This window comes from Pseudoclavibacter sp. 8L, assembly GCF_902506465.1.
Classification (GTDB): Bacteria; Actinomycetota; Actinomycetes; order Actinomycetales; family Microbacteriaceae; genus Pseudoclavibacter.
The window spans coordinates 1,096,593-1,196,088 of record NZ_LR733186.1; the positions used below are offsets into that span (position 1 = coordinate 1,096,593).

Consider the following 99,496-nt stretch of genomic DNA (forward strand, 5'->3'; position numbering starts at 1 on the left):
CTGCTCGTCAACAAGCCACTGCTGGCGGGCATCATCGCCATCAGCGTGCTCAGCTCCGCGTTGAGCCTCGCCCAGCCACTGCTCGTGAACGTGCTCATCGGCCAGGTCGAGGTCGGCACCATCGCCGCCTGGGTCGTGTGGGTGCTCGTCGGCGCCGTGGTCATCGGCGCCATCGCCAACGGGGTCCAGCACTTCCTCCTGCAGCGCACGGGCGAGTCGATCGTGCTCAACACGCGACGCCGCCTCGTCGCGAAGCTCCTGCGGCTCCCCGTCGCCGAGTTCGACGCCCGCAGGACGGGCGACCTCGTCTCCCGCGTGGGCAGCGACACCACCATGCTCCGGGCCGTGCTCACGCAGGGACTCGTCGAAGCCATCGGCGGCGCCCTCACCTTCATCGGCGCCGTCGTCGCGATGATCGTGCTCGACGGCGTCCTGTTCCTCATCACCTTCGCTGTGGTCGTCGTGGCCCTGCTGCTCGTCGTGGGCATGTCGATGCGCATCCGAGAGGCCAGCGCGGCGGCCCAGCAGAAGGTGGGCGACCTCACCGCCTCCGTCGAACGCGCCATCTCCTCGGTCAGGACCGTGCGGGCGTTCGGCGCGACCGAACGCGAGGAGCGCCTCGTCGACACCGACGCGGTTGGCGCCTACCAGCGTGGCCTCGATGTGGCCCGCATCTCCGCGTTCATCGTGCCTGTTGCGGGCTTCGCCATGCAGGGCGCGCTCATCGCAGTGCTCGGCGTCGGCGGCCTGCGCGTGGCGGCAGGCGACCTGAGCATCGCCAACCTCATCGCCTTCATCATGTTCCTGTTCATGATGATCATGCCGCTCGGCCTCTTCTTCGGGGCCCTCACCGCCGTGAACACCGCCCTCGGCGCGCTCGGGCGCATCGAGGAGATCATCGCGATCCCCGAAGAGGGGGCAGGCGACCGCGATGAGGCGGCGCTGATCGTCCTCGAGGGGCCCGCCAACGAGCGCGGGGAACCGGATGCGCCCGCCGTCGAGTTCGAGGACGTCACCTTCCACTACCCGGAGGACGTCGTGCGTGCGCGGGCCGCTCGCGAGCGAGCAGCTGCGCGGCTCGAGACGATCCGCCGCGAGTCGTCCCGCGGCGGAATGGCAGCCGCCATGACGGGGGCCGCTTCGGACCCCGACGCTCGACTCTTCGCTGAGGACGGAGCTCAGGCGCGCGTCGAGGCGCCGCTGGTGCTCGACGGTGTCAGCTTCGCGCTGCGCCGCGGCGAGCGCCTCGCCCTCGTCGGCCCATCCGGCTCGGGCAAGTCGACGGCCCTTGCCCTGCTCGAGCGCTTCTACGACCCCACGGGTGGCAGCATCCGCCTCGGTGGTGTGGACCTCCGCTCCATCGACCGGCAGCAGCTGCGCGCACAGCTCGGCTACGTGCAGCAGGACGCGCCCGTGCTCGCCGGCAGCCTGCGCGAGAACCTCCTCCTCGGACGGCCGGACGCCGACGATGTCGCCTGCGAGGAGGTGCTCCGCGAGGTAAATCTCGGGGACGTCCTGGACCGCAGCGACGACCGGCTCGACACCCAGGTCGGCGAGTCCGGCGTCATGCTCTCCGGCGGTGAGCGCCAGCGCCTCGCCATCGCGCGCGCGCTGCTCTCGGCCCCGCCGATCCTGCTGCTCGACGAGTCGACGTCAGCCCTCGACGGCGCCAACGAGCGGCTCATGCGGGACGCCCTCGACAAGGTCTCGGAAGGACGAAGCGTCATCGTCATCGCCCACCGCCTGTCGACGGTCGTGGACAGCGACCAGATCGTGGTCCTCGAGCATGGTCAGGTGCTCGGCCGCGGCAAGCACCACGAGCTCGTCGAAACGGTCCCCCTCTACAGGGAGCTCGCGCAGCACCAGCTGCTCCTCCCCCGCTGAGTCAGCCAGGCAGCCGCTGAGTCGACCGGGCCGCCATGCCGAGTCGTGCCGCCCCGCACCCACAGTCTCGGGATGGGGAAGTCCCTGTTAGGTGGGAAACTTCCCAGCACGAAGTGAGGTTTCCATCCCGAGACCGGGCGGGACGGGCCAGCAGTATTCCCGAGCGCCCAACCGGGCCGAGCTCCATGGGCCGCATCCACCGTCTCGGGATGGAGAAGTCCCTGTGAGGTGGGAAGCTTCCCAGCACGAAGTGAGGTTTCCATCCCGAGACCGGGCGGGACGGGACTCGGGACGGGACGCGAGGCAGGACGCGGGGCCGGCGGCAGGGGCGACCCTACTCGACGGTGACGCCGGCTGCGCGGAGCTCCTCGAGAGCCGCCGCTCTGGATTCCGGGGCCACGGCTGAGGTGAGGCCGTCGATGACACGCACCGTGAACCCCTCCCGGTGGGCGTCGAGCGCGGATGCGCGCACGCAGTGGTCGGTCGCGATGCCCACGACGTCGAGGTGGTCGACGCCGCGAGCGCGCAGCGCCTCGGCGAGCGTCTCGCCCTCAGCGGTTGCCCCGTCGAAGGCCGAGTAGGACGGCGAGCCCTGGCCCTTGAAGACGTGGAGGTCGACGAGCTGCGTGTCGAGCGCGGGGTGGTAGTCGGCGCCTGGTGTGCCGGCCACACAGTGCTCCGGCCAGCTGTCGACGAAGTCGGGCTGCGGGTGGAAGTGCCCACCATTGTCACTGTCGGCGTCATGCCAGTCGCGCGAGGCGACGATGACCGCGTAGTCCTCGCCGTTGTCCGCGAGGTGCTCGGTGATGCCGGCTGCCACGGCGGCACCACCGGCTGTCTCGAGGGCCCCGCCCTCGGTGAAGTCGTTCTGGACGTCGACGATCAGCAGTGCGCGGCTCATGCCCCCCAGTCTGCCGCAGGGCTCCTGGATGAGCCAGGCGCATCCGCCCCCGCTCGGCTCGTCGCTCACCAGTTGGCGAGGGATGCGCCGCACGAGTAGGTGCGGGCGGCGATGGTGTCGAGGGCGTCACGGTTGGCGGGCGTGACGGCTCCCACGACGAAGAAGGCGAAGGTCAGCCTGCTGCCGTCCGCGGCGGTCATGTAGCCAGCGAGGCCGTAGACCTCGTTGATCCATCCCGTCTTGGCCGTGATGGCGCCTGGGGGGACGCCCAGGGAGGTGAGCCTCGTCTGGAGGGTGCCGGTCTGGCCGGATGCGGGCAGGTCGTCGAGCATCTGGGACGCGGCGATGTCCGGCTGCGAGATGGCTTGCAGCAGCTCGGCGACGAGTTCAGGCGGAACTCGGTTGTCGGCGGACAGACCGGAGCCGTCAGCGAGGACGAGGCCGTCTGTGTCCAGGCCGAGGGTCGACAGTGCCTGGCTGGTCGAGGCTTGGATGGCGGCGAAGTCGGTGCCGGCGCCCTGCTCGATCGCGACGAGCCGCGAGAGCATCTCGGCGACGTTGTTGTCGCTGTCGATCAGGGCATAGTGCACGAGTTCAGAGACCGGCTGCGACCAGACCTCTGCGAGCAGCGTCGCGCCCTCCGGGACGGCGGCGCTTGCGCCTGCCGTCGCGGCTCCGAGCCTCGTGGCGAACGCGCTTGCGGCTGCACCGCTCGGGTCGTCCGTGCGAGGCGAGACGAGGCTCGCCGGGTTCTGGCGTCCGCCGTCGACCATGAGCGCCGAGATCGGGCTGATGTAGCCGTCGGTGCGGTCCGCCTGCAACCACGACGGCTGCCATTCCGGCCCGCTGAACGCCGACTTGTCGACGAGCACCTGGGTGAGGGCTGTGCCGGAGAGGTTCGGGTCGTTCGCCCAGGCTGTCCGGGTCTGGCCGGCGAGGTCGGCGAGCGTCGCGGTCGCGCCGGAGTAGTAGCTGCCCGCGCCGGTGTCGGTGGAGGCGAGGGTCACGTCTCCACCTCCCACGATGACCACCGAGCCCGGCTCGCTGCCTGCGTAGACGCGCGTGGGGATGCGGAAGTCCGGGCCGAGCACCTGCATGGCCGCGGTCGTGGTGAGGAGCTTCATGACGGAGGCCGTCGGCACCGCGTCCGCCGCCTTGCGCTCGTAGATCGCTTCCCCGCTCTGCGAGTCGACGACCACGCCGTGGAAGTCGAGGGCTCCTTCGGCGCTCGCTACGTCCTCGATGGAGCAGGTGCGCATCGGCTCGGCGGCGGTAGCTTCGGCGGGTGCCTCGCGAACTGCGCCGAGCGACTTGGCGGGGAGGACCTCTGACGTGCCGGCGAAGGCCGGTGCCGCTGCTGCGAACCCGGCCGCGCCGGCGGCGAAGCCCCCTCCGAGCGCGAGGACGCCCACGAGCGCGAAGCCGACGAGGCGACTGGCGAGTGAGCGCGGGGACTTTCCTGAGCTGGCCATGTCACCTCCCGGCGAAACGAGGAGCCGCGTCGTCGTTCGACGCCACGGCAAGCTGCAAGTCTAGCCAAGCGACGCAGGCGCCGTGCTGACCAGGGAATCGGGGATGCCTCCTGCCCGCTGGACCGCTCGGCGCGGCGGGGAGGGCAGGAGACTCGAGCCCTCAGCTCAGGCCGGCAGAGCGGAGGTAGTGGAGCAGCAGTGTGTCGTCGCACTCCAGGACGCCGGCGAGGGCGAGCGGGTGCTGCGCGAGCGTCTCCGAGTGCGTGATGCGTCCGCCCTGCCCACCCACCGACGCCGGCGAGATCGTCAGGCAGAGCTCGTCGAACGCGCCCTGAGCGTTGACCTCGCCGAACAGCGACGGTCCGCCCTCGCAGAGCACCTCCGTGTGACCCAGCTCGCGCAGCATTGCGCGGAGCTCGGTGACGTCGAGAGTTCCAGGGCGCTCCGGATGCTCCGGCACGGTGAGCACGGTCGCGACCTCCCGAAACGGCGCGAGCCGCTCGGGGTCAGAAACGGGAGTCACCACGATCGGCGGTACCGGCGCATCCGCGAACATCTCGTGCTTCGGGTCGAGCGCGAGCCGGCTCGAGACGATGCCGAGCGTCGGATGCGGGGGTCGCCCCCGCTCTTCACGCCAGGCGACGGAGGGCTCGGACACTCGAAGGCCCACGTAGCCTTCGTCGCGGAGGGTGCCCGCCCCCACCAGCACAAGATCCGCGAGGCGGCGCAGCAGCTCGAACACGCGATGGTCCGCGGCGGTGCCGAGGCTCCCCGACCTGCCGTCGCCGCCCATGGCAGCCCCGTCGACGCTTGCCACGAAGTTCAGCCGGAACGCCCCGTTGGCGGGGTAGGCGTAGTGGGCGAGCAGTTGCTCGTCGTCAAGCTGCTCACGGGCCCCTTCAGGGCCGAGCAGCGAGCGGATCGCCGGGGATGGAGCGTTCATGCTGAGAGCATGCCACGCAGACGTGGACGGCAGTGGTGAGTCGAGTGCGAACCGCGTGTGCCCTAGACGTTGTGTCGCGTGTACGCAGGCGCGCGGAGGCCGAGGATCGCCTCGGTCATGCGGGTCGCATCGACCGCCTCAGGCACATTGTGCATGCGGACGATGCGAGCGCCGAGCAGGATGCACGCGACGGCCGCCGCGAGCGACCCGGCTACCCGCTCCCGCTTCGGCCTGTCGAGGGTCTCGCCGATGAAGTCCTTGTTGGAGACCGCGGCAAGGGAGGGGAAACCCAGCGACGAGATCTCATCGAAGTGCCGTGTCAGTGCGAGCGTGTGCAGCGTGTTCTTGTTGAGGTCGTGCCCCGGGTCGACGATGAGCTGGTTGTCCCCGACCCCCAGCTCGATGGCCCGCTCGGCCCGCGCCTGCAGGAACGAGCGCACCTCTCCCACCACGTCGTCGTAGCGCGGCCGGGCGAGCTCCGCCCTCGGCGCCGCGACGCTGTGCGTGATGACGAGCTGAGCACCCGACCCCGCGACGACCCGCGCGAGGTCTTCGTCGCGGAGGCCGCTCGTGTCGTTGATGATGCCTGCGCCCGCTTCGAGGCATGCCTCGGCCACGCGTGCACGGTAGGTCTCCGCGGAGATGGGGATGCTGGTCCGCTCCCGCACGGCACGGATCACAGGCACCACTCGGCTGATCTCGTCCTGCTCGGAGAGCTCCTCACCTGGTGCGAAGGGCTGACCGCCGATGTCCACGATGTCCGCGCCGGCCCGCTCGGCGGCGAGCACCGCATCCACGGCGCTCTCGAGCGCGAAGGTCGCCCCATCGTCGTAGAACGAGTCGGGGGTGCGGTTCACGATCGCCATGACCGCCACGCGCCGGGAGAAGTCGAACCCCTCCCCCTCGCCGAGGCGATGGACCGGGCTGCGCAGGCCAGGGAACGCCAGGGGCGGGTGCTGGTCGGGGTCTTGGCGGTGCCGGCGCTCGAGCATCTCATCAGCGTAGGGGAGACGTGCTGAGGAGCGCGGCCGACTCGGTGCCGCCGGAGAAGACAAAAGCCCCTCCGCACCGAAGTGCGGAGGGGCGATGGGGCCGCCTGCGAGAATCGAACTCGCGACCTATTCATTACGAGTGAATCGCTCTGCCGACTGAGCTAAGGCGGCCTGCCTGCAGCTCAACTCCCTGGGGCACTGAACTCGACACCAAAGCATAACGCACACTCAGCTCAAGTGCACATCGGGGTGTCGTGGTCAGCAGACGAGGCCCTCGGCGGGCACCGTCCCGTCGATGAAGTACGCGTCGACGGCGCCCGTGACGCAGCTGTCGCCCTGCGTGTAGGCGAGGTGCCCTTCACCCTCGAAGGTGACGAGCGTGGCCGATTCGAGCTGCTCGGTCACTGCCTCCGCCCACGCGTATGGCGTGGCCGGGTCACCCGTGGTGCCGATGATCAGCACGGGATCTGCACCGGCCCCCGTGACGGGCGCGAGCTCGTTGGTGGATGGGAACGCCCACTGCTGGCAGGTCGTGTCGCCGAGCGCTTCCGGGCCGGGGATGCCGATGGGGGTCGACTCTGCGATCTGCCGGTTGAAGTCGGCGATCTTCGCGGGATCGGTCTCGACCGGGTAGTCGAGGCAGTTGATGGCGGTGAACGCCTCGAACATGTTGTCCGCGTAGGTGCCGTCTGGCTCGCGCCCGTAGTAGGAGTCGCTGAGGGCGAAGAAGCCCGCTGGGTCGCCGGTGGCCTCATAGGCGGCGAACGCCTCGCTCAGGTACGGCCAGCTCTGGTCGTTGTAGAGGGCCGAGCTGATGGCGGTGTCGATGACGCTGCTGGTGAGCTTCCGCCCGTCGGCGTTGTTGGGGAGCGTGTCGTCGGCCTCGGCCATGAGGGCGTTGATCTTCGCGATCGCGTCGTCGACGCTGCCCGTGAAGGGGCAGCTGGTCGTCGTCAGGCAGTCCTCGAGGTAGGTGCGGGTCGCTTCGCCGAACGCACCCTGCTGGGCGAGCACGACCTCGAAGGTCGAGAGGGTGGGGTCGGTCGCGCCGTCGAGCACGACGCGTCCGACGGTCTCGGGGAACATGTCGATGTACTGCGCACCGATGTCGGTGCCGTAGGAGAACCCGAAGTAGTTGACCTTCGGGTCGCCGACGAGGGCTCGCATCATGTCGAGGTCCTTGACGGTGCTCTTCGTGTCGACGAACTCGAGGAGAGCCCCCGTGTTCTCGAGGCAGTCGTCGGCGAACTCCTTGGAGTTCGCGGTCACCGCGTCGATGATCTGCTGGTCGGTCGCCGTCTCGGCGTCCAGTTCCTCGTCGACGCCGTAGAACCATTCGTCCATGCCAGCGTCGTCGCGGCAGTCGACGGCGCTCGATTCTCCGACGCCGCGCGGGTCCCAGCCCACGATGTCGAAGTCGTCCATGAGCTCGGGCGTGAAGACGTACTCGGCGCTGTCGCGAACGAAGGAGATGCCGGAGGCGCCGGGGCCGCCCGGGTTCGTGAAGATCGTGCCGAGGGGATTGCCGCTCGCTGCGGGCACCTTGACCATGGCGAGCTCGATCTTCTCGGACGACCCGTCACCCCAGTTCATGGGAGCTTCGGCGGTGGCGCACTCGCGCCCGTTGCCGCAGTCGCCCCAGTCGAGGTCCTGCTCGTAGTACGCCTGGATGCTCGGCTCGAGCCCGGTGGGCACAAGCTGCGCGTCCTCCTGCGGCCCGCCGCCTCCCGAGGTTCCGGGGCCCGCGAGGGTCGTGATGAGCGTGCATCCGCTGAGCGCGAAGATGGCGGCGGCCGCGAGGAGCGAGGCGCCGATGCCCCGCGTCGCCGCTCGAGCACGGGTGGTCGTTCTGGTCATGATGCTCCCTGCTGCTTCTGCGTCCAGCTGATCAAGAATGCCTCCAATACGAGCGCAACGGGCACGTTCGCGGCGAGTCGTGCTCGTGCCTTGCTGACGGCGTCGATGCTGGTGAGCACGTCGTCGGAGCTGCGGGAGCCCGTTGCGGCTTCCAGTTCGCTCCTCCGGTGCTCGTTGACGAGCTCGACGGGCAGCTCGAGCTGGAGCATGAGCAGGTCGCGCAACAGAGAGACGGAGTCGGTGAGGATGCGATCGATCGCGTCGACCTGCCCTCGCTTGGCCCGGCGCTTCTGGTGCTCCTCGAGCTCGCGGATCTGGCCGCGCAACTGCCGTGGCACCGCCTGCCCCGGTGTGAGCCCGAGCGAGCGGAACGCCGCGGCGCGCTCATGCTCGTCGCGGTCGGCGGCGTTGGCGGTGGCGTCTTCGTCGGCGATGGTCACGAGCTGCGCCGCCTTGCGAACGGCCTCTCCGGTGGTGCGGATGTCGAGCAGGCCGTCGAGTGACGCGTCGCGCCTCCCCCAGGCGTCTTCGCTCGTCGCGAGGCGCTTGGCCATGCCGACGTGGCTCTGCGCTTCGCGGGCGGCGCGCAGGGCGGTGTCCGGTTCGATCCCGTCGCGCCGGACCAGCAGAGCCGCGACGTCTCGAACCGCGGGGACGCGCAGGCGCACGCTGCGCACTCGCGAGCGGATGGTCGGCAGCAGGTCGGCCTCGCTGGGAGCGCAGAGCACCCAGACGGTTGATTCCGGCGGCTCCTCGATCGCTTTGAGGAGGGTGTTGGAGGTGCGCGCGACCATGCGGTCGGCGTCCTCGACGATGATGACCCTGTAGCGGCCGGTCATGGGTGACATGGAGGCTCGTTCGACGAGCTCGCGAGCGGTCTTGATGTCGAGCTGCACGGTCTCGGTCACGACCGCCGTGAGGTCGGGATGTGAGCGGGCGCGCACCTGCACGCACGACGGGCACACCCCGCATCCCCCGTCCGGGCAGAGGAGCGCGGCCGCGAAGGCGTAGGCCATGTTGCTGCGGCCGGAACCGGGAGGGCCGGTGATGAGCCAGGAGTTGGTCATGCCACTCGGGTCGATGGCTCCCCGCTTCGAGGCTTTCGCCGCGTTGGAGAACAGCGCTATCGCGTCATCTTGACCGGACAGGTCGTCCCAGACGGTCACGGCTACTCGCCCGCCGGCTGCCGCTCGAGGAGCTCGGCGACGCGGGTGCGGATGAGCTCCGCCACATGCTCGCGGGGCTGGGTCGCATCGATGACGAGGAACCTGTCGGGGTCTGCTGCGGCGAGAGCGAGGAACGCCGCGCGGACGGAGTCGTGGAACGACTTGGACTCTGCTTCGAGCCGATCGTAGGTGCCGCGGGTCTCGCCGATGCGGCGGCGGCCCTCTTCCGGGTCGAGATCGAAGAGCACGGTGAGGTCGGGGAGGAGGCCACGTGCGGCCCAGAGCGAGAGGTCTCTGACCTCGTCGGCGCCGAGCTCACGACCGGTCCCCTGATACGCGATCGAGGAGTCGAGGTACCGGTCCTGCACGACGATGTCGCCGCGCTCGAGGGCTGGCCTCACAACCGTCGCGATGTGCTGTGCACGGTCGGCGGCGTACAGGAGCGCCTCGGCTCGCGCGTCCATGTGGCCCTTGCGGTGGAGCACGAGCTCTCGGATGTCGGCGCCGAGGTCGGTGCCACCGGGTTCGCGGGTGCGCACGACCTGCCGGCCGAGCGAGTTCAGCCAGTTCTCGAGCAGGCCCGAGTGCGTCGACTTCCCTGCCCCGTCGCCGCCCTCGAGCGTGATGAAGAGGCCCGTCATTCGGTGGCTGCTGCTTCGCTGGCCTTGGCCGCCGGCTTCTTGGCGGGTGCGCGCTTCGCGGCTGGCTTCTTCGCGGCGGTCGTCTTCGCCGTCGTCGACTTCGCTGCCGGCTTCTTCGCGGCGGTCGTCTTCGCCGTCGTCGACTTCGCTGCCGGCTTCTTCGCGGCTGGCTTCTTGGCTGCCGGCTTCTTCGCGGCCGTTGTCTTGCGCTTCACTGGACCCTTGGCGCGCTTGTCGGCGAGCATCTGCACGGCCTCTTCGAAGGTGACGTCCTCGGGGTTCGCGCCGCGTGTGACGGTCACGTTCGTCTCACCGTCGGTCACGTACGGCCCGAAGCGGCCGTCCTTGATCTTGATCGGCTTTCCGCTGACCGGGTCGGCTTCGAACTCCTTGATCGCGGCCTTCGTGGTGCGAGCACCGTACTTGGGCTGCGCGAACAGCTCGTGGGCCGCTTCGAGCGTGACCGTGAAGATCTCGTCCTCGCTCGTGAGGGAGCGGGTGTCGGTCCCCTTCTTCAGGTACGGGCCGTAGCGCCCGTTCTGTGCGGTGATCTCCGCGCCCGTCTCGGCGTCGACACCGACGACCCGGGGCAGCTCGAGCAACCCGATGGCCTGCTCGTAGGTGACCTGCTCGGGGATCATGGACTTGAACAGCGATGCGGTGCGGGGCTTGTCCGCCGCGGCGGCCTTCTTGGCGCGCGGCTTCTTGACGGGACGCCCCTCGGCTGCGGCGGCTTTCGCCTCCGCCTCTTCCGCGAGTGCCTTGGCCTTCGCGTCCGCCTCCGCGGCGGCCTCTTCAGCTTCTGAGGGACCCTCGGTCACGTAGGGGCCGAAGCGGCCGTCCTTGACGAGGATGCGCTTGCCAGTCTCGGGGACGACGCCGAGCACGCGGTCGGTCTGGATCGGCGCCTCGACGAGCTCGATCGCCTTCTGGGCCGTCAGCTCGTCCGGCGCCAGCTCCTCAGGCACATTCACGCGGCGAGGAGTGTCGCCTTCCGTCTCCGGCGCCACCTCGAGGTACGGGCCGTAGCGTCCGATGCGGAGCACGATGCCGTCGGCGAGGGGGGTGGAGTTGATCTCGCGGGCGTCGATCTCACCGAGGTTGTCGATGACGCCGCGCAGGCCCTTGTGGTCCTCGGTTCCGAAGTAGAAGCCACGCAGCCAGTCGTTGCGCTGCTCGGATCCTGCGGCGATCCGGTCCAGGTCGCCTTCCATCTGCGCCGTGAAGTTGTATTCGACGAGGTCGTGGAAGTGCTCCTCGAGGAGTCGGACGACGGAGAAGGCCGTCCAGCTGGGGACCAGCGCGCTGCCGCGCGGTGCGACGTAGCCGCGGTCGATGATCGTGGAGATGATCGACGCGTAGGTGGACGGACGGCCGATGCCGAGCTCGTCGAGGGTCTTGACGAGGCTGGCCTCCGTGTATCGCGGGGGCGGGCTCGTCTCGTGGCTCTTGGCGTCTGCCGTCTCGGTCTCGAGCTTCTGGCCCTTCTCGAGCGGCGGCAGCTTGGCTTCCGCGGTCGTCGAGTCGTCGCGCGCTTCGTCCTTGCCCTCCTCGTAGGCGGCGAGGAAGCCGCGGAAGGTGATGACGGTGCCGGATGCCTGGAACTCCGCGGCGCGGCTGGTGACCGTGCCCTGCGCGTCGGACACGTCGACGGGCGAGGCGTCGATCGTGACGGTGGCCGTCTGCCCCTTGGCGTCGGCCATCTGCGAGGCGATGGTCCGCTTCCAGATGAGGTCGTAGAGCTTGAAGTCGTTCGGGCTCAGCTTGGGGCGCAGCTCGCTGGGGAGCGCGAAGGTGGAGCCTGCTGGCCTGACCGCCTCGTGCGCCTCCTGCGCGTTCTTCGACTTGGAGCCGTAGAGGCGGGGGGCGGCGGGGACCGTCTCGGCACCGTAGAGCTTGGACGCCTGCGTGCGGGCCGCGTTGAGGGCCTGCGACGAGAGCGAAGACGAGTCGGTACGCATGTAGGTGATGTACCCGTTTTCGTACAGCGACTGGGCGACGCTCATCGTCTGGCGCGCGGTGAAGCGCAGCTTGCGCGCTGCCTCCTGCTGCAGCGTCGAGGTCGTGAACGGCGCCGCGGGGCGGCGCGTGTACGGCTTGGACTCGACGGAGGAGACCGTGAGGGGCACGGTGCCCGCGGTGAGCTGCACGGTCAGCGTGGTCGCCTCGGCCTCGCCGAGGATCACGCTGGTGTTCTTGAGCACACCGTGATCGTCGAAGTCGCGTCCGGTGGCGACGCGCCCGCCGTCGAGCTTCGTGAGGCGGGCGACGAAGGCTGCGCCGTCCTTGCCGGGCTCCGGCGCGAAGCGTGCTTCGACACCCCAGTAGCTGGCCTTGACGAAGGCGAGGCGCTCGCGCTCGCGGTCGACGATGAGGCGTGTCGCCGCTGACTGCACGCGGCCGGCGGAGAGTCCGGGGCCGACCTTGCGCCACAGGACCGGGGAGACCTCGTAGCCGTAGAGACGGTCGAGGATGCGCCTGGTCTCCTGGGCGTCGACGAGGTGCACGTCGATGTCGCGGGTCCGGTCCTTGGCCGCCTCGATCGCCTCGCGGGTGATCTCGTGGAACACCATGCGCTTGACGGGGACCTTTGGCTGGAGCACCTGCAGGAGGTGCCAGGCGATGGCCTCTCCTTCGCGGTCCTCATCAGTTGCGAGGATGAGCTCGTCGGCATCCTTCAGAGCTCGCTTGAGCTCGGCGACGGTCTTCTTCTTCTGCTCGGAGACCACGTAGTAGGGCTCGAAGCCGTTGTCGACGTCGACGCTGAACTTGCCGAGGGAGCCCTTCTTGAGTTCCGGCGGGAGGTTCTTGGGCTCGATGAGGTCGCGAATGTGTCCGACGGAAGCGAGCACGGTGTAGTCATCACCGAGATACTGCGAGATGCTCTTCACTTTGGTCGGCGACTCGACGATGACCAGTGTGTTGCTGCCTGACACAAGCGTTCCTTGGATGGGTCTGCGTGCTTTCGCACGGCGATTCCGGCTGGCCGGAGTGATGTGGGGGCTGTTGCCACCCGTCGGCGCCCATTATATGGACGGCCTGGTCTGTGAACGGGCTGGCTGAAACGGAAGGCTTCCAAATGCTGGCGGCTCCGCCTCACGTCTTCTCGTTCCGGCGGCGGTCCTGCCCTCGACGATTCCGAAAAGACGAACGGGCCGGACTCTACACGAACTCGCACAACGGCCTCCCGGCCGTCGGTCGCGCACTCCTCCAGCGATGCGCCGTTCGCCTCGACGACGCGAGCCGCTTCCGCACACGGTTCTCCGTCCAGATACCCCGAGGCGACATCGGCCGCCGCGAGCGCTCCGGCGTCCGCGGCCGCCTGCGCAGCCTGTCGGGCGGGGAAGGCAGCCAGCATGCCGATCGCGCCCACGGAGATCGAGAGGACAAGCAGCGCCACGGCGAGCACGACGACCCCGCCGGCACCGCGCTCTCCGGCGAGCCTCTCGGCGATCACCGCCCACCACCGAGAGCGCAGGCGCGTGCGGCGACCGTGACGGGCAGCTCCCGCTGGCCGAGTTCGAGCGGCGTGGATGCGAGTGCGCACACGAGCCCGTCCGCGTGGCTGACCTCGAGGTGCGCGTCGGGCACGAGGGCCAGGATTCGTGCACGCGCGATGGACTCGTCGTCGCCCCTTGCGATGAGCCGGACCGCGTCGGCAACCGCATCCTGCAGCCGCACCTGCACCACGACCCCCTGGAGTCCGGCGAGGCACAGAGCGAGCAGGAGAACGACGGCGGGTGCGACGATGGCGAACTCCGCAGTCGCGGAGCCCCGGGAAGAGCAAGCGATCTGTCGCCACCGCAGCACCCGGCGCATCATTCGTCCAGTGTGAGTGCGGTGCGGATGATGTTCTCGAGCAGTTCACGGACCTCGTCGCTCTGCATGATGACGACGAGGAGTCCCGCGAAGGCGACGGCGGCCATGGTGGCGATCGCGTATTCGGCGGTCGCTGCACCCTCCTCGTCGCGGAGACGAGTTCGGACTCTCGTGAGGATCGCGCGTGGGCCTGCGCTGAGGCGGTCGTTGGTGGGCAAGGTTGTACCTCTCTTATTGGTTGTCAGTTCGGAGTCGGCACGAGCGTCGAGGGGCGGGCGTCTGGGCGGCCGAAGGAGTGGGGGGCGGCGACGGCGCGCCACGCCTTCGCGGCGGGCCTCACAGCCGCGAGATCGTCTGGGTGAGCACCGCGAGGATGAGCGGCGCCACACCGAGCAGCAGGAACGCGGGGAGCACGCACAGGCCGAGCGGCAGCATGAGGCGCACTCCGAGCTGCGCGGCGTTCCGGCTCGATGCGGCTCTGGCATCACGTCGCTCGAGCGCGGCCTCGCTCCGGAGGAGCTCGGCGGCAGGCACTCCGGCGTCTCTGGCGAGACCGAGGACGCGCTCGATGCGACCGTCCGAACGCGAGGCTTCTCGACTCGACCGGCGGCCGTGGGCCAGATCGGCGTCTTCGAGGACACGTTCGACCTGGTGGAGAACGGTACTGGCGGATGCCCCGCCGAGCATTCCGAGCGCCGTCAGGTCGAGCGCAAGGCCGGGCACCGGGTCTCGTCTTGAGGCTGCCGCGATGAGGGCGCGGTTCCAGAGGTGCGCGGTCGCCATGAGCGCGAGGCCGCCGACGAGGCAGGCGCGGCCGATGGGGGTCCCGAAGAGCATGGCGAGACTGTCGAAGCCGAGCGCGAGGCCGAGCATCACCCCCACGGCGGGCAGGCCCATGACGAGGCGCGCGGCGCTACTCGGGCCGGCGAGCGCGAGCTCGACGTCGCGCTCGGCTGCCGCATGATCCCGGAAGGACTGCCCGAGGTCGGCGAGACCGCGGGCAAGCGGGGCACCCGTCAGTTCGGCGAGCGACCACGCGCAGCCCAGGGAACGCCAGCTCGTCGCCTGCTGCTCCCGGAGCATCGCGCCGACGCGCTGGCCGGCACGCAGGCCCCGCGCGACTCGCAGCTCGACGGGCTCGGCGATGTCGCCGCTGGGCGGCGCCGCCTTCACGCGAAACGCGGCGATCGCTCGTCGCCGCAGCTCACCTCGGAGCGCGCTTCCCACCCGAGCGCGCTCTCTCCCCGGGTGAGCCGACTCGGCTGCGGCGAAGCTCGCGACGTGCTGCCAGGCGGAGGTAGCCGTCGCACCGCCGAGGAGCAGGGCGACCAGGCGCTCGACGACCGCAGCCGTCTGCTCCGCCTCGTCGATGGCCAGCCTCGTCATGGCCGCTTGGGCTCTCGGTGACGGGTTCCCGTCGTGCTGGTTCCCGACTGAGGGAAAGCCGTGGACCTGGTGACGTCGACATCCGACGCGCCCCGGGGACGCGCCACGGGGGCGACCGCCAATCGGCCCGCAGCATCGAGGCGGAACTCGCCGATCTCTGCGAGTCGTCGATGCCCGGATGTGGTGCGCTCAACGTGCATGACGAGATCGATGGCGCTCACCGTCTGTCGCGCAACCGCGTCCGGTGTCATCCCCGCAAGCGCGCCAAGGGCCTCCAGCCGGGAGGGCACGTCCGCGAGCGAGTTCGCGTGCAGCGTGCCCGCACCGCCATCGTGGCCGGTGTTGAGGGCCGCCAGCAGCTCGCGGAGCTCCGCGCCACGGCACTCGCCGAGCACGAGGCGGTCAGGGCGCATCCGCAGGGATTCGCGGACAAGGCGCTCGAGGGGCACGCTCCCCGCGCCTTCGATGTTCGCCTGCCTCGCCTCCAGCGAGACGCTGTGCGGGTGCGCGATACGCAGCTCAGCCACGTCCTCGATGAGGATGATGCGGTCCCGCTCGTCGGCCTCCGAGAGCATTGCAGCAAGGAAGGTCGTCTTCCCGCTTCCGCCCGCACCGGTCACCAGGACGTTCGCTCGGGCCCGCACCGCCTCTCGCACGAGTTCCTGGGCTCCGGGCGCGAAGAACGCCTCTCGGTCGAGCTGCTCCAGAGTGAGCTGGCAAACCTTCGGGGCTCTGATCGACAGGAGGGTGCCCGTGGTCGAGACGGGCGGGAGAACGGCGTGCACGCGGATGCCGTCGGCGATCCGCACATCCACGCAGGGCGCGGATTCATCGAGGTGCCGGCCGCCGGCCGCGACGATGCGGACCGCGAGCTCACGCAGTGCACGCTCGCTCGGGGCCAGCCAGGACTCCTCCCGTTCGGCCCCGCTCCCCCGGTCGACGTACAGACCTTCGCAGCCGTTCACGAAGAGGTCGGTCACCTCGCCGTCCGCCACGTACCCGGCGAGCGGCCCGAACGCGTCGGCTTGGCCTCGGGTGAGCGAGCGCACCGATCGCGGTGTGGAGTCGCCGAAACCAGCGCGCGGCGGCAACGTGAGCGACGCGGCGCGGTCGGCCGCTGGACGAGCGACGAACCGCTGGACGGGCGCCGCGCCGGGGCCTGAGGTGAAGGACATGCAGGAAGCGTACGAACGGCCGCGGTCGAGCGCGGGCGGCGCTGCGCCGACTGGGGAGAAGCACTCTCCACAAGTCCCCGAGCGACAGAGTCGCGCAGTGCGGTGGCGGAGTCGCGCGGTTAACTGAAGAGGCGCCCGGACAGGGGGATATCCGAACGCCTCAGCTCATGCAGCGTTCAGGGGGGTTGATTGCTGCAGAGCGACGACAGTTGCGACAGAGAGCGAAACCATCGAAGTCCATGCTAGTGCATATTTCGCTCGAGACCACGTCTGATTCCCAGACAATCGAAAAATGTTCGGCTGGGCTCTCACGGCCGCACGGACGCCGAATCCCGCGCCCCCGCACGCCGTGGATGCTCCGCCCCTGCGCTCCGCAGCCATCCGTCGAGCACGGCACCACTGGCACTGCTGCCGGTTCACTTCCGCAGGGCCTGGCGCCGCAGGATCGCGTCGAAGCGCTCCGACATTCCCCCCGAAAGGCGGGAGTCGGAGCACATGCTGGCTCCGTAGACTTCTGGCACGCTGCGCCGCACTGAGGTGGCGCCGCATCGCAACGACGCGAAAGGACCTGTGGTGGCTGACAAGATCGAACACCTTCTGGAAGACCTCGAGACCTTCCCGCCCAGCGACGACTTCACGTCCTCCTCCCCCGTGCCGGCCGACCTCGCCGCGCGAGCCGAAGAAGACCGTCTCGGATTCTGGGCCGAGCAGGCCAGGGAGCTGCACTGGTCGACTCCGTTCACGGAGGTCCTCGACTGGAGCGACGCTCCCTTCGCGAAGTGGTTCGCCGACGGCACGCTCAACGCGAGCTACAACTGCGTCGACCGCCACGTGCTCGCCGGCAACGGCGACCGGGTCGCCATCTACTGGGAGGGCGAGCCCGGCGACAAGCGCACCATCACGTACTCCGACCTCCTCGGCGAGGTGAAGCGGGCGGCGAATCTCCTCGAGAGCCTCGGCGTCACGGCCGGAGACGTCGTCGCCATCTACATGCCGATGATCCCGGAGACCGTCGTCGCGATGCTGGCGTGCGCGCGCATCGGCGCCATCCACTCGGTCATCTTCGGCGGCTTCAGCGCCGACTCCATCCGCAGCCGCGTCGAGGATGCGAACGCGAAGCTCGTCATCACGAGCGACGGCTCCATCCGCAAGGGGCGGATCTTCCCCCTCAAGGAGACGGTGGATGCGGCGCTCGAGGCAGACGGGCACACCGTCGAGCACGTGCTCGTCGTCCGTCGCGCCGACAACGAGCCGTCGCTGACACCGGGACGTGACCTGTGGTGGCACGAGGAGATCGCGCAGGTGAGCGATGAGCACGTCGCGAAGCCGTTCCCCGCCGAGCATCCGCTCTTCATCCTCTACACGTCGGGCACGACCGGGAAGCCGAAGGGCCTCCTGCACACGACGGGTGGCTACCTCACCCAGACGTCGTTCACGCACCGCACCATCTTCGACCTGAAGCCGGAGCAGGACGTCTACTGGTGCTCAGCCGACGTCGGCTGGGTGACCGGCCACAGCTACTTCGTCTACGGACCGCTCGCGAACGGTGCGACGCAGGTCATGTACGAGGGCACGCATGACACCCCTGACCTTGGCCGCTGGTTCGACATCATCCAGCGCTACGGCGTCACGATCTTCTACACGGCACCGACGGCGATCCGCGGCTATATGAAGTCGGGCAGGCAGATCCCCGCGAAGTACGACCTCTCGTCGATCCGTCTCCTCGGCTCCGTGGGAGAGCCGATCAACCCGGAGGCCTGGGCCTGGTACCGGGAGGTCATCGGGGGCAATCGCGTGCCCGTCGTCGACACCTGGTGGCAGACCGAGACGGGCGCCATCATGATCTCCGCGATCCCGAGCCAGGTCGCGCTCAAGCCAGGCGCCGCGCAGGTGCCCGTTCCCGGGGTGGTCGTCGAGGTCGTCGACGACAAGGGCGAGCGCGTCAACCCCGGCGAGATGGGGCTCCTCACGATCACGGAGCCGTGGCCATCGATGACCCGAGGCATCTACGGCGACCGGGAGCGGTTCATCGAGACGTACTGGTCCCAGTTCCCTGGCCGCTACTTCGCCGGCGACGGTGCCGGCGTCGACAAGGACGGGCACCTCTGGCTGCTCGGCCGAGTCGACGACGTCATGAACGTCTCCGGCCACCGGCTGTCGACGACGGAGATCGAGTCGGCGCTCGTCGACCACCCGTTCGTCGCCGAGTCGGCGGTCGTCGGGGCGAGCGACGAGACGACGGGGCAGGCGGTCGTCGCCTTCGTCGTGCTGAAGGAGAGCAAGAAGGCGGAGATCGAGGCCTCTGACGCTCCGAAGGTGCTGCGCGAGCATGTGTCGACGAAGATCGGCGCGATCGCCCGTCCACGTCAGGTGTATGTCGTCGCAGAGCTCCCCAAGACCCGTTCTGGCAAGATCATGCGGCGTCTGCTGCGCGACGTCGCAGACGGCAAGGCGGTCGGGGACACGACGACCCTCACCGACGCCTCGGTGATGTCGGCGATCTCCTCCGGTGTCGCATCCGGAGCCGCCGACGACGACTGACCCGACGCGGCCCCTGACAGAACGACGGAAGCCCTGCGCCCCTCAGAGGAGGGATGCAGGGCTTCCGTCAGTGCGGATGCTCGCGCTGCGCGAGGCGGCCCGCTACTCGTACGCGACGATGAGGTCGACCTCGACCGGCGAGTCGAGCGGCAGCACCGCGACACCCACCGCGGCACGGACGTGCGTGCCCGCGTCGCCGAAGGCGAGGCCCAGCATCTCGGAGACGCCATTCGCGACGAGCGGCTGCTCCGTGAAATCAGGGGCGGATGCGACGTAGACGGTGACCTTCACGACTCGCGTCACGCGGTCGAGGTCGCCGATGACGGACTTGATGGCCGCAAGCGCGTTGAGACCGGCGAAGGCCGCGAACTCGATGGCATCGTCGCGCGGCACCTCGGCGCCGACCTTGCCCTTCTCGGGGAGCGCTCCCTCGATGAACGGGAGCTGGCCGGAGGTGTACACGAGGCCGCCGTGCTCGACTGCCGGCACGTAGGCGGCGACCGGAGCGGCAACCGGAGGCACCGCGAGTCCCATCGCACCGAGACGTTCTTCGACCTGGCTCATGCTGACTCCCCCGCGATCGGGCGCTTCATGTAGGCGACGGATCCGCCCTCGGCATTCGTGGAAACCTGCACCAGCTCCCAGCCCTGAGCACCCCAGTTGTTGAGGATGACAGTGGGGGTGTGCAATGGGAGCGGGGTGATGAAATATTCCCACTTCTGCATGGACGTCCTCCTGTGCGATGAGCGCTCAGGCTCTTCATGGGGTACTCATTGAACACTCCTGAAGACGCCACGAGCGGGTGTGACTTACCCTTGATCCTATGTCTGTCACGAATCCAGGGGCGCCCAAACGCAACATTCTGGGTGGCCTCCTAGGGCTGCTTGGTATGAGCGGAGTCGCGGGCGTGCTCGTCACGGCCATGATCACCCCGCTCATCGCCGTCACCGGTGTGGCCGCGAACAGCACCATCTCGCTGTTCGAGAACCTCCCGACGTACCTCGAGATCGGCTCACTGCAGCAGAAGACCGAGCTGTACGCCGCCAACGGACAGAAGTTCGCCGAGTTCTACAACCAGAACCGCGAAGAGGTCCCACTCGACCAGATCTCCCCGTACGTCGCAGACGCGGCCATCTCGGTAGAGGACCCCAGGTTCCGCGAGCACGGTGGCGTCGACGTCATCTCGGCGGCGCGTGCGCTCGCCCAGTCCGTCATCGGCGATGGCGCGGCAGGCGCATCCACGATCACCATGCAGTACGTGCGCAACGTGCGTGTGCAGACCGCCGAAGCGATCCCCAATGAAGAGGAACGCGATAAGGCCTACCTCGAGGCGACCGAGACCACGACGGGCCGCAAGCTCCAGGAGATGCGCCTCGCGATCGGCGTCGAGAAGCAGTTCTCCAAGGACGAGATCCTCCAGGGCTACCTCAACATCGCCCTCTTCGGCGGCACCACCTACGGCATCGAGTCGGCAGCGCAGCGCTACTTCGGCAAGTCGGCGCTCGACCTGAACCTGCAGGAGTCCGCGAGCCTCATCGCGATCGTGCAGGAACCGAACGCGTACCGCCTCGACGTGCCCGAGAACATCGAGGCGAACAAGGTGCGCCGCGACTACATCCTCATGCGCATGATGGAGGAAGGCAAGATCGACCAGGCGACCTACGACGCGACCGTCGTGCTGCCCGTCGAGCCCCGCCCGACGGAGCCCAAGCACGGCTGCAGCGCGGCCGAGGGCAACGCGCAGTACTTCTGCGACTACGTGCGACTCGTCATGGTCCAGGATCCCGCGTTCGGTGAGACCTACGAGGAACGGCAGTTCAACTTCCAGACCAAGGGCTACCAGATCCACACGACCCTCGACCTCGACATGCAGGCTCAGGGTCAGGCCTCGATGGCCTCGGCTGTTCCCGCCTACGTCGACGGCATGGACATGGGATCCGCAGCTTCCATGGTCGAGGAGGGCACGGGCCGCGTGCTCATGATGGTGCAGAACACCGCCTTCGGCGACACGGAGGAGCTGGCCGGTCAACCGGGCTACACCTCGGTGAACTACAACACCGACTACGAGTACGGCGGTTCCACGGGCTTCCAGGTCGGGTCGACCTACAAGATGTTCACGCTCGCCGAATGGCTGGCATCGGGGAAGTCTCTGAACTCCTCCGTGAACGGCAAGGACCGCGCCTTCAACCTCGCGAACTTCCAGAACTCCTGCCTCGGCGCGGATGGCGGCTCCTGGTCGCCGACGAACGACGGAGGCTCGAAGGTCGGCAACGTGTCGGTCCGCCAGGCGACGTCGCAGTCGATCAACACGGCGTACGTGGCCATGGCCGAGCAGCTCGACCAGTGCCGCATCCGCGACACCGCCATGGCCATGGGCGCACACCGCGCCGACGGGGCGATCAACGAGTCGAACCCGGCAGCAGTGCTCGGAACGAATACGATCGCGCCCCTCTCCATGGCGACGGCCGTGGCCGGATTCGCGAACGGCGGCGTCACCTGCACGCCCATCGCGATCGACAGCATCACGCTGCGCGACGGCTCCGCCATCGAGGCGCCGAAGTCGACGTGCAACCAGGCGGTGACCCCCGAGGTCGCGGCCGGTGTGACCTCCGCCCTCCAGGGCGTCGCCAACGGCGGCACGGGCAGTGCCTCGAACCCGGGCATCGCGCCCCTCATGGGCAAGACCGGAACCACGGACAGCGGCCTGCAGACGTGGATGGTCGGAGCCACCACCAAGGTCGGCCTCGCCGTCTGGGTCGGCAACGCCAGCGGCCAGGTCCCCATGTACGGCGTCGACCTCCCCCGCGCGGTCGGAAGCCAGACGCGTCACGTCATCTTCAACGACGTCATCGCCCAGGCGATGCGCGTCTACGGCGGCGATTCGTTCCCCGAGCCGACCGGCAGCGCCGTCCAGAACGAGCAGGTGACGGTCCCCGACCTGACCGGGAAGACGACGGCTGAGGCGAAGTCCTCGCTCGAGGGGCTCGGCTTCACCGTGTCCGTCGGCAACGCCGTCGAATCCGATCAGCCGGAAGGCACCGTGGCCAGCACGCTGCCGAGCGCGAACACCCGTGTGACGCAGGGAACGACGATCACGATCACCCCGTCGCGCGGGCCGGCCGCCGCACCGACCACGGCGGCGCTCGTCGCACCGGACCTCGCGGGGCAGACCCAGGAACAGGCGCAGTCCACGCTCTCCCAGCTCGGCTTCAGCGGCACCATGGCGATCCTCACCGAGGAGAGCGCGACCGTCCCGAGCGGACAGGTGATCCGCACCGACCCGGCACCGGGCGCGGAACTGAATCGCAGCGGCTCCATCCAGGTCTACGTCTCTTCCGGCCCCTAAGGGCCATCGCACTAACTGAAACGAGTTCCACATGGCGGATTCCGTCGCCACCTCGGGCCAAGGAACCTCTTCCGGCCTCGGACCAGCAAGCGCCGTCGCCCTCACCCTCCTCGGGGTGGGGGCGGCGACCGCCATCTACGGCACGATGATCGAGCGCCGCGCGTTCCGTCTGCGTCGGGTCGAATCGCGCATCCTGCCCCCCGGTTCAGCCCCGCTGCGTGTCCTGCACCTCAGCGACTTCCACGTCGCGCCCTGGCAGCGCAAGAAGCAGGAGTTCGTCAGAGGGCTCGCCGCCCTGCAGCCCGACCTCGTCATCGGCACGGGCGACAACCTCGGCCACGTCGACGCCGTCCCGACCGTCGCCCGCATGCTCGAGCCGTTCGAGGGAATCCCTTCTGTGCACGTGTACGGGTCGAACGACTACCTGGGGCCCGTCCTCAAGAACCCCTTCACGTACTTCGGCAGTTCCGCCCACGTCGCGAAGACGGCGCCGCGTCTCGACACGGAGAGCCTCACCGGCCACTTCAACCGTCTCGGGTGGACGCCCCTCAACAACATGGCGGCTGTCCTCGAGGTCGCCGGCAGGCGCATCCGCTTCTTCGGGGTGAACGACCCGCACATCGACGGCGATGACTTCGCCGCCGCGGGTGAGGCCCTGCGCGAGGCGTCGGAAGGTGAGGACTGGGACCTCACCATCGCGCTCGCGCACGCCCCGTACCAGCGGGTCCTGAGCGGACTCGTCGACCTCGGCGCCGACGCGATCTTCGCGGGCCACACCCACGGCGGCCAGGTCTGCGTGCCCGGCTACGGCGCCCTCGTCACGAACTGCGATATCCCCCGCCGCCAGGTGAAGGGCCTCAGCGAGTGGACCTCGCGCGGGCGCACCGCGGCGCTCCACGTCTCCGCCGGCCTCGGCACGTCGATCTACGCCCCCGTGCGATTCGCGTGCCCGCCGGAGGCGACGCTCCTGACCTTCCTACCCCGGGTATCGTGACCGCCATGGCAACAAAGAAACGTGGAAACCGGAAGCGCGGTCCGCTGACGCGCGTCCTCGGACTCGTCGGCGTGAGCGGCCTCGCTGCCATCCTCATCTCCGCGCTCGTGACTCCGCTGATCTCCGTCGCCAACATCGCGGACAACAGCTCCATCAACCTGTTCGAGAGCCTCCCCGACTACCTGGAGATCAACGAACTCCAGCAGGTCACCGAGCTCTACGCCAAGCAGGGCGGGCAGGACGTCAAGTTCGCCCAGTTCTACAACCAGAACCGCATCGAGGTGCCCCTCGACCAGATTTCGCCGTGGGTGCCGCTGGCGGCCATCTCGGTGGAGGATCCGCGTTTCCGCGAGCACGACGGCGTGGACGTCATCTCCGCGGCTCGAGCCCTCGTGACCTCGGTCATCGGGGACGCCTCCGCTGGCGCCTCGACCATCACCATGCAGTGGGTCCGCAACGTGCGCGTGCAGGAGGCCGAGGCGATCCTCGACCCCGCCGAGAGCGAGAAGGCGTACATCGAGGCGACCGACCCCAACACGGGCCGCAAGCTCCAGGAGATGCGCCTCGCCATCGGCGTCGAGCAGCAGTACTCGAAGGACGAGATCCTCCAGGGCTACCTCAACATCGCCCTCTTCGGCGGCACCACCTACGGCATCGAGTCGGCAGCGCAGCGCTACTTCGGGAAGCCGGCCATCGACCTGAACCTGCAGGAAGCCGCGAGCCTCATCGCCATCGTGCAGGAGCCGAACGCCTACCGCCTCGACCGCGAGGAGAACATCGAGGGCAACAAGGAGCGCCGCGACTACATCCTCATGCGCATGATGGAGGAGGGCGCCATCGACCAGGCGACCTACGAGGCCACCATCGCGCTGCCCGTCGAGCCGAACGTCACCGAGCCGAACCACGGGTGCGAATTTGCGGAAGGCAACGCCAAGTACTTCTGCAAATTCGTGCAGCTCTCCGTGCTCCAGGATGAAGCCTTCGGCGCGACCGAGGCCGAGCGGATGTTCAACCTCGCCGGCAAGGGCTACAAGATCTACACGTCCCTTGACCTCGACATGCAGGGCGTCGCGACGCAGTCGATGCAGAACGCCGTGCCGTCCAGCTACCCGGGCACGGAGCTCGGCGCCGCCGCATCCATGGTCGAGAACGGCACCGGCCGCATCCTCGCGATGGTGCAGAACACCCAGTTCAGCGAGGTGGCCGAGAATCAGGGCCAACCCGGCGTGACCTCCGTGAATTACAACACGGATTACGAGTACGGCGGCTCTACCGGCTTCCAGACTGGCTCGACGTACAAGATCTTCACGCTTGCCGAGTGGCTGTCTTCAGGTAAGTCGCTGTACTCGTCCGTCCCGGGACAGAACCGCACCTTCTACCTCGAGAACTTCTCCAACACGTGCGAGGCCGAGTCCGACGGTCCATGGGCGCCGACGAACGACAGTGGTCAGCGAGTCGGGACCGTCTCGGTGAAGTCGGCCACCGCCTCGTCGATCAACACCGCCTACGTGACGATGGCGGAGCGCCTCGACCAGTGCCGCATCCGCGACACCGCGATGGCCCTCGGCGGCCACCGCGCCGACGGAGCGATCAACTCCTCGGTGCCGGCCGCCATCCTCGGCGCCGCCAACGAGATGGCTCCGCTCTCGATGGCCACAGTCATGTCCGGCCTCGCGAACAATGGCACGACCTGCTCGCCGACGGGCATCGACCGCGTGACGCTGCCAGACGGCACCGAGGTCTCGGGTCCCGAGTCCCGCTGCATCCAGGCCGTCTCGCCGCAGGTCGCGGCGGGCGTCGATGAAGCCCTCGCCGGCGTCGTCAACGGCGGCACCGGCTCGCGGTCGAACCCGGGCATCGTTCCGCTGATCGGCAAGACCGGCACGACCGACAACGGCCTGCAGACGTGGATGGTCGGGGCGACGACCAAGGTCGGCCTCGCCGTCTGGGTGGGCAACGCCAATGGCCTCCTGCCCATGTACGACGTCGACCTGCCGCTCGCGGCGGGAAGCCAGACGCGTCACGTGCTCTTCAACGACATCATCGGGCACGCGATGAGCACCTACGGCGGCGGCGACTTCCCCGAATACGTGGAGGACGAGGACGCCCTGGTGCTGGCAACCGTGCCGGACGTGACAGGCCGGTCGACGGAGGAGGCGCGCCAGGTGCTCGAGGGGCTGGGCTTCGGCGTCTCCATCGGGCCATCGGTCGACTCCGACCAGTCGCCGGGAAGCGTCGCGAACACCCTGCCGACCGCCAACACTCGCGTCGACAAGGGGACGACGATCACGATCCACCCGTCGGCGCTGCCCGAGGATGCGTCGAACGGGCTCCTGGCACCGGATGTCGCGGGCAAGACGCAGGATGAGGCGACGACACTGCTCGCGGGCGCCGGCTTCAGCGGGACCGTGACCGTCATCGCCGAGAAGAGCGCGACCGTGCCGAGCGGGCAGGTGATCCGCACCGACCCCGCGACGGGCACTCCCATCGAGCCGACCGGCGACATCAGGCTGTTCATCTCTTCGGGGCCGTAGGAGTTTCCGTGGCTCGCGCCCTCGGTTGGCGGCGCGAGCAACCTTCGGGTACTCTTGGGGAGTTCGCCGCTCAGCGGTGAGCGATCGGGGTGTGGCGCAGTTTGGTAGCGCGCTTCGTTCGGGACGAAGAGGTCGTGGGTTCAAATCCCGCTACCCCGACAGTTGTCTGATGGGAAAAGGCCTGAGCTTGCTTGCAAGCTCAGGCCTTTTTCGTGCATGCAATTGCGACCGCGTCCGCGCCCTACCACGTGAGGAACGCGCCGGGACGCGATGGTGTACTTTCGGCGGATGCCCTCAATGTGGCCATCGTGCTGATCCCAGAAGACCTCGTCCGTCGCCTCACGGGCCGCCCCGCCGACCTCGGGGTGGACGGCGATGAGTGGCTCCGCCGACTGCCGTCTCTCATCGACGAGCGCCTCGACGCGTGGGAGCTGACCATCACCGGTGCGGCTCACAACGGCCATAACGCGATCGTGCTGCCGGTAGCTCGTCACGGGCAGCCGCAGGTCCTGAAACTCAGCTGGCCCCATCGGGAGGCAGCCGTCGAGCATCTCGGGCTTCGCCACTGGAACGGCGCGGGCATCGTGCGGCTCGTGGCGGCGCATCCATCGGACTTCGCGCTGCTCCTCGAGCCCTTGCACGCGGAGATCGATCTGCATTCGGTCGAGACCGACGATGCGTGCCTCGTGATCGGCGGCCTCCTGCGACGCCTCCACGTCGCACCCCCGCACTCGGTGCCGGATTTCCGTATCGAGGCGCGCGACTGGATCGCGCCGCTGCGGGCGCATCCGTCGTCCGTGCCTCGCCGGTGGGTCGACCGCGCCCTTGACACTTTCGACGCGCGTCCCTACGAGCCGACGCTGCTCCACCTGGATCTGCACTACGGGAACGTGCTCGCCGCCGAGCGGGAGCCGTGGCTCGCCATCGACCCGAAGCCCGTCGCGGGTCCCGCAGGATTCGAGGTGTACCCGGCGCTGCGAACTCGCGTCGAGGACTACCGGGGCGGCGCGCTCATGCACGCGGAGGTACGCAGCCGGGTCGAGCTGATCAGCGGTGAGGCCGGCATCGATCTCGACGACGCCAGGGAATGGTGCATCGCGCACGCCATCCTGAACGCCCACCAGGTCTCGGAAGAGGGGTGGCCGACACTCGTGACCCTGCACCTCGCGATCGCGAAGGCGCTGTCGGACATCTGAGACATCTTTCTCAGCTGTTTTTTATCTATCCAATGACAACTTCAATCTGGTTTAAGTCTTGCGTTTGAGTTTCGGACGGCGCATGATCATGTGATGGATGCAGACGTTGTGGTCATCGGACTCGGAGCTGCCGGCTCGTACGCGGCCTGGAACCTGGCCTGCAACGGCGCGAGCGTGCTCGGCCTCGAGGCGCAGACCCTCGTCCATGACGACGGGGCCTACTCGGGCGAGAGCCGCCTCTTCCGCGCGGCCTACCACGAGGGGTCCCACTATGTGCCGCTCCTCATCGCGGCCCGCCATGCCTGGCTCGAGTTGGCCGAGGAGAGCCGGGCACCCATCTTCCAGTCGACGGGCGTGCTCTCGATCGGCTCGCCAGACGACCCTCGCCTCGAGCAGGTACGCCACTCCCTCGCCCAAGCCGACATCCCGCACGCGGCCCTGTCGACGGCGGAACTCCGGAGCCGCTACCCGCAGCATGAGCAGCTGACCGACGAGATAGCAGTGCTCGACGAGCTCGGCGGTGCTCTCAGACCCGAATCGGCCGTCACCGAGATCCAACGCCGCGCGACCGCCGCGGGCGCCGAGCTACGCGGAAGCACGCCGGTGCTCTCGATCGAGGAGACCGCAGGCTCGGTGCGCGTCACCACGGCGGAGGGCACGCTGAGCGCGAAGCAGGTCATCGTATCGGCTGGGATCTGGACCCCACGCCTCCTCCCCGCACTCGCGCCGCATCTGACGATCAAGCCCATCGCGCTCACCTGGTTCGCGCCAGAGAACCCCCACGACTTCGCACCCGAGGTGTTCCCCGCGTTCATCCGAGACCACGGCAACGTGCACATCTTCGGCGTCCCCACCCTCGACGGCTCGCTCGTCAAGGCCGGCTACGACGCGAAGTGGGGCGACATCGACGCTCCAGAACAGCTCGATCGCCGACTGAGCGTCGCCGAGCGAGCCAAGATCTCGCGCGACATCCACACGCTCATCCCCGGCCTGCCCGACGCGATAGCCAAGCACTCCGTGCACGCAGACCTCTTCACGTTCGACAAGACCCCGATCATCGGGAGGATCAGCGAGCGCATCACGGTCGGCACCGGATACTCGGGCCACGGCTTCAAGTTCACCCCGGTCTTCGGCGACATCCTCGCCGACACCGCCTTGGGCCGCACGCCCGAGTTCGACATCTCCCCCTTCGCGCCGCTGCGGTTCAGCGCATGAGCGAGATCAGCCTCAAGCAGCTGCGCTGCTTCGTCGCCGTCTACACGGAGCGCAGCTTCACCCGAGCCGCGAAGCGACTCGGACTCGCGCAGTCACCCGTGAGCCAGGCGGTCGCGGCCCTTGAAGCGCAGCTGGGTGTCGCCCTGTTCGAACGCGGCGGCCGTGACGTCGTCCCGACGCCGGCCGCAGAGGCGCTGTACCCGGAGGCGGTCGAGATTCGGCGCCGAGCAGAGGGTCTTCAGCACCTCGCGTCGACGGCCACCGAGGAACGCGCGAAACGGGTGCTGCGCCTCGGGTCGATCAGCTCCATGTTCTCCAGCGCGCTGCCGACACTGCTCCGCGCCGAACCGCTGTCGCCATACGCCGTCACGGTCTCCGACGGCGGCACCACGGACCTGAGCAGGGCAGTCGACGACGGAGACCTCGACGTGGCGCTGCTCCGGGACCTCTCGCCGGACAGTGACCGGCACGCGGTCGCCTTCCGCGAACGCCTCTGCGTCGCGGTGGCGGCCGACCATGAACTGACAGCGCAGCAGGTCGTCTCGGCCGAGCAGCTCCGCGACTTCCCGCTTGTGCTCTTCGATCGCGGGCGCGCGCCGCTCGCCTTCGACCTGACGGCGAGCGCGTTCCTCCGTTCCGGCCACCCGCTCCGAATTGCCGCGCGCGTCACGAACGAGCAGGCCATCCTCGGTCTCGTCAGCGCCAGGCTCGGCATCGCGCTCGTGCCGCAGTCGCTCGCCCTGCACCCCTGGCCGGGGGTGGCGTTCCGTGACCTGCGGGACGCGGAGTACTCCTATCCGCTGGCGGTCCGCGTCGCGGCGGGCGACCCGCTCGGCCTGCTCGGACCGATCACCTCGGCGCTTCACGGCTGGGCGTCGCAGAACTCGCTCATCCGCTGACCCCATCCCTGCCTCCCGGTCACCGCCGACCGGATTCACGATCCCCAACGCACAGAAATGAGTTCTCGTGGAGTACACGCCTCAAGCTCTCCTCGTCGATGCCGGCATCATCGGCATGCTCCTGATCATCGGCACCCTCGCGAGGGCGAAGATCAAACCGCTGCAGACGATGATGATCCCCGCTTCGGTCATCGCCGGTGCGCTCGGCTTGCTGCTCGGTCCGAACGGGCTCGGGTTCCTTCCCTTCTCCGACCAGCTGGGCACGTACGGCTCGCTGCTCATCGTCCTCGTGTTCGCGTGCCTCGCGCTTACCGACGACTTCAACATCTTCAAGATCGGCCGCAACGTCGCGGGGTTCGCCGCCTACGGCGTGCTCATGTACTCGCTGCAGGTCGTCATCGGCCTGGTGCTCGTGCTCGTGCTCCTCGGCCCCCTGCTCGGGGCTCCTGACAGCATCGGCCTCATGCTCTTCGCAGGCTGGGCGGGCGGCTTCGGCTCGGCCGCGGCGATCGGGGCGGTGTTCGCGGATGCGGGCCAGCCGGAGGTGCAGTCGATCGCGTTCACGGCGGCGACCGTCGGCATGCTCGTCGGCGTGGTCGGTGGCATCATCCAGGCGAAGATCGGTGCGATGCGCGGCCACGCGAAGGAGTTCGCCGGCATGAAGAGCATGCCGGAGGACCTGCGCACGGGCGTGCTCGATCAGATCAAGACGCGCCCCTCGATCGGCACGCACACCTTCTCCGGTGGAACGATCGAGTCGCTCGCGTTCCAGGCGGCGATCGTCGCCGGCGTCTCCGCCGGCGCCTACGGCATCAACCTGCTGCTGGGCGAGCTGCTCCCCGCTGTGACGTTCCCGCTCTTCTCGATCGCGTTCATCGTCGGCCTCGTCCTGCGGGGGCTCATGGCCGCCTCGAAGACGCGCAAGTACATCGACCCCGACTCGCTGCGCTCCATCTCGGGCGCCGCCACCGACGTCCTCGTCGTGTGCGGCATGGTCTCCATCGTGCCGAGCATCGTGGCCGACAACTGGCTCGCCTTGCTCATCCTCTTCCTCGTGGGGCTCGCGTTCTGCCTGTTCCTCGGCTTCTTCGCGGCGCCGCGGCTCATGCAGGATGGCTGGTTCGAGCGCCAGCTGTTCACCTGGGGGTGGGCGACGGGCGCCGTCGCGACGGGCATCGCCCTGCTTCGCATCGTGGACCCGCGCATGAAGTCGCGCACGCTGGAGGACTTCTCGATCGCCTACCTGCCGGTCGTGCCGGTCGAGGTGGCGGCCATCACCTTCGTGCCGTTGCTGGTGATCGGCGGCGCCGCGTGGGCCGCTGTCGGCATCTGGGGCGCGATCGCGATCGTCGCGGCGATCGGCGCGGCCATCGTGATCTTCACGGGGCGGAAGGCGCCGGGAAGCGCCGGCGGGGAGTCGAGCGCAACGGCCGCGGTCGGCGGCGGCTCGAGCTCGAAGTAGGGCTCGAGCCCGAGCCGGCGGGTATCAACCCCGCAGGATGCCCGCGGCGTACGCGGCCTGGCCGACGTGCTGGGCCGCGTCGTCGATGATGCTGACGATGCGGGCGGCGCGTGTGACTGGCGGGTCCCATTGTTCGTCGATGATGTCGCCGAGCACATCCGGGCTGAGCGAGCGGATGTAGGTGCGCAGTGCATCCGTCGCCGCGCGCAGGTAGTCGAGCAGCAGCGTGGCGTCGTCGACGATGACGGCGCGCGCCTGGGCCGTCGAGTGCCCGTAGCCGACCGAGTCGCCGAGCTCGCCGAGGCCGAAGCGGGCGTCGAAGCCCTCAGCCGACCAGACCTCGGGAACGCCGGAGAGGCCCGTGAGCTGCACGTCGATCTCGCGCGCCGTGTGCCAGAGCAGCCAGGCGATCGAGTTGTCGTGGCCGCCCGGATGCGCGTTGAGGGCCTCGGCGCTCAGCTCGCCCGCGAGGCGCTCGGCGGCCTCGACGGGGCGGCTCGCGAAGTCGTCGAGCACGCCGATCGTGTCGCCGCTCATGCGCGCGAGCGTCCGAGGCGCACGAGGTCGTGGGCAGCCTCGATGGGCTCGGGGTTCGGCCCTGGAGGGGTGCCGTCGCCGAACGGCGATCCGCCGAGCTGCTCGCGGAAGTGCGGCAGCTTCCAGTTGTGGAGCTCCGGGCCGGCGGGGACGATGCCGCTCGGGTTGATGTCTCGGTGCACCTCGTAGTAGTGGCGCTTGATGTCGACGAAGTCGGTCGTGTCGCCGAAGCCGGGAGTCTGGAAGAGGTCGCGCGCATAGGCCCAGAGCACCGGCATCTCGCTCAGCTTCTGCCGGTTGCACTTGAAGTGGCCGTGGTAGACGGCGTCGAAGCGAGCGAGCGTCGTGTAGAGGCGCACGTCGGCCTCGGTGATGGTGTCGCCCATGAGGTAGCGACGTGTCTCGAGGCGCTCCGAGACGATGTCGAGCGCCGTGAAGAGCCGGTCGTAGGCCTCGTCGTAGGCCTCCTGCGATCCCGCGAAGCCGCACCGGTAGACGCCGTTGTTGATCTCGGTGTAGATGTGCTTCATGACGGCGTCCATCTCGTCGCGCAGCGCCTCCGGGTAGAGCTCGGGGGCGCCGTCGCGGTGGAACTCGGTCCACTCGGTCGAGAAGTCGAGGGTGATCCACGGGTAGTCGTTCGTCACGACGCCGCCGCTCGGCACGTCGACGATGGCGGGCACGGTGATGCCGCGGGGGTAGTCGGGGAATCGCTTCAGGTAGGCATCCTGGATGCGCGGGATGCCGAGCACCGGGTCGAGCTCGCCTGGGTCCTTGTCGAAGGTCCACGAGCGCTTGTCGTGCACGGGTCCGCAGATGCCCATCGAGATGGCGTCCTCGAGGCCGAGGAGTCGGCGGACGATGGTCGAGCGGTGCGCCCACGGGCAGGCGCGGGCGACGACGAGCCGGTAGCGTCCGGCTTCGACGGGCCAGGTCTGGATGCCCTCGCCGACCGAGCGGGCATCCTTCGTGATGCGGTCGCCGATGTAGTTGGTGTCGCGGTCGAAGGGCTGCCCCGCCTTCGAGTACACGCCCTGCTCTGCCGCTTCTTCGCCGTCTGGTCGTGCGTCCTGCGTCGCCTGAGTCATGGGGCAATCCTAGGAAGCGGATGTGGATGCTCGCTGGGGGCGAGTCGGGCCCGTCGCGGAGGCCTTACGGGAATAAATTCACTAGGCCACGACATAACTAGAGTGTTGTCCTGCGACTGCCGGGCGATGCACCGCAACGAAGGAGAAGCATGTCTCGGTTCACCGACAAAGTCGTTCTGATCACCGGCGGAGGATCCGGCCTCGGCCGCGCCACCGCGGTCCGCGTCGCGAGCGAGGGCGGAAAGCTCGCACTCGTCGACATCTCGGAGCAGGGCCTCGAAGCGAGCAAGGCGGCCATCCTCGAGGCCGCGCCTGACGCCGAGGTCTTCACGACGACCGCGGACGTCTCCAGCGAGGCCGACACCGACGCGTACGTCGCCGCCACCCTCGAGCGCTTCGGCCGCATCGACGGCTTCTTCAACAACGCCGGCATCGAAGGCCGCCAGAACCTCACCGAGGACTTCGGCGCAGACGAGTTCGAGCGGGTCGTCTCCATCAACCTCCGCGGAGTCTTCCTCGGCCTCGAGAAGGTACTCAAGGTCATGCGCAGGCAGGGCTCCGGCTTCGTCGTGAACACGGCCTCCGTCGGCGGCATCCGTGGCGTCGGAAACCAGTCAGGCTACGCTGCCGCAAAGCACGGCGTCGTCGGCCTCACCCGCAACTCGGCCGTCGAGTACGGGCAGTTCGGCGTGCGCGTCAACGCCATCGCGCCCGGCGCGATCTGGACGCCCATGGTCGAGAACTCCATGCGCCAGCTCGACGCGGAGAACCCGAAGCAGGCCGCAGAGCAGTTCATCCAGATCAATCCCACGAAGCGCTACGGGCAGCCCGAGGAGATCGCCGCGGTCGTCGCGTTCCTCCTGTCGGACGACGCGAGCTACATCAACGCGGCTGTCGTTCCCATCGACGGCGGCCAGTCGGCGAAGTACTGACCGGCGCTCCGAGCCCGAGCAGTGCAGCGAGTCGAGCCGCCGGCGGACCACGGGTCTACGCTGGCGGCATGACCGCTGCCCCGTCGCCGGATGTCGATGCGCTCTTCGCCGAGCTCGAGCATCCGCTGCGGGATGTGGCGGTCGGCCTGCGCGAGCTGCTGCTCGACGCGCATCCCGACGTCGTCGAGAGCCTCAAGTGGAAATCGGCGAACTACGAGGTCGCCGACGACTTCGCGACCCTCAATCTCCGACGCCCGAAGGCCGTGCAGCTCGTCCTGCACACGGGCGCGAAGGTGAAGCCAGAGCACCCGGAGATCGTCGTCGACGACCGCTCGAAGCTGCTCACGTGGCCGGGCCGCAACCGCGCTGTCGCCTCGTTCGCGAGCCTGGCTGAGTTCGAAGATGCGCGGGGCGCACTCGGCGAGCTCGTGAGGGCCTGGGCCGCGCAGGTCGAGCTCTAGCTATCTTGGCGGAGCTGTCTTGGCCTCGCACCCCTGAGCTACCGGGCTGACGTGTAGCTGTTGCCCGCCGCGGGGGCGCCACCGAAGATCTGGTCGATCGTCACGAGCACGAACCCCCGGTCGTGGAGGCCCGTGAGAATCTCGGGCACCGCGTCGACGGTCGAGTCGTGGATGTCGTGCATGAGGATGATCGACCCGGCCTCTGCCTCGTTCGCGCCGCGGTCGACAAGAGTCTCATGGGGCGGCCCCTCCCAGTCGAGCGTGTCGATGTCCCACAGGATGGCCGGCATGCCGAGCTTCGTGAGAACCCGGGCGTCGAGGTCGCCGTATGGAGGCCTGAAGACACTCGGCCGTTCTCCGGTCGCGGCGGCGATGGCGTCGTTGGTCTTCTTCACCTCTTCCTCGATCTTCTTGTCGTCGAGGGTCGTGAACTGCGGATGCGTCCACGAGTGGTTGCCGAGCTGGTGGCCGTCGTCGTCGATCTGCCTCGCGATCTCAGGGTGCCGCTGCACGTTGGGGCCGACGAGGAAGAAGGTCGCGGTCGCGTCATGCTCCCGCAGCTGCCCGAGGAGCGTCTCCGTGATCGGCGCGGGCCCGTCGTCGAAGGTCAGGGCGACACACGGGAACAGCGTGCAGTCGACCTGGCGGTCACCGGCGAGCGGCCGCTGGCCGGCGACGAGCGGTTGCGGGGTCGCCGACGCGGCGACGAGCTCTCGGCCGAGGTCGGTGAGCATGGGGGATGCCGCCTCCGCACCGATGTGGATGCTCGGGAAGCGGTGCGAGATCGGCTCTCCGACGACGAGCGTGGTCTCGCCGTCAGGAGAGACGGGAGGAACTGCGTTCGCACCGCCGGATACGTCCATCTCAGGGGTAAGGAGGCCCGCGGGGATGCCGATCCGCAGTCCACCGTCCGGGGTGGGCGTGACGTCGGCGAAGCCCTGCGCGAGCACGGCCGCGTTGATGTCGCTCGGCGCCGCGACCTGCGTATCCCAGAGGGCGCCGAGCTCTCGCCGCGCGGCGAGCACGAGCTCGTTCCAGATGGCCAGCGCCGCGTCCGCCGTGATGACGTCGACGCCACCCGCTTGCTGCGCCGTCGCGGTGTCGGCGAAGAAGACGAAGCTCTCGTCGCGGGTGATTGCCGGCGCTGCTCCTGCGGTTCCCTCGACGACCCGGACGCGCTCGCCGAACTCGCTGCCGCTTGCGACGACGATCTCGCACGTGATGACCATCGCCTCACCATCGGTGGCGCCGCCTTGAGCGAGCACCTCCGCAGCCGGCACGCCGCTGGAACCCGCCTCGCAGCCGCGACTTCCGAGCCCGGCTCCCGCCGCTGCGGCCTCCGGCTCGTACACGGTGCCGAGCCTCGTTGCGAAGGCGCCGACCGTGTCGACGACCAGGGAGCGGATGCGTGAGTTCAGCTCGGCCTGCCCTGGCACCTCCGTCCACCTCGCGTCGACGGCGGGTGCCGAGTCGCGGATGCGGTAGTGGTCGAGGGGCGTGGCACCGGCTTCCGCGCCGGCGACGTCACCGGCGACCTCGTCGAAGCTCGTCACGGCCGCGCGAACGGGCGGCTGCCAGGCCAGGTCGGGAGCAGGGGCGCACGCCGAGAGCGCGAGGGTCGCAATCGCGAGCATCGCGACGGCGAGCAGGCGCCGCAGAGGGCGAGGCTGCGTGCTGGACTGCCGCGAGCGCCATCGACTGCGGGTCACGCGACCGGCCCGCCGATGCTCTCGAGGATCTGGGCGATGGCCGGCCGGTAGCGGTCGAGGTCGTCGGCGCTGGCGCTGAAGCGCACTGCAGCGTTCGGCGTGGTGGCGCCCGCGCTTGCGATCGCCGCGGAGCCGACCATCACGCCGGGAGCTCCCTGTCCTTCTGCGGCAGCCTGCCCGTACTCGTAGCTCGCGTGACGCACGGAGAGCCCCTCCTTCGGCGCCTCGTCGATCCAGAAGAGGCCGCCAGCCTCGGCGGCCATGGCGCCCTCTGGCATCAGCCCGTCCTCGACAAGCGCCTCGCTCGCTTCTCCTGCCGCGATTTCGGACGCATCCACCATCGACTGGGGCTGGGACGGCACTTGGAGGGTGATCTCGAGGCGCGCGTCCGGACTGCGGAGCGTCACGACGTCGGTGCCGAAGTAGTGGGGCACGATGACCCACCCGACCGGCGCGACGACCGCGACGGCCGACTCGTCGCTGCCGACCGTGACCGTCTCGTCGGCCTCCGTGGCGCGGCTCGTGGCCTGCGTGAGCAGTGCGCCGCCGAAGAAGAAGCCGAGCACCGCGAGCGCGGCAACGAGAACGACGCCGAGCACGACGTACAGCCAAGGGCTGCTGCGTGTGCGCTCGGGAGCGGCACCGTGCGAGAACGTCATCGTGGGCTCCGGGCTGAGGGGGGGGGTAGCGGGCGGATGCCACCAGGCTACTGACTCGACGGAAATTCTGCCCCACCGAGACGCGGACTCTCCCCGCCCGAGGAGAAATCACCCTCGCCCAGGGCTGACTTACGGTTGCTTGCGGGGCGCGAGAGCGACCACAACTCAGCCCTGGGCGCGCGGGATACGTTCGCGCAGCGCTGCCAGCAGGACCGCGAGTCCGAGCTCGAACGAGCGCTCGATGCGCTCGGGACCCGACTTGGAGTCGGCGAGGAGCCTCCCGAAGAGCCGAGTCGGCGCATCCGGCTGCCAGACCTGCTCCGGCGACGCCAGTTCGAGGCCGAAGCCGAGCGCGAACGCGTCGATCATGCCGATGAGCGTGACGATGTCGTCGTCGGGGAAGCCCCCAGCCTGCAGCGCGACGGCGAGGTCGTCGTAGGACTCGATCACCGAGGGGCTCGTGATGGTCTTCCCGATGAGGAACGGCAGCAGCGCCGGGTGGTCGGCGTACATGCGCCGCTGGAGCCGCACGACCTCCTCGACGTACTGGTCCCATGTCCGCTGCTCCGGCGTTGCCCGGTAGCGATCCACGAGACGGCCGCGCATGAGCTCGACGATGTCGTCGAGCCCCGAGACGTGCTTGTAGAGCGAGGAGGGGCGCACCTCGAGCTTGCGCGCGATGGCGTTGACGCCGAACGGCTCGCCCGCTTCGACGAGCTGCAGCCCGGCGTCAGCGATGCGGGCCGGCGTGAGCCCGACGATCCTGCGTCCCTCCATGGCTCGCCCCTTCCCTCGTGCACGCGTGTTGGCCTCCCCGTCGTGTTATTCGAGGAAAATGCTCCGGATGCCTTCCGCTCGGCCCCGTCTCCGTGCATACTAGCGAACACCATTCGCTGGCGAATGGTGTTCGCCAAACGCACGTCGCGCCGGAACCTGTTCGCAGCAGCAGGACGCACGCCGAGAACCCAGACCCATGGAGCCCCATGACCACTGCAGCCGAACTCAGCACGCGGGTGCCCCTGCGCCTCGCGCCGGCCTCTGCGACGTTCGCCATCGCGATCGCCGGCTATCTGGCCGTGAACCTGTCGCCGTACATGATCACCGCGGCACAGACGGCGGTCGACCTCGACGTGCTCGCCGCGAGCTGGCTCGTCACGGGCACGCTCCTCCTGACCGCGGTCGCCGGCCTCGCCGCCGCCGGCCTCTGCGCGGGCGCGCGACGCCATCAGGTGGCCCGCATCGGTCTCGCCGTCGCGACGCTCGGTTTCCTCGCCGCCGCCCTCGTGCCGTCGCTCACGATCCCCGGCCTACTCGTCGGCGGCATCGGCGCCGGCGGAGCGGTCGCCTCGGCCGGAGCGGCGATGGCGTCGTTCCGCAACCTGGACCGCGTTGCCGGCTGGAACGGCTTCACGAACCGAGGCGTCATCTCGATCGTCCTCGCGACCCTGCCCCTGCTCGGGCTCGCGCCGCTCAACGTCTTCGGCTCGCTCGCGCTCTTCTCGGCTATCGGCCTGGTCATGACGAGGTGGCTCCCCCGCGTTCCCCTGCTCGATGCGGATGCCGCACTCGGAACAGCTGGCGCCGCGACGGGCGAGGCGATGCCGATCGAGATCCCGCCGACCGGCGCGATCCGCACGCAGAGCGCCGCGTCGTCGCGCCTGCTCACGGTGAGCGGTTTCGGCCTCCTGGTCGTCTTCGCGCTCTGGGCAGTCAGCGAGGACTCGCTTTGGGCGATGATCGGCGTCATCGGTGCCGAGACGAGCGGCCTGACTCCGGAGGGGCTCGGCATCGCGCTCTCCGGCGCCACCGCGGGAGGCCTCCTCGGCTCGCTTGCGCTCATGGCCGTCGGCAACCGCCTCGGCCGGGCCGTGCCCCTCGTCGTCCTGCTGGTGCTCGGCGGCATCCTCAAGATCGTGCAGGGCACGCTCACCGACGAGGCGGCGCTCATCGTGGCGTTCATCGCCTGGAACTCCATCTACGCCGTCGCGTACATGTACTTCCTCTCGACGGCGGCAGCGCTGGATGCTCGGGGCCGCTGGTCCGGCCCGCTCCTGTCCGTCTATCTCGTCGGCTCGGCTCTCACTCCCCTCGTCGGGGCCAGCCTCAGCGAGATGCTCGGCGCGCAGGGGTTCACGCTCGCGCTCGGCATCACGAGCTTCGTCCTGGCAGTCCCCACCGGCATCATCGCCGCCATCTCGACCCGCACCGAACGTTCCACCCCGATCCTCACGGAGGCCAACGCATGACCACCACCCTGTACTCGAATGCCCGCGTCTTCCAGGGCGCCTCATCCGGGACCGCAGCGGATGCACCCGCCCCGACGGCGTTCTTGGTGCGCGACGAGGTGTTCGCGTTTATCGGCGACGAGGCCGGCGCGCGAGCTTTCACCGCGCATCCGGACGCGACGGTCGACCTGGGCGGGCAGCTTGTGCTCCCCGGGATCACCGATGCGCACACGCACCTCGTGATGATGGGCGAGGCTCTCGGGCAGGTGGGGCTCACGGATGCCCGCAACCTCGGTGAGATCCAGCGCCTCCTGGCAGAGGCCCGCGCCGCGGACCCTGATGCCCGCGTCCTGCGGGGTCGCGGCTGGCTGTTCGATTCGATCCCGGGCGGCGCCCCGACGGCGGCGATGATCGATGAGGTGGTGGCCGATGTGCCCGTGTACCTTGACGCGAACGACTACCACTCCTGCTGGGTCAACAGCGCGGCCCTGCGGGAGCTCGGCATCACCCGCGACACCCCTGATCCGAGTGGTGGCCGCATCGGGCGGGATGCGGATGGGGAGCCGAACGGCATGCTGTTCGAGACGGCCGCGGTCGAGTATGCGTGGGCGCAGCGTGACGCCGCGATGACCGACGCCGACCGAGACGTCGCCGTCGAGCGCGTGCTCGCCGCGTACAGCGCAGTCGGCGTGACGGGGGTCGTCGATATGGCGCTCAACGAGGTCGCGCTCGACGCACTCCGACGCGCGGCGGACCGACGGGGCGGCACCCTCCCCCTGCGGGTGGCGGCGCACTGGCTCGTCTCCAATACCGACGACGACGCGCAGAACCTGGCGCAGGTCGCGCGTGCCGGGGAGCTCTCGGCTCAGCATGCCTCGCCCTGGTTGCGCGTGGTCGGCATCAAGCTCATCCTCGACGGCACGATCGACGCCTGCACGGCGGCAATGAGCACGCCGTACGCCGACGGGTCGAACGCCGATGCCATCTGGCCGGAGGACCGACTGCTCCCCGTGGTCGCGGCGGCGGATGCGGCCGGCCTGCAGATCGCGATGCACGCCATCGGAGACGCGGCGAGCAGCATGGCGCTGCATGCACTCGAGCATGCGTTCGAGGCCAACGGCGAGCTTCCGCGCCGTCACCGGATCGAGCACCTCGAGTACGCGGCACCCGGCACCGCCGAGCGCATGGCGGCCCTCGGGGTGACGGCATCCATGCAGCCCGTGCACGCTGATCCGGCGGTGCTCGGCAACTGGATCGCGCAGCTCGACGACGACCGAGTCGAGCGGGGCTTCGCCTGGCACGAGTACGAGGACGCCAAGGCCACGCTGGCCTTCTCGACGGATGCGCCAACCGCCCCGTACGGTCCGCTCGCCAACCTCTACATCGCGGCCACCCGCGAGTCTGCCCTCGACCCGAGCTACTCGGCGACTCGCCTCGACCGCACCGTGCCGATCGAGCGCGCACTGCTCCACGCGACGCGGGACGCAGCCGCCTCCGTCGGCGACGCGAGCTGGCGCGGTGAGATTCGAGAGGGCTCCGCCGCCGACTTCACGGTCGTCGACACCGACGTGCTCACCGAGCCCGCCGCGAGCCTGCTCACGACTCGGACGCTGTTGACCGTCGTCGGCGGGCGGGTGACGTTCGAGGCGTGAGGTCGTGGCGCGACCGCGGACGCGTCATCCCTACCCGAGCAGCTCAACCCCCGCCTCCGCGACAACCGCCCGTACCTCGTCGAGGTACCGCTGCGCCTGAGCGGTGAGGGGGATCGCGGAGTGGCCGATCCAGCCGATCTCGATGCGCTCATCCACGTCGAGCGGAACGGCGACGATGCCCGGGTCGAGGTCGTCGCTGATGATGCCCGTCGAGATCGTGTAGCCGTCGAGGCCGATCATGAGGTTGAAGATCGTCGCGCGATCGGAGACGCGGATCTCCTGATTGCTCGACAGCGTGGAGAGGATCTCCTCGGCGAAGTAGAAGGAGTTGTTCGCCCCCTGGTCGAAGGTGAGCCGAGGCAGGCCGGCGAGATCGTCGAGGGTCGCTCGCGCCTTCGACGCGAGCGGGTTCCTCCGGGAGACGAAGATGTGCGGCTCCGCGAGGAACAGCGTGTGGAACGCGAGGCCCGACTCCCGCAGCAGCTTGTCGATGACGTTCCGGTTGAACTCGTTCCTGTAGAGGAGCCCCAGCTCGCTGCGGAGCGTGCGCACGTCCTCGATGATGTCCCACGTGCGGGTCTCGCGCAGCGAGAACTCGTACTCGGCCGCCCCGGTGCCCTTGACCATGCGGACGAACGCGTCGACCGCGAACGAGTAGTGCTGCGCGGACACCCCGAGCAGGCGACGCGAAGGCGGGCGACCGAGGTAGCGCTGCTCGAGCAGCTCCACCTGCTCGACGACCTGCTTCGCGTAGCGCAGGAACTCCGTCCCGTCGGTCGTGAGCGAGACGCCGCGGGCAGAGCGGACGAGGAGCGCCCGGCCCACCCGGGTCTCGAGATCCTTCATCGCCGCGGACATCGTCGGCTGGGCGACGAACAGCATGTCGGCGGCGGCGCTGATCGACCGTTCGGCGGCGACCTCTACGAAGTAGTGCAGCTGCTGCAGAGTCACGCCGTTCGATCGCCGAGTCATAGCCGAAGCCTATAGTGACGCATAGTTGCGTCGAATTACTCGATGGCCGCGAATCGCCTGCACAATGGACGCATCCACGCCCACAGGCCGACCGGCCTCTCGACTCCCGGATAGGCCTCACATGGCGAACGACATCACGTTCAACATCACCACCACCCGCTTCGACGAGCACTACGCGCCGTCGGAGAGCTCCCGCATCACCACGAACTTCGCCAACCTGGCCCGCGGCGAGCACCGTCAGCAGAACCTCCGCAACGCGCTGACGATGATCGACCGCCGCTTCAACGACCTCGCCCGCTGGGACAACCCGACCGGCGACCGTTACACGCTCGAGCTCGACATCATCTCCGCGTCGCTGCAGTTCGACGACGAAGGCGACGACCGCGAGTTCCCGCTGCTCGAGGTCCTCGACATCGGGATCGTCGACCAGTCGACGGGCGAGCACCACCAGGGCATCGTCGGCAACAACTTCTCCTCCTACCTCCGCGACTACGACTTCAGCGTGCTGCTGCCGTCGGCAAACGCGGGCGGGGGCGGCTTCTCCCTGCCAGACGGCTTCGGCGAGCTCCACGGCAAGCTGTTCCAGCACTTCCTCGACTCGGCCGCCTACCAGGCGCGGTTCCCGAAGTCGCCCGTCATCTGCATCAGCGTCTCGACGAGCAAGACGTACACGCGCACCGACAACCACCATCCCGTCCTCGGCGTCGAGTACCGGCAGGACGAGTACTCGCTGACCGACCAGTACTTCGGCAAGATGGGGCTGCAGGTCCGCTACTTCATGCCCCCAGGCAGCGTCGCCCCGCTCGCGTTCTACTTCCGCGGCGACCTGCTCAGCGACTACTCCACGCTCGAGCTCATCGGCACGATCAGCACGATGGAGGCGTTCCAGAAGATCTACCGCCCCGAGATCTACAACGCCAACTCCGCCGCCGCGAACATCTACAGCCCCACACTCGACCAGCAGGACTTCTCCCGCACCGAGATCGCCTACGACCGCGAAGAGCGCAGCCAGCTCGCCATCACCCAGGGCCGCTACACCCAGGAGCACTTCGTGAAGCCGCACGGCGACGTGCTCGACGCCTGGGCCGCCGGCTACGCCGTCTCCGCTCGATGACCCCAGAAGGATCGACGAACATGAACACACTCCTCCCCGTCGCAAGCGTCGGCAGCCTACCCAAGCCGTCCTGGCTCGCGAAGCCAGAAGTCCTCTGGTCACCCTGGGAGCTCGAGGGCGCGGCGCTCGTCGAGGGCAAGCAGGATGCGCTTCGCATCGCCGTCCAGGAACAGCGCAATCGCGGCGTCGACATCATCAGCGACGGTGAGCAGACCCGCCAGCACTTCGTCACGACCTTCATCGAGCACCTCGAGGGCGTCGACTTCGAGAACCGCGAGACGGTCCGCATCCGCGACCGCTACGACGCGAGCGTGCCCACCGTCGTCGGAGCCGTGAGCCGCAAGCAGCCCGTCTTCGTCGAGGATGCCAAGTTCCTGCGCCAGCAGACCGACCAGAAGATCAAGTGGGCGCTCCCCGGCCCAATGACGATGATCGACACCCTCTCCGACCGCCACTACAAGAGCCGCGAGAAGCTCGCGTGGGAGTTCGCGACGATCCTCAACCAGGAGGCCAAGGAGCTCGAGGCCGCCGGAGTCGACATCATCCAGTTCGACGAGCCCGCCTTCAACGTCTTCTTCGACGACGTTCAGGACTGGGGCGTCGCAGCTCTCGAGCGTGCCGCGGAGGGCCTTGGCGCTGAGACGGTGGTGCACATCTGCTACGGCTACGGCATCAAGGCGAACAACGACTGGAAGGCCACCCTCGGGGCGGAGTGGCGTCAGTACGAGAAGACGTTCCCGCTCATCCAGCAGTCGTCCATCGACATCGTCTCCCTCGAGAGCCAGCACTCGCACGTGCCCATGGATCTCATCGAGCTCATCCGCGGCAAGAAGGTCATGCTCGGCGCCATCGACGTGGCGAGCGAAGAGATCGAGACCCCGGACGAGGTCGCCGACACCCTCCGCAAGGCGCTCCAGTTCGTGGATGCGGACAAGCTCATCGCGAGCACGAACTGCGGCATGGCTCCCCTGCCGCGAGACATCGCCTACGGCAAGCTGAGCGCGCTCTCTGCGGGAGCTGCGATCCTTCGCGCGGAGCTCAGCTGATCATCTCCGCCTGAGCGGGACCATCGGGGCGGGTGCGCCGGTCGGAGACGACCTACAGGCGCCCCGCCCCGAGTCGTCCGTGCGACGCCTCGAGGTAGCAGTTGCCGCACATCGACTCGTAGCTGACCTCGCCCTGGTCGATCGCGACCTGGCCGCCGTCGAACACGAACTCGCCGGCGACGCGGCGACCGTTGAAGATCGCCTTGCGCCCGCAGCGGCAGATAGTCTTGAGCTCCTCGAGCGAGTGCGCGATCTCGAGCAGCCGCTGGCTCCCGGGGAACGCGATGGTCTGGAAGTCGGTGCGGATGCCGTACGCGAGCACCGGGATGCCGTCGAGCACGGCGATGCGCAGCAGCTCATCGACCTGCCAGGTCGTCAGGAACTGGGCCTCGTCGACGAGCAGGCACGAAATCGGCTGACCGTCAGCGACCAGCGCCGCCAGCTGCTCCCGGGGGCTGTCCTCGACACCCACGAGGATCTCGACGCCCCTCGTCATGCCGAGGCGCGACGAGATCTCCCCCTCGACCTTCGTGTCGATCGCCGGCTTCGCGAGCACCACCCGGTGCCCGCGCTCCTCGTAGTTGAACGCCGCCTGCAGCAGCGCCGTCGACTTGCCCGAGTTCATCGCCCCGTAGCGGAAGTACAGCTTGGCCATGGTCCTCCTCGTTTCAGGGCTGAGCCCGGTCGATCGTACCCGCAGGGCGCGCATCCGCCCACCTCGTGACACCGTTCGCGGGATGCGACAGTTCAGAGCCGCTTGACCATCTCCAGCTCCCGCTGCCGCCGATCGAGCGGGTAGGGGATGGTCGAGCCGGTCGCGACGAAGCCGCGCCGCTCGTACGCGGCCCTCGCCCGCGCGTTGTCCTCGTGCACGTGCAGCATGAGCCCGGATGCCCGCGAGCTGGCCCACGCCTCGACCTCGGCGAGCAGCGCATCCGTCACCCCGGCCGCGGTCCCGCGGAAGGCGCCCGCCACGTACACGCTGACGAGCATCGGCCACGGCTCATCTCGGAAGGAGACGCATCCCATGGTGCCGACCCAGCGGCCGTCGTCGAGCACCGCGACGAGCGAGATGCCGTTGGCGGCATCGCCCCGCGCGCCCCTCCGCCGCCACTCCGCCTCGTCGTGCCCGAGCGCCTCCTCGAGGGTCTCCGTGTAGGCAAGCGGAGTGTCCTGAAGCATCTCGAGCCGGATCTCCCGCACCTCGTGCCAGTCGTCTGGCGTCGTCGCGCGAATCGTGAACGGAGCTGAGGTCATCGCCTGAGCGTACCCGCAGTGTGGCGTTCACCGACGGCCCCTATCGTCGGCCTGACGACCAGGCGAACAGGCGATGCGCACAGGAGCGGGGAGGCGGGCGGATGCAGCAGACGGCGGAGCCGAGGAAGGTCGGCACGGTCGGCGCGACGGCGATCGGCGTCTCCGCCATGCTCGGCGCCGGCGTCTTCTCCGCGTTCGCCCCGGCGGCCCAGGCTGCCGGCAGCTGGATGCTGCTCAGCCTCGGGGTCGCGCTGGTCGTCGCCGCGAGCAACGCAGCATCGACCGCGCAGCTCGCGCGTCAGCATCCAGGAGCCGGTGGCGTGTACCTCTACGGGCGCGAGCAGCTCGGCGAGTGGCCCGGCTTCCTCGCCGGCTGGGGCTTCGTGATCGGCAAGACGGCCTCGGTCGCGGCCATGGCCATCACAGCCGCCGCATACCTCGTGCCTGAGCCGTTCGCGCGGCCGGTCGCACTCGCCGTGCTGCTCGCCGTCACCGCCGCCGGGATGTTCGGCATCACGAGAACAGCGACCATCGCGACGATCATCGCCGGCGTCGTGATCGTCGGGCTTGTCGCAGTCCTGGTGACGGCGCAGCTCTCGCCGCCGCTCTTCGGCTCCGCGTCCGGAAGCGATGCCCAGGTCTCGGCCAGCGGCGTCCTGCAGGGCTCTGGCATCCTCTTCTTCGCCTTCGCCGGCTACGCCCGCGTCGCGACGCTCTCCGAGGAGGTCCGCGATCCGCGGCGCACCGTGCCAAGGGCGATGCTGCTGTCCTTCCTCATCGTGAGCGTCATCCTGGCGACGCTCGGATGGGCGCTCCTCGCAACGCTCGGCCCGGGCAGGCTCGCGCTGACGCCGGCTCCGATAGCAGCCCTCGTCGAGACCCAGCCCGGCCTCCAGGTCGCGGTCGGCATCCTTGCCGCGGTTGCCTCGATCGGGGCACTCTCGGCCGTGCTGGCTGGGAGCTCCCGCACGGCGATGGCCATGGGCAGACGACGCGAGCTGCCCGGCCCGCTGGCGCGCCAGCATCCATCAACCTCGGTGCCCCGGGTCGCGGTGCTCGCCGTCGCAGCCGGCGCCGCGCTGCTGATCTGCGTGGGCGACATCCGCGAGGTCATCGGGTTCTCCAGCGCTGGAGTGCTCGTCTACTACCTGGTCGCGAATCTCAGCGCCCTCACCCAGGCGAGGGAACACCGCACCGTTGCGCGCGCCGTCTCAGCGCTCGGCGCCATCGGCTGCGTCGTGCTCGTCGTGACGCTGCCCCCGCTCGCGCTGGCGTCGGCGCTCGGAGTCTTCCTCGTGGGCGTCGCCGTCCGCCTCGCGCTGCGCCGCCGATCGAACCACGGCTGACGCAGCGAAGCCGCCCCGCGGGTGCGGAACGGCTTCGGTGGCGTGCGCTGGCTGCCTCGGAGTTGCCCGAGCGCGTGGCCTAGTGCGCGTTGAGCTCGAGGGCCTTCGCGCTGGCCGCCTGCGTCGAGTCGGCGAGCTCGGCCGAATCGTTGACGTCGGTGCCGAGGCTCGGCACGAGCGCCTCGAGCTTCGGGGCCCATTCGGCCTTCTTCTGCGGGTAGCAGCGGCCGAGCAGGTCGATCATGACCGGCACGGCGACGGACGCTCCGGGGGATGCCCCGAGCAGACCCGCGATCGAGCCGTCCTTCTTGGCCACGACCTCCGTGCCCATCTGCAGGATGCCGCCGCGCTTCGGGTCCTTCTTCATGACCTGCACGCGCTGCCCCGCCGTGATGAGGCGCCAGTCGGCGGCGTTCGCCTCCGGGAAGAACTCCTGCAGCTGCTCGAACTTCTTGTCCTTGCTCGCGAGCACCTGGCCGACGAGGTAGGTGACGAGGTCGAAGTTGTCCTTCGCGACCGCGAGCATCGGGATGAGGTTGTGCGGGCGCAGCGACTTGACGAGGTCGAGGTAGCTGCCCGTCTTCAGGTACTTGGGGCTGAAGCCCGCATACGGCCCGAACATGAGGGCCGGCTTGCCGTCGACGACACGAGTGTCGAGGTGCGGCACCGACATTGGCGGGGCGCCGACGGATGCCTTGCCGTAGACCTTCGCGAGGTGCTTCTCGACAACCTCCGGGTTGTCGGTGCGCAGGAACTGGCCGGAGATGGGGAAACCGCCGTAGCCCTTGATCTCGTCGATGCCCGACTTCTGCAGCAGCGGAAGTGCGCCGCCGCCTGCCCCGACGAACACGAAGCGCGCACGGGTGACGTTCTTGCGGCCCTTCTGCTCACCGGCACGCTGCTGCGTCGCGATCTGCCAGATGCCGTCCCGCTGCTGGCGCAGCGCGATGACCTCGGTGTTGAGGCGCAGCACGGCGCCCCGGTCGACAAGACCCTGCACGAGCTTGTGCGTCAGCGCACCGAAGTCGACGTCGGTTCCGGCGGCGACGCGCGTTGCGGCGACCTTCTCGCCCGACGGACGCCCCTCGACGAGCGACGGCGCCCATGCCTTGATGACCTCGAGGTCGTCAGAGAACTCCATCGTCGAGAAGAGCGGCTCGGTCTTGAGCAGCTCGAAGCGGCGACGCAGGAACTCGACGTTCTCGGCACCCCGAACGAACGTCATGTGCGGCACGGAGTTGATGAACCCAGACGGCTCGGGCAGCTCGCCCGCCTCGACGAGCGAGGCCCAGAACTGCCGAGACACCTGGAACTGCTCGTTGATCTGGATCGCCTTGGACGCGTCGATGACGCCGTCCTTCTCAGGCGTGTAGTTGAGCTCGCAGAGCGCCGCGTGCCCAGTCCCAGCGTTGTTCCACGGGCTCGAGCTCTCCTGAGCGAGCCCGTCGAGTCGCTCGATGACCTTGATGCTCCACTCCGGCTCAAGCTTGTTGAGAAGCGAGCCGAGGGTGGCACTCATGATGCCCCCGCCGATCAGAACGACGTCGTAGATCTTCTGTGAATCAGTCACCGAGACAGTCTACGTCCGAGGCAGATGCACGTCCGCTTCGAGGATGCCCGTCGGTCGTCACATTCGGGGCTTTTTGCCGTTTTCGAATGCGATGGCCGCCGCGGGCGTGTTTCGCCGCGGCATTCTCGGCACCAGACGCAAGAACGGACGCCCCCGAGAGGGCGTCCGTTCTCCGTGGAACAGGCGGCTGTCAGGCCTTGGCGGCGACGAGCTCGGCGATCTGCACCGCGTTGAGCGCTGCGCCCTTGCGGAGGTTGTCGTTCGAGATGAACAGCGCGAGACCGCGGTTGCCGTCGACCGACTGGTCCTGGCGGATGCGGCCGACGAGGCTCGGATCGGCGCCGGCAGCCTGCTGCGGCGTGGGTACGTCCACCAGCGCGACGCCGGGCGCCGCAGCGAGCAGCTCGCGCGCACGGTCAGGCGTGAGCGCGTCGGCGAACTCGGCGTTGATCGACAGCGAGTGGCCCGTGAAGACGGGGACGCGAACGCACGTTCCGCTCACGCGAAGCTCGGGGAGGCCGAGGATCTTGCGGCTCTCGTTGCGCAGCTTCTGCTCTTCGTCCGTCTCCTCGGTGCCGTCGTCGACAACCGACCCGGCGAGGGGGATCACGTTGAAGGCGATGGGGGCGACGTACTTGTCCGGAGCCGGGAACTCGACGGACGAACCGTCGTGCACGAGCCCGAGGAGCGCCTCCTCGCCCTGCGAGACCGCGGCGACGGCCTGACCGGAGAGCTCACGGGCACCCGCGAGGCCGGAGCCAGACGTGGCCTGGTAGGTCGACACGATGAGGCGCTCGAGGCCGGCCGCCTCGTGGAGCACCTTGAGGACGGGCATCGCGGCCATGGTCGTGCAGTTGGGGTTCGCGATGATGCCCTTCGGCGGCGCGACGATGGCCTCCGGGTTGACCTCGGAGACGACCAGCGGCACCTCGGGGTCGCGGCGCCACGCGCTCGAGTTGTCGATGACAACCGCGCCGGCGGCGGCGAAGCGCTCGGCCTGCGCACGCGACGTGGTCGCGCCCGCGGAGAAGAGCGCGATATCGATGCCGCTCACGTCGGCGACGGCGACGTCTTCGACCGTGATGTCCTCGCCACGGAATGGGAGGGTCGTGCCCGCCGACCGGGCGGAGGCGAAGAAGCGGATGCTCGCGACGGGGAAGTCGCGCTCCTCGAGGAGGGTGCGCATGACGGCGCCGACCTGACCGGTCGCGCCGACGACGGCGACGTTCAACTTGGTGCTCATGACTGCTCTTTTCTGCTCAGCCGCGTCAGCGGCCGGTGCCTGCGTAGACGACTGCCTCGGCGTCGCCGTCGAGGTCGAAGGCGGTGTGGATGACACGGGTGGCCTCGGTGACGAGGTCGGCCTGCGTGATGATCGAGATGCGGATCTCGGACGTGGAGATCATGTCGATGTTGATGCCAGCATCCTTCAGCGCAGTGAAGAGCTTCGCCGTCACGCCTATGTTGGTGCGCATGCCGGAGCCGACCAGCGAGATCTTCCCGATGTCCTCCGTAAGACGCAGCGACGCGTAGCCGATCTGCTCACCCTCCGCGGCGACCGCGTCGAGCACGCGCTGCGCGTCAGCCTTGGGCAGCGTGAAGGAGATGTCGGTGACCTTCGTGTCCTGCTCGGACACGTTCTGCACGATCATGTCGATGTTCGCGCCCTGCTCGGCGACGATCGTGAAGATCGCAGCCGCCTTGCCTGGCACATCCGGGACCCCCGCGATGGTGATCTTGGCCTGGCTCAGGTCGTGGGCGACACCCGCGATCATTGCTGCTTCCACTTCGTACTCCTCTGCCCGGTCTGGGTTGTAGACGATGGTGCCCTCGTGGTCGGAGAACGACGAGCGGACGTGGAGCGTGACTCCCTGTCGGCGTGCGTACTCGACCGCGCGGATGTGAAGGACCTTCGCGCCCGAGGCGGCGAGCTCCAGCATCTCCTCGCTCGAGATGTAGCTCAGCTTGTGCGCCTTGGGCACGATGCGCGGGTCGGCGGAGAAGACCCCGTCGACATCGGTGTAGATCTCGCAGACGTCGGCGCCGAGCGCAGCGGCGAGGGCGACAGCGGTCGTGTCCGATCCTCCGCGCCCGAGCGTGGTGATGTCCTTGGAGTCGCGGTTGAAGCCCTGGAAGCCGGCGACGATCGCGATGGCGCCCTCGTCGAGCGCTTCGCGCACGCGCACCGGGGTGACGTCGACGATTCGGGCATCGCCGTGCGTGGAGTCGGTGATCATGCCCGCCTGGCTGCCCGTGTAGCTCCTGGCATCCATGCCGAGGTCCTTGATGGCCATCGCGAGGAGTGCCATCGAGACGCGCTCTCCGGTCGTGACGAGCATGTCGAACTCGCGCGCATCCGGAATCGTGGCGATCTGGTGGGCGAGGTCGATGAGGTCGTCCGTCGTGTCGCCCATGGCGGAGACAGCCACGACCACGTCGTTCCCTGCACGGCGGGTCTCGACGACTCGACGGGCTACTCGCTTGATGCTCTCGGCATCGGCGACCGATGATCCGCCGTACTTCTGGACGATCAGACTCACGTGTCGTGTCTCCTCCGGTTCGGGATGCGCGTCGAGCCTCGCTCGCGCGCCACAAGCTCCCATCCTATCCGGCGGGGGCATGCGGTTCCTAGCGCGAGTGCCGTTCGTTTCCGTTGATTGCGGGGCGGTGACCGCTTGGCGACACTGCTCGGCGCCGCTCGCTGGCTCCGCGCGCTCGACTCGCTCGCGCCACGGGCTCCACGTACTCCAGTCCCTCGCGTCACGCGCTCCGCGTACTCCACTCACTCGACAGAGTTGTGGGCGGATGCGGTTAGCAACTCGCGCAAGCGCACCAACCCACAACTCCGCGCCGCGCGGGTCGGCGTCGCACCGCCCCACTCAGGGACCCGCAGCCCCACCGACCCGCTCAACCACCCGCACCACTCACCCACTCACCTGCCCATCCCCTCGACAGAGTTGTGGGCGGATGCGGTTAGCAACTCGCGCAAGCGCACCAACCCACAACTCTGCGCCGCGCGGGTCGGCGTCGCACCGCCCCACACACGGACCCGCCGACCCGCTCAACCACCCGCACCACTCACCCACTCACCCAGTCACTCGACAGAGTTGTGGGTGGATGCGCTCGACAACGCCCGCAAGCGCATCTGCCCACAACTCTGCGCCGCGCGGGCGGCGTCGCACCGACCCGCTCAGGGACCCGCAGCCCCACTCACCCACTCACCTGCCCATCCCCTCGACAGAGTTGTGGGTGGATGCGCTCGACAACGCCCGCAAGCGCATCTGCCCACAACTCTGCGCCGCGCGGGCTGGGAGGTCGGGGTGTAAGCGAATGGGGCGTTTTCGCCCCGTCTTCGGGGCCGCGGAGGGGTGAAACTGACCCATTCGGCGGTTTCGGCGGTGGGTGAGGCCGGCGCGGGCGGGCGGAGAGCGGGTGCGAGCGGAGCGCCGTAGAGTGCTCTCATGCACGGTGAGTACAAGGTTCCTGGCGGGAAGCTCGTCACAGTCGACCTCGAGGTGGAGGGCGGTCGCATCGTCGATCCGCACCTCGCCGGCGATTTCTTCCTCGAGCCCGATGAGGCGCTCGACGACATCAACAGCGCGCTGCGGGGGCTCGCCGCCGATTCGTCGGCGGAGGACATCTCGGCGGCGGTTCGGGACGGCCTGCGGGAGGACGCGACGCTGCTCGGTGTCACGCCGGAGGCGGTCGGCGTCGTCGTGCGCCGTGCCGTTCTCGGCGCCAGAGACTGGCGCGCGTACGACTGGCAGATCCTGCATCCGGGCCCTCTGTCTCCCCGAGAGCACGTCGCGCTCGACCAGGTGCTGACGGAGGAGGTCGGCGCCGGTCGTCGGCCAGCGACGCTGCGGTTGTGGGAGTGGGATGAGACGGCTGTCGTGCTCGGCTCGTTCCAGTCGGTGAAGAACGAGGTCGACCAGAAGAACCTCGACAAGTACGGGGTGCAGCTGGTGCGACGCATCACGGGCGGCGGGGCCATGTTCATGGAGGCCGGGTCGGTGGTGACGTACTCGCTGTACGTTCCGAGCGATCTGGTGCATGGCATGTCGTTCGCGGAGTCGTACGCGTTCCTCGACTCGTGGGTGCTGGATGCGCTGCACGGCCTGGGCATCAACGCGAGGTACGAGCCGCTCAACGACATCGCGAGCCCGTCGGGCAAGATCGGCGGGGCGGCGCAGAAGCGGCTCGGCTCGGGTGCGGTGCTGCATCACGCGACGCTCAGCTACGACATCGACGGCGACCGCATGACGGAGGTGCTGCGCATCGGCCGGGAGAAGCTGAGCGACAAGGGCACGCAGTCTGCGAACAAGCGGGTGAGCCCGCTTCGCTCGCAGACAGGACTTGAGCGTTCGGTGATCATCGACCATTTCAAGCAGACGTTCGTGGAGCACTACGGGGGCACGCCGGGTGAGCTCACCGAGGACGAGCTGGCGCGTGCGCGCGAGCTGGCGGAGTCGAAGTTCGCTTCGCGGGAGTGGACGCACCGGGTTCCGTAGCCTGCGTACGCGTACGCGTGCGCTTGCGGGGTCAGACGAGGGTGAAGCGCCAGCGGGCGTGACGCTCCTCGCCTGCTGGGCGTGCGAGGAGCGTCGCGAGCACGCCGGCTGGTCCGGCGCGGAGGAGCACCTCCGTGTAGTCACCGTCGGTGGGTTCGACCAGCACGTCGCCGGCGGGGGTCGGGAACCGGAACGCACGCGTCCAGGTGCGCCAGGGTGCTCCCGCGATGCTCAGGCGCTTCGCGTCCGGTCCGTCGCCGAAGTCGATGTGCTCGGCGGTCGCCGGCACGAAGACGAAGACCGCGAGGTCGTCGGTGCCGGGTGCTCGGGTCGGATCGCTCAGGGAGATGTCGATCGCGGAGAAGTCGGCGTTCGGCTGTACGCTCCAGCGTCGTTCGTCTCCGCTGGAGCCGTCGAGGGCGAAGCTGGCGTCGTGGAGCGCCCATTCGACGCCGTGGTCTGGCGTCGTCCGGTCGCGGAGGCGTGCGACCCAGGCTGCTGCTGGCAGGCGGTTGAGGGGCCCGATGGAGCGACTGCGTGGCTGGGAGGATTCCAGCACGTGGATGCCGCGATGCCGCCAGGCGTGGAGGCCCGTCGCGGCCGACACGTCGAGGCCGCCCCCAGGAGTGAGGCCGTCGGCCTCGTGTGGGGCGCGCGTTCGCGGCCCTCGGGGCGTCGGCGTTGGCATGGGCATCGGTGTCGGTGTCGGCATGGGCATCCGCCTCTGCTGCCCGTCGCGGAGCTCGATGCGGTAGGCGATCGTGCCGTGCCCGCTGATTCGGGCTAGATGCGGTCCTTCGACTCGCCAGATGCCCGAGGTGAGTCCGGTCACGTCGATGCCGATTCCGTGGTGCTTCTCGTGCCAGCTCGCTCGCACGCCGAGCGCTTCGTACGTGTGGGCAGGGCCGACGGCGGGTTCGAAGTCGGTGGCCTCGGGAGGCCAGATCCCGCGCACCACGTGGGCCGAGCGCTCGTCTCGGCCGCGCGCCGAGACCGTCAGCTCGGCGTCGCGGAACCCGCTCCAGGGTGAGGCGGTGAGGAGGTGGCCGCAGTTCTGCGTGACGGTGAGCTCGATGCTCCCGCGCCGGACGGTGACGACCCGGGTGAGGTGCTCCGAGGTGGTGGTCCAGGCGCCGCCGTGCTGGCTGACGCTCACCCGCGTGACCGCTGGCCGCCGCACGCCTGCCGGGGTGTCGCCGCAGACGGGGAACGCGTCGACGAGCACCGGGCCGAGCCGGTCCCTGTGCCGAACGGTCAGGGTGCCCGTCTCGACGTCCAGCTCGGCGCGGAACCCGCCGTGCTCGTGGCGCAGCGGCGGATGCGCCGCTCGCGACTGAGGGGCGACTTCCGCATCCGGAATCTCGGCCGGCTCGCCGTCGACGCTCCCCGAGACGAGCTCGCCCGTCTGGTCGTGCACGACCGCCTCGATCCGGCTCGTGCCGATGCGCAGCTGGTAGTCGATGAGAGTCCGTCCGGCTCCGTCGATGCGGACACCGCCGGTGAGCGACTCCTCCCGAGCCGCCCGCAGTGATCGTGTCTCGGATCCCGGCCCGCTCGGGCCCACGAGGCCGGACTCTCCGGGGACGAGGGTCGATGAGATCCCCGGGAGGTGGTTCACGAGTTCCAGGTAGCCGTCTTCGTCTGGTCTCGGGGAGGCCACGTTGCGGAAGCCGACGCGCACGTAGAGCGGGAACGCTCGCTGGTTGGCGGGGTCGACCTCGAGTCGCAGGGTGCGCAGGCCGAGCGAGGGGAAGCGCCGGAACGATTCGGCGAACAGCTCGCCGACGAGGAAGCCGCCTCGCAGTGTGCGCTCGACGACGAACATGACGGCGAAGAGGTGGCCTTCTGGCGCCACCCGGCGTCCGGACATGCGCGCGTAGGCGAGGGTGCCGACGATCGCGCCTCGGCTCTCCGCCACGAGGAGGAGGCGCACTCCGGTCTCCTGGATGCTCGCGAGCAGGGATGCGCCGTCAAGCGGCAGTCCCGTCACGGCGGGCCCGGTCCCGTGGTCGTTGATGAAGCGGGCGACCCGGTCCGCGTCCGTGGCGGCGTCGAAGGGCCTGATCCTGGTGGTCATCGGATTTTCGCGGAGAGGCGCCACACTCCGAGGCTCAGGAAGAGCGCGAAGACGGCGGCGAGGGCGAGGCTCGCGACGCTGGCGGTCAGCTCGAGCGAGCCGATGCTCGCGGTCATCCCGTAGAAGTCCCGGATCCCGTCGAGCGCGGCCTGGTCGCCGCCGGCCAGGGCGCTGGCTGCCTGGTCGGTGTACGGACGCCGGATGAGCATGGCGGCCTGGGCGAAGGGCAGCGTGTTGATCATCGTGACGACTCCGGCGGGCAGCGTGCCGGCCGGCACGTACGCGCCGGAGAAGAACCCGATGAGCGACCCGATGACGGTTGACACCGCGGTGAAGGCGCCGGCCGTCTGCAGGAAGGTGACGATGAAGGCGCCGAGCCCCGAGAAGGTCGCGCTCGAGAGGAGGACGAAGGCGAAGGTCGTCCCGAGGTTGCCCGGTGTCAGGGGCGGGTGCCCCTGCGTGAGCAGGTAGAGCTGGCCGATCACGATGATGACCGTGGTCATGATCACGGAGATGATGAATCCGGCGATGAGGTAGCCCAGCACCACCTGGGAGCGTCGGAGGGGCGACACCATGAAGTCCCGGAAGCGACCGGTGACGTTGTCGTCGACGAAGACGCCGAGGCCGGCGATGGCGGTCGTGAGGGTGGTGATCATCGTGATGCCCGCGAAGACCCACGAGTCGACGAACCAGCGCACGTCGGCGTCGGCGGCCTGCGGGAACGAGGCTCGGAGGGTGTCGACCTGCAGTCCGCCGAGGAAGAGCGCGTAGAGCGCGATCAGGATGATCGCGGACAGCAGCGAGAAGAAGACGCCGATCCGGTCGCGGAAGAACAGACGGAGGTTGCGTCCCGTGAGGAGCCAGATGCTGCTCATGCGGCGACCCCCTTGAGGAGTGCGAGGAAGACGTCGTCCATGGTGCCGTGTCGGAACTCGAAGTCTCGGACTCGGAGGCGACGCAGGAGGTCGAGCGCCTCCGTCGATGACGAGACGGTGACCCGGAGATCATCGCCCTCTCGGCGCACGTCGATGCCGGAGGCCGCGCAGAGGCGGAGGGCCTCCGCTGGGTCGTCGACGCGGAGCGTCAGCACGCTCGAGCTGAACTCGGCGCGAAGCTGGGCCGGTGTCCCGGCCGCCACGATCCGCCCCTTGTCGATGACGCAGACCTCGTCGGCGTTCTCCGTCTCCTCCATGTAGTGGGTGGTGAGGAAGATGGTGGTGCCCTGATCTCGGCGGATGTCGTGGATCGTCGACCAGATGAGCTCTCGCGACTGCGGGTCGAGTCCGGCGGTGGGTTCGTCGAGGAACAGCACGGTCGGTCGGTGCATGAGTGCCCGCGCGATGTCCGCCCGGCGCCGCTGCCCGCCGGAGAGCGGACCGTACCGTCGGTTCAGGATGGGCTCGATGCCGACGAGGCCTGCGAGCTCGGCGGTGCGGGTTCTGGTCTCCTGCTTGCTGAGCCCGTAGAAGCCCGCCCGGATCTCGAGGTTCTCCCGCACGGTCAGGAGCGGGTCGAGCAGGGACGATTGGAAGACGGCTCCGATGGTGCGCTTCACCCGCTGCGCTTCCGTCTGCACGTCGAAGCCGTTGACGGTGATCGTGCCCGAGGTGGGGGTGAGCGTCGTCGTGATGCACCCGATGGTCGTGGACTTGCCTGCGCCGTTCTCCCCGAGGAAGGCGAAGACCGAGCCTCCGGGGACGGAGAGCGACAGCTCGTCCACTGCGACGAGCTCGCCGTACGTCTTGCTGAGTCTCTCGACCTCTACCGACACCAGTTCTCCTTCGTGCTTTGCGCCATGGCCGTGTGGTGCTCGCGGCGGTCCGGCCCTGCCTGCGGGCCGTCGTCGTGGGCGGGGATCCAGCTGCCGTGCAGACCCAGCGGGATGCGCGCGGGGAGGTGGATGCGCGCGAGCTCGTCGCCGCCGAAGTCTTTGGCGCTCAGGATCAGGAGGTCGCTGGCGTTCCGCTGCGGGTTGTGGACGTAGCAGAGCAGGTAGCCGTCGTCCTCCTGGGCACTCCCGGCTCGCGGGACGAAGATCGCCTCGCCGACTGCCGCGTCGGTGCCGAGCCGCCGCGCCTGCGCGGAGCCGCGGTCCAGGTCGTGCTTGAACAGCACGTTGTCGAATTCCGAGTCGGGGACGTCGTCGAGCTCTCTCGGCCCGGTCCGCCAGGTCGCGACGAGCTCACCGGCGCTTGACGTGTAGGCGAAGCGGTTTCGGCGGCCGGAGCGGCGGTCGTCGATGCGCGGGAACTCCTGCGGGGTGTCGTCGAGTCGGCGCCGGACCACGCTTCGGCGGGTGAGGTCGAGCGTGAATCGCTCGAGCGACGGGGTGCCGTGGTCTTCGATGGAACCGCGACGCGTGGCGAACATGGAGGGGTGCGTGATGGCGTCGAGGGTGATGACGTTGTCCGATTCGAAGGCGTTGACCGTGTGGTAGATCCAGACGGGGTCGAGGTCGAACCACGTCACGCCTGCGCGCTCGTCGCCTCGGGCCAAGACGCCGAGCCGCGCCTGCGCCGCGGAGCTCCAGCGGAACGGGAAGGGGTCTCCAGCGGCGGCGGCCAGTGCGCTGAACTTGGCGGGCAGGTCGAAGAGGATCACGTGCTCGCTCGTGAGCGCGAAGTCGTGCATCATCGTGGCCGTGGGCAGCTCGATCGACTGCGAGCGGACCAGCTGACCGCGCGCGGAGACGACGCAGTACTCGACGGATCGTGACCCGGAGAAGTAGCCGACCGTATGGAGGTCCCCGGTCTCCGGGTCAGTCTTCGGATGCGCGGACAGGCCGGCCCGCAGCTTGCCGTCGAAGTCGTACGGGCCCACCGTCTCGAGGCTCGCGTCGAGCTCGAACGGGAGCGTCCCGCCTTCGCCGAGGGACAGGATCCTGCCAGCGTGCCCGACGACGTTGATGTTCGATGGAGTGTCGACGCCGCCGAGCACCGAGTACGCGCGTCGGGGTTCGCCGAGCGTTCGCGTGACGGGGCTCTGCCGGACCCAGCGGTTGCGGTACCACTCGGCGCGGCCGTCCCTGAGGCGCACGCCGTGGATCATGCCGGCACCGAGGAAGTAGTGGAACCTCGCGTGCTCGACGCCGATCGGATTGGGCCCGTTTCGGAGGTAACGGCCGTCGAGGTCGGTCGGGATGGATCCGGTCACCGCCAGGTCGAAGGCGGTCACCTCCTCAGCGACCGGCGCGAACGACCCCTTCCGGAACGGGGAACGAGCCCCCGTGTTCCTCATGCGGATTCCGCCATCTGCACCGGTGAGCGGGAGAGCAGCTTCCGAGCGGCGAGGGCGTTCGCGGCCTGCTGCGCGGCGATCATGAGTCCCCCGGTGAGCAGGACGTCCGAGACCTTCAGCGAGGGCCGGAGGGTGTCGCCCCCGAACAGCTGCTGCCCGTCGCCGATCGGGATGCCGACGGCACCTGCGATCACGACGGCGATGATGGCTGCGACAGTGCCGATGAGGACCATCCCGAGCCCGATGAGCAGGACCTGCACGGCGTAAACCGTCTCGATGTCCTTCGCGCTGAACCCCATCGTCCGCATTGTCGCGAGTTCGCGTCGGTCGCGACGCAGGGAGAACCCGACGACGTTGCCGATGAGGACCGCGCAGATGAGCGCCGCGACGATCACGAGCGCCCACATGATCGCCTGCTGCGCGGCGAGGACGGTGAAGATCAGGCCGGCCGTCTCCTTCGACGTGAGGAACTGCAGCCCGGGAGCATCAGCGCCGAGGGACGCCGCCGCTGTCGCGGGGTCGACACCCGGGGCGAGGGTGATGAGGATCTGCGTGATGGCGTCTGGCCGATCCAGGATCTGCTGCATGCCGGCGATGTCCATGACCACGGAGCTGGAGCGGAAGAGCCCGAAGCGGCTGTTGTCGTACACGCAGACGACGTCGGCGGTGATGGGACCGGCATCGACGGGCGCGCCAGCGACCGAGAGGCGCACGCTCGTGCCGACGTCGATGCCGAGTTCGTCTCGCTGAGCGATGTTGATGCAGACCTGGGCTGCGCCTGCCGGGGCCTGCCCTGCGACGATCTCGTAGCCTTCCGCGGCGATGTCCGAGCCCACGAGGACAACCCCGGCATCCTGTGCCTTGATCGTCATGCTCGCGCCGGCCGTGAGACGCGGCCGCACCTGCTCGACGCCCTCGGCTCCCGCGACGCGCTGCAGCGTGGACTCGGCGTCCGCGATGTAGGTGACGACGTCGGACTCGGGGTTGAGCATCGAGTACTCGTACCCGTCCGCGAACGCGGAGACGTCGCCACTGATGATGTCGCTGGCCGACTGCGTCATCATGGTGCCCATCGCGGTGATCGCAGCGAACGAGAGCAGCAGTCCGAACGTCGCGACGGAGACGCTCGTGAAGGTCCGGGCGTTGCGGGGGTTCGCGCGGATCATGGACACCGCCATGTGGAGCTTGTAGCGCAGGTCGAGGCTCGCACTCTCCCCTGGCGTTTCGCGCCCTGCGGTCGATCCGGGGCGCTCGGTCGGCTCTGGGTCAGTGGCTCGCGTCATCTGTCGCCCTCTCCTTCGTGGTTCGGTCCTGCTCCGCGAAGTACCGCTCGTCGCTGCGGAAGAGCCGTTTCGCGACGTCCGGGTGCTCTCGAAGCGATCGCCGGATGTCGACGCCGAAGGTCTCTGCGGGGACGTGCTCGCTGGGCGATTCGACAGCCGAGATGAAGGCGTCGAGAGATGCCCGCATGGCTTTGCCCGGCGCAGTGTCGCCGTAGTCGAACACGATCATGGGGCTGCCGATGTTGCAGACGTCGACGACGCTGGCACCGTAGCTCCCGAGCACTCGCCTGAGGTACTCGGCCGCGTACGGGGCATCGAAAGGACTCGCGGACGTCGACATCGCGAGCGCCCCCTTGCCCGCCAGGAGCTGCCGGTGGCTCAGGCGCGTCGTCCGCTCGATGAAGCGCATCATCGTCGAGTTGACGTTCGCGCAGTAGTTCGGGCTCGCGAGGATGACGCCGTCCGCGGCGAGCATCGCGTCGATCAGGGTCTCCGCGTCGTCGACGAACGTGCATCCATCTCGACGGAAGCAGCGGCCGTTGCCGTCGCACGTCGTGATGTCCAGGTTCCACAGCGCGGTCTCCTCGTACCGCCAGGCCGGGCGCTGCTCGGTGAGGTACGCGCGGGAGGCTTCGAGCATCACCGCCGTGTGGCTGAGGTTCCTCGGCCGCGGGCTGGAGTGGATGGCGAGGATCTTCACGCCGCGAGCCGCCCGTCGACGAGGTGCACGATGCGTCTCCCCGCTGCCAGGACTCGGTCGTCGTGAGACGAGACGACGATCGTCGTGCCGTCCCGCTCGTTGAGCAGGCGCAGGAGATCGAGGACCCCGTCCGCGTTGCGCCCGTCGAGGCTCGCCGTCGGCTCGTCGGCGACGACGACCGCGGTTCCGCTCGTGACGGCGCGGATGATCGCCGCGCGCTGCTGCTGGCCTCCCGACAGCTGGCGCGGAAGCGCCGTGAGCTTGTCGCCGAGGCCGACAGCGGTCAGCAGCTCGCGGGTCCTGGCTGCGGCTCCTCGCGTGAGCCGACCTTGGACTCGGAGCTGCAGGACGGCGTTCTCGTAGACGGAGAGGGAGCCGACGAGGTTCGACTTCTGGAACACGTAGCCGATCTGATCGCGGCGGAAGTCGGAGAGCTCGCGAGGCGAGAGGCGGGTCAGCTCAGCGCCGTTGACCCTGATCGAGCCTGAGGTCGCCGTGTCGAGCCCGCCGATGAGGTTGAGCAGGGTGGTCTTGCCCGATCCGGAGGGGCCCGCGAGCACGACGAACTCGCCGGCCGCGATCTCGAGAGAGATGCCGCGGTTCGCGCGCACCTCGCTCGTGCCCTCGCCATACGTCTTGGTCAGGTCCTGCGTCGTGATCATGCGGTACGTCCTTCGAGGAAGCTGTAGGTGATGTCGGCACTCGCGACGATGCGGTCGTCGACGGTCGCGGTCGCCTCGACCTTCCCCATGGAGGCGAGCATCGCGATCGCCCGTGCGTCGAGGACGAGTCGGTCGCCGGGGACGACGGCGTTCCGGAAGCGGACGGTGTCGATTCGGGCGAGGACGCAGAGCCGATCCCCGATGTCGAACAGCTGGCCCCCTGCCTGGGCCATCGCCTCGAGGATCAGGACTCCGGGCATGATCGGGTTCCCGGGGAAGTGGCCCGCGAAGTGCGGCTCGTTGACCGTGACGTTCTTGATCGCGCGGACCGAGGTTCCGGGCACGAGCTCCTCGATCCTGTCGAGCAGAAGGAACGGGTACCGGTGGGGGAGCCTCGCCATGAGGTCGCGCGTGGTCGCGGCGCCACTCATGCCATTCATGCGGTGAGCCCGCCATCGGCCACCAGGCAGTGCCCGTTGATGTACGAGGCGCCCGGCCCCGCAAGGAACTGGACGACGTCCGCGATCTCCGCCGCCCGCCCGAAGCGAGCCTGGGGGATCAGCTTCAGGTAGTCGTCGCGCGTCGGCTGCGGCAGCGAAGCGAGCATGTCGGTGTCGATGAAGCCGGGAGCGACTGAGTTCACCCGGATCCCGAACGTCGCGAGTTCCTTCGCGAGGGTCTTGGTGAGGGCGATGACGCCGGCTTTCGCTGCCGCGTAGTTCGCCTGCCCGATCGGGCTCGTGAGGGCACTCACGGAGGCGATGTTCACGATGGTCCCGTGCTTGGCGGCGGCCATCAGCCAGGCTGCCTGCCTCGAGCAGGAGAAGGTCCCGGACAGGTCGGTGTCGACCACCGAACGCCAGGACTGCTCGCTCATCATGAGCGCGTATCCGTCCTTGGCGTGGCCCGCGTTGTTGACCTGCACGTCGAGCCCACCCCACGCGGCCTTGATCTCGGCGAACATGGCCTTCACCTCGGCAAAGGAGGAGACATCCGCCTTGACCGGCAGCACCTGGCCCGGGTAGCGGTGCTCGAGGCCTTCGAGCACCGACATGGTCTCGCTCCGAGCGCTCCGGTAGTTCACGGCGACGCGAGCCCCGCTGTGCAGGAAGCGCTCCGCGACGGCGAGTCCGATTCCGCGGGTTGCGCCGGTGACGCAGACGCGTGTGGTGCCTGCGAGGTGACGATGGGCGTTCACGCTGCCGCCTTCCGAGTGATCGTCGAGGTGACGCCGCCGTTGACGGTCGCCACGGTCGTGAGGATTCTCGAGCCGGGCGCGGATGCCTGCAGGCCGATGATGTGGGCGATCGCCTCGTTGCCGCCGAAGCACTCGCCGGTCGCGAGTCTCGGCAGCAGCACGCTGCCGCGGTGGCCGATGGCGCGGATGGCGGAGAGCTCGCTCCGCGTGAGCCCCTCGAGTCCGTTCGCGGTGCCGACGACCGTGTCGACGTCGTCGATGGCGAGGTTCGCGCGTTCGAGCGCCAGCCGCATCGAATGCTCGATGGTCGTGTCGTCGGGCTGCCAGTCCAGATAGCTGACGCCTGCGCCTGCGGCCGAAGCCGAGGCCGTGCTCAGAAGCGTCGCGAGCGGCGTCGCACCGCGTTCCTCGGCCGACCGGGCCGACTCCAGGACGACGACGGCTGCCGCTTCCCCGGTGGCGAAGGTGAAGGCGACCCCCCGGGGGTCCTCGAAGACGCGGTCGAAGTACTCGGTCATGATCTGGTTGGTCTCGTCGAGGGAGATGGCGAGCATCACCTCCGCCTTTCCGGAGGCGAGCAGCAGCTCGGCGTAGGCAAGCGCTGACCCTCCGACGAGGGTCGAGTTGGCTCCCTTGAGGCCGAGGGCGAGGCTCGCCTGGCCGTTGGCCACGTTGTAGACGGTCTGCGTGAAGAGCCCGGGGCTCGCCTGCTGGAGCCCGCCGCCGAGGAGACCCTCGAGGTACTCGCTGACGACCCTCTGCGGTCCGTACTCGGTGCCGGTGACCACGCCGACTCGCTCGAGGTCGGCTGGCCGCTCGCCGAGCTGCGCCGAGGTGAAGGCATCGGTGGCGGCCGCCATGGCGACCTGGCTGAAGCGCTTCTTGCGGCGGAGTCCCACGGGCTTCACGTAGTCCGTGATGCTGAAGCCCTCCGGAATCGGCCGGGTCTCGTGTCCGAGTTGCGTCGTTCCACGCGACGCGAGGCCCTCGGCTTCGTCGATGTCGGCGAAGGCCCAGCCGAATCGGTCGAGCGCGCCGGTGGACGCCGCGTGGTCCTGGAGGTGGAGGCCGAGGGGCGATATCGCCCCGAGGCCGGTGATGAGCGTGGGTGTCGTCATTGCTGTGCTCTCTTTCTCAGCCAGTTCTCTGCCAGGGAGATGGATCTCGCTGCGGACGCGATCAGCTGCGGCAGGCCCGATCCGTGCTCGCCCCACTGGCCGGTGATGAAGGTGTTCTGCAGGCTGGTGCGCTGGCTGATCCGGCGCACCAGGTAGTTGTCGACGTCGTGGGCCCAGCCCGTCGCCGATCCGCCTCGGTGCCCGAACCAGCGCAGGTAGTCGAGCGGGGTCGCGACCCTGCGGTACACGCAGTGCTCGCGCAGCTCTGGGACGAGGAGCCTCGCGACGAGGCCTTCGATGGCCTGCGCATACTCGTCGTAGAAGGCCTCGTCGTGGGCTTCCTCGTCGTGGTACATGTCGACCTCCACGCGCATGAGGTCTCGGCCCGGTGCCGCTAGGGAGGGGTCGATCCGGCTCGGGAAGTGCAGCTTGATCACCGGGTGGTGAGGCAGCCTGCCGGTCTCGAGCACCCGATAGGTCTCGAACACATCGTCGGTGTCCGTGAGGTAGTGGCGGGCGGCGCCCGCGAACCGTGAGAGGTCGACGCCCTCGAGCGTGAGGAACAGGCTCAGCGAGGAGTGCCCGCGTCGCCGACCCTCGACGACGATGCCCGTGCCTCCGTGCTCGGACAGCATCCGCTCGAGCGCGAAGACGTCGCCGTTGTAGAGGATGACGTCCCCTGCTCTCGTCGAGCCGTCCGCGAGCTGAACGCCCCGCGCGATTCCGTCGGCGGCGAGGAGTGCGGTCACCTCCGCGCCGAGGAGCACCTCGCCACCCGTCGCGGTGATGTACCCGACCAGGGCGTCGACGAGCGTGCGCATGCCTCCTCGGAGGGAGACCATCCCCTTCGCGTAGCACTCGGTGAAGAAGCCGGCCATGATCATGAGTGACGACTCGTCGCACTGGATGCGCATGGCGAGCGCAGTGCGCAGCAGCGGGTCGGCGATGGTGGCCGTGCAGAACTCCTCGAAGCCTCGCCGGTAGTTCCGCATCATGAATCGGCCCTTGTCCTGCGAGCCGTCGTCGTCGGCACCGCCGAGGAACTCGCGCATGAAGCCGAAGAACGCGGTCAGATCTGCCGTGGACTCCGGGAACTGGACTCCAAGGCTCTTCTGGAGCCGGTCGAGGCCGGTCGGCAGGGTGATGCGTCGATCGCCGATGACCATGACGTCGGCGATGTCGACGGGTTCGAGGTGCACGGCGTGCTCGAGGCCGAGCTCGTGGAGCAGGGTGTGGAGTGCCCCTCCGGGGTGGCCACCGAGGAGGTGCGAGACGGCGAGGTCGAAGTGGTCGCCGGCGTCGTTCCGAAACCCTCCGAAGTAGCCGCCGGCCTGCTCGCGCTGCTCGAGGACCGTGACGTGGTGGCCGTGCGCCGTGAGGCGGGCCGCCGCGACGAGGCCGGCCATGCCGCTGCCGACGACGATGCACTCAGAGCTTGGCATCGAATTCCCTTCCGTCGGTGACCGCGTCCGGGTGCTCCGCGAAGAAGCTGTCCATGCGGTGCCTCGTCGACTCGGGCCATCTGAAGAGGAACCGGTTGGTGCCCCGGAGTACGACGTGCTCGGTCACGCCGATCGCCACGGGGCTGCCGTCGCGCACCTGGGTCAGGCGGTAGTAGAAGACGAGCTTCGTGGTCGCCTGCGGCTTCAGGAAGGTCTCGAGGCGAAGCTCGTCGCCGAAGCGTCCGAGGCCGAGGAACGAGACTCGCGTCCTGGTGACCGGGACGAAGAGCGTGTCTCCCTCGATTTCGAGCAGGCTCCCGCCGCGGGTGAGCTCGTCGATGAGCGCGAAGCGTCCGACCTCGAACCAGGTGAACAGGTTGCTGTGGTGGAAGACGCCGGCCATGTCGGTCTCGCTGAAGCGGATGGAGAACCGAGTCTCGTTCACGCTGCGGCCGCTCATCGGAGCTCCAGCAAGGTGAGCGCGGGCTGCTTCGACACTCCGTGGACCGGGAACCAGAGCACTGCCCCGGTCAACGTGATGCCGATGGCGAAGGGGGCAGCGAATGCCCACCAGCTCGGGTCGAGGTGGAGCTTCGTCGACCCCACGGCGAACGCGAAGGCCGAGTCCGTGGAGGAGACCTCCAGGAAGTTCACGACGGCCACCGTGGCGACGGCGAGGAGGGCGCCGACGGCGTATCCGACGATGAACTGGGCAACCACCTCCGCGAGGTACATCCGCCGCAGCGTCCCGCCGCGCATTCCGACGGCTTTCAGCACGGCGAGGTCGCCGACGCGGGAGAGCATGGCCGAGTAGATGAGCGAGGTGAGGCCGATGCAGATGACGACGTAGGTGAACGTGAAGATGGACACAAGGAGGATGCCCCAGATCTTCGGGCCGAGCATGAGGGCCGACCAGCTCGTCTCCGACCAGGAGGACACCGTGCTCGGGGTGCCCAGTTCGGCGGCAGCGGCGGTGATCCCGGCTCGCGCCGACTCGTCGTCATCGGCGTCGACGAGGATCGTGTTGACGCTGCCAGGGTCGCCGTGCACACGCTCGGCGAGGCTGACGCGGTCGACGATCGCCCAGCTCTCCATGACGAAGCTCTGGATGTCTGGGGTGACGACGTCATCGACGGTGTAGCTGATCTCGACGCCGGCCACGGAGACGCTGACCTCGTCTCCCGCTGTGACCCCGAGGCGGCTCGCGGTCTTCTCATGGAGTTCGATGTGCTGCGTGCCGATGCGTTCCGCGGGGAGTCCGAGGTTGTCGGCCAGCTGCGGTTCTGCGGAGAGATCGGCGCCGATGAGGCTCACCGATGCGCTCTCGGGGCGTGCGCTCGTGCCGTTCGGGTTCGAGATGTTCGCGGTGAGCTGCAGCCGGGGCCGCACCGATTCCGCGCCGCTCGCGGACGAGAAGCGCTGCGCCGCCGCAGCGTCGAAGCTGAGGGCGGCGTCGGCGCTCGGCTCGACGAGCCACGTCGCTCCGACGCTCCCGAAGACGAGCCGGTCGGCGTTCTGGCCGATGGAGCCGACGAAGGAGAGCGCGATCACGAACAGCGCGATGCCGATGGCCACCTGGCTCACGACTCCTGCAGCTTCGCGCCGGTAGTGGACGACGTCGTGCAGCGCCAGTCTGATCATGCGGCTCGTTCCTTTCGATCGGTGGCAGCCGCGGCAGCGAGCTGAAGAGCGGTCGGCGTGCGCCGGAGGACGCTGATCTCGGTGCCGACGGGGTGGGCCAGGATGCAGACGGCACCCGGGATGGCGAGCCGCGTGAACTCGACATCAGGGTGGGATGCGCGCAGTCCGGGTTCGTCGAAAGCGCCGAAGCCGATGCCGAGCCCGCGCCCTGCACGCTTGCCCCAGGACTCCTTGAGGACGAAGATCTCGAGCAGCCGAGCCGGTGACGTCGCGAGCTCTCGGCGTTCTGCGGGGGTGAAGAACCCCGAGCGCAGCGACGGCAGCTCACGGGCCAGCCGGCGCTCCCTGGGTGAGCCGACGATTTCGAGGTCGATGCCGATTTGCTCGCGGGCGACCGCGCAGACGGACAGCTCGCCCGAGTGCGACGTCGAGAAGTGGAGCCCGCTTGTCTCGAGCCGAGGCTTCTCGGGAGGCCGACGGGTCACCCGCGCGTCGTGCACGCCGAACTCAGCGAGCGTCTCGGTCAGGAGCGCACGCCCCGCGGCTCGGCGCAGCTGCCAGCCCGCGGTCCGCGACGTTGCACGCCGCGTCTCCGTCCTGTCCAGCCAGCTGACCGCGATCACGAGGTGCCTCGAAGGAGGGAGGTGGCGAGAGACGAGAGCCGGGAGACGGCCTCGAGTTCCGCGCGGCGCAGCTCGCGCATCCGCGAGACGAGGTCGACCCAGCCTTCTCTCGGGTCTTCGGCCCTGGCATGGGCGCGGAGCGCACTCGCGAACGCGCGCCACCCTCGTCCGAGGCTCGCGTACCTGTCTGCGACCGCGTCGAGGTCTCCGTGACCGAGGTGGCGCGCGCTTGCGCGCAGCCCGCGTGAGAAGAGGTGTCGACCAGCGCCGCCGCCGGTCCCGATCTTCTCGAGCATGGTCGAGATCGACAGCAGCTCTCTCCGAATCTGCTGAGTCGTGAGCACGTCGGACATCGAGGACAGCTCGCGTTCGAGTGCCTTCAGGGCGCGTTCTCCCTGCGTGTTGTTCGCGGGGTTGAGGAACAGCTCGGCGCTCTCCGCGAGCGAGACGGTCAGCACCTCGTCGAGGTCGGGGACGAGCCTCGGCGGAACGATTCGCCCGACGGCGAACTTCCGTGCCGGCGCCGCCATGAGCAGGGAGCCATCGCTCGGCATCGAGGCCGCGGCGGCCGCGCTCGCGGCGGACACCGGGAGCGGCGTCGACCACAGGTAGTCGTTGCAGATCAGGTCGCCGTTCGGCAGGACGGTCCTGACGGGAAGCGCGTGCTCGCCGAACGCGTGGACCTCGTCCCAGGGGAGGACACCCGCGAAGCTGGGGAGCTCTCGTGCCTCGCAGTAGAGGTAGGGCAGGAGTCCCTGCTCCGACCAGTCACGTGCACGCTCGGTCATCGCGTCCGCGTCCGGATGCGAGACGAACTCGATGCGCGAGCCGGTACGTCGCGCGAAGAAGTGCTCGAGGTCGTGCATGCGGGCGTTGACGTAGGAGGTGCTCTCCTCGCGGTGGAAGAGGAATCCGAAGCCGCCGCCTATGACGAAGCAGAGCTCCTCGTCGAGGTCGAACCCGGTGCCCTCGAAGACGTTCGAGAGCATCGTGGAGAAGCAGTGCGACCCGCGTCGGTAGGTCTCCGGCCAGCTCGTGCGCGCGGTGAGGCTCACGACTCGGGCTCCGCTTCTCGCCAGACGCGGACCGTCTCGAGCGCGGCTCGTTCGACCGCGACAATCGCGGTGAGCGCGGTGTCGTCGCCGTCGAGGAACGCCCGGTGCAGTTCGGCGGACCGCAGGAATCCCAGCCTCGTGGCGTCGTGCGCATTGGCGCCGCCGTAGGTGTCGAGGGCGTCGATGAGCTGCGTGCGTCCGTAGGCGCTGTCACCGCAGGAGACCGCGCGAAGTCGGCGGCGGTACGCGGCGACGTCACCCCGGTTGGGGTGCGAGTCAAGCCAGTCCGACAGCATCGACAGGCCGTCCTCCGCGACCCTCATGCGCTGAAGTGCGAGGCCCAGGGAACGTGCGGCCCGCCGCGTGAACGAGAATCGGCTCGGCGAGATGATCGCCCTGAGGGAGGGGACCGGCGCGGCGTACCCCCAGGACGTCATGGACGCGCTGCTGAGCTCGCGGTAGCTGAGCGAACGGTCGGCGTAGATCGAGGTGACGCGGACCGATGCGGCGTCGAACTCACTGAGTGCGACGGGGAGGAGAGTCCTCGAACCCGTCGCCGGATCCGTCTCGGGGTGAATTGCGTACATCGGCGCCGCTCGCCAGCGTCGCTCCGTCAGCGTGTGCTCGCGTCGTGCGGCTTCGAGGAACTGCGCGCTGTCTGTGGTCCGGAACTGCTCGCAGTTGAACCCCGAAGCCTCGAACAGGTCGAAGGCGGCCTCCAGTCCACCGAACTCGTCTCGACCGTCGGCGATGGGCCGGACGTAGCGAAACGCGGAGGCCATGGCGCGGACTGCGAGCGGCTCGATCTCGATGCCGAGGTGGGCGAAGATGAGCTGCGCTGGTGCGACGACGGGATGCGCGGCGGCCGGGATCGCGGGGCCGACCGGCTGACCGTGGGTCATCATGCCGGCGGCCGGAAGCTTCGCACGGCGATGCAGGTGTTGTTGCCTCCGAAGCCGAACGAAGTGGAGATGGCGACGTCCACGCCGTGATCCTCGAGGGTGCGCGTCGGCAGCTTGAGGTCCTCGAAGCCGCTCATGGCCTCTCGGAGGCCGAAGTTGCCCGGTACGAAGCCGCCTTCCATCGCGGCGAGGCAGGCGAGGAGCTCGATGCTGCCCGCGCAGCTGAGCGTGTGGCCGTGCAGCGGCTTCGTCGAGCTCACGGGGATGGCGCGGAGCCCGTCGCCGAAGACGCTCCGCAGCGCGGTCAGCTCCATGACGTCGTTGTACCGCGTGCCTGTGCCGTGCGCGTTGACGTAGTCGACATCGGCGGGCAGCACACCCGCCTGATCGAGGCACTGCCAGATCGCGAGCTCCGCCCCTCGTCCGCTCGGGTCGGGGGCCGTCGCGTGGTGCGCGTCGTCGGAGAGCCCGTACCCTGCGATCTCGCCGTAGACTCGCGCGCCTCGTGCGATGGCTGACGCCTCGGACTCGAGCACGAACATGCAGGCGGCCTCGCCGAGCCCGGTGCCGTCTCGGAGCTCATCGAACGGCCGGAGCGCATCGTGCGTCAAGGACTTGAGGAGCGTGAAGCCGGAGTAGGACAGCATCGAGAACGGTTCGGCACCGCCGGCGAGAGCCAGGTCGGCTTGGCCAGCTGTGATGAGGTCGCAGGCGAGTCCGACGGAGTTGCTTCCTGCGGCACAGGCCGTCGACACGGATGCCTGGGGGCCGCGGAGCCCGAACTCGGATCGTATCGACGCCGCGACGGTTCCAGGCGTCCGCACGATGGTCGCCCCCGTCTCGAGGGTTCCCGCCAGCGATTGCTCGGCGTACGTCTGGCTGGTCTCGACGCCAGCGTTCGACGAGGCGACGACCACCGCGGTGCGAAACGGGTCGAGCTCTTCGGAGGACAGGCCGGCGTCTGCGAGGGCGCGGCTCGCGCAGAATGCTCCGTAGTGCTGGGCCGTCTCCCATCCCGGTCGATTCGCGGCGAACGCCGCGAACGCGTCCGGCAGCTCTCTGATGATCGCGCCTCGGTCGTACGGGAATTCGGTGGTGTCGAAGGTTGTGATCGGCGCGAATCCCGAGTCGCCGTTTCGAAGCGATTCGCTGAATTCCGTGAAGCTGTTGCCGATCGGGCTGAGGAGCCCGACGCCGGTGATGAGGATGCGCACTGCTGGACCAGTCGGTGGGCGGCGCAGTCTAGGACGAGGGCGCGTCGAGGGGACGCTGCTCGCTGATATGGGTGGCGATGGCCCGCACGGAGCCGAAGATCTCAGGCTGGTCGTCCGGCAGCTCCACGTCGAACGCGCTGCCGAGGGCGAGGACAACCTCGAGGATGTCGATGGAATCGAGGTTCAGGGAGCTCTCCTCGAACTCGGTTCCCTCGGCCAGGGCGGCGAAGATCGGAGCGTTGACGTCGACGTCAGCCGTCTCGATCTCCAAGCCCAGCCTGGTGACGATCGCCGCGACGATGTCGTTCTCGAGGTCAGTGTTCGCCATGATGATTTCCTTCTTGTCCGTCGCCCAGGGAGCTACGTTTAAGTAGCACTTCGGACAGTAGCAGGAGGAATCACGAGTAACAAACCCGTCTTGCTGTCTGTGGAGGAGGCCGAGCCGTGCGGGGCAGTCGAGCGGGGGTGGCACTGCTCGCGTGAGGCGATCGGTCGCCAGGGGAGAACTGCCCTTCGGGTGTCGCCGTTCTCCAGATAATCTGGCGATTCGTCCGAGTGCCCGGAGGTTCCCAAGTGCCGCACCAGTTCCACGTGCCGTGCCAGCTCAGCAAGGCCAGAGCCTGCCAGGAGGTGACCGCGTGACCGCGTTCATCGACCCGCTCTCCGACGAACGAGGTGCTGACGGGGCCGGCGGCGGCTACACGGTCTACTGGGCGTCGGCAGAGCGCGTGACGCTCTCCAGGCCGCTGCAGCGCTTCCTCATGGACGCCCACGCCGCACGCCTGCGGCCCATTCTCGTGACGACCGACCACGCGCACGTGTCCACCTTCGTCGCGGATGCGTTCCAGGCCGCAGGAGGCTACTGGGCCGTCTCCTTCGAGGGCGCGATGTTCGACGCCTTCCGGGGAACACGCATCTCCAGCTTCGGCGACTTCTGGGCGCCACGGGCCGACCGAGTGCCAGAAGCGCACCCGACGCTCTCTCGCCTTCGCGAGCACACCGACCCCTCGTTCGTCTTCGACGTGTACGTGCGAGACCGCGCCGACGAGCGCACTCTGATCGGCGGCGTCGCCGACCAGCTTGTCGCGGGTCTCGGCGGGTCCGGGCTCGAACGGTGGGGTGTGGTCGAACCGCTCGCCGGGCGCTGGTCGCATGCTGCCGTCACCGAGTCCATGCGGCGGCAGATGCCCGTCACCGAGCGCCACTACGCATCCGGTGCCGACGGCACGGCAGTGAGCCTCGCAGCGTCCCGGACCAAGACGGGCCTGCTCGAGCACGTGCGGGGCATCGTGCCGATTCGCGACGCGGCGCTCTCCACGCTCGCCGACGCGCCAGGGGGTGCGCTCGCCGCGCATCCGCGGGTCCTCGACACCCTGCAGGCGCTGGCAGAGCGGGCACGCGTGAATGTCGCGCTCCTGTCCTGCGGCGAGGTCGAGGAGCGAGCTGGCTCCTCCGGGCGGCTCCCTGGCGTGCGCAGGCCAGAGCAGCCTTTGGCTGTCCTCCTCGGCGCCCGCGCCGTCCGCGATCTCGCGGTCGACGTCGACGCGCTCGCCGAGCGACACGACGTCACGACCGTCGGCCTCCGCAGGGCTCCAGCGCTGGTCGTCCGTCTCTCCGGCGGCGACCCGCTGTGGCACCAGCTGCGCGCGTTCGCCTCCGACCTCGATCAGGAGCGCCTCGTGTCCGCACTCGCCCTGGAATTCGCAACGGGCGACACCAAGGTCGGGAGGAGCTGAGCATGCCCATCGAACTGGTCCTGCTGAGTGAGGTCGCGCCGAGCGACGAGGCCGTCGCGCGAGCCATCGCGAGCACGCATCCGGAAGGGCAGCTCATCTCGTTCGAGGGCGGCGCGGTCCGCCACGCCGTCGACGGCGACGGCGCATCGCTGCTCACGCTCTTCGAGAGCCAGCCGATCGTGGACGCGACGAGCGCGGCCGCGGCGCTGGCGCATCCGCCTGCCGCGTTCGGGCTCTGGACGGAGGTGACCGTGCCGAGGGGCGCGGCACAGCAGGGGCGTGAGCTCGCCGAGCGGCTCGCCTCGGCGATCGGCGGCTCAGTGACAGAGAGGGTGTGACGTGTCCGACTGGAAGATCGATCCAACCGGCGTGCAGGGCGTGCTCACGAGCGTGCAGGCCACGCAGGGAGAGCTCGCGACCGTGATCACGGAGGCCGGCATGAACGGCGTCATGGCCGGGGTCGCGTGGGGCGGCGGCATCACCGTCGGAGTCTCCGAGGCCCTCGCCGGGCTGCTCACGGAGCAGCAGTCGAACGTCACCGCGGTCGGCAACACCGTGAACGCGAGCGTCGCGGGCGTCGCCAACGCCGTCTACGCCTACAACAACGGGCAGGAGCAGATGGCGCTCGAGTTCCAGGGTGCGATCGCCGACGGCTCGGACGGCGACTTCAGCTTCTTCGAACAGCACGGATACCAGGGGGACGCGTGACGATCGAAGTCTGCACCGGCGACGGGCTCATCGACCCGTCTGCGTTCGTCTGCAAGAGCGCGGACCTCGACACGTCGGTCATCGAGGGCTCGGCGACCTCGCTCGAGGGCATGGGGACTGGCCTCGTCGAGAAGGTGTCGACGATCAGCACGACCTGGGCGGGCATCGGCGCCTCGTACCAGGCCCCAGAGCAGGAGTCCGTGTATGCGGCGATCTCGCCGGCGACCAACGCGGCCTCCGACGTCGAGACGAGCTTCTCGAGCGCGGCCGGCTACCTGCGCACCTACGCTGAGGAGCTCGAGGGTGTGAAGACGACCCTCAAGGGCCTCGAGGATCGAGCCGCCGCCTTCCGGCAGGAGGCTCTCCGGGGTTACAACGTCACGGTGTGGGATGCGCACGGGCTGTCGTGGGAGTGGGCGACGACCGACATCACGAAGCTGGGCGACAAGACCGAGCACATCTCGTGGACCGAGCACGGCCCCGCACGGGACAAGAACGAGGAGCTGCTCGCCGAGTACGCCGCGATCATCGAAACCGTCTCCGCCGCCGCGACGACCTGCGCGGCCGGCCTCGAGACCCTCAGCACGGGCAGCTACGTCACGGAAGACGAGGCGATCACCGCCGAGGCGATCATGGCGTCGACGGAGCTGCCCTGGGGCTACCCCGCCGATGAGGACCGCAACTGCTCCGAGTCGGTCGCGCACGGCGCAGGCAACTTCTGGCACGGCACGTGGACGGGCGCGGCGTCGCTCATCGGCCGCGACCCTGTCTCCGGCGACTGGGGCTGGGACAAGGCGGGCGCAGCCTGGGGAGGGCTCGGCAACTTCGCCCTCTCGACGGCCGTTGTGCTGTCGCCGACGACCTGGGCCGTGAAGCTCGTCGCTCCAGGCTCAGAGGCCGATCAGTGGTTCGACGATCGCGTGAACGTCGCCGCGACCGGCTGGGGGAGCCTCATCGGCTGGGACCACCAGGCGGCGCTCGCAGGAGAGAACGGTTTCCACGCCTGGGAGGAGGACGCCGTCGCGACTGGCACCGAGACGCTTGCGAACATCGGCACGTTCTTCATACCAGGGGCGAACATCGCCAAGGGCGTCTCCACGGCGGGCCGGGTCGGGTCGATCGTGACGCGTGCCGGTGCCTTCGCCGCCGACTTCGCCATCCCCGGCGGCTCGCTTGCCGTCGGTCTCGCGACGAGGGGCATCCGGTTCTCACCGGACGGCCTGCGCATCACGCCGTACGTCGGCGCGACCGGGGTCGTGGATGCGCTCGCTCCCACGGGAGGTGTCCCTCCCGTGTCGAACGCGTTCGGTCTCGAGGCGCCCGGCTCGACCACCGTGCCGGGAACTGGAACTGGAACCGTGCCGGGAACTGGAACCGTGCCGGGAACGGGCGGCGTGCCTGGAACTGGAACCGTGCCCGGAACTGGAACCGTGCCCGGGACTGGAACCGTGCCGGGCACCGGCCCGGGCTCGCCGACCGCGCCCGTCTTCGACCCGCCGCCTGCGCACGCGCCGGATGGGCCGGGTTCGGCCGCGCCAGGCCGCGATGTGCCAGGCGGCGATGCGCCTCGCGGCGATGTGCCCGGCGGCGAGTCCCCGCGGACGGGCGCTCCGGTCAATTCGCCCGGCGTGGAGCCCTCGAACATCGACGCCCACTCCGCGCACCGCACTCCGACGGACATCGGTGTCGACCGCTCTGCGGACTTCGACGGGCACCACAGCACACGCTCCGAGCAGGAGGCGATCCGCCATGAGGCGCTCGAGACCCGCAACGAGCAGGTCGCGGCCCTGAACGACCTCGATCTCACGGTCGATGTCGACGGCGGAGCGCTCAACAAGGACAACATCACGGCGACCATCGACGAGCTCAACGATCAGCTCGATGAGCTGGACCTGCCGCCGGAGGAGCACGCCGCTGCGTCGCAGCGGATCACCGACCTCGAGGTCGCGGCCCGCGCCGAGCGTGAGGCCTTCGTGGCGCAGGTGGACGCGTCCGAGCAGATGGGCGACCAGGCGGCACGCGACGCGATCGCCACGCAGGGCGGAACGGTTGTGGTTGACGGCGACGGGGCTGGCCCCGGGACGTTCGATCAGATCGGTCTGCGCGTCGGCGAGGACGGCACGCAGACGCTCATCGTCGCCGAGGCGAAGGGCGGCAGCGCGCGCCTCAGCACGACGGGCCGGATCCTCCCAGACGGCACGACGCTGGCTGACGGCACCGTTCTGCCGAACGGCAGCCGTGCGGCTCAGGGGTCCACGCTGTACTTCAACGATGTGTTCCGCAACGACGCGAACCTCGCCGCGTACCTGCGCGACAACCCGGCCCTCGCCGCTGGCCTGGCCGACGGCTCGGTCAGGGTCGACTACCAGCTCGTCAAGGCCAGCCCGGGTGGCAGCATCTCCGTCCAGAGGCTCGGCCTCAACCCGGCCGAGTTGAACCTCGGCCTGCCTCGATAGGATCAGCCCATGGATGCACTTTCGCGCGCGACAGACGAACAGGTGCGTGCGGTCTGCGCGGCCTTCGACGCGGTCGAGTGGCCGCTTGGGCGGGACGGCTACGCGGCGCTGGCTGAGGAACTCGGATGGCAGCCGAAGCTGGAGACGCCGAGCGGCGTGCAGCACCGTTCCAGCTACCCGGTGAGCCTCCCGACCGTGCGCTCGCTCGTCGCGGACGAGGCGATCTCGCAGGTCACGATCGCCGTGAGCGACAAGAGCGACGACTCTGCGGCCCTCTCTCAGGCGGCGATCGCCCTTCGAGACGCGGTGCAATCGCAGCTCGGGGCGCCGTCGGGCCAGCAGCAGGGAGACCCCTACTGGGAACTCGGCAACGGCGGACGCGTCTGGCTGAAGTCGGTGCCGAAGAAGGTGCTCCTCGTTGTCGAGGAACAGCGCTTCGCCGACGTCGAACGCGCCGAGGAGCGTCTCGGCATCGACCCGAGCCGCAATCCGGGCACCGCAGACGACAACCGGTAGCAGCCCGCTGCGCACTGTGCAGCGACCCGAGACGACGAAAGACGGCGGCACGCGTGAAGCGTGCCGCCGTCTTGGCTGCCAGCGTCCGGTGCTCTGCCGTGCAGAGACGCGGCCGGGTCCGGAGGTGCGGCCTAGCCTGGGATCGAGGCGCGTGCCGCCGACAGAGCGCGGCGTGCGACGTCGTCGTTCTCGACGAGCGAGTTGCGGATGGCGGCGATCACGTCGCGCACCTGCTGGCCGGCCGAGTTCCACTGCTGCTCGAGGTGCGCGTACTCCTCGGAGACGCCGTCTGCCTGGTAGTCGGCCATGGCCTGCTTGACGTCGGCGTCGCGGCGGTCGAGCGCCGACTCGAGGCGTGCGGCGACCTGCTCGAAGTTCGCCTGCGTGGCCTCGGAGGAGCCGATGTTGTAGTCGTTGCGATCCATCTGGTTCGTGAACATGCGTGTTCTCCGGTTCTCGGGAAGGCTAGGCCTGCGGGCGGATGCGCGACAGGAAGGACTCGGAGCTGAAGTCGGTCGAGTTCGACGACGCCTCGTGGGTTGCCGCGCCGTCATCGGCGGCCGCGACGAACGCCTTGTTCTGGCCGCTGATCGACGTGACGATGCCGCCGAGCGCCGAGTTGAGGGCGTTCGAGATGTCGTCCGTCTTGGCCTTGAAGTTGTTGAAGCTGGCCTTCGCCGGTCCGTTGAAGGTGGACGAGAGTGGCTCTGCAGCGTCGAAGAGCTGCTTGACGAGCTCGCCGAGGTCGTCCGATTCGGTCTGCGACTTGTTCCCGAGCGTGACCAGTGTCTGGTCTTCCATTGCGAACTTCATGGCATCCTCTCCAGCACCGCGGTCGGCGCGCGTTGTCCTCCGGAGACGTCAGTTCAGCATGATCGCCCCGCCCTCGTCCAACTTTTTCGAGGGGAGTTCTCCCCTCCCAGGGTCCGGTTCGTCCGACTAGCCTTGCCACTCGTGTGGAAACAGGCCGATCTCCCAGCGGCGACCCGCCAGCGCGCCTGGTCGGTCGTGGTCGATGTCGCGCTCGGACTTGTCGTCGTGGCTTGCCTGTCGCTCTTGGCCGCGCGGATCAGCGGCGGGTTCGCCGCGCTTGTCGGAGCATCCGCAGCTCTGGTGCTGCTGGGCCTCTGGTGGTGGCTGCGGTCGGCCCTCGGCACGAGCCCCGGCCACGCGCTGCTCGGCCTGCGCACCGTCGCACGTTCGACGGGGATGCCCGCTCGACCGCTTGCTGGCGCGCGCATGACGGTCGACATCCGCAAGGGTCTCGACCCGCTCGCGCTGATGCCGGCTCCCATCGAGCTCGCACCGCCCACGCGTGTTCCCCAGCGCTTCTCGAGTCCAGACCTGGAGCTGCACTTCGACGACGGCTCGCGTCACGTCGTCCGCGGCGTCATCATCGTGGGTCGTGCGCCGCAGGTCACGTCGAGGGGGCAGCGGCCCGTCGCGGTCCCCGACTTCTCGCGGAGTCTCGCGCCGACGCATGTGCGCCTCGAGCCGAACTTCGACGGCGTGCTGGTCACCGACCTCGGCAGCGTCGGCGGCACGTGGGCCTTCGCTGGCGGAGACCCGAGGAGGCTTCAGCCGGAGACCGCCATCACGGTTCCCTTCGGCACCGTGCTCGCCCTCGGGTCGCGGCGCGTGCGTCTCGGACGGCCCGGCGCGAGCATCCCAGGATCGGGGGTGGCGGCTTGAGCGACACCGACCGCACTCTCATCGACACGACTCGCGCCCACCGGGAGCGGATGCTGGGCGCGCTCGCGCACGGACCGCAGGCGACGCGGCGCTCGGTCAACACCAACGTGGGGCGCCTGCTCGGCTCCGTCATCCTCGGGGCGGTCATCTGTTGCGCGTGCCTCGGCACGAGCTTCGTCGTGAACCTCCTCGAGGACCGAAAGCAGCAGGAGGCGATCTCCGCGTTCCAGGCTGCGGCTGCGGCGAACCCCGTTCTGCCCGGCGGCACGGTCGTGAAAGATGAGGCCACGGGCTTCCTCCTCGACCAGGCGACGGGCGAGTACACGGACCCTCGGACGGGGTTCGTCGTCGACCCCGTGACCGGCTACGCCACCGACCCAGAGGGCAAGCTCATCGACACGAGGATCGGCTGGTACATCGACCCGGCGACGGGCTACTACACGAACCCGACGAGCGGCATCACGATCGACCCGCAGACGCTGACGGTCGTCGAGTGAGCGGCTTCCGGATGACCACCCGTCGCACGACCCCTGAGGAGCACTGAGTGTCGTACACGCGACTCACCGTCATCGGCAGCGAACGCAAGGCTGAGCTCGCCCTCCCGAACAGCGAGCCCGTCGGGGTGCTGCTGCCGCACGTGCTCGAGCTCCTCGAGGAGACCCCGAGCGGGGGCGCCGTGCTGACCCTGACGACGCTGACGGGAGCATCCCTCGACTTCGACGCGACCCTCGAAGAGCAGGGCGTGCGGCCTGGTGCGCTGCTGCGGGTCACGACCGTCGATGATGCGCCGCAGGCGCCCGAGGTCATCGACATCACGGACGCCATCACCGAGGCTGGCGCTGCGAGGCGGGACGCCTGGACGCAGGCGCACACACGTTCTGTGCTCGCGGTGGCCGCCGGCCTCGCCGCCGCTGGAGCTGGTCTCTGGGTCATGGGCGCGTTCGCGCTCCCCGCCGAGTGGATGCTCGCTGCGGTCGCGCTGCTCGCCGCCGCCGGCGCGGGTCTGGCGCGGTCTGGGCAGCGGGCTGCGGTGGCTGGGGTGGCGAGCGCTGCGCTCGGCCTCGCCGTGCCCGCCGCCTTCGGTCTCGCCGCCGAGATCGGAGCGGCGAGTGGCCGCGAGGCCGGCTGGGATGCGTTGCCGACCGTCGTGCTCGTCGCGGCGATGGCGGCATGGTTCGTGCTCGGCCTCGTCTGGGGTGTCGGCTTCCAGCGGACCTCCGCGAGGTACGGGGCTGGGGTCGGGCTGCTGCTCAGCGCGGGGCTGTTCTTCATCGATCTGGCGGGCTTCGACCGCGGCGGCGTGGCCGTGTTCGCCTCCGTGTTGACCATCGCTGTGCTCGGTCTCCTCCCCGGCGCGGCGCTGTCGCTGAGCGGGCTCACCGCCTACGACGACCGCATCATGCGCGGCGCGCGTGCTACGACGTCGGATGTCAGGGCGGCGATCGCGGAGTCGTTCGCGCAGCTCACCTGGACCGTCATCGCGGTGTCGCTCGTCGCGCTCCTCTCGCTCTCCGAGCTGCTGCTCTCGCAGGACCCGTGGCGGCAGGGACTCGCCGCGTCCCTCGCCGTCATCGCGCTGCTCCGCATGCGGACGTTCCCCCTCGCGCCGCCGCGCATCGCCCTCCTGGTGGCGGCCGCGGTGCCGACCGCCCTGTGGCTGCTCTCGACGACTTTCGTCAGCGACGAGGGGAAGGCGCTCATCGCGGGCGTCGCGGCGCTCGTCGCCGTCGCCGCCGCGGCGTGGGAGCCCAGCGAGGTCGTCGCCGCGAAGCTCCGGAAGTGGGCGGACATCCTCGAGCTGCTTGTGGTGCTCACGGTCGTGCCCCTCGCGCTCGGCTCGTTCGGCGTCTTCGCCGACCTCCTCGAGGCCTTCCGTTGAGTCGCCTCGACGGGTTCCGGCAGGCGCTCACGGCTCGCGGCGCGGCCGAGCTGCAGGACCTGCGCGAGCGGGCCGCCGTGCCCCTCGCGCTCCGCCGACGTGTTGGCGTCGCCTCGCTGGTGCCGGGCTCCGGATGCACGACCGTCGCCGTCGAGCTCGCGCGCTTCCTGTCCTCCGCGAGAAACGACCGCGTCCGCTTCGTCAGCGCCCAGGGTCCCAGCCCACGACCGGAGCGCGGCCTCGAGGGCACGAGCGTCGAGACCCTCGAGCTCGAACCGACCGAGTGGCCGGCGGACGTCGAGGCGTGGTGGCGGCTGCACCGCGCCTCGAGCGACCGGTACGACCTCACCGTCACCGACTGGGGCACCTCCCCGCTCGCGCGCATCCGCGACCTCGCCGAGCACTCGCATGTGCTCTGCCTCGTGACGACCGCCGAGCGAGCGAGCATCCAGCACGCCCTGGACATCGCCGCCGCCATCGGCGAGCGCACACGCGTCGTGCTCGTCGCCGTCGACGTGCATCGGAGGGCCGGCATCGCGGCCGAGAAGCTCGTCAGCAGGCTGCCGTTCCCCGCGGTGCTCATTCGGCACGACCGGGCGCTGGGAGCAGGAGCGGCGCGCGGTCTCGACGGCGTGCGGATGCTGCGCCTCGGCGCCAGGGTCATCGACGCCGCCGCGGGCATCTCCGCGCCGCCTGTGCCTGTGCCGGCTCCTGTGCCTGCTCCAACGGCCATGTTCGCTCCTGTTACCACGCCTGTTCCCGCTCCCGGGTCAGCGTCCGCCCCTGAGCTGGCGCCGGCCGCGGCCTCGGCGCGGCACCAGGCCCCGACCTCGCCGCGGGTCTCGCCCCAGGCTCCACCTCGGGTCTCGCCCCAGGCTCCACCTCGGGTCTCGCCCCAGGCTCCACCTCGGGTCTCGCCCCAGGCTCCACCGCGGGTCTCGCCCCAGGCTCCACCTCGCGTCCCGGCCCCGCCTCAAGCCCCGACCCAAGCCTCGCCTCAGGCTCCGCCTCCTGCGACTCAGGCTTCCCCGTCGGCGCCCCCGCACGCCCCCGCACACGCCCAGGTGTTCCCGCCAGCACCCCACGCCGACCGACCAGGAGCGCGACCGTGAGCATCCGCGACGCCCACCGCCCCACGCGCACCGTCTTCCCCGCGCCCAGGCCCGAGGCGAGACAGCTCGCTTCGCCCCCGACGCTCAGCGACGAGGCGAGCGCGACGCCGTTCCAGTTCCTCCTGCCGGTCGTCGGCGCCCTCACCTCCGTGACGATGATGGTCGTCATGCGCAACGGGCAGCCGCTGTTCCTCTTCATCGCGGGCATCGTGTTCGTCGTCGCGATCGTCTCGGGGATCGGCTTCGCCGTCTCCGCGCGGGGCCGCGCCGGGCGCGCGCTCCGCATCCGCCGCAAGCGCTACCTCGACTACCTCGAACGGCAGCGCAGCGAGCTGCGCGACGAGGCGACGGATGCGGTGCGGGCCGCGAGGCTCGTGCACCCCGACCGCAGCGGGCTCGCTTCCCTCGTTCACGACCCCGCGCGCCTCTGGGACCGCCGAAGAGGCGACGCCGACCACCTGCAGGCGCGCGTGGGAACAGCGACAGTGCCGTGGTTCCAGCTCGCGGTCGCCGCCGAGGATTCACCCACCGAGCCCGCCGACCCCATCCTGCTCCGCGAAGCGCAGCTGCTCGCCGAGACGCACAGCGAGATCCCCGGCATGCCCGCCATCGCGGACCTGCGGGGCGCATCCGTCGTCGCCGTCATCGGCCCGCGGGAGCGGACCGTGCCCCTCGCGCGGGGCGTCGTCGCCCAGCTCGCAAGCCACCAGCTGCCCGACGACGTGCAGCTCGCGGCCGCCTTCGCCCCAGATCGCGGCGACGACTGGCGGGGCTTCGACCTGCTGCCGCACGCGCAGAACCCGCGGCTCTTCGACGGGCCCGTGCCCGCGCGACGCGTCGCCCCCGAGCTGCGGCAGCTCGCCGCAGTGCTCGGCAGCGAGCTCCTCGACCGCACGCAGACGGCGGCCGCCGCGCGGCGGCGGGGCGGCAAGGCCACCGCGCTGACCAGCCTCGTCGTCATCGACGACCGCCACGGCGAGCCCGCCCGCCCGCTGCAGCTGCCCGACCGCAGCTACACGCCGAGCGAGATCGGCGTCACCGTCATCCACCTCATCGACGATCGCCTCGACGAGCCCGACGACGTCGACGTCCGCATCGAGCTCGACGCGGACGGGCCCGCGCGCCTCACCCACGATGCCGGCGGGAGCGGACAGCGCACGGTGCAGTTCGACGCCGACGAGCTCACCGCGACCGCCTTCGACGGCCTCGCAAGGACCCTCGCCGCGAAACGCACCTTCGCGGCAGCAGGCGCTCGCGACGACGAGGGCCCAGCCGCAGACATCGCCGAGATCCTGGGCGTGCCCCTCGACAGGCCCGTCTCCCTCGACCGCGTCTGGGCGCCACGGCAGCCAGCGGAGTTCCTCCGCGTCGCGTTCGGCGTCAACGATCAAGGGCGACCCGTGCACCTCGACCTCAAGGAGAGCGCGCAGCAGGGCATGGGCCCGCACGGCATCTGCATCGGTGCCACCGGGTCCGGCAAGTCCGAGATGCTGCGCACCCTCATCCTGTCGCTCGCCGTCTCCCACCCGCCGGAGGACCTCGCGATGATCCTCGTCGACTACAAGGGCGGTGCCGCCTTCGCCCCGTTCGAAGGCCTGCCGCACCTGGCCGGCCTCATCGACAACCTCGCAGACGACCCGCAGCTCACGGTCCGCGCCAAGGCCTCCCTGCAGGGTGAGGTCGTGCGCCGCCAGCAGCTCCTCAAGAGCGCCGACTCATCGCCCTCGATCTCCCACTACCGCGAGCTGCGCCGCACCCGCCCCGAGCTGGCGCCCATGCCGCACCTGTTCGTCGTCATCGACGAGTTCGGCGAGCTCCTCACCGCCGAACCCGACTTCATCGACCTCTTCCTGCAGATCGGCCGCATCGGCCGCTCCATCGGCGTCCACCTGCTCCTCTCGAGCCAGCGCATCGAGGGCGGGAAGCTGCGGGGACTCGACACCTACCTCTCCTACCGACTCGGACTGCGCACCTTCAGCGAGGCGGAGTCCCAGGTGGTCCTCGGCTCCAACGACGCGTTCCACCTGCCGCCCATCCCCGGCTACGGCTACCTGAAGGTCGACACGAGCGTCTACCAGCGCTTCCATGCCGGCTACGTGTCCGGGCCGGTCGATGAGCTCGCCGAGGCGCGCCCTGCCTCCGACGACGAGCATCCGCGCATCGTCGAGGTCCCCGCCTACAACGGCATCGAGAGCGGGGGAGACCCGGATGCGCCGCTCGTGCTGCGTGCACCGGAGACGAGACGCACCCTCATCGACGACCTCGTCGCGCAGCTCGACCGACCGCAGAAGGTGAGGCCGGTGTGGCTGCCGCCGCTCGCCGAGCGCATCTCGCTTGGCGAGGCCTTCGCCGCCGGGGCTGGGCCCGCCGCCGAGTCGATGACCGCCGGCACGGCCTCCCTGGCCAACCCGAGCGACGGGCATCCGCTGCGCATCGTCGTCGGCGTCGAGGACGAGCCCGCGAACCAGCGCCAGGAACCCTGGGTGCTCGACCTCACCAAGTCCGGCGGGCACATCGCCATCATCGGCGGGCCGCAATCGGGGCGCAGCACCGGGCTTCGCACGATCGCCGCCTCCCTCGCGCTGAGCGGGTCGCCTGGGGCCGTCGGCATCTACGGCATGGACCTCACGGGTGGTGGGCTCCGCAGGCTCGAAGCGTTCCCGCACGTCGGCGGCGTCGCCGCTCGGGGCGATGACTCGCGCCTCGTGCGCCTCGTCGAGGAGCTCACCGCCATGCTCCGCATGCGCGAGGAGCTCTTCAAACGCCACAGCATCGACAGCACGGCGCAGCTGCGGGCCATGCACGCCGCCGGGAAGCTGCCGGAGCTCCCGACCGCCGACATCGTGCTGCTCGTCGACGGATACGGCGCGCTTCGGCAGGACTTTGAACACCTCGACGGCCCCTTCACGAAGCTCATGCTGCAGGCCTCCAGCTACGGCATCCACCTCGTCGTGACGCTCGGTCGCTGGAGCGAGCTGCGCATGGCCCACCAGTCCCTCTTCGGCACGCGCATCGAGCTGCGTCTCAACGACCCGGCCGACTCCGCCATCGACCGGAAGCTCGCGAAGTCTGTGCCAGCCGACTCCCGTGGACGCGCCCTCACCGACGCGAAGACGCTCGCCCAGTTCGCCCTCCCGGCGCTCGAAGCGGTCGACCCGGATCAGATCGGCGAGGCCCTCGAGGAGCTCGCGGCGCGCGCCGCGGAGTCCTGGAACGGGCCCGCGGCGGCCCCCATCCGCCTCCTGCCGAACACCATCGACCCATCGACGCTCCCGGACGCCGCCGACGAGCCGACGGCCGTGCCCCTGGGGCTCCGACAGGACACGATGGATACCGCCCTCTGGGACTTCCTCGATTCCGACCAGCACCTTGTTGTGCTGGGGGACGCGAAGAGCGGGAAGTCGACGGCGCTGCGCGTCATCGCGAAGGGGCTCGTCGAGCGGTTCACGCCGGACGAGCTCGCCATCGCGGTCGTCGACCCGCGGGGCAAGGTGCCGAGCGTCATCCCCGAGGAGTACCTCGCGGCGCACGCCAGGTCGGCCGCCCAGGCCAGCGGGCTCGCCGCTTCCATCGCGAGCGAGCTCGCCGAGCGTCCCGGACGCACCGCCGAGCAGCTGCGCAAGACGCCGAGGGTCGTGCTGCTCGTCGACGACTACGACATCGTCGCGGCGGGTGGCACGGACCCGCTCGGCGCGCTCGTGCCGCACCTGCCCGCAGCGCGAGACCTCGGCATCCACATCGTCGTGACGAGGCCCGTTGCTGGCTCGACGAGGGCCATGTACGCGCCCTTCCTTCAGAGCACGCGCGACACGGGCGGGGCGCTGCTGCTGCTCTCCGGCGACCGCAGCGAGGGCCAGATCGCGCCTCGCGTCTACGCCGAGCGCATGCCCCCGGGGCGCGGCAAGTACCTGCGCCGCGGCGAGGCGCCCGCGGTCGTGCAGCTCGCGAACCTCCCAGAGCCCCTCTGACCCCCCCTGCCCCGCCAAACCCTGCCCTGCCATCTGAAGAAGTGAGCCAGATGCAGGTTCGCTGGGGCAGGAGGATGCATCTGGCTGACTTCTGCAGACCTGACCTGACCTGACCTGAGCAGAGCAGAGCAGAGCTGAGCTGAGCGGGGCAAGGCGAGGCAGGGCAGGGCAGAACAGCGCAGTGGCTGCGGCAAGCGCGGGCTGGGCAGGAGCGGGCGTGGGTGCGGGGAGCTGCCGTGTGCGCAGGCGACAGGCGGCGTGCGGGGTGACGGGGAAGAGTGAGCCAGATGCAGGTTGGCCGGGGCAGGAGGGTGCGTCTGGCTGACTTTTGCAGGGCAGGGCAGGGCAGGGCAGAGGAGCGGGCGTGGCGAGCGCGGGCTGGGCAGGAGCGGGCGTGGGTGCGGGGAGCTGCCGTGTGCGCAGGCGGCGTGCGGGGCGACGGGGAAGAGTGAGCCAGATGCAGGTTGGCCGAGGCAGGAGGGTGCGTCTGGCTGACTTTTGCAGAGCAGGGCAGAGCAGAGCAGAGCAGGGCAGAGCAGAGCAGAGCAGAGCAGGGCAGGGCAGGGCAGAGCAGGGCAGGGCAGAGCAGATGAGGACAGCGCGCGGCGGGCGGCGCGTGCGGGCAGGATGCGCGTGCGGCTACGACGCGCCGAAATCAGCGAGTGGTGAGGGCCTGGAACTGGGGGTTCTTGCGGATGAACGAGGCGACGTACGGGCACTGCGGCACGATCGTGAGGGCCGACTGCTCGCCGAGCGTCGTGAGCGCCGCATCCGTCAGGACGGCGGCGAGCCCCTGCCCCTGGTAGGCGGGGTCGACGACGGTGTGGTCGATGACGATCGCGTCGGCCGTCGTGACGTAGCTCAGATAGCCGAGTTCGTTGCCGTCGCCGTCGTTGAGAGCGAAGCGCGAGCGATCCTGCTGGTGCTGGACGGTGTTTGACATGGCCAGAGGCTACGCCGTGCCGCGAACAGCCACCTCGATGTCGGCTGTGTCAGACCCGTGCGCCGCTCGCGGCGAGGCCGTCCCTTGTATCCGCGCCACTCGGCCAGCCCCTGGGGTGCGTGCGCAAGGCTGTGCGAGGGTTGACCGGTGACTGAGGAGCAGCAGGGCCAAGCACCCGACGACCAGGGGCGTCGTGCGGAGCGCGCTGAGCGAACGGAGCGCACCAAGCGGGGAGTCTCCGCGCGGGTTCGCCGCAACAGGAAGATCGCCGCGGCAGCGCTCGCCGTGGTCGTCCTGCTCGGCGGTGGATTCGTCTACTGGGCCGTCACCGCAGCATCGAACGGGGATGCGAACGTGCCGACGATCGCATCCACGACGCCGCCCACGACCCCTTCTGCTTCGGCGACAACGACACCGACACCGGAGTCCACCCCGACGGCAGACCCCACCCCGACGGAGACGCAGCCCCCTGCGGCGGCCCTGAACATCACGGATCCCAACAGCATCACGGTGCTCGTCAACAAGCAGACCCCGCTCGCACCGGCCGATTATGCGCCGGGTGACCTCGTGGCGATGTCCGACATCGGCGTCCCCTCCGCCAACGGCCACTCGCTCCGCTCGGAAGCGGCAACCGCAGTGCAGACCATGTTCGCGGCGGCCAGCGCCGAAGCCGGCCTCACCCTCGACATGACCAGCGGGTACCGCGACTACGGGCTGCAGACGGAGCTGTACAACGGCTACGTCGCTGAGCTGGGGCAGGAGGCCGCCGACCTCACCTCGGCCCGACCCGGCTACAGCGAGCACCAGACGGGGCTCGCCGCCGACATCTCCTCACAGGGCGAGGGGTGCGTTCTCGAGCAGTGCTTCTCGACGACCGCCGGGGGGCAGTGGCTGGCCGCCAACGCGCACCGGTTCGGGTTCATCCTGCGCTTCCCCGACGGCGCCACGGCGACCACCGGATACGAGTTCGAGCCCTGGCACTACCGCTACGTGGGCACAGAGACATCGGCCGCTATGCAGGCGGCAGGCGCGACGACGTACGAGGAATTCCTTGCCGCTCCCGCGGCACCGGGCTACTGAGAAGACGATGCTCGGTAGAGTTCTGCCAGAGCTTTGAAAGCAGAAGCACTCCAAGACCAGGAGGTCGAGATGGCAACGTGCCCCACGTGTGGTGCCGAAGCGCAGGTCGGACAGAGATTCTGCGCCGAGTGCGGTACCAAGCTGACGGTCGCGCGTCCTCGCGCCACTGAGGGCGAAGGCAGCAACGCGGCACCTCGCCGTCCCGCGGATATCGGTGCTGGCGGGTTCCGCTGGAACGCCTCCGCGCCCGCTCCGCCCTCCGAGGTGGTGGGTCGTGCTCGCGAGGAAGCGCAGCAGGCGACCCCACCGCCGAGCGACGGCGATGACTTCTTCGCACGGTACCGGCCGAAGGCCGCGTCGCCGAGCGCACCGGAGGCTGACGACGACGAGGCTGACGACGCCGAGTCGGCTGCCCCAGAGCCGCAGTCGTACCTCCGCTCGCGCCGCCGGTTCAACCCTGACCTGCGTGCGACGGGTGAGCGGGACATCGTTGCCCCGAACCCGGTAGCGGCGGAGCCTATCGTTCCCCCGACCCCGCCGACCCCCGCGGCTCCGCGGAAGCCGGCCGTTCCCGCAGCGGTCGAGCTCCCCGTCGAGGAGCCGACGCCCGCTTCGACGCCGGCCGCAGCGGATGCTCCCGCGGCGCCGGGCGCCACGGGTCCGGTTCGCGACGCGTTCGCATTCGAGCCGCCGACCACGGAGTTCGACGTGCTTCCTATGAGCACGCCGACACGCGCCGCCGGCCCGACCGGAGCTGCCTCTGGCAGTGACGACGAGTCCCGAGGTCGAGTCCCGAGCTGGTTCTCCGACCTCGAGGGCACTGGCGATCCGGCTCCCGTGGCCTCGGCGCCTGCCGCGCCGGCCGAGCCCGCAGCCCCTGCAGAGCCCGCTCCCTCGGTGCCGGCAAGCGCGGCGCCGCAGTTCGGACGCCCACCGGAGCGTGCCGACGACTCCACGCCGGCAGCAGCCGCGAACGCGGAGCCGAGCGAGGCCACGACTGCTGCGCCGCAGGCTCCCGTGAGCAGCCCCAAGATCCCGTCCTTCCGCGCCGACCCGCCGGCTGCTCCCTCGCCGAGAGTCGTCCCCTCTCCACCGCCGATGCCGGCGACCGGGGACCCCTTCCGGGGTGCATCCGCAGCCCCTGTCTTCCCGAGCGGACCGGCAGTCGTGCCTGGGGAGCCGCCGCGTGCGGCGCCTGCCGCGAGCAGCGCCTTCGACGAGCTCCTCGCCGGAGAACGCAGCGACGGCAGCGTCCTCGACGACTCAGATCGTCCCATCGTCTCTCGCGACTTCGAGCAGACCGGCATCGTGCCGCTGCCCTCGCGAACCCGGGAGAGCTTCGGAGGGGCCCAAGAGTCTGAGCGCCAGGATGCGGCTGATCTCTTCGGCGCGCCAGGCGCGCAGACCCCGCCAGTGCCATCGGCCCCGCGGCCACCCCAGGCCCCTCAGCCATCTGTGGCCGGGAACGAGCCAGACGCCGAACCGGCGACTCGCGCGCTGCCGCGACAGGGCGCGAACCCGGGATTCGAGCAGGCTCCTGCTGACGACCGCGATCGGCGGGCCGCTGGCGCTGCTGCTGCGGGTGTCGCCGGAGCAGCCGGCGCCGCCGGAGCTGCATCAGGGCCCGCCTCGCAGGCCACGGCCCGACCGCCGCGGTCCGACGACGGCCAGCGCGAGCAGGACCCGGCCAAGGAACTCCTCTCGAGCTGGTTCGATGAGGACGACGGGAGCGAGCAGCCGTCGACACCGGCATCCGCTGGACCGCGCGCGCCTCGCCGGCCAGCTCGGGCCGCCAAGGCGTCTGCCGCACCCGCGGGAGCCCCGCCGACCTCGCCCGCCTCCGCTGGACCGGTCGGCGATGGACCCGACCTCGAGCCCTCCGAGCGCAACCCGTTCGACCGAGTCGGCGCGGCCCTCGGCGGCGGCAATGGGGGTGGCGGCGGTCGCATGGGTGCGGCGGTCCGCGGCCTCGACAACCGCAACCGTCGCCGTCTCGGCGTCATCGCGCTCTCGGTGGTCGGCTCGATCCTGCTGATCCTGTCTGCCATCATGATCGGAAACGTCGTCGGCGCGAACCGTGACGACCCGGTGGCGGGCGGCGATCCGACTGCGAGCGAGACTGCTGCGGAACAGCCAGCGACCGAGGACCCGACGACACCCGCCGGCCCCGCCGCGGTTGCCGACACCAACTTCGCCCCGGTCACGTTCACAAGCGAGACCGGCAACATCCGCTGCCAGATCACCCCGGAGACGGGCGTCACCTGCCAGCAGTACACGGTGGACTTCCCGATTCCGGAGCAGGCCTGCCAAGCAGGAGCGACCGGCGTCGTGGTCGGTCTCGACTCGAACGGCTACACGTTCCCCTGCCTCACGGCGGACATCCCGACCGAGGGCGCCGTCGTGCAGCCTTACAACTCACCCGTGGTGCTCGGCGAGTTCGTGTGCGAGATCACGTTCGAGACCGGCGTGACCTGCTTCAACGCATCGGGCGACATCGTCAGCGTCGAGTACTCGGCTGGAGTCGGTCAGGCCGGACGCCTCAGCGCGACCAACCCGACCCCCGCCGCAGGCCAGTAGCGCCCCAACCGGCACAACGAGGAACGCTGCCTGCGTCTCCCACCTCCCGAGCTTGACCGGGGGTGCGAGACGCAGGCAGCGTTCTTCGTGGCGGGGACGTGCTGCTAGGAGCCCAGAGCCGCGTCGACGATCGCCTTGGCCTCTGCCTGCACGAGCTTCAGGTGCTCTGGCCCCTTGAACGATTCTGCGTAGATCTTGTACACGTCCTCGGTACCGGATGGGCGGGCCGCGAACCACGCATTTGCGGTCGTGACCTTCACCCCGCCGATCGCCGCACCGTTGCCGGGGGCGTGGCTGAGGCGCGCTGTGATGGGGTCGCCGGCGACCTCCACTGCGGAGATCGCGTCGCCGTCGAGCTTGCCGAGCACGGCCTTCTGCGCCGGCGTGGCCGGGGCGTCGACGCGCTCGTAGGCGGGTCGGCCGAACTCCGCGACGAGCTCCTCGTAGCGCTGCGACGGGGTCTTCCCGGTGACGGCGATGATCTCTGCCGCCAGGAGAGCGAGCAGGATGCCGTCCTTGTCGGTGGTCCAGACGGTGCCGTCCTTGCGGAGGAACGAGGCCCCCGCGGACTCCTCGCCGCCGAACACGATGGAGCCGTCGATGAGGCCGGGCACGAACCACTTGAACCCGACGGGCACCTCGACGAGCGTGCGGCCGAGCGAGGCGGCGACGAAGTCGATCATGGTGCTCGACACGAGCGTCTTGCCGATGCCTGCCGTCACCGACCATTCGGGTCGGTGCGCGCACAGGTAGTCGATGGCCACGGCCAGGTAGTGGTTGGGGTTCATGAGGCCCGCGTCCGGGGTGACGATGCCGTGGCGGTCCGCGTCGGCGTCGTTCCCGGTCAGGATGTCGTAGTCGTGGCGGCGCGCGAGCACGGAGGCCATCGCGGACTGCGACGACGGGTCCATGCGGATCTTGCCGTCCCAGTCGAGCGTCATGAACGGCCAGCGCGCGTCCACGTCCGGGTTCACGACGGTGAGGTCGAGGTCGTACTCGTCTGCGATGGCCTGCCAGTAGCGCACGCTGGCGCCGCCGAGGGGGTCTGCGCCGATGCGCACGCCCTCGCGCTTGATGGCGTCGACGTCGATGATGTTCTTCAGGTCGCGCACATAGTCGCCCTTGAAGTCGTGGCGGCCCACGTTGCTCGTGTCGGGAGTGCCGCGCTTCACGCCGTCGAGGCCCGCTTCGATGAGCTCGTTCGCTCGGTTCGCGATCCAGCCGGTCGCGTCGCTGTCTGCCGGCCCGCCGTGCGGGGGGTTGTACTTGAAGCCGCCGTCCTGGGGAGGGTTGTGGCTCGGGGTGACGACGATGCCGTCGGCCTGCTCGGTGTTGGCAGGGTCCGCGTTGTAGCGGATGATCGCGTGGGACAGCGCCGGGGTCGGCACCCATTCGTCGTCGAGGTCGGCGAGCACGGTGACGCCGTTGCCAACGAGCACCTCGAGGGCGCTGCGCTCGGCCGGCTCGCTGAGCCCGTGCGTGTCGCGGCCGATGAAGAGCGGGCCCGTGATGCCCTGCGCCTCGCGGTACTCGACGATGGCCTGCGTGATGGCGAGGATATGGGTCTCGTTGAAGGACGAGGTGAGGCTCGAGCCGCGGTGGCCGCTCGTGCCGAACGCGACGCGTTGCGTCGAGACGGCGGGGTCGGGGATCTTCTCGGCGTACGCAGCGATGAGTGCGTCGAGATCGATGAGGTCAGATTCAAGGGCGAGGCTGCCAGCGCGATCGTGCATGTCCACAGTCTGGCACCGCGAGGTGTCTCGTGGGGAGGAAGTCGAGCATCGGCATAGGCTGATCTCCATGACCGAAGCCAGTGCCGTGCCAGATGAGCGAGAGACGTACTCCTACCTCGGGCCGGCGGGCACCTTCACGGAGGCTGCGCTCGGCCAGGTCGAGGCGGCCCGGGGGCAGAACTGGCGGCCGGTGAGCAACGTCGGCGAGGCGCTCGCCGACGTGACGACGGGTCGCAGTGTCGCGGCGATGATCGCGATCGAGAACAGCATCGAGGGTGGGGTCACGGCGTCGCAGGATGCGCTTGCCACGATTCCGGGGCTCCGGATCGCGGGGGAGTACGAGGTCTCCATCTCCTTCAGTCTCGTGGTGCGCCCTGGAACCCGTCTCGAGGATGTCCGCACGGTCTCGGCGCACCCAGTGGCGTACGGGCAGTGCCGCAGGTGGCTCCACGCCCACGTCCCGGGCCACGAGCACGTCGCCGCGAACTCGAACATCGCCAGCGTCAATGCGCTCTTCGATGAGCGGGGCGACATCGACGCCGCTATCGCGCCGCGGGGAGTCGAGGACCGCTTCGACGTCTCGGTGCTCTCGGAGAACATCCAGGACAACAAGATGGCGCGCACGCGCTTCGCGCTCGTGAGTCTGAGCCGCGAGCTGCCGGCCAGGACGGGCGCCGACAAGACGAGCCTCATCGTCGAGCTGCCTGAGGAGTTCCCGGGATCGCTCATGGTCATGCTCGAGCAGTTCGCGACTCGCGGCGTGAACCTGTCGATGATCACCTCGCGTCCGCTGCCTGACCGCATCGGCTCCTATCGCTTCGTGCTCGACCTGGATGGCCACATCGACGACGCGAGGGTCGCGGATGCGCTGCTCGGGCTCCGCCGGTTCAGTCCGCACGTCATCTTCCTCGGCTCGTATCCGCGTGCCGACCGGAAGCCGGTCGTCGTCGACCCCAAGTGGGGCGACGAGCACTTCGGGGAAGCGGTCGACTGGCTGCACTCTCTGCGCGGCTAGCACGAGCCGGGTTCCGGGCCGCAGCTCTCGAGCAGGCTCGCCGCGAGGCGTCGTGCGCTGTCGACGGTGATGTCGAGGACAGGCCCGTCGTGGAGGAGGAGCGCGAGCCACGGGACGCGCTCGTTGGCTTCCTGATGCTGCACGAGCACAAGCGTGTCGACCGCGAAGGCGTGCTGTCGCTCGTCGGGGGATTCGCGGGGCGGCCTTCGCGACACGACCGACACCTCGCGGCTGAGGCTGTAGTGCAGGGTCTCGTCGGCGTCGAGGTGCAATGCGACGCACCACTCTGGGCATGGCTGCGTGCCGGATGTCGTGCTCATGCGTGGGGTCTCCCTGCTTGCGTGCGACGATCTCGCTCCCGGTCCGGCACAGCCGGGAGAGTCGTCGCGTGTGGCGTACTCGGTCTGTCCTGACACCGTAGAGGCGACCACCGACGTTTCGCGCCCGCCCGGGCGCCGGGCCCCGCGCCGCAAGGTCCAGGTCCAGGTCCGGAGCGAACGCCTCTGAGAGACTTGGGTGCCCGCCCCGGCCTGGGATCGCGTGCATTCTCGTGTCTGGAGGAGAGACAGCCATGTCGCCCACCACTCTGCGTCCGAGGCATCTGCTGCGGACCGCGTGCTTGCTCGTCGCAGCAGCCCTCGCCGCCGTGCTGGTCTCCTGGGAGCCAGCGGCGGCGCATGCCACCGAGATAGCGGCAGCTCAGACGGCGACTGAGCAGTCTGTTCCTCAGGCGGCCATCGTCACGATCTCAGTCCTCTCGGCGCTCATCGTCGTGCTGCTCATCACCTTCGTCGTCTGGATGCGTCGGCGCGGGCACGCCGAGGACGAGGATTCCGAAAACGCTTCGGGGAGCGACGGCGGCGTCGACTCGAACTAGGCGCTGGTGTCCCCGGCGAGCGCCTGCAGGGTGCTGCCGAGCCGTGCGGCGCTGGCTGCGGTGAGGTCGAGGACGGCTGCCCCGTCGCGCAGGACGGCCACCCAGGTCTCCGATTCGCCTGCCTCCCGGTGCGTGACCAGCTCGAGCGTCGTCGGGGTGGCTGGCACCTCGGGGCGGAAGCGCAGCTCGGCGGAGGTGGGTCGCTGCAGGAGCTCGATGGCGGCGCTCTCGCCGTAGTGCAGCGTCTCGCCGTCGAGGTGCAGTGAGACGCACCAGGTGGGGCAAGGGCTCATGCCGGTGGGGTGCTTCATCGATCGCTCCAGGTGTTCGCGAGTCAGCGGATGGGCGTCGAGCAGACCCGGCACAGATCTGTTCTCTTCGCCCCGCGGCAGCAGGGTCCGGTCGGCCGCCAGTTCGGGGCCTGAGGCGCGGAGCTAGGCGACCGGCGTTGCTGTCGGCCCGGCGTCGGCTGCGTCGGCGAGGAGCTCCATCGGTGGTACGCCGAGCAGTTCCGCCATGCCCTCGAGCGTCTGCAGCGTGATGTTGCGCTCGCCGCGCTCGACAGATCCGATGTAGGTGCGGTGCAGCCCCACGACATCGCCGAGCGCCTCTTGGCTGATACCGCGCGAGAGGCGGATTCGACGGATGTTCTTGCCCACGCTTCGCTGGAGTTCACCGACCATGCCCCAAATGATGGAATGCCGCTACTCATGAGTCTACAGAGTTATAAGTAGCATTCTCTGCCTCGAACGGGCCATGGTCAAGCGAAACGGGCCGTTCTATGGCACAAGTGAGCTGGGATACGCGCAGTTGACGCCCATCAATGCGGGGTCCGGGCGTGTCGGCTCCTAGAGCGAGGGGCGGCTCGGGCTGTTCTCCGGGCCGGTGATGCCAAGGCGACGCGCGAGTGTGCGGAGCCCCTCGTTCTCGGGCATGGGCTTCGGGGTGCGCACTGTGAGGCTTGCTGGCTCGATCCAGATGCGAGCGGCGGTGATCTGCCCTGCCGCATCCCCGTCGACCTCGAACTCCTCCGGGCCGGAGTCGAGGCGGAAGGTGACCTCCTCGACCTGCGCGTAGGTGAGGGCACGCACGTGCTTGCGGCCCTCGAGGAGGATGCGCCTGCCGACATCGGTGCGCCGCATGATGCCGGACTGCACGACGAGGCGACCGTAGATCTGCAGCCAGCCGATCAGGCCGTTGGGCCGCATGATGGCGAGGTCGAGTCTGCCATCGTCGATCTCGGCGTCGGGCAGCAGGTGGAGTCCGCCCGGCATGAGTCCGCAGTTGCCGACCATGACGGTGGCCGCCCGAAGCGAGCGCGCATGCGTCTTGCCGTCGACGCGGAGGCGCAGGTGGAAGTTCGGTCCGTTGGCGACGGATCGGGCGATGCCGCCGAGGTACGCGACCCAGCCGACCTTCTTCTTGAGGTCCTCCGAGGTGTTCGCGATCATCCCGGCGTCGACGCCGACGCCGCCCATGACGGTGAAGGCCATGCGCTCGCGGGTCTTGTCTTCGCGTTCGACGGCGGCCCAGCCGACGTCGATGCGCGCATCCACACCGCCGAAGGCGACCTCGACGGCGCGGGCGAGCGTCGTCATGGGGAGCGTGGAGGGCTTCGCGCCGGGCAGGAGGGTGGATGCGTTCTGCACCATCTCGGACACCGTGTCGGTCACGCCTCCCGCGACCTCGATGCCGATGTTGCGCGCGAGGAGGTTGCCGGTTCCGCCCGGGACCACGCCGAGTGCGACGTCGGTGCCCGCGAGCGTCTCGGCGACGAGCCGAACGGTTCCATCGCCCCCGGCGGCGATGACCATCGTCGCGCCAGCTTCGATGGCCTCCTTCGTCTGCCCGGCTCCTGGGTCATCCGCGGTCGTCTCGAACCACAGCGGCTCCGGCCAGTCGTACCGTTCCGCGCTCTCTGCAGCGGCCGCGCGAAGCGCCTCTGTATCGACCTTCACTGGGTTGACGACGATGGCGGCGAGCTTGTCTGAACCCTGTCGGGCGGTGTGCGGCATGCAGTGAGCCTAAGTCAGTGGCGGTGTGCGTCTGCGGCGAACGCGCTCCTCCGCTCGCGGCACCCTCGACGACTAGGCTTGGACCGTGATCGACGCCCAGCTTCTCCGTGACCAGCCCGACCTCCTCAAGCGCTCTCAGATCTCGCGCGGCAACGACCCCTCGACGGTCGATGCGGCGCTCGAGGCTGACGCTGCTCGCAGGTCCGCGATCTCCGAGTTCGAGCGGCTGCGCGCGGAGCAGAACGCCGCCTCCAAGCTGGTCGCGAAGGCCAGCAAAGAGGAGAGGCCGGCGATCCTCGCCTCGGTGAAGGATCTGGCGGTGAGCGTCAAGGCGGCGAGCCAGGCTGCGAACGAGGCGAGCGCGGCTGCGGATGCGGCCATCGGGCGCATCCAGAACCTCGTCATCGAGGGCGTGCCGGCGGGTGGCGAGGAGAACTTCGAGGTCCTCAAGACAGTGGGCGAGCGCCCGGCGTTCGACTTCGAGCCGCGCGATCACCTCGAGCTGGGGGAGCTGCTCGGGGCGATCGACATGCAGCGCGGGGCGAAGGTCTCCGGTGCGCGGTTCTACTTCCTGCGCGGCATCGGCGCCCGCCTCGAGCTGGCCCTCATGACGTATGCGCTCGATGTCGCGATCCGCAACGGCTTCGTGATGCTCACGACGCCGACGCTCGTGAAGCCGGAGATCATGCGCGGCACGGGCTTCCTCGGCGAGCACGCCGACGAGGTGTACCACCTGCAGGACGACGACCTCTACCTGACGGGCACAAGCGAGGTGGCGCTCGCGGGCTACCACTCCGACGAGATCATCGACATCGAGGCGGCGCCGATGCGCTACGCCGGCTGGTCGACCTGCTACCGCCGCGAGGCCGGTTCGCACGGCAAGGACACGCGCGGCATCATCCGCGTGCACCAGTTCAACAAGCTCGAGATGTTCGTCTACGCGAAGCCAGAGGACGCAGAGGCGGAGCACGAGCGGCTCCTCGGCTGGCAGGAGGAGGTGCTGCAGTCGCTCGGCCTGAGCTACCGCGTCATCGACACCGCCGCTGGCGACCTCGGTTCCTCGGCGGCTCGCAAGTTCGACGTCGAGGCGTGGGTTCCGACCCAGGACGCGTACCGCGAGCTCACCTCGACCTCGAACTGCACGACGTACCAGGCGCGTCGCCTGTCGACGAGGTACCGCACCGAGTCGGGCAAGACCGCGCCGGCTGCGACCCTCAACGGCACGCTCGCGACGACGCGCTGGCTCGTGGCGCTGCTCGAGACGCACCAGCGCGCCGACGGGTCTGTGGCCATCCCCGAGCCGCTGCGTCCCTACCTCGGCGGCCTCGAGGTCATGGAGCCAGTCAAGTGAGCGCGGTGAACCTGCCACAGCAGGGCGCTGCGGGCGAGCGGATGCTCGTCGCGCTCGACATCGATGGCACGATCCTCGGCATCGACGGTGCGATCCCGGACGCGACGTTCGAGCAGGTTCGGCGGCTGCAGGCCGCGGGGCACGAGGTGATGCTCGCCACCGGCCGCAGCTGGGCTGACACGCGACCCATCGCCGAGCGGCTCGGCCTCGACTCGCAGTTCCATGTGTCCGCGAACGGTGCCATGACGCTCGAGCGCGACGCGGTCGCGCAGGGCGGGTACGCGACTCGCTGGATCGAGACGTTCGACCCCACCGAAGTGCTCGTCAGCCTGCGGGGAGCGCTGGAGAACGCGATGTTCGCGGTCGAGGACCCGCAGGGTGTGTTCAAGTACAGCGGGCACTTCCCCGATGGGAGCTTCGAGGCGCGCGGCGAGGAGGTCCCGTTCGAAGGGCTCCTCAACGCTGAGGCGACGCGACTTGTCGTCATCTCCCCGGACCATTCGATCGAGGAGTTCACGGCGGTCATCGAGCGTCTCGGCCTGCACGAGGTCAGCTACTCCGTCGGGTGGACCGCGTGGCTCGACATCGCGCCGGAGGGCGTCAACAAGGGGACGGCGCTCGAGCGGGTGCGCCGCGAGCTCGGCATCCCGATGAACCGGGTCGTCGTCGCCGGTGACGGGCGCAACGACATCGAGATGCTGCAGTGGGCGTCGAACGGCGGCACGGCCATCGCCATGGGCGACGCCCCGCAGGAGGTCATCGACGCTGGCACGGTGCTCGCGCCGGACTTCGCGCACGACGGCCTCGGCGTGGCACTGAGCAGGCTCAGCTAGGCGACGGCATGACCGTCGACGTGCCGCGGAGGCGCCCGCTCGCCGCCATCGGCCAAGCGCTCGACGGCTTCTTCTTCGTCTTCGCGGGACTCGCCGCGATCTGGCTCGCAGTGCTCGTCGCCGATGACTCGTTCCAGGTCGGCTGGTGGGGGATCCTCCTGCTGCTCGCCTTCTGGGGCCTGCTCGCGTACCTCGTCCTGCCGCGCATCCACCGCATCCTGACGACCGTGTACGTGCCCGACTACTTCATCGGCAGGGCGCGGACCAGCGACGGCCTGCTCGGCGACCCCATCAATCTGGGGCTGCTCGGACACGAGGCCGAGCTGCATGATGCGATGCGCGCCGCCGGCTGGACGCGCGCCGACGACATCTCGCTGCGCACGAGCCTCGGCATCATCTCCTCGACGGTCACCCGTCGCAGCTACCACGAGGCGCCGGTCAGCCCGCTGTTCCTCTTCGGTCGGCAGCAGGACTTCGCCTACCAGCAGGAGGTCGCGGGGAACCCGGCGAAGCGGCACCACGTGCGCTTCTGGAAGTGCCCGGACGGCTGGCTGCTGCCCGGCGGCACCCGGGTCGACTGGCTCGCGGCCGGCACCTTCGACCGTGCTGTCGGCTTCTCGCTCTTCACGCTGCAGGTGACGCACAAGATCGATGCCGACACCGACATCGAGCGCGACCATATCGTCGCCACAGTGCTCGAGGGCACACCGCAGGCGTCCGTCGCGGTGCTCAAGGACTTCTCGACGGGCTACCACTCGCGCAACGGCGGCGGCGACTCGATCCGCACCGACGGGAACCTGCCGGTGCTGCAGCTGCCGAGCACCTCCGATGCGCCGCTGACTGTTTCCGAGCCCGTGCTGCTTCCCTCGGCCAGCGGCGCTCCCGGAGGTCGCCGCGAGCCCGTTCCCCGCGACTCGACTCTCCCGGCGCGCTCGACCGAGAAACGCGCCGCCTTCGAGGCGATGAGCGCCTCGAACCCCATCGAGAGCTCGGTCGCCGAGGAGGTGCGCAGACACGGGCGCCCCATCACCATCACGTTCGGCGCGATCGTCGTCTTCGGTCGTGCCCTGCTCGCTCTGCTCTTCTTCGGCGTGCTCGCGCTCATCGGGCCAGATGGCATGCGCGAGGTGCTGAAGGATGCCGAGCTCTCCGGGACGGACGCGGCGGCCCTCGCAGAGCCGGCCTGGATCGCCAGCATGGTCGTTGGCGGGATCGTCGTCTCCTCGACGCTGCTGCTCGGCATCCTCGTGCTGCGTGGCGTGAACTGGGCGCGCATCACGCTGCTGCTCTACGCGGCCGGGTCGATCGCCCTGCAGTTCGGCGGCTGGTGGGCTGGGGATGAGGAAATCAGGTTCAGCACTACCCTCGCGTTCACCGCTCTGGATATCCTGTCCTTGCTGGCTCTGTCAGGGAAGCCGGCGCGTCAGTACTCGCGGCAGCGTTCGTGAGTCTGCGGGTATCGTCCGGGTAACCAGATATTTCACTTTCGGTTACCATGGACACGCGAAGAGCTCGAAAACGATACTGAATCGTTGTCTGAGTGCTTCTGGAGGGCTGTCCGAGCGGCCGATGGAGCTGGTCTTGAAAACCAGTGGGCAGCAATGTCTCGTGGGTTCGAATCCCACGCCCTCCGCCACCAATACCCTGACGTGAGGAACACCGCCTGTGACGCATCCCGGACCATCCCGCGCTCGACGCGGCTACGTTCCGGGCAAGGGCGTGCAGGAGGAGGTCCCGAAGGTGACCTCCGCGCGGCACGGCAAGCAGCATGTGACGACGCCCACGAACTCGGTCGTCAAGACCGGGACGATCGCCCTCTGCGTCGCGCTCGTCAGCGTCATGTTCGTCGGTGCGCTCGCGTGGATCAACCTGCAGTCGAAGGTCACGACCTTCGACATCGCCGACCCGTCAGGCTCGGAAGAGCCGGCGAGCTTCGCCGAGATCGAGGGCGGCATCAACGTGCTGCTCGTCGGCAGCGACGACCGCACCGGTCAGGGCGCGGAGTTCGGCGAGGGCGAAGCCGACGCGGACGGCGTGCTCAACGACGTCAACATGCTGCTGCACATCGCGGAGGACCGCTCGAGCGCCTCCGTCGTCAGCATCCCCCGCGACACGATCGTGAACCAGCCTGCCTGCACCAACGACCAGGGTGTCGCCATGGAGGAGGCCTTCGAGGTCCCCATGAACAGCATCCTCGGCGAGGGCGGCATGAACTGCGTCGTGTCGACGGTCGAGGCGATGAGCGGCATCGAGATCCCCTACGCGGCGATGGTGAAGTTCCGCGGCGTCATCGAGATGTCGAATGCCGTCGGGGGCGTCGACGTGTGCGTGGCGAACGAGATCAGCGACGACTACGTGGGTCTGTACCTGCAGCCGGGCGACTACACGCTCCAGGGCGAGGATGCGCTGAAGTTCCTCCGCACCCGCCACGGCGTGGGCGACGGCAGCGACCTGACCCGCATCGCGAACCAGCAGGTGTTCCTGTCGGCGCTCATCCGCGAGGTGAAGAGCGCGGGAACGCTCACGAACCCCGTCAAGCTGTACGGCCTGGGCGTCGCGGCCACGCAGAACATGACCATGTCGAGCTCGCTGACCGACCCGAACACGCTTGTCAGCATGGCGATGGCGCTCTCGCAGGTGCCCCTCGACAAGATCACCTTCGTGCAGCTGCCGACCGCCGCGTACGACTCGGCGCGAGTGCAGCCACTCGAACCGGACGCCTCCGCAATGTGGGAGCTGCTGCGCACCGACCAGTCGCTGGAGGTCGCGGGCGCACCAGAGCCCACCGAGACGCCGGCCGACCCGAGCGCGACGGTCTCCATCGACCCGGCCACTGGCTGGGAGATCGACCCGACGACGGGCTTCCCCATCGACCCGGCAACGGGTATCCCCGTCGACCCCGCCACGGGGCTGCCGGTCGAGACACCGCCGACGAGTGCCGTGCCGCAGCCCACGCTGGCGGGCCAGCGGGCCGACGAGGAGTCATGCTCCAACGCGAGCTCGTCGCTGTTCTGAGCATCGACGCTTCCTGACCACCCGTGTCTGCTGGCGTCCTGCGCGGGGTCAGGAGATCCATGTTCGCGCGCCTTATGCTGACGAACTCGACGTACGCTCCGGGGGAGGCCCGCACCTGTGACGACTTCTCGACGACGGGGAAGCAGCGCTCAGCGCTTCGACCGTGCCGGTGACGATGGCATCCTGCATCCGGATGCGCGTGGCGGGGTCGCCCAGCATGGCCGCCTGCCCGTCACCTCCGCCGCTCGCTCGCTCGGCAAGGGGCTGCTTGTCGCCCTCTCCGCGGCGCTCGTGAGCCTGCTCGCGATCGGCGGGATCGCGGCGGCGAACCTCGGCGGCAACCTGCAGCTGCTGCCAGACCCGGGTGGGGATGAGCCGCCCGTGGCGTTCGACGAGATCGAGGGCGGCTTCAACATCCTCCTCGTCGGCAGCGACGACCGCACGGGCCAGGGTGCCGAGTACGGGGAAGGCGACGAGGCGGCCTCCGGGGTGCTCAACGACGTGAACATGTTGCTGCACGTCTCGGCGGACCGCACGCACGCCTCCGTCGTCAGCATCCCTCGCGACACGATGGTCGACCAGCCAGCGTGCACCAACGACGAGGGGGTGCAGATGGAGGAACGCTACGAGGTGCCCATGAACAGCATCCTCGGCGAGGGCGGCATGGGCTGCGTCGTCGAGACCGTCGAGTCGATGAGCGGCCTCGACATCCCGTACGCCGCGATGGTGCAGTTCCTTGGGGTCATCGAGATGTCGAACGCCGTCGGCGGCGTCGACGTGTGCGTGGCGAACGAGATCAGCGACGACTACGTGGGCCTCTACCTGCAGCCCGGCAACTACTCGCTGCAGGGCGAGGATGCGCTGAAGTTCCTCCGCACCCGCCACGGCGTGGGCGGCAGCGACCTGCAGCGCATCGCGAACCAGCAGGTGTTCCTCTCGTCCCTCATCCGCGAGGTGAAGAGCGCTGGCACGCTCGCGAACCCGACGAAGCTCTACGGACTTGGGGTCGCGGCGACGCAGAACATGAAGATGACGAAGTCGCTCGCCGATGTCCCGACGCTCATGGGCATGGCTTCGGCGCTCAACAAGGTCGACCTTTCGAAGATCTCGTTCGTGCAGCTGCCGACGGCCGACTATGACGGTTCGCGGGTCATTCCGCTTGAGCCGGATGCGACGGCCATGTGGGACCTGCTGGCGGCGGATCAGCCGCTGTCCGTCGCGGGAGCGCCGGGCGATGAAGGCGCGGTCGCCGACGACGGGACTGCCGGCGATGGCACGACCGGCGAGGATGCGGCGACGGATGCGCCCGTCGACCCCAACGCCCCCGTCGCGACCC

General features: G+C 69.3%; 88 protein-coding genes and 3 tRNA genes (1 of these 91 running past the window's edge). 38 read left to right on the forward strand and 53 right to left on the reverse strand.

The genetic code is table 11. From position 1 onward, the window contains the following. Window positions 1-1,884 carry the 3' portion of an ABC transporter ATP-binding protein gene (locus tag GV007_RS11835; RefSeq protein WP_236558482.1) on the forward strand. Its footprint begins 138 nt before the window's first position, so 1,884 of the gene's 2,022 nt are visible here — the last part of the coding sequence; its start codon lies beyond the left edge, outside the window; the stop codon is at window positions 1,882-1,884. A 334-nt stretch (window positions 1,885-2,218) separates the two neighbouring features. Here GV007_RS11835 and GV007_RS11840 read toward each other — a convergent pair whose 3' ends face one another. The 14 genes from GV007_RS11840 to GV007_RS11900 form a co-directional block, all read right to left on the reverse strand. Further along, complete coding sequence (locus tag GV007_RS11840; RefSeq protein ID WP_160072803.1) at window positions 2,219-2,785, reverse strand: isochorismatase family protein; 567 nt, start codon at window positions 2,783-2,785, stop codon at window positions 2,219-2,221. A gap of 65 nt (window positions 2,786-2,850) precedes the next feature. Continuing rightward, a complete protein-coding gene (dacB, locus tag GV007_RS11845; protein ID WP_160072805.1) occupies window positions 2,851-4,257 on the reverse strand; it encodes a D-alanyl-D-alanine carboxypeptidase/D-alanyl-D-alanine endopeptidase in 1,407 nt (468 codons plus the stop codon). A 160-nt stretch (window positions 4,258-4,417) separates the two neighbouring features. Further along, window positions 4,418-5,200 (reverse strand): dihydrofolate reductase family protein, encoded by a 783-nt coding sequence (locus GV007_RS11850; protein WP_160072807.1) that lies wholly within the window; start codon window positions 5,198-5,200, stop codon window positions 4,418-4,420. 62 nt (window positions 5,201-5,262) lie between these two features. Next, entirely contained in the window at window positions 5,263-6,192 is a 930-nt protein-coding gene (folP, locus tag GV007_RS11855; protein WP_160072809.1) for a dihydropteroate synthase, read from the reverse strand. Between the two features lie 95 nt (window positions 6,193-6,287). Further along, a tRNA-Thr gene (locus GV007_RS11860) sits at window positions 6,288-6,363 on the reverse strand. 87 nt (window positions 6,364-6,450) lie between these two features. Then, window positions 6,451-8,049, reverse strand: a complete 1,599-nt coding sequence (locus tag GV007_RS11865) for an alpha/beta hydrolase (protein WP_160072811.1) — start codon at window positions 8,047-8,049, stop codon at window positions 6,451-6,453. Continuing rightward, window positions 8,046-9,215, reverse strand: a complete 1,170-nt coding sequence (locus GV007_RS11870; RefSeq protein ID WP_104243154.1) for a DNA polymerase III subunit delta' — start codon at window positions 9,213-9,215, stop codon at window positions 8,046-8,048. The genes GV007_RS11865 and GV007_RS11870 overlap by 4 nt, the downstream gene beginning before the upstream one ends. 2 nt (window positions 9,216-9,217) lie before the next feature. Continuing rightward, window positions 9,218-9,856, reverse strand: coding sequence for a dTMP kinase (gene tmk / locus GV007_RS11875; protein ID WP_160072813.1), 639 nt, complete (start codon window positions 9,854-9,856; stop codon window positions 9,218-9,220). Beyond that, window positions 9,853-12,792 carry a type I DNA topoisomerase gene (topA, locus tag GV007_RS11880; protein WP_160072815.1) on the reverse strand — a complete coding sequence of 980 codons (2,940 nt, stop codon included), beginning with the start codon at window positions 12,790-12,792 and terminating at the stop codon, window positions 9,853-9,855. The genes tmk and topA overlap by 4 nt, the downstream gene beginning before the upstream one ends. Next, the gene (locus tag GV007_RS11885) at window positions 12,744-13,403 is read right to left on the reverse strand and encodes an Rv3654c family TadE-like protein (protein ID WP_328809467.1); all 660 of its coding nucleotides are present in this window, start codon (window positions 13,401-13,403) and stop codon (window positions 12,744-12,746) included. The genes topA and GV007_RS11885 overlap by 49 nt, the downstream gene beginning before the upstream one ends. Continuing rightward, window positions 13,310-13,678, reverse strand: coding sequence for a TadE family type IV pilus minor pilin (locus tag GV007_RS11890; protein ID WP_228502400.1), 369 nt, complete (start codon window positions 13,676-13,678; stop codon window positions 13,310-13,312). The genes GV007_RS11885 and GV007_RS11890 overlap by 94 nt, the downstream gene beginning before the upstream one ends. Then, entirely contained in the window at window positions 13,675-13,893 is a 219-nt protein-coding gene (locus tag GV007_RS19245) for a DUF4244 domain-containing protein (protein ID WP_228502399.1), read from the reverse strand. The genes GV007_RS11890 and GV007_RS19245 overlap by 4 nt, the downstream gene beginning before the upstream one ends. Window positions 13,894-14,011: 118 nt before the next feature. Then, window positions 14,012-15,061, reverse strand: a complete 1,050-nt coding sequence (locus GV007_RS19250) for a type II secretion system F family protein (protein ID WP_236558483.1) — start codon at window positions 15,059-15,061, stop codon at window positions 14,012-14,014. Then, window positions 15,058-16,236: a TadA family conjugal transfer-associated ATPase gene (locus GV007_RS11900; protein ID WP_160072819.1), complete on the reverse strand. Its 1,179-nt coding sequence runs from the start codon at window positions 16,234-16,236 to the stop codon at window positions 15,058-15,060. The genes GV007_RS19250 and GV007_RS11900 overlap by 4 nt, the downstream gene beginning before the upstream one ends. Window positions 16,237-16,809: 573 nt before the next feature. On the opposite strand from GV007_RS11900, the gene acs reads away from it, so the two are divergent. Continuing rightward, window positions 16,810-18,777 carry an acetate--CoA ligase gene (gene acs, locus GV007_RS11905; RefSeq protein ID WP_160072821.1) on the forward strand — a complete coding sequence of 656 codons (1,968 nt, stop codon included), beginning with the start codon at window positions 16,810-16,812 and terminating at the stop codon, window positions 18,775-18,777. A 102-nt stretch (window positions 18,778-18,879) separates the two neighbouring features. Here the strand turns inward: acs and GV007_RS11910 are convergent, their stop codons facing one another. After that, window positions 18,880-19,341: a RidA family protein gene (locus GV007_RS11910; protein ID WP_104285911.1), complete on the reverse strand. Its 462-nt coding sequence runs from the start codon at window positions 19,339-19,341 to the stop codon at window positions 18,880-18,882. Further along, window positions 19,338-19,502 (reverse strand): hypothetical protein, encoded by a 165-nt coding sequence (locus GV007_RS19060; RefSeq protein ID WP_194677124.1) that lies wholly within the window; start codon window positions 19,500-19,502, stop codon window positions 19,338-19,340. The genes GV007_RS11910 and GV007_RS19060 overlap by 4 nt, the downstream gene beginning before the upstream one ends. Before the next feature lie 164 nt (window positions 19,503-19,666). Between GV007_RS19060 and GV007_RS11915 the strand changes: the two genes are divergently transcribed. The 8 genes from GV007_RS11915 (at window position 19,667) to GV007_RS11950 (ending at window position 30,423) form a co-directional block, all read left to right on the forward strand. Continuing rightward, entirely contained in the window at window positions 19,667-22,123 is a 2,457-nt protein-coding gene (locus GV007_RS11915) for a transglycosylase domain-containing protein (RefSeq protein ID WP_160072823.1), read from the forward strand. A 31-nt stretch (window positions 22,124-22,154) separates the two neighbouring features. Further along, a complete protein-coding gene (locus GV007_RS11920) occupies window positions 22,155-23,117 on the forward strand; it encodes a metallophosphoesterase (RefSeq protein ID WP_160072825.1) in 963 nt (320 codons plus the stop codon). Window positions 23,118-23,122: 5 nt separating this feature from the next. Then, window positions 23,123-25,651 carry a transglycosylase domain-containing protein gene (locus GV007_RS11925; RefSeq protein WP_160072827.1) on the forward strand — a complete coding sequence of 843 codons (2,529 nt, stop codon included), beginning with the start codon at window positions 23,123-23,125 and terminating at the stop codon, window positions 25,649-25,651. A gap of 85 nt (window positions 25,652-25,736) precedes the next feature. Then, window positions 25,737-25,810 (forward strand) — tRNA-Pro (locus GV007_RS11930). Window positions 25,811-25,959: 149 nt separating this feature from the next. Beyond that, window positions 25,960-26,847, forward strand: coding sequence for an aminoglycoside phosphotransferase family protein (locus tag GV007_RS11935; RefSeq protein ID WP_160072829.1), 888 nt, complete (start codon window positions 25,960-25,962; stop codon window positions 26,845-26,847). 93 nt (window positions 26,848-26,940) lie between these two features. Beyond that, window positions 26,941-28,062 (forward strand): N-methyl-L-tryptophan oxidase, encoded by a 1,122-nt coding sequence (gene solA / locus GV007_RS11940; RefSeq protein WP_160072831.1) that lies wholly within the window; start codon window positions 26,941-26,943, stop codon window positions 28,060-28,062. Continuing rightward, window positions 28,059-28,961 carry a LysR family transcriptional regulator gene (locus tag GV007_RS11945; protein ID WP_160072833.1) on the forward strand — a complete coding sequence of 301 codons (903 nt, stop codon included), beginning with the start codon at window positions 28,059-28,061 and terminating at the stop codon, window positions 28,959-28,961. Before solA ends, GV007_RS11945 begins: the two co-directional genes overlap by 4 nt. A gap of 67 nt (window positions 28,962-29,028) precedes the next feature. After that, window positions 29,029-30,423, forward strand: a complete 1,395-nt coding sequence (locus GV007_RS11950; protein ID WP_201297678.1) for a sodium/glutamate symporter — start codon at window positions 29,029-29,031, stop codon at window positions 30,421-30,423. A gap of 24 nt (window positions 30,424-30,447) precedes the next feature. Here the strand turns inward: GV007_RS11950 and GV007_RS11955 are convergent, their stop codons facing one another. Together GV007_RS11955 and GV007_RS11960 are read right to left on the reverse strand one after the other, a co-directional pair. Then, the gene (locus GV007_RS11955; RefSeq protein ID WP_160072835.1) at window positions 30,448-30,960 is read right to left on the reverse strand and encodes a mycothiol transferase; all 513 of its coding nucleotides are present in this window, start codon (window positions 30,958-30,960) and stop codon (window positions 30,448-30,450) included. Then, window positions 30,957-32,048: a glutathione S-transferase family protein gene (locus tag GV007_RS11960; RefSeq protein WP_160072837.1), complete on the reverse strand. Its 1,092-nt coding sequence runs from the start codon at window positions 32,046-32,048 to the stop codon at window positions 30,957-30,959. Before GV007_RS11960 ends, GV007_RS11955 begins: the two co-directional genes overlap by 4 nt. A 149-nt stretch (window positions 32,049-32,197) precedes the next feature. Between GV007_RS11960 and GV007_RS11965 the strand changes: the two genes are divergently transcribed. Both GV007_RS11965 and GV007_RS11970 read left to right on the forward strand, forming a co-directional pair. Next, window positions 32,198-32,980, forward strand: a complete 783-nt coding sequence (locus GV007_RS11965) for a glucose 1-dehydrogenase (RefSeq protein ID WP_160072839.1) — start codon at window positions 32,198-32,200, stop codon at window positions 32,978-32,980. Window positions 32,981-33,048: 68 nt separating this feature from the next. Next, the gene (locus tag GV007_RS11970) at window positions 33,049-33,441 is read left to right on the forward strand and encodes a DUF1801 domain-containing protein (protein WP_160072841.1); all 393 of its coding nucleotides are present in this window, start codon (window positions 33,049-33,051) and stop codon (window positions 33,439-33,441) included. Between the two features lie 38 nt (window positions 33,442-33,479). Here the strand turns inward: GV007_RS11970 and GV007_RS11975 are convergent, their stop codons facing one another. The 3 genes from GV007_RS11975 to GV007_RS11985 all read right to left on the reverse strand — a co-directional run bounded on the left by GV007_RS11975 (window position 33,480) and on the right by GV007_RS11985 (window position 36,586). Next, window positions 33,480-35,150, reverse strand: a complete 1,671-nt coding sequence (locus GV007_RS11975) for a polysaccharide deacetylase family protein (protein ID WP_160072843.1) — start codon at window positions 35,148-35,150, stop codon at window positions 33,480-33,482. Next, window positions 35,147-35,809, reverse strand: coding sequence for a hypothetical protein (locus GV007_RS11980; RefSeq protein WP_160072845.1), 663 nt, complete (start codon window positions 35,807-35,809; stop codon window positions 35,147-35,149). The genes GV007_RS11975 and GV007_RS11980 overlap by 4 nt, the downstream gene beginning before the upstream one ends. A 165-nt stretch (window positions 35,810-35,974) precedes the next feature. Next, window positions 35,975-36,586, reverse strand: a complete 612-nt coding sequence (locus GV007_RS11985; protein WP_160072847.1) for a TetR/AcrR family transcriptional regulator — start codon at window positions 36,584-36,586, stop codon at window positions 35,975-35,977. A gap of 206 nt (window positions 36,587-36,792) precedes the next feature. On the opposite strand from GV007_RS11985, the gene GV007_RS11990 reads away from it, so the two are divergent. After that, on the forward strand, window positions 36,793-38,055 hold the full coding sequence (locus tag GV007_RS11990; RefSeq protein ID WP_160072849.1) for an MFS transporter: 1,263 nt from the start codon (window positions 36,793-36,795) through the stop codon (window positions 38,053-38,055). Next, a complete protein-coding gene (locus tag GV007_RS11995) occupies window positions 38,052-39,686 on the forward strand; it encodes an amidohydrolase (protein ID WP_160072851.1) in 1,635 nt (544 codons plus the stop codon). Before GV007_RS11990 ends, GV007_RS11995 begins: the two co-directional genes overlap by 4 nt. A gap of 30 nt (window positions 39,687-39,716) precedes the next feature. Here GV007_RS11995 and GV007_RS12000 read toward each other — a convergent pair whose 3' ends face one another. Further along, window positions 39,717-40,658, reverse strand: coding sequence for a LysR family transcriptional regulator (locus GV007_RS12000; RefSeq protein ID WP_160072853.1), 942 nt, complete (start codon window positions 40,656-40,658; stop codon window positions 39,717-39,719). A 121-nt stretch (window positions 40,659-40,779) separates the two neighbouring features. Between GV007_RS12000 and GV007_RS12005 the strand changes: the two genes are divergently transcribed. Together GV007_RS12005 and GV007_RS12010 are read left to right on the forward strand one after the other, a co-directional pair. Next, window positions 40,780-41,772 (forward strand): DUF1852 domain-containing protein, encoded by a 993-nt coding sequence (locus GV007_RS12005; protein WP_160072855.1) that lies wholly within the window; start codon window positions 40,780-40,782, stop codon window positions 41,770-41,772. 20 nt (window positions 41,773-41,792) lie between these two features. Then, window positions 41,793-42,818, forward strand: a complete 1,026-nt coding sequence (locus tag GV007_RS12010; RefSeq protein ID WP_160072857.1) for a methionine synthase — start codon at window positions 41,793-41,795, stop codon at window positions 42,816-42,818. A gap of 52 nt (window positions 42,819-42,870) precedes the next feature. Here the strand turns inward: GV007_RS12010 and GV007_RS12015 are convergent, their stop codons facing one another. Together GV007_RS12015 and GV007_RS12020 are read right to left on the reverse strand one after the other, a co-directional pair. Further along, entirely contained in the window at window positions 42,871-43,473 is a 603-nt protein-coding gene (locus GV007_RS12015; RefSeq protein ID WP_104299734.1) for a thymidine kinase, read from the reverse strand. A 92-nt stretch (window positions 43,474-43,565) separates the two neighbouring features. Beyond that, complete coding sequence (locus GV007_RS12020) at window positions 43,566-44,075, reverse strand: GNAT family N-acetyltransferase (RefSeq protein WP_160072859.1); 510 nt, start codon at window positions 44,073-44,075, stop codon at window positions 43,566-43,568. A 101-nt stretch (window positions 44,076-44,176) separates the two neighbouring features. On the opposite strand from GV007_RS12020, the gene GV007_RS12025 reads away from it, so the two are divergent. After that, window positions 44,177-45,421, forward strand: a complete 1,245-nt coding sequence (locus tag GV007_RS12025; protein WP_160072861.1) for an APC family permease — start codon at window positions 44,177-44,179, stop codon at window positions 45,419-45,421. A 79-nt stretch (window positions 45,422-45,500) separates the two neighbouring features. On the opposite strand, the gene GV007_RS12030 is transcribed toward GV007_RS12025, so the two are convergent. The 3 genes from GV007_RS12030 to GV007_RS12040 form a co-directional block, all read right to left on the reverse strand. Continuing rightward, the gene (locus GV007_RS12030) at window positions 45,501-46,991 is read right to left on the reverse strand and encodes a malate:quinone oxidoreductase (protein WP_160072863.1); all 1,491 of its coding nucleotides are present in this window, start codon (window positions 46,989-46,991) and stop codon (window positions 45,501-45,503) included. A gap of 190 nt (window positions 46,992-47,181) precedes the next feature. Continuing rightward, window positions 47,182-48,234 carry an aspartate-semialdehyde dehydrogenase gene (locus GV007_RS12035; protein WP_160072865.1) on the reverse strand — a complete coding sequence of 351 codons (1,053 nt, stop codon included), beginning with the start codon at window positions 48,232-48,234 and terminating at the stop codon, window positions 47,182-47,184. 25 nt (window positions 48,235-48,259) lie between these two features. Then, window positions 48,260-49,531 (reverse strand): aspartate kinase, encoded by a 1,272-nt coding sequence (locus GV007_RS12040; protein ID WP_104243220.1) that lies wholly within the window; start codon window positions 49,529-49,531, stop codon window positions 48,260-48,262. 921 nt (window positions 49,532-50,452) lie between these two features. On the opposite strand from GV007_RS12040, the gene GV007_RS12045 reads away from it, so the two are divergent. Beyond that, window positions 50,453-51,502, forward strand: a complete 1,050-nt coding sequence (locus tag GV007_RS12045; RefSeq protein ID WP_160072867.1) for a lipoyl protein ligase domain-containing protein — start codon at window positions 50,453-50,455, stop codon at window positions 51,500-51,502. A gap of 31 nt (window positions 51,503-51,533) precedes the next feature. On the opposite strand, the gene GV007_RS12050 is transcribed toward GV007_RS12045, so the two are convergent. The 18 genes from GV007_RS12050 to GV007_RS12135 are packed head-to-tail and all read right to left on the reverse strand — an operon-like array spanning window position 51,534 to window position 68,982. Next, entirely contained in the window at window positions 51,534-53,579 is a 2,046-nt protein-coding gene (locus tag GV007_RS12050) for a GNAT family N-acetyltransferase (protein WP_160072869.1), read from the reverse strand. Further along, window positions 53,576-54,454 (reverse strand): ABC transporter permease, encoded by an 879-nt coding sequence (locus GV007_RS12055; RefSeq protein WP_160072871.1) that lies wholly within the window; start codon window positions 54,452-54,454, stop codon window positions 53,576-53,578. The genes GV007_RS12050 and GV007_RS12055 overlap by 4 nt, the downstream gene beginning before the upstream one ends. Then, entirely contained in the window at window positions 54,451-55,350 is a 900-nt protein-coding gene (locus tag GV007_RS12060) for an ABC transporter ATP-binding protein (RefSeq protein WP_160072873.1), read from the reverse strand. The genes GV007_RS12055 and GV007_RS12060 overlap by 4 nt, the downstream gene beginning before the upstream one ends. Then, window positions 55,341-56,816, reverse strand: a complete 1,476-nt coding sequence (locus GV007_RS12065; protein ID WP_160072875.1) for a carotenoid oxygenase family protein — start codon at window positions 56,814-56,816, stop codon at window positions 55,341-55,343. Before GV007_RS12065 ends, GV007_RS12060 begins: the two co-directional genes overlap by 10 nt. Beyond that, window positions 56,813-58,099, reverse strand: a complete 1,287-nt coding sequence (locus tag GV007_RS12070) for an ABC transporter permease (RefSeq protein WP_160072877.1) — start codon at window positions 58,097-58,099, stop codon at window positions 56,813-56,815. The genes GV007_RS12065 and GV007_RS12070 overlap by 4 nt, the downstream gene beginning before the upstream one ends. Further along, a complete protein-coding gene (locus GV007_RS12075; RefSeq protein WP_160072879.1) occupies window positions 58,083-58,799 on the reverse strand; it encodes a flavodoxin family protein in 717 nt (238 codons plus the stop codon). The genes GV007_RS12070 and GV007_RS12075 overlap by 17 nt, the downstream gene beginning before the upstream one ends. Then, window positions 58,796-59,461, reverse strand: coding sequence for an ABC transporter ATP-binding protein (locus GV007_RS12080; RefSeq protein ID WP_160072881.1), 666 nt, complete (start codon window positions 59,459-59,461; stop codon window positions 58,796-58,798). The genes GV007_RS12075 and GV007_RS12080 overlap by 4 nt, the downstream gene beginning before the upstream one ends. Beyond that, complete coding sequence (gene fabZ, locus GV007_RS12085; protein ID WP_236558484.1) at window positions 59,458-59,901, reverse strand: 3-hydroxyacyl-ACP dehydratase FabZ; 444 nt, start codon at window positions 59,899-59,901, stop codon at window positions 59,458-59,460. Before fabZ ends, GV007_RS12080 begins: the two co-directional genes overlap by 4 nt. Next, on the reverse strand, window positions 59,898-60,659 hold the full coding sequence (gene fabG, locus GV007_RS12090; protein ID WP_160072883.1) for a 3-oxoacyl-ACP reductase FabG: 762 nt from the start codon (window positions 60,657-60,659) through the stop codon (window positions 59,898-59,900). Before fabG ends, fabZ begins: the two co-directional genes overlap by 4 nt. Continuing rightward, window positions 60,656-61,777 carry a beta-ketoacyl synthase N-terminal-like domain-containing protein gene (locus GV007_RS12095; RefSeq protein ID WP_160072885.1) on the reverse strand — a complete coding sequence of 374 codons (1,122 nt, stop codon included), beginning with the start codon at window positions 61,775-61,777 and terminating at the stop codon, window positions 60,656-60,658. The genes fabG and GV007_RS12095 overlap by 4 nt, the downstream gene beginning before the upstream one ends. Beyond that, window positions 61,774-63,219, reverse strand: coding sequence for a phytoene desaturase family protein (locus GV007_RS12100; RefSeq protein WP_160072887.1), 1,446 nt, complete (start codon window positions 63,217-63,219; stop codon window positions 61,774-61,776). Before GV007_RS12100 ends, GV007_RS12095 begins: the two co-directional genes overlap by 4 nt. After that, the gene (locus GV007_RS12105; RefSeq protein WP_160072889.1) at window positions 63,206-63,679 is read right to left on the reverse strand and encodes an acyl-CoA thioesterase; all 474 of its coding nucleotides are present in this window, start codon (window positions 63,677-63,679) and stop codon (window positions 63,206-63,208) included. The genes GV007_RS12100 and GV007_RS12105 overlap by 14 nt, the downstream gene beginning before the upstream one ends. Then, the gene (locus tag GV007_RS12110) at window positions 63,676-64,860 is read right to left on the reverse strand and encodes an ABC transporter permease (protein WP_160072891.1); all 1,185 of its coding nucleotides are present in this window, start codon (window positions 64,858-64,860) and stop codon (window positions 63,676-63,678) included. The genes GV007_RS12105 and GV007_RS12110 overlap by 4 nt, the downstream gene beginning before the upstream one ends. Next, window positions 64,857-65,483 (reverse strand): 4'-phosphopantetheinyl transferase family protein, encoded by a 627-nt coding sequence (locus GV007_RS12115; RefSeq protein ID WP_160072893.1) that lies wholly within the window; start codon window positions 65,481-65,483, stop codon window positions 64,857-64,859. The genes GV007_RS12110 and GV007_RS12115 overlap by 4 nt, the downstream gene beginning before the upstream one ends. Next, a complete protein-coding gene (locus tag GV007_RS12120; protein ID WP_160072895.1) occupies window positions 65,480-66,538 on the reverse strand; it encodes a DUF4872 domain-containing protein in 1,059 nt (352 codons plus the stop codon). The genes GV007_RS12115 and GV007_RS12120 overlap by 4 nt, the downstream gene beginning before the upstream one ends. Further along, the gene (locus GV007_RS12125) at window positions 66,535-67,443 is read right to left on the reverse strand and encodes a hypothetical protein (RefSeq protein WP_160072897.1); all 909 of its coding nucleotides are present in this window, start codon (window positions 67,441-67,443) and stop codon (window positions 66,535-66,537) included. The genes GV007_RS12120 and GV007_RS12125 overlap by 4 nt, the downstream gene beginning before the upstream one ends. Continuing rightward, complete coding sequence (locus tag GV007_RS12130; RefSeq protein WP_160072899.1) at window positions 67,440-68,654, reverse strand: beta-ketoacyl-[acyl-carrier-protein] synthase family protein; 1,215 nt, start codon at window positions 68,652-68,654, stop codon at window positions 67,440-67,442. Before GV007_RS12130 ends, GV007_RS12125 begins: the two co-directional genes overlap by 4 nt. Window positions 68,655-68,682: 28 nt before the next feature. Beyond that, window positions 68,683-68,982: a phosphopantetheine-binding protein gene (locus GV007_RS12135; RefSeq protein ID WP_160072901.1), complete on the reverse strand. Its 300-nt coding sequence runs from the start codon at window positions 68,980-68,982 to the stop codon at window positions 68,683-68,685. 310 nt (window positions 68,983-69,292) lie between these two features. Between GV007_RS12135 and GV007_RS12140 the strand changes: the two genes are divergently transcribed. From GV007_RS12140 to GV007_RS12160, 5 genes are read left to right on the forward strand one after another with little or no spacing between them, the layout of a single operon-like run. After that, window positions 69,293-70,390 carry a DUF6177 family protein gene (locus GV007_RS12140; RefSeq protein ID WP_160072903.1) on the forward strand — a complete coding sequence of 366 codons (1,098 nt, stop codon included), beginning with the start codon at window positions 69,293-69,295 and terminating at the stop codon, window positions 70,388-70,390. Between the two features lie 2 nt (window positions 70,391-70,392). After that, on the forward strand, window positions 70,393-70,728 hold the full coding sequence (locus GV007_RS12145; RefSeq protein WP_160072905.1) for a hypothetical protein: 336 nt from the start codon (window positions 70,393-70,395) through the stop codon (window positions 70,726-70,728). Window position 70,729: 1 nt separating this feature from the next. Further along, on the forward strand, window positions 70,730-71,098 hold the full coding sequence (locus tag GV007_RS12150) for a DUF6507 family protein (protein WP_160072907.1): 369 nt from the start codon (window positions 70,730-70,732) through the stop codon (window positions 71,096-71,098). Further along, window positions 71,095-73,554, forward strand: coding sequence for a hypothetical protein (locus GV007_RS12155; RefSeq protein WP_160072909.1), 2,460 nt, complete (start codon window positions 71,095-71,097; stop codon window positions 73,552-73,554). Before GV007_RS12150 ends, GV007_RS12155 begins: the two co-directional genes overlap by 4 nt. A gap of 9 nt (window positions 73,555-73,563) precedes the next feature. Then, window positions 73,564-74,070, forward strand: coding sequence for a DUF6301 family protein (locus GV007_RS12160; RefSeq protein ID WP_160072911.1), 507 nt, complete (start codon window positions 73,564-73,566; stop codon window positions 74,068-74,070). A 131-nt stretch (window positions 74,071-74,201) separates the two neighbouring features. On the opposite strand, the gene GV007_RS12165 is transcribed toward GV007_RS12160, so the two are convergent. Then, window positions 74,202-74,510, reverse strand: a complete 309-nt coding sequence (locus GV007_RS12165; RefSeq protein ID WP_160072913.1) for a pore-forming ESAT-6 family protein — start codon at window positions 74,508-74,510, stop codon at window positions 74,202-74,204. 25 nt (window positions 74,511-74,535) lie between these two features. Then, entirely contained in the window at window positions 74,536-74,883 is a 348-nt protein-coding gene (locus tag GV007_RS12170; RefSeq protein ID WP_160072915.1) for a hypothetical protein, read from the reverse strand. A gap of 141 nt (window positions 74,884-75,024) precedes the next feature. On the opposite strand from GV007_RS12170, the gene GV007_RS12175 reads away from it, so the two are divergent. The 5 genes from GV007_RS12175 to eccCa are packed head-to-tail and all read left to right on the forward strand — an operon-like array spanning window position 75,025 to window position 82,721. After that, window positions 75,025-75,762: an FHA domain-containing protein gene (locus GV007_RS12175; protein ID WP_160072917.1), complete on the forward strand. Its 738-nt coding sequence runs from the start codon at window positions 75,025-75,027 to the stop codon at window positions 75,760-75,762. Further along, on the forward strand, window positions 75,759-76,259 hold the full coding sequence (locus tag GV007_RS12180; protein ID WP_104244293.1) for a hypothetical protein: 501 nt from the start codon (window positions 75,759-75,761) through the stop codon (window positions 76,257-76,259). Before GV007_RS12175 ends, GV007_RS12180 begins: the two co-directional genes overlap by 4 nt. Window positions 76,260-76,306: 47 nt before the next feature. Next, window positions 76,307-77,641: an EsaB/YukD family protein gene (locus GV007_RS12185; protein WP_160072919.1), complete on the forward strand. Its 1,335-nt coding sequence runs from the start codon at window positions 76,307-76,309 to the stop codon at window positions 77,639-77,641. Next, window positions 77,638-78,753, forward strand: a complete 1,116-nt coding sequence (locus GV007_RS12190; RefSeq protein WP_160072921.1) for a hypothetical protein — start codon at window positions 77,638-77,640, stop codon at window positions 78,751-78,753. The genes GV007_RS12185 and GV007_RS12190 overlap by 4 nt, the downstream gene beginning before the upstream one ends. After that, the gene (gene eccCa / locus GV007_RS12195; protein WP_160072923.1) at window positions 78,750-82,721 is read left to right on the forward strand and encodes a type VII secretion protein EccCa; all 3,972 of its coding nucleotides are present in this window, start codon (window positions 78,750-78,752) and stop codon (window positions 82,719-82,721) included. Before GV007_RS12190 ends, eccCa begins: the two co-directional genes overlap by 4 nt. Before the next feature lie 655 nt (window positions 82,722-83,376). Here eccCa and GV007_RS12200 read toward each other — a convergent pair. Continuing rightward, on the reverse strand, window positions 83,377-83,664 hold the full coding sequence (locus tag GV007_RS12200) for a GNAT family N-acetyltransferase (RefSeq protein ID WP_160072925.1): 288 nt from the start codon (window positions 83,662-83,664) through the stop codon (window positions 83,377-83,379). A 147-nt stretch (window positions 83,665-83,811) separates the two neighbouring features. Between GV007_RS12200 and GV007_RS12205 the strand changes: the two genes are divergently transcribed. Both GV007_RS12205 and GV007_RS12210 read left to right on the forward strand, forming a co-directional pair. Next, complete coding sequence (locus tag GV007_RS12205) at window positions 83,812-84,744, forward strand: M15 family metallopeptidase (RefSeq protein ID WP_160072927.1); 933 nt, start codon at window positions 83,812-83,814, stop codon at window positions 84,742-84,744. 69 nt (window positions 84,745-84,813) lie between these two features. After that, window positions 84,814-87,321 (forward strand): zinc ribbon domain-containing protein, encoded by a 2,508-nt coding sequence (locus GV007_RS12210; RefSeq protein WP_160072929.1) that lies wholly within the window; start codon window positions 84,814-84,816, stop codon window positions 87,319-87,321. A 104-nt stretch (window positions 87,322-87,425) separates the two neighbouring features. Here GV007_RS12210 and pgm read toward each other — a convergent pair whose 3' ends face one another. Next, window positions 87,426-89,054 (reverse strand): phosphoglucomutase (alpha-D-glucose-1,6-bisphosphate-dependent), encoded by a 1,629-nt coding sequence (pgm, locus tag GV007_RS12215; RefSeq protein ID WP_160072931.1) that lies wholly within the window; start codon window positions 89,052-89,054, stop codon window positions 87,426-87,428. A gap of 67 nt (window positions 89,055-89,121) precedes the next feature. On the opposite strand from pgm, the gene pheA reads away from it, so the two are divergent. Next, on the forward strand, window positions 89,122-90,069 hold the full coding sequence (gene pheA, locus GV007_RS12220) for a prephenate dehydratase (RefSeq protein ID WP_160072933.1): 948 nt from the start codon (window positions 89,122-89,124) through the stop codon (window positions 90,067-90,069). Here the strand turns inward: pheA and GV007_RS12225 are convergent. Next, window positions 90,066-90,389: a DUF6907 domain-containing protein gene (locus GV007_RS12225; RefSeq protein ID WP_160072935.1), complete on the reverse strand. Its 324-nt coding sequence runs from the start codon at window positions 90,387-90,389 to the stop codon at window positions 90,066-90,068. The two genes, pheA and GV007_RS12225, sit on opposite strands and share 4 nt — an antisense overlap. Window positions 90,390-90,640: 251 nt before the next feature. Here GV007_RS12225 and GV007_RS12230 point away from each other — a divergent pair, with 251 nt between their 5' ends. Then, window positions 90,641-90,946, forward strand: a complete 306-nt coding sequence (locus tag GV007_RS12230; RefSeq protein WP_160072937.1) for a hypothetical protein — start codon at window positions 90,641-90,643, stop codon at window positions 90,944-90,946. On the opposite strand, the gene GV007_RS12235 is transcribed toward GV007_RS12230, so the two are convergent. The 3 genes from GV007_RS12235 to GV007_RS12245 form a co-directional block, all read right to left on the reverse strand. Next, a complete protein-coding gene (locus tag GV007_RS12235; protein ID WP_160072939.1) occupies window positions 90,943-91,257 on the reverse strand; it encodes a DUF6907 domain-containing protein in 315 nt (104 codons plus the stop codon). The genes GV007_RS12230 and GV007_RS12235 overlap by 4 nt on opposite strands. A gap of 123 nt (window positions 91,258-91,380) precedes the next feature. Further along, entirely contained in the window at window positions 91,381-91,629 is a 249-nt protein-coding gene (locus GV007_RS12240) for a helix-turn-helix domain-containing protein (protein WP_160072941.1), read from the reverse strand. A gap of 165 nt (window positions 91,630-91,794) precedes the next feature. Then, complete coding sequence (locus tag GV007_RS12245; protein ID WP_160072943.1) at window positions 91,795-92,961, reverse strand: diacylglycerol/lipid kinase family protein; 1,167 nt, start codon at window positions 92,959-92,961, stop codon at window positions 91,795-91,797. 85 nt (window positions 92,962-93,046) lie between these two features. On the opposite strand from GV007_RS12245, the gene serS reads away from it, so the two are divergent. The 6 genes from serS to GV007_RS12275 form a co-directional block, all read left to right on the forward strand. Then, complete coding sequence (gene serS, locus GV007_RS12250) at window positions 93,047-94,312, forward strand: serine--tRNA ligase (protein WP_160072945.1); 1,266 nt, start codon at window positions 93,047-93,049, stop codon at window positions 94,310-94,312. After that, a complete protein-coding gene (locus GV007_RS12255; RefSeq protein WP_236558485.1) occupies window positions 94,309-95,145 on the forward strand; it encodes an HAD family hydrolase in 837 nt (278 codons plus the stop codon). Before serS ends, GV007_RS12255 begins: the two co-directional genes overlap by 4 nt. A gap of 8 nt (window positions 95,146-95,153) precedes the next feature. Beyond that, the gene (locus tag GV007_RS12260; RefSeq protein ID WP_160072947.1) at window positions 95,154-96,593 is read left to right on the forward strand and encodes an LssY C-terminal domain-containing protein; all 1,440 of its coding nucleotides are present in this window, start codon (window positions 95,154-95,156) and stop codon (window positions 96,591-96,593) included. Window positions 96,594-96,693: 100 nt separating this feature from the next. Further along, window positions 96,694-96,781: transfer RNA gene (locus GV007_RS12265), tRNA-Ser, on the forward strand. A 29-nt stretch (window positions 96,782-96,810) separates the two neighbouring features. Further along, window positions 96,811-98,160 (forward strand): LCP family protein, encoded by a 1,350-nt coding sequence (locus GV007_RS12270; RefSeq protein ID WP_160072949.1) that lies wholly within the window; start codon window positions 96,811-96,813, stop codon window positions 98,158-98,160. A gap of 117 nt (window positions 98,161-98,277) precedes the next feature. Next, window positions 98,278-99,496, forward strand: a 1,219-nt coding sequence (locus GV007_RS12275) for an LCP family protein (RefSeq protein WP_160072951.1), incomplete at its 3' end; no start/stop codon positions are given.

Bases quoted from the DNA above. Each gene is read 5' to 3' on its own strand.
- GV007_RS11890 (WP_228502400.1), bottom strand. From the start codon at position 13,678: ATGATGCGCCGGGTGCTGCGGTGGCGACAGATCGCTTGCTCTTCCCGG.
- GV007_RS12020 (WP_160072859.1), bottom strand. From the start codon at position 44,075: ATGACCTCAGCTCCGTTCACGATTCGCGCGACGACGCCAGACGACTGG.
- GV007_RS11945 (WP_160072833.1), top strand. From the start codon at position 28,059: ATGAGCGAGATCAGCCTCAAGCAGCTGCGCTGCTTCGTCGCCGTCTAC.
- GV007_RS12230 (WP_160072937.1), top strand. From the start codon at position 90,641: ATGTCGCCCACCACTCTGCGTCCGAGGCATCTGCTGCGGACCGCGTGC.
- GV007_RS12225 (WP_160072935.1), bottom strand. From the start codon at position 90,389: ATGAGCACGACATCCGGCACGCAGCCATGCCCAGAGTGGTGCGTCGCA.
- GV007_RS11900 (WP_160072819.1), bottom strand. From the start codon at position 16,236: ATGTCCTTCACCTCAGGCCCCGGCGCGGCGCCCGTCCAGCGGTTCGTC.
- GV007_RS12005 (WP_160072855.1), top strand. From the start codon at position 40,780: ATGGCGAACGACATCACGTTCAACATCACCACCACCCGCTTCGACGAG.
- GV007_RS12245 (WP_160072943.1), bottom strand. From the start codon at position 92,961: ATGCCGCACACCGCCCGACAGGGTTCAGACAAGCTCGCCGCCATCGTC.
- GV007_RS12240 (WP_160072941.1), bottom strand. From the start codon at position 91,629: ATGGTCGGTGAACTCCAGCGAAGCGTGGGCAAGAACATCCGTCGAATC.
- GV007_RS12055 (WP_160072871.1), bottom strand. From the start codon at position 54,454: ATGAGCAGCATCTGGCTCCTCACGGGACGCAACCTCCGTCTGTTCTTC.
- GV007_RS11960 (WP_160072837.1), bottom strand. From the start codon at position 32,048: ATGACTCAGGCGACGCAGGACGCACGACCAGACGGCGAAGAAGCGGCA.
- GV007_RS12095 (WP_160072885.1), bottom strand. From the start codon at position 61,777: ATGACGACACCCACGCTCATCACCGGCCTCGGGGCGATATCGCCCCTC.
- fabZ (WP_236558484.1), bottom strand. From the start codon at position 59,901: ATGAATGGCATGAGTGGCGCCGCGACCACGCGCGACCTCATGGCGAGG.
- GV007_RS11990 (WP_160072849.1), top strand. From the start codon at position 36,793: ATGACCACTGCAGCCGAACTCAGCACGCGGGTGCCCCTGCGCCTCGCG.
- GV007_RS12260 (WP_160072947.1), top strand. From the start codon at position 95,154: ATGACCGTCGACGTGCCGCGGAGGCGCCCGCTCGCCGCCATCGGCCAA.
- GV007_RS11955 (WP_160072835.1), bottom strand. From the start codon at position 30,960: ATGAGCGGCGACACGATCGGCGTGCTCGACGACTTCGCGAGCCGCCCC.
- GV007_RS12200 (WP_160072925.1), bottom strand. From the start codon at position 83,664: ATGTCAAACACCGTCCAGCACCAGCAGGATCGCTCGCGCTTCGCTCTC.
- tmk (WP_160072813.1), bottom strand. From the start codon at position 9,856: ATGACGGGCCTCTTCATCACGCTCGAGGGCGGCGACGGGGCAGGGAAG.
- GV007_RS19250 (WP_236558483.1), bottom strand. From the start codon at position 15,061: ATGACGAGGCTGGCCATCGACGAGGCGGAGCAGACGGCTGCGGTCGTC.
- GV007_RS12170 (WP_160072915.1), bottom strand. From the start codon at position 74,883: ATGAAGTTCGCAATGGAAGACCAGACACTGGTCACGCTCGGGAACAAG.
- GV007_RS12000 (WP_160072853.1), bottom strand. From the start codon at position 40,658: ATGACTCGGCGATCGAACGGCGTGACTCTGCAGCAGCTGCACTACTTC.
- GV007_RS12210 (WP_160072929.1), top strand. From the start codon at position 84,814: ATGGCAACGTGCCCCACGTGTGGTGCCGAAGCGCAGGTCGGACAGAGA.
- GV007_RS11910 (WP_104285911.1), bottom strand. From the start codon at position 19,341: ATGAGCCAGGTCGAAGAACGTCTCGGTGCGATGGGACTCGCGGTGCCT.
- GV007_RS12035 (WP_160072865.1), bottom strand. From the start codon at position 48,234: ATGAGCACCAAGTTGAACGTCGCCGTCGTCGGCGCGACCGGTCAGGTC.
- GV007_RS11920 (WP_160072825.1), top strand. From the start codon at position 22,155: ATGGCGGATTCCGTCGCCACCTCGGGCCAAGGAACCTCTTCCGGCCTC.
- GV007_RS12070 (WP_160072877.1), bottom strand. From the start codon at position 58,099: ATGACGCGAGCCACTGACCCAGAGCCGACCGAGCGCCCCGGATCGACC.
- pheA (WP_160072933.1), top strand. From the start codon at position 89,122: ATGACCGAAGCCAGTGCCGTGCCAGATGAGCGAGAGACGTACTCCTAC.
- GV007_RS12015 (WP_104299734.1), bottom strand. From the start codon at position 43,473: ATGGCCAAGCTGTACTTCCGCTACGGGGCGATGAACTCGGGCAAGTCG.
- GV007_RS12065 (WP_160072875.1), bottom strand. From the start codon at position 56,816: ATGAGGAACACGGGGGCTCGTTCCCCGTTCCGGAAGGGGTCGTTCGCG.
- GV007_RS11965 (WP_160072839.1), top strand. From the start codon at position 32,198: ATGTCTCGGTTCACCGACAAAGTCGTTCTGATCACCGGCGGAGGATCC.
- GV007_RS12045 (WP_160072867.1), top strand. From the start codon at position 50,453: ATGCACGGTGAGTACAAGGTTCCTGGCGGGAAGCTCGTCACAGTCGAC.
- pgm (WP_160072931.1), bottom strand. From the start codon at position 89,054: ATGCACGATCGCGCTGGCAGCCTCGCCCTTGAATCTGACCTCATCGAT.
- GV007_RS12135 (WP_160072901.1), bottom strand. From the start codon at position 68,982: ATGGCGAACACTGACCTCGAGAACGACATCGTCGCGGCGATCGTCACC.
- GV007_RS11985 (WP_160072847.1), bottom strand. From the start codon at position 36,586: ATGGAGGGACGCAGGATCGTCGGGCTCACGCCGGCCCGCATCGCTGAC.
- GV007_RS12080 (WP_160072881.1), bottom strand. From the start codon at position 59,461: ATGATCACGACGCAGGACCTGACCAAGACGTATGGCGAGGGCACGAGC.
- GV007_RS11840 (WP_160072803.1), bottom strand. From the start codon at position 2,785: ATGAGCCGCGCACTGCTGATCGTCGACGTCCAGAACGACTTCACCGAG.
- GV007_RS12050 (WP_160072869.1), bottom strand. From the start codon at position 53,579: ATGACCACCAGGATCAGGCCCTTCGACGCCGCCACGGACGCGGACCGG.
- GV007_RS11980 (WP_160072845.1), bottom strand. From the start codon at position 35,809: ATGACGTTCTCGCACGGTGCCGCTCCCGAGCGCACACGCAGCAGCCCT.
- GV007_RS11850 (WP_160072807.1), bottom strand. From the start codon at position 5,200: ATGAACGCTCCATCCCCGGCGATCCGCTCGCTGCTCGGCCCTGAAGGG.
- GV007_RS11925 (WP_160072827.1), top strand. From the start codon at position 23,123: ATGGCAACAAAGAAACGTGGAAACCGGAAGCGCGGTCCGCTGACGCGC.
- solA (WP_160072831.1), top strand. From the start codon at position 26,941: ATGGATGCAGACGTTGTGGTCATCGGACTCGGAGCTGCCGGCTCGTAC.
- GV007_RS12165 (WP_160072913.1), bottom strand. From the start codon at position 74,510: ATGTTCACGAACCAGATGGATCGCAACGACTACAACATCGGCTCCTCC.
- GV007_RS12010 (WP_160072857.1), top strand. From the start codon at position 41,793: ATGAACACACTCCTCCCCGTCGCAAGCGTCGGCAGCCTACCCAAGCCG.
- GV007_RS12100 (WP_160072887.1), bottom strand. From the start codon at position 63,219: ATGCCAAGCTCTGAGTGCATCGTCGTCGGCAGCGGCATGGCCGGCCTC.
- GV007_RS12025 (WP_160072861.1), top strand. From the start codon at position 44,177: ATGCAGCAGACGGCGGAGCCGAGGAAGGTCGGCACGGTCGGCGCGACG.
- GV007_RS12110 (WP_160072891.1), bottom strand. From the start codon at position 64,860: ATGATCAGACTGGCGCTGCACGACGTCGTCCACTACCGGCGCGAAGCT.
- GV007_RS12125 (WP_160072897.1), bottom strand. From the start codon at position 67,443: ATGATGACCCACGGTCAGCCGGTCGGCCCCGCGATCCCGGCCGCCGCG.
- GV007_RS11970 (WP_160072841.1), top strand. From the start codon at position 33,049: ATGACCGCTGCCCCGTCGCCGGATGTCGATGCGCTCTTCGCCGAGCTC.
- GV007_RS12145 (WP_160072905.1), top strand. From the start codon at position 70,393: ATGCCCATCGAACTGGTCCTGCTGAGTGAGGTCGCGCCGAGCGACGAG.
- GV007_RS12160 (WP_160072911.1), top strand. From the start codon at position 73,564: ATGGATGCACTTTCGCGCGCGACAGACGAACAGGTGCGTGCGGTCTGC.
- dacB (WP_160072805.1), bottom strand. From the start codon at position 4,257: ATGGCCAGCTCAGGAAAGTCCCCGCGCTCACTCGCCAGTCGCCTCGTC.
- GV007_RS11915 (WP_160072823.1), top strand. From the start codon at position 19,667: ATGAGCGGAGTCGCGGGCGTGCTCGTCACGGCCATGATCACCCCGCTC.
- GV007_RS11865 (WP_160072811.1), bottom strand. From the start codon at position 8,049: ATGACCAGAACGACCACCCGTGCTCGAGCGGCGACGCGGGGCATCGGC.
- folP (WP_160072809.1), bottom strand. From the start codon at position 6,192: ATGCTCGAGCGCCGGCACCGCCAAGACCCCGACCAGCACCCGCCCCTG.
- GV007_RS11995 (WP_160072851.1), top strand. From the start codon at position 38,052: ATGACCACCACCCTGTACTCGAATGCCCGCGTCTTCCAGGGCGCCTCA.
- GV007_RS12105 (WP_160072889.1), bottom strand. From the start codon at position 63,679: ATGAGCGGCCGCAGCGTGAACGAGACTCGGTTCTCCATCCGCTTCAGC.
- GV007_RS12235 (WP_160072939.1), bottom strand. From the start codon at position 91,257: ATGAAGCACCCCACCGGCATGAGCCCTTGCCCCACCTGGTGCGTCTCA.
- GV007_RS19060 (WP_194677124.1), bottom strand. From the start codon at position 19,502: ATGCAGAAGTGGGAATATTTCATCACCCCGCTCCCATTGCACACCCCC.